The sequence below is a fragment of the Pseudoalteromonas sp. PAB 2.2 genome (assembly GCF_001938575.1).
Classification (GTDB): Bacteria; Pseudomonadota; Gammaproteobacteria; order Enterobacterales; family Alteromonadaceae; genus Pseudoalteromonas; species Pseudoalteromonas lipolytica.
Map to the genome: position 1 here is coordinate 1 of NZ_LYPI01000007.1, position 115343 is coordinate 115343.

Below are 115343 nucleotides of genomic sequence, written 5' to 3' on the forward strand. Positions count from 1 at the left end.
GCGTGTTTTTTGACATCAGGCTGTGATTTTTTATTTGATAAAGCACATGGTTATCGTGGGCCCATTGTTGTGACGATTGAAACAGAGGATGGCTCAGTGCCAGAATTTCCTTTTTTAATAGAGTCGGGCTATTCGGAATCGTGTGGTCACAGTAGTTGTGGTATTGAATTTGGTTATAAATATTTTAAAACTGCCTATGCTAATGAGCCAATTACCTTCCCTCGTGAGCGTTTGGATTTATTACAGCCCAACGCCTATGCATCGATTGAGTTTACGGTTACCCATCCTAATTATCACCAAGGCGGATTTCCGCGAGGTTTTGGGCCTACCGATGCTGATGATCCTATTCATATTACGTTTACCGTTAAGCCGTTTGCTGAACAAATGAATAAAGTAGCTGGGTGGGCGACTGGCCCTAAGCAAGACATGCAAAACTTTACACCTGATAGCAGGGAATATAAAAAAGCAGACATTCGGTATCGCCAAGCGCGCTTTAATTTGGGGGCGACGATTACAAGGCACATTACGGTGATCAAAACTATGTACTTACCTCATTTTTCAAAACGTATGCAACAACGCGTAATTGAAAAGTATCAACCGATTTTTAGAGCGTGGTATTACGGTGTACCCGAAACGGATTGTTGGAACAAAATGACTTGCCAAGAACATATTTTAAAGCCAAGGGAAGCTGAATATGAAGGATTATAAGCGTAAAACTGCACTGCAATTTTACTGTGTGCTACTGGCGTGTTTTTTGACAACAAGTTGCACTACGGTATTCGATAAGGCTCATGGCTATCGTGGGCCTATTGTTGTGACGATTGAAACAGAGGATGGCTCAGTGCCAGAATTCCCTTTTTTGATAGAGTCCGTGTACACAGAGTCATGCGGTCACAGTAGTTGTGGCATAGACTCCGGTTATAGATACTTTAAAACCACGCATGCTAATGAGCCAATTACCTTCCCACGGGAGCGTTTGGATTTATTACAGCCCAACGCCTATGCAACAATTCTTTTTAAGGTTACTCATCCTAATTATCACTACAATGTATTTACGCGAGGCTTTGGGCCCACTGATGCTGATGACCCCACTCATATCACGTTTACCGTTAAGCCGTTTACTGAACAAATGAAAAAAGTAGCTGGCTGGGCGACTGGCCCTAAGCAAGACATGCAAAACTTTACACCTGATAGCAGGGAATATAAAAAAGCAGACATTCTGTATCGCCAAGCGCGCTTTAATTTAGGAGATATGATCACAAGGCACATTACGGTGATCAAAACTATGTACTTACCTCATTTTTCAAAACGTATGCAACAACGTGTAATTGAAAAGTATCAACCGATTTTTAGAGCGTGGTATTACGGTGTACCCGAAACGGATTGTTGGAGTATGGTTAAATGTAGAAAGCAAATTTTAAAGCCAAGGGAAGCTGAATATGAAGGATTATAAGCGTAAAGCTGCACTGCTTTTTGGGGCGGTAATGGTATTTAATTGTGCAGCGCACGATACCAATACCAGCCCAATACCAGCCACCCACGTATTACAGAAGCAGTTTATTTTTCAATGCTAGGCCTAGATAAAGAAAGCTTTTCTTACTACCAGCTTTATCAAACCCAACCAGGTTATGTCACTAAGCTTGTGGGGGATGCGCACCTAATAAAATTTTTTTTAATTTCAAAAAATACTGAAAATGGCTACTTAATCCAGGTCATCGATAAAAAATATAATTACTCAGTCAATAACGACGGATAATACTGTAACAATAGACACGATAAATTACTTAAGTATTTTAGCTGATGGAGGAGTTCTCCAGATCATTCATCCAATAGAAAAAAAGGAAATATATACACCTAAATTTTTAGATTTTATTACTCATAAGATTGATATACAGCTGAGTTGTTGGTGCGCTGATGAAACATACCCAGAGGAACAAGATTTATCTTTAGTTTATCTCCACTTTGTTGATTTAAAAGAACACTATATTAAGAATGTAGATGTTGTTAGTCGGAGAAAGGCTATTGAAGGAAGGAGTCGAGCACTTGATTCTCTCGTTGCCGTCGCAAGCTCTAGTGTCAATGAATCAAGGAAGCTACATAAGAGCCAAGTAAGTCAAATGAAAAAAGAGATGGGGAAGATAATAGGTGATTTATATGTTGATCAAAGCTTAAGTTACTAGTAAAAACCTTGTAGGCAAATGCGTACAAGGTTTTTTCATGACCGAATAAAGTTTATGACTTATTGCGGTTTTCTTTCGCAAATGCACGTATTTTACGTTTTTGCGATAAGGTCACTTTATTGGTGCGGCCTGCGTATGGGTTATCACCTTCTCTAAATTCAATTTTGATAGGTGTGCCCATGATATTCAATGCTTTACGATAGTAGTTCATTAGGTAGCGTTTATAGCTATCAGGTAAGTCATGAACTTGGTTACCGTGAATAACGATACGTGGTGGGTTATAACCACCGGCATGCGCATATTTAAGCTTAACACGACGGCCACGAACGAGAGGTGGCTGATGATCCGCTTGAGCCATGTCCATGATACGACGTAGCATTGCAGTACTAATACGCTTAGTCGCAGACTCATATGCTTCATCAACTGATTCAAATAAGTGACCCACACCGGTGCCGTGTAACGCAGAGATAAAGTGTAAACGTGCAAAGTCAATAAAGCCTAAACGACGGTCAAGCTCAGATTTGATTCGCTCTTTAACGTAATCGTCTAAGCCGTCCCATTTGTTTACGGCTACAACGAGCGAACGACCTGCATTTAAGGCAAACCCTAATAAGCTTAAGTCTTGATCTGAAATGCCTTCGCGAGCATCAACAACCAGTAATACAACGTTTGCATCTTCAATAGCTTGCAGCGTTTTGATAACAGAAAATTTCTCAACAACGTCGCTTACTTTTTTACGCTTACGAACACCAGCGGTATCAATAAGGATGTACTCTTTGTCATTACGCGTCATCGGAATGTAGATAGAGTCGCGCGTAGTACCTGGCATATCGTAAACGATAACGCGTTCTTCACCTAAAATACGGTTAGTCAGCGTAGACTTACCCACATTTGGGCGACCAATGATTGCGAGTTTTACAGGTTTATCTGCAAATGCTTGTTGGTTCTCTTCGCTGTCGTCGTCTTCACTGTAAAGATCAATTAATTCGTCATCACTTTCTTCAACATCATCGTTTTGTGCAGCCATTTCAGCGATAACTGGTTGAAGTGTTGTTTCAAGTAACTGCGTAATACCACGACCGTGAGCCGCGGCAATGTGGTGAATATCACCCAAGCTTAATTGAAAAAACTCTGCACAGTATGAGTCAGCATCAATACCATCTACTTTGTTTGCGACAACAAAGCATTTCTTTTGCTGTTTACGTAGGTGATTAGCAATTGCTTGGTCTGCGGCTGTCATGCCTGCGCGCGCATCAACTAAAAATAATACGATATCGGCTTCTTCAATCGCGAGTAACGATTGCTCGGCCATTTCAGTTTCGATACCTTGCTCAGAGCCGTCAATACCGCCCGTGTCTACCACGATAAATTCATAGCCATCATAGTCAGCTTGGCCATATTTTCTATCTCGTGTTAAGCCTGGAAAATCGGCAACGAGGGCGTCACGAGTACGTGTTAAACGGTTAAATAATGTGGATTTGCCCACATTGGGTCGCCCAACAAGAGCGATCACGGGAAGCATAAACTACCTCTTTAAAAAACAACAAAAGGCTTCGCCAAGCGAAGCCTTAGAAAAATAACGTTTACTATTAGTAAGTTAGTCTGGAATTTTAACCGCGCTAACTTCACCATCTCGGGTGTATAAAATTAACTTGTCACCGGCAACAACAGGCTCAATAAAGAAACCTGAGCTGTCAAAGTCTTCACGCGATACAAGCTCGCCCGACTCTTTATCTAACCAGTGTAGGTTACCTTCTTGGTCACCCAATGCTAAATATTTTCCAGCAACTGTTGGGCCTGTTAAGTACCAGCCACGTAGAGCAGGTTGGCTCCAACGTTCAATACCAGACACTTTATCTAAGCCGTATACCACACCGTTGCTGTCAACAATATAGATATATTGGCTGTCCATCGATAAATCACGGTAGCTGCTGTACTCACGTTTCCATACAACATTACCAGAGCGAATATCCACGGCTGCTAAGTTACCATTATAGGCGATAGCATAAGCATATGGGCCGCTAATTAAAGCTTGTGTATCGACATCAACTAAACGCTCAAACTCAGAAGCCCCTTTTGGTGACGCAATTTCAGCGCTCCAAGCAGAATAACCGTTTTCTGAAATTAATACGTTGAGCTTGCCTGTTTCAAGGCCTATTAATACCCCACCATTCGCAACCGTTGGTGAGCTTTGGCCACGCAGTGTTAGTGGCGGTACTTCTTGCTCATAACGCCAGCGTTCTTCACCTGTGTCTGGGTGAATGGCCAGTAATTTACCAGAACCCAAATTAACGAATATTAGGCCATCGCCCGCAGCTGGTTTTGAAAGTACTTCGCCCGGCACTGTTTTGCGCCAAATAATTTCACCCGTTTCGCGGTCAAGAGCAGTTAAATAGCCGTGCTCAGAGCCAACGAATATTTTACCATAAGCTTGTAAAATACCGCCTGATAATTTAGCACTCTCAGATGTTTCCCAAGGCCAAAAAGCGGGGTTTTCACGTACATCGGTATGCCAAAGAGTATCGCCATTTTCAAGCGATAAGGCTTCTACTTCACCTTCACGGTTGGCAACATACACAACGTCGTTATATACCGCTGGAGTGAGGCGAGAAAAATAGTGCTGAACACCATCACCAATCGACTCTTGCCAAACAACCTTTGTTTCAAACTGATTAACAATTTCTGGTAATACTAATTCATCTTCGTCATCACTTGATGAACACCCCGTTAGGGTCGCAATACACAGAGCAAGTGTTGCCGCTGTTAACTTCTTCATCTTAACCCCTTATGCCGCTGGGCTAGTTTGTGCTAAGTCATCAAGTTTAATTTGTAATAACGGGTTATTTTCAAGGCCACCTTTATCAGCCGCAGCTTGATATTGGCTGCGCGCTTGGTCTTTGTCACCTTGTGCAGCAAACACATCGCCTTTTAATTCCGCAACCGTTGCAGCAAATGATTCTGGTAATGTTGAGTTTAATGTTGCTAATGCTTGCTCATACTGCTTTTGTGCAAGATGAACACGAGCAAGACGCGTTGCAGCTGTGGCTTTTAACTCGGTGTTTTTCTCGTGCGTGATAATCCAATTAAGTTTTTCACTTGCCGCATCAAGATCATTTTTTTCTACGGCTTCTTTAGCTGCAACGAAAGCAACTAAGGTACTGTAGCTTGATTCATTATTATCTTTGATAAACGTTTCTGCTTTGTCTAGCACGGCACCGCTATCAACAAGTTGAGTGAATGAGTCTGATGCATTTTCAGCACTGGTGATTTGGTGTTGATTATATGCTTTCCAGCCATACAAACCACCTAGGCCTGCGATAATACCCACTGCCAGTGCGACACCGTTTTCACGAAAAAAGCGTTTAATCGCTTCTGCTTGTTGTTCTTCTGTTGAATAAATTTCCATGCTTACCTCTGTTGCTAACTGAACTTAAATAAGTTCAGCTAGTAGCGTTTTCGCTTCTTCTAGTTTTAAGGTGACTTGTTCTTTACGCTCACGTAAATATTTTACAGTCACAACGCCTTGTTCTAATTCATCTTCGCCGATAATGAGCGCAACTAATGCATCGCTTTTATCAGCGCGTTTTAATTGCTTTTTAAAATTGCCGCCGCCAGCGTGAACCATCACTCGAAGACCCGCCACATCTTTGCGAAGTTGAGCTGCGATGATAGGCGCTTGAATACTGGCTTTGTCGCCCATGGCTGCCAAATATACATCAGCACTGCGACGAATGTCACCTACACATTCTAATGCTTGTAGTAGCAGAACTAAACGTTCAAGACCCATTGCAAAACCAACGGCTGGGGTTGCTTTACCACCTAGTTGCTCAACTAGGCCGTCGTAGCGACCACCGGCACATACGGTTCCTTGTGCGCCCAGACTATCTGTCACCCACTCAAAAACTGTGCGGTTGTAATAGTCAAGGCCACGTACAAGCTTTTCGTTTACCGTGTATTCGACGCCAGCTGCGTCTAAACGTTCACATAAATTTTCAAAATGTTCTTTTGATTCAGCATCTAAATGCTCAGACAGCTTTGGCGCATCAGTTAAGATTGCTTGTACATCTGGATTTTTACTGTCTAAAACACGTAATGGGTTAGAATACATGCGACGTTTTGAGTCTTCATCTAGCACATCAACATGTTGCTCTAAGTAGGCAACAAGGGCATCGCGATAGTCAGCACGTGCTTCATTAGAGCCTAATGAGTTAAGCTCTAGACGAACGTGTTCGCTAATACCAAATTCTTTCCATAATTGGGCTGTAAGCAAAATAACTTCTGCATCAATATCGGCAGTGGCAATGCCGAATGTTTCTAAACCAAATTGGTGGAATTGGCGATAACGGCCTTTTTGTGGACGTTCATGGCGGAACATCGGTCCCATGTACCATAAACGTTGCTCTTGATTGTACAGTAAGCCATTTTGGTTACCTGCACGTACACACACCGCGGTTCCTTCAGGGCGAAGTGTTAGGTTATCGCCATTACGGTCAGCAAATGTGTACATTTCTTTTTCAACGATATCAGTAACTTCACCAATAGAGCGTTTAAATAGATCGGTTGACTCAACAATTGGAAAACGAATTTCTTGATAACCAAACGATGAAACGGTATCACGTAAGATATTTTCTACTTTCTGCCAAATCTGCGTGTCGCCTGGCAGACAATCGTTCATACCACGAACTGCCTGAATTTGTTTTGCCACTGATAAATCCTAAATACTGTACTTGCGTAAATAATCATTACGCATCAAGAAAACTAAAAATTGACCCGCTATTATAACGTCTGAGCGGTAAAGGTAAACGGCAAACCGCTGGGTTTGCCGACTATATTCGTATTATTCAACTATTTTGATGTCGATTGGCGTTTCTTTCTCTTTTTTAGCGATAAAGTCGCGCACATAGCCTTCGAGCTGGTCAACAATGTTGTCGTTATCGATACGTGCTTTTTGACGCTCGCCATTAATGTAAAGGCCTGAACGACGGTTTGCACCCGCAAGGCCAATATCACTCACGAGGGCTTCACCGGGACCATTAACCACACACCCAATGACAGACACTGACATGGGTTCAACAACGTCTTCAAGACGTTCTTCGAGTTGGTTCATCGTGCTAACAACATCAAACTCTTGACGCGAACAGCTTGGACACGCAATAAAGTTGATACCACGCGAGCGAATACGCAACGATTTTAATATATCGAAGCCAACTTTGATCTCTTGCACTGGATCAGCCGCAAGTGACACACGTAATGTGTCGCCAATACCTTCGGCAAGCAGCATACCTAAACCCACAGCTGACTTGACTGAGCCAGAACGCATACCGCCAGCTTCCGTAATACCTAAATGCAGAGGCTGATCAATTTCTTTGGCAAGGAGTCGGTACGCACCGACTGCTAAGAATACGTCTGATGCTTTAACCGAGACTTTAAATTGATCAAAGTCTAAACGTTGCAAAATCTCAACATGGCGCATTGCTGATTCCAGTAATGCTTCGGGCGTTGGCTCGCCGTATTTCTCTTGTAAATCGCGCTCTAATGAGCCGCCATTTACACCAATACGAATAGGAATCTTGTGTTCGCGTGCAGAGTCTACCACTGCACGAATACGTTCTTCACTGCCAATATTACCTGGGTTGATACGTAAACAATCTGCGCCATACTGCGCTACTTTTAGTGCAATGCGGTAGTCAAAGTGAATATCAGTCACCAGTGGAATAGTGACCTGTTCTTTTATGCTTTTAAATGCTTCAGCCGCTTCCATGGTAGGCACTGAAACACGAACGATATCGGCTCCAGCGTCTTGAATGGCTTGAATTTGTGCAACCGTCGCATCGACATCTAATGTGTTGGTGTTAGTCATCGACTGAACAGCAATCGGTGCACCATCACCAATGGGGACATTGCCTACGTTAATGCGTGTCGATTTTCTGCGTTTAATAGGAGATTCTGAAAACATTGCGGTTACTCTGATAACGGTAAAGTAAATTTAGCTAATCGGTTTTTGGCAAAATGTGAGGTGTCGACAGGTTGACCTTCAAACGTAATATCAACCATTTGGTGTTTGCCTAGCACGACATTAAATGGCTGTGGACCTGTGACAGTCATGACGTAGCCGGCTTTTTTTACGCCAAATGCTACGCGGTCACCGTTGCCATCGTGAATTTCAACCCAGCTGTCTTCATTAAAGTGCATGACAATGGTGCTTTGTTCAGGATCGCTTGAGCTTGCTTGCTCTGGTGTCACAGGTGGTGTTGTCGCAGAGGCTGGTTCAGACTCTGCAACAGCTAAATCAGTACTGATTGGTGCTGCACTTTCAGTGTGTTCTTGGCCAACGGGAGGCTCTTGAACAGGGGACGAAAGTTCACTTGTTTCAAGTTGATTTGGCTGAATTGTCTTAATGGGCTCTTCAATCGCTGGTGCGCTATTTTGCCACCACCAAAAAACAGACGAGCCAATGATTACAGCTAAAATAAAGTAGCTGAACAACATTAAGCGGCTGTCATGTGCTTCTTTTTCAGTACGACGAGAGAAACTTTGCATTTTTGACTTTTTCGCAGGTTCTATCTGCTCAGGCAGTAATGCAAGCATGGCTTGACTGTCAATTTTAAGCTCTCGGCAATAACTTTTAATATAGCCTTTAACAAACGTGGCAGGGCCAAGTAACTCGTGTTCGTCGTTTTCTAGTCTCTGTAATTGTAAAACAGATAATTTTAATGCTCCAGCAAGTTGCTCAAGGCTCACTCCCGCATTTTCGCGGTGCTTTTTTAGCGCTTGGCCGAGCGTTTCTTGCGGTTGTTCTAACGTGTTTTCTTCATTCATAATGCGTATGAGTCTGGGTCTACCAATAAGAGTCTATGCCCAGGTTTTAGGGCTACATCTGGGCTCAATTTGTTCCAGCGCATTAATTGATCGATCAATACGCTATGCTGGGTGGCTATGCCATAAAGAGTATCGCCAGCGTTAATGTCATGGTAAATGTGCGGATCATTTAAATAGATTTTTGTGCCGTTTTGCACACGATCCGATTCTTTTAAGCCATTCCATTGCAAAATCTTCTGTAGTTTAACATTGTATCGCACCGAAATGCTAAATAGGTTTTCACCATTTTGAATAACATGGTAAGGAATATTTAATGCGGCGACACTGGGGTTCAGCATGGGCAGTTGTAATTGCTCTGTGCTGACGCTGTAGCGCGTGTTACTTGTTTGCGCAGAACGAGAAGAACGGGTGTTAAATACATCGGCATCTTTTTCTGCTTCGTAAAAAACTACGGTGCCAGTGTCTTTTTTTACCGCGTTTGTAGATGGCTCAATTTGCTGTTTTATTTCAGGTGTTTGTGGAGCACCAAATGAAACAATTTTTACGTCATCACTGTTTGTTTGTGTGGGCTCAGCTGCTGGCATTGTGGTTTGTGATGAACCAAGTGCATTCACAACTGCTGAGGTATCGTTAGCCACCGCGGTTTTTACTACTGGGCGTGATGACACGGTGGTAAAACCGCCTATTTTAGGCTGCGTTTTTTGTACGGTTGCCACTGGCTGTTGTTTAGGTGCCGTGACAGCGGCCTCTTCTTCGACTGCGGCCTTTTCTTCCACTGCGGCAACGTGCTCAATATCAGCTTGCGCAACTTCAACAGATTTTACTTCTGGTAATGAGTCTGCGGGCGTTGGCATGGTTGCCACAGGTTGTGTGTCTGTTGGTTCTGCAGCGACAGACACCGCTGCTGATTCTTCAGTTGCGACAGGTTTAATTGTCGCGACAGGCTCTATTGTTGTGTTTGCAGCTACTGTTGTGCTCGCCGAACTTGCTTGTTGTGGCTTAGGCGGTGCTTTTTTCTTTACGATACGGATTTTTGGCTGATCTTTACTTACCGACGAGTAATCGCTTGAAATGAGCAGTTCTTCTAACTGAGAAAGGCGGTATTTTTCTCGTAAAATCTCAAATTCAGTGCTCTTTAACTGCTGAGAGGAGATGGCTTTAGCTTCACTTGAGCCGGGGTAAGTTTGTAAAATAATGGCCGCCGTGGTTTCTGCTTTTTCAATGTGGCCCATGCGTTGTTGAATAAGGTAACTTAGCATTAAAGCGCGAGGAGTGACACGGCCTGTAGATTCAAATTGTTCCACGACTTCCTGTGCTTTATGTAAGTCGCTTTTAGCATAATATAAACCTGCAAGGTTTATTAATGATGATGGGCGTTGTGAGCTGTGGCTTAATGCTGATTTAAAATATTTTTCAGCATTTTCAAAATCATTAAACTCAACGGCGCATAACGCTAAGTTTTCGTAACTTTCGGCTACACGAATATAGCTTGGAATCGCAATGGCTTTAAGGAGTTCTTCTGCGGCGCGGTCATATTCACCGATACCACATAAAAAGACCCCATAGTTATTTAAGGTATTAGGATCGTCGGGATCAAGTTTTAATGCTTGTTGATAGGCCCTGTCGGCCAACTCATTTTCATCAACTTGCTGATAATAATATGCCAGAGAATAGTGTACTTCAGGTAGTTGTGGTGCGAAGTCAGCTGCACGCTCCAAATTATACTTTGCTTGCGAGTTATTGCCTGTTTTTAAGTACTGTAAAGCAAGGGCTATACGAGTACGCGCGGCACCAGTATTATTGATTTTATTTTCAACAACAGGTTTGTTACTTCCGTTGTAGCTGTTTTCTGTGACACACCCAGCTAATGCTAAAGCACTAACAGTTATGGCAAGTAAAGATCGCATTACCTAATCTCTTGTTTGATTCCGTATGCCTATCTTACCGAAAAGCCTTTGTCTTGCATCTATTATTTTAAAAATAAGCTGCTTAACACAAAGGCTTGTCTTGGATTTAACGATTATGCTTGATGAATATTAACAGCAATTGCGTTGTCATCGCGCATTTTCTTTTTCGCTAAACGCTTTGTTCTGTCAACCACATCGCCCACTAATTGACCGCAGGCTGCATCAATATCGTCACCACGAGTACGTCGAACAATACAGGTAATGCCTGCCGCTTGTAGTACTTTAGAAAAACGGTCAATACGGCTATTACTTGAGCGACCATATTCGTTGCCAGGGAATGGGTTAAACGGAATAAGGTTTACTTTAGACGGTGTCCCTTTTAATGTTTTAACCAGTTCATGGGCTTGGTCGGTGCTGTCGTTAATGCCTTGCAACATGACGTACTCAATAGTGACATCTTTATTTGCTTTTGAGCCATCGATGTAACGACGACACGCCGCTAAAAACTCTTCAATTGGGTACTTTTTATTGATAGGCACTAGCACGTCACGCAGCTCGTTGTTTGGCGCGTGAAGAGAGATGGCCAACGCAACGTCGATTTTTTCTTTTAGTAAATCAAGAGCAGGAACAACACCAGATGTGCTCAGTGTAACGCGACGCTTTGATAGACCAAAACCCCAGTCATCCATCATCAGTTCCATTGCTGGCACAACATTCTTAAGGTTTAAAAGTGGCTCACCCATACCCATCATTACAACATTAGTAACAGGGCGTTTGGTGCTATCGCCATCAAGGCCAATATCTTTAGCAACACGCCATACTTGGCCAATAATTTCAGATACCGTTAGGTTACGGTTAAAGCCTTGCTGCGCTGTTGAGCAGAAAGTACATTCTAGCGCACAGCCTACTTGTGACGATACACATAAGGTTGCACGGTCTTTTTCAGGGATCCACACAGCTTCAACTTCTTGGCCACCTTGTAGCAATAAGGCATATTTAATTGTGCCATCACTTGCTACTTGTTTTACTGAGATCTCGGGTGCAACAATTTCACATTCAGCTTTAAGCTTTTCTTTTAACTTTTTATTGACGTTGCTCATGTCGTCAAAATTATCTACACCAAAATGATAAATCCATTTCATCACCTGATCGCCACGGAACGGCTTTTCGCCGAAGGATACAAAAAGCTCACGCATTGCATCTCGGTTTAAATCTAATAAATTAATCTTTTTTTCTGTGGTCATGAAACAACCTCAATCAGTGACGGTGGTATAAGTATTTAGGGTGCGCGATTGTATATTATTTAATCGACTTAGTCATTAGCTAAACAGACGAATAATAAGCTTAGCTAATGACTAAAAAAGGGCTCGAAAGCCCTTTTTCTTCTGCATCACAGACTTAGCTGTGAACTCGATATTAACGAGTACGTGGGCAGATTTCTTCGTCAGCGAAGAAGTATGCGATTTCACGTGCAGCTGATTCAACAGCGTCTGAACCGTGAACAGCATTTTCGTCGATGCTGTCAGCGTAGTCAGCACGTAATGTACCTGCTAGCGCTTCAGCTGGGTTAGTAGCACCCATGATTTCACGGTTTTTAAGTACAGCGTTCTCACCTTCAAGAACAGTAACCATTACTGGACCAGATGTCATGAACTCAACTAAAGCACCGAAGAAAGGACGCTCGCTGTGCTCAGCGTAGAAGCCTTCAGCTTTTTCTTTTGAAAGGTGAACCATTTTAGCTGCAACGATCTTAAGACCTGCAGTTTCGAAACGGTTGTAGATAGCGCCGATGTGGTTTTTAGCAACTGCATCAGGTTTTACGATTGAAAAAGTACGCTCTAAAGCCATCTTTGTGCTCCAATAATTTTATATATAAAAGGTTAAATATTAACGGGCGCGAATTATACGCGCTTTACGCTAAAATTCCTAATTTTATTAAATAGAGCATAGATGGCATTTTTATGATCCTTTTGGCGATTGCCCTAAAAGGCTGCCTTTAATTCAATTATGACTGCAAAGTTGTTACTGCAGAGGGATTTTGAGCTATCATTTTCAGCAAGGAAAATAGAGTACTAAAATAAGGAAAAACAATGAAAAAACTTCTTTTAATAGGTTTACTTGCTAGTGTTTTAGCTGGCTGTAATTCAGATTCAAATGATGAATTAACATGTCCGCCTTCACCTGTAGCCATCGATATTGCTAACTACGCTGTGGTAGCTGAACAGAATAGCGCAAATACACTTACACCCATTGCCTTTGACACCTATAAAATCAAGCTAAGCGGAATGGGTGACGGTGTTTATCAAGACGGTAACGAACCAGATCCTAATAAAGAATACGCTGATTGCCCAGTGGCGGCTGTGGTGCTTGGTAGTATTAATAGCATCACTGCAATTAATGTTTATTCAAGCGCCGATTATAGCAGCGAACTAACGGCTGGTATGAGCTTGAATAGTATCTTCAATGTCACAGAGATGTATGTGAATGACTTTGACTACTTTAATGAGGGAGGCTATGCCAGTGTCGCTGATTTTGCTGACATATTACCTACTACAGCACCTGTGTTTATTGAACTAAAACCAAATCAAGCGCCTGAACTGCAAAGCAGTCATATTTTTTATATAGATATTTATTTTGCAAATGGTAAAACGTTCACACTCGAAACAGAAGAAGTTGCGCTTTTTTAGGCAATCATAAAAGGCACTAGAACTAGATAAGTGAAGTTACTTTGCATATCGCTACTTTACTTATCTAGGTGGAACATTCCTTTTTACAACCTTATTTTTGTTAACCTTTCATTCACTTTTGCACTGTTAACGTATACCAATGTGTTATGCTGCTATAACTTTAACTTTCTGAATATATAGGTTTTAAATTCACTTTTCTTCTTTTTACCCTACCTTAAAATAAAAAATAAGCACCTTTTAAATTGTAACCGAAATGTTAAATTTAAGTGTACAAAAGGCTACATGTTTTTGCGTGAACTCTTGTCTTTATTCAACCATAAATAATTAGTGATTAGGTTTTTTGTAGTTATAAATCCTTATTTAAAACAATAAATACACGAATTAAAGAATGATAGGAGATAAGAATGAAACTACGCAGGTCATTAACCAAGCTGTCATGTGCATCTATTTTTGCACTAGGCACTGCGATGGCATTGTCGCCAGCTGCCAATGCAATGAAATTAAAGCAACAAAACTTACAAGAACTAACGCAAGCATCTCAAAGTATTATTACTGGCGAGGTTATTAAAGTAACCGATGGGTTTGACAACAAGCGTCCTTACACTGAAGTCACTATTCAAGTTGGGTCTGATGCAAAAGGCAAATTAAAAGAAAACTCGACCTACACTTTTCGTCAATTTGGTTTAATTAAGCCTCGCTCAATGGGCAATGGCAAAGTGTATTTAGGGGTTACTCCAGATGGTTTCGCAAAGTGGCATGAAGGTGAAAACGTCATTGCTTTTATGTACAAACCAGCTTCTATTACCGGTTTTCAAACAACTGCGGGCATGGCACAAGGTAAGTTTGTTGTACGCGATGGCAAAGTCGTAAACGAATTTGCAAATGCCGGTCTATTTGAAGACATGGATACATCTAATTTTTCAAATGAAGAACGCAATATGCTCACCAGTCCGGGAGCAGTTAAGGCCGATGTATTTATAAATTTGGTGGGTAAACTGACTGGAGTACAACAATAATGAAATTTTCAAAAATTACAGCAGCCCTTGCCTTAGCCACTCTTTCAGCCAGTTCACTCGCTGGCGGCCCTTTATATATTCATGATAAAACCATGGCACCGTATAAATGGGACACCTCCAAAGGCACTATTCCTGTATGGACGGATGGTGGTCAAGTTATTAAAGACAAAGACGGTAACGACGTTCAGGCTTTTACCATATTAGAGCAAGGCACGACATTCAATGTCGATATAACTTTACCAGATGGCACTGTGTTACCAAAATACGTTCCTTTAGACCGAGATTACACTTTTCTAACGATTGAGCAGGCGAATGCAGTCACAGCAGATGCTGTCGCACAGTGGTCAAATGTTGAAACCTCAACCTTAGACATGGCACTTGCAGGCACAATTGAAAGTCAAACCGGTATTAGCGATGTTAACGCTTCTAATGTTGACCAAATATATGGCGCCGAAAACGGCTACGGTTTTTGGGTTAACTATGATACTGACGGTGCGATCCTCGAAAATTACTTTGGAGTTCCTCGTTCATCTGTGCTCGGTATTGCTTTTCCTGAATGGGCAGATGAAGAAACGGGTGAAATTCTAGAAGCAACTGCGCTGATGAATGGATGGTATGTCGATATCAACGACACCGAGGGTAAGATGATACAAGGCGTATTTACTCATGAGTTTGGCCACGCGATGAATATGTCACACTCACAGGCAAATGGTCACTTTACCTATATAGCTAACCCGAACTACCTTATGTATGATGGTGTTGCTGGTTGTGCGGGTACGAATTCGTACACTGGGCGGAATAGTGCGCCTGTCGACAGTATCGAAACAATGTTTCCATTTATTAATGTACGTGGTATCGAGGGCGAAGCACAGGGTACGGTCAATGTACGCGATGATATCGTCAATATCTCTGATTTATATCCAACTGCGGATTACAAAACCAAATACGGAACCATTAAAGGAAAACTTTACACCAAAGAAGGTGTTGAGTATGCAGGCATGAATATGGTTGCCCGTAACCTCGATAATCCATTGCAAGACGTAATCACCCAACAAAGTGGGAATATGACCCAAGGGCGTATAGGCCCTGATGGCTCATTCACAATCAACGGCTTAACGCCTGGTGGCCGCTATGCGCTGTATATGGATCCAATTCGTGCTGGCGGCTACCCCACGACACCAACCGATATCATTTCTGAAAATGAATATTGGAATGAAGATGAAGGCACTTCACCAGCGCTTGACAATGCGTGTAACATGACCGAAATCATTGTCGCTGGAGGTGAAACTAAAGAAGTTGAAATGTACTTCAATGGCTATCAAGATGGTATTCAATACACCCCGCTTGTGGCAGCCTGGGTAAGCGATCATGCAAAAAATGGCAAGAAAGCATTAGGTACTACTCAGGGTGGTACACCATTTATTTATAACAGCACACAGAATACTTTTGAAACACTGGAGACGCCGCAAGGTTTTGCGCCTTTAAAAGCCACTTCTGCTGCGATGAGTAAAACAGCCACAAAGGCGGCAGTTATTGCTGATCTTGACGGTAACGGCATTGGTCAAGGTGCAGTATGGGATATCAGTTCAGGCCACCTCTCTGTGCTTGAAGACCCAAGCAATAACACCTGTGCGCTGGCAAGTCAGTCAGGTGTGAGTTCGCACTCTATTTGGGATATGGATGATGCTGGTAAAACCGTTGTTGGTAATTCTCGCCGCCCCAATACTGGTGGCGTAGAGTGTGCACCAGACAAGGCGTCAAGTTCATATGGCGTTCCAACAGTCTGGGATGTTAAAACAGGCAAAGCAACACCATTAACTGATGGCTTAGAGTTTATTCCTCGCTCTTGGGGAGATGGCTATGAAGTACGTATTAATGGTGAGCGAACCGAAGCATGGGTGCGTGCAGATAAAATCTCTGGTAACGGTAAAACAGTGACCGGCTCAGGCAACAACAATAACTCTCAGCTTGCGTGGGTGGATGGTAAGTTACGAGACCTCTACAAGGACTTCGGAGCACTCAACTCTTCTGTAATTTCTTATGATGGTGAGCGTATCGCCTTTGGTGCACAACGTGGATTTGGCCGTCGAGCGTTCGGTGAGGGGGTGAAAGTCTGGAATGCTAAAACAGATGAAGTGACTAATCTCGGTGGTCTACGTTGGTGCGAAGATGTTCCATACTATCAGTTCATCTACAACCTATGTGCGGCACCTTATAATATGAGCCATGAAGAAATTGCTGAAATTGCTGGTTTACCATTGAACATGGTACTTGATGCCAATGATGATTTATCTGTTATCACAGGCCGCCTGCTTATCAATGGCATGCCTGCTGGGTCGACCATCTATATGGAAGGTATTGGTTGGATGACAGGTCAGGAGTTCTTTGGTAAGCAAGGTGTCGTAGAAGCGAAAAACTTCATGACCAATGGCATTTTCGGTGTCAGTGCCAACGGCTCCGAAATGATGGCTGGTATTGTCGGACTTCCCACACCAGTGACCATTGAAGTCGATGCCAACAAAGCCTTTGTATGTAAAGATGGCATAAACCAAGAACTAAGTTTCCCGAAGCAGGTTGTTGAAGCGGTGAAAGGCGGAGCAGAGTTTGGTCGCTGTGAACACATAGATGACTAGTATTTTGCTAGGTTAGTGGATGGCCCACTCAAAATGTGGGCCATTTTATTGTTACAACAAAGAATTGTTTATGTTTAAAAATATAATAAAAATAATGTGCTTATTATCTGTGATTGGCACAGCTGAAAACTTACATGCACAAATCAATCAAGAATCGAACCCTGTAGAGGCTGAGTTTCCAACTGAACTTGAGACAACATGGGAACTTGATGAGGCTGCATCAATTGAGTACGCAAAGCGCTCTGTGTACTGGAATGATAATATCGCAAAGTTACTGCCTAAACTCATAGCGACGAATAAGCAAATAAAATATCGTTTTAATGAAAATGAGCTGGTGAGTGTACTCGAAGACACTAAACAGAAAATAGCGATTACCTTAAATAAACAAACCCTTACAACGTTTTTATTTAACTTTCAGCATGATGACAAGCAAGGTCATTTGAAAGTTGAAAAAGCGGCGGGCGGGCGAATTAACATTCAAGCTGAAGGCTTGCTTGGCTATCAATTTCTGTTGTGGAAAAAGCGCCGCGAACGCTTAACAGGCGTGTAAAAATTTTTATGAGAATGGCTTTGCTGTTAACATAACTAAATCAAAACCAATTATCCTGGATAGTTAATTGCGTTTGATCTAAAAAAGGTGGCCATAGGATTGGTCACCTTTTTTTCTTTTCTCTGTTAGTTTTTCGTGTTTCAAAGCCACTCATCTCATTAAGCGAATGGGTATCACAATGCACTATAACCACAGTGCAACAGTGTTTAATTAAGATCTTTTAATGTGCTATTTGGTGCTTGATTACACTTTGGTACAAACTGGTACATATGAACGCTGTGTTAATTTAATTTTAACAAGTTGTAAATAAAGGCGTTTTTTCTGCTTACATTTGTGCTGTTCATTTTTGCTTATTTCTGCGTATTGAATTCTCTTATTGGTTGCTCTAATACTGTGCTGTCGCTCTTAACTAGATGTATATACTAGAAATATTAGTTTGCGTCACAGTGGATAAAACGATAATGAAAACAAACTACAAGGAAAAAAATATGAAACTAACACAGTTAGGGTTGTTAATTGCAACAGCCGCTATATTGAGTGGCTGTGCAAAAATAGATGCACGAGTGTCAGCTGGTGGAACGCTTAATTCAAAAGGCGGAGCGGGCAAAGCTGTCTTTACTGCGCATGCTGCGCGATGCGATGGTGATGTATCTGGACAGGTTAATTATAAGGATTTAACAGCAATTGATTGGCAGCAAATGGGCGGTGTAGCGTTTAATGCAAACGTGTATGGTGCTGGATTATGCAGCGAAGAGCCCGTTGATCCTGAGGGCGCAGAGTCGGGTGATGAGCGTTTGTACTGTAAGCAAGATATTTGCACTGAGGGAATGTATCAGGTGGAGTTTAATTATAGCTCAACCAACCCAACAGCGCCGGGAGAGGGCGTTGGCTTTGCCTGTATGATGGATATTTCAGAAGGCGTTAAAACAGGGATTGGTGCAAACGGGCTCTTAAATGTGATGTTGCTTGAGTCTGGGCCATATCAAGGTTACAGCAATGCAGGAACAATCAGTGGTAACGTTCAGTTGCATGATTGCCCAGCGAGCAAAAACGATAATACTGCACAATAACAAGGAGCCCAACGATGATTAATAAAAAAACAGTACTTGCTGCAAGTGTGGCTCTCGCATGTAGTTTCCCCAGTTTTGCAGAACAGACGTTTCGCATAGTGGTTGAAGCGAACAATAATAAAGCGTCAATTGTGAAATCGGCACTTCAGGCTAAAAATGTCAAAATAGAAAAAGAAATTAAGTCACTCGAGAGTTTTGCAGTCACTATTAATAAAGCGCAATTGGCAGAGATAGCAGGTTTATCCAATATTAAAGCGTTTTACCCCGATGTACCTCGTAAACTGATGTCAGAAGAGCCGATGCAGTTCTTACCTTATGGCTATACGATGGTTCAGGCAGATAAAGTGCAGTATCAAGGCGGTCAAAAGGTGTGTGTCATTGATAGTGGTTATGGATTAAGTCACCCTGATTTACCGAGTGCGGGCGTGACCGGTTCAGCGGATGGTGGCGCGGGTGTTTGGTATGAAGACCCATTTGGTCATGGCACGCATGTTGCGGGCACGATTGCTGCAATTGATGACAACAAAGGCAGTGCCGGTATTGTGGGTGACCACTCTCTGGATATGCACATTGTGCGTGTATTTGCAGGCAACGGTAGTTGGGCTTATGCCTCTGATTTAGCTGGGGCCATTGATGAGTGTCAGCAAGCGGGTTCAACAGTGATCTCCATGAGCTTAGGGGGCAAATATTCAAGTCCGATTGAAGAAAGAGCAATTAATAAAGTGGCGCGTAATAATATTTTAATGATTGCAGCAGCAGGTAACTCAGGCGATGCATCACACAGTTATCCTGCGTCTTACGATAGTGTGGTTTCAGTTGCCGCCGTGGATAGTGTTAAGCAACATGCAAGCTTTTCACAGCGCAGTTCACAGGTTGAGTTATCAGCGCCAGGGGTTGGGGTGTTCTCAACAATTCCTGTTGGTAAAGGACGTTTTTCAAAATTTAGTGTAATGCAGGATGATGTGAACTTTCAGCACTATGCATTGGATGGATCACGTTTTGGCTCGGTCACAGGTGAGCTTGTCGATTGTGGACGCGGCACCGAAAGCTGTGGTGATGTAACAGGCAAAATTTGTTTAGTTGAGCGTGGTGATAGCCCGTTTTATAGCAAGGTTGAGCAATGCGAAGCCGATGGCGGGGTGGGGGTTATTATTCGTAATAACATCGAAGGCCAGCTTGTGGGTAATATTAATCCAACGACACTGGTTGTGGGCGCGGTAATGATGAATGAGGGGCTTCATTTAATGGAGCAACTAGGGCAAGAAACCACAATAAGTGTTGCCGAGTTTACAGATCATGACTTCAAGTCAGGCACTTCAATGGCCACACCTCATGTATCTGGCGTGGCTGCTGTGGTGTGGAGTAATTTCCCTGAATGCACTGCAAATGGTATTCGCTTAGCGCTTCGTGCGTCAGCGGATGATCAGGGCGAGGCTGGGTATGATCATGCTTATGGCTGGGGGGTTGTTCAAGCAAAAGCCGCCGTTGATTATATTTCTGAGCATGGCTGTAGTGCGCCAAAAGGCGTGTTACGCGGGGGCGATGGCTCGGCTCATTAATTCACGAGTTATAAGATACATTGTTATTGATACCAAAGCGCCAAAAGGCGCTTTTTTTCGTTGTGTTTCGCAAGCAGCAATGTTTGGCGTTAATTAGCGGCTTAGTTACCTGCAATTATGATCTAGATCAATAAAATATAGTCACAGATTATTATACTCCCGCGCTCGTTAATCATATTAATTCATGCAACCGACTTGTACTCGGTTCGATGTGTGGAGCATTCATGTCGTCACCTATTTTGACCCCTCGCCCTTTTACGCCTGAGTTGTTATCACCCGCAGGTAGTTTAAAAAATATGCGTTATGCTTTTGCTTATGGCGCAGATGCCGTTTATGCAGGTCAGCCTCGTTATAGCCTTCGTGTTCGTAACAACGAGTTTGATTTAGATAACTTGCAAATCGGTATTAATGAGGCACATGCACAAAATAAAAAGTTGTACGTTGTGTCGAACATTGCTCCCCACAATGCCAAAGTAAAGTCGTATTTACGCGATATTGAACCTGTGATCGCAATGCAGCCAGATGCGCTGATTATGTCAGATCCGGGCTTAATTATGCTGGTCCGTGAAAAATGGCCAGACATGCCAATTCACTTATCTGTACAAGCTAACGCAGTTAACTATGCCACGGTAAATTTCTGGGCAAAACAAGGCATTGAACGTGTTATTTTGTCGCGTGAATTATCACTTGAAGAAATTGCAGAAATACGCGAATTATGCCCAAGCACAGAGCTTGAAGTCTTTGTTCATGGGGCATTATGTATGGCGTACTCTGGACGCTGTTTGTTGTCGGGTTATATTAATAAGCGCGATCCTAACCAAGGCACGTGTACGAATGCATGCCGTTGGAATTACGATGTAAAACCGGGCACCGAAAACGAAACGGGCGAAATGGTTCATAAAATTGATCCTAAATCAGTGATCCCCACACTCGGTGAAGGCGCGCCAAGTAATGAAGTCTATATGCTGGAAGAGCAAGGTCGCCCTGGTGAATACATGCCTGCATTTGAAGACGAGCATGGCACTTACATCATGAATTCAAAAGACTTACGCGCCGTACAATATGTTGATCAGCTTACAAAAATGGGCGTACATAGCCTAAAAATTGAAGGGCGCACAAAGTCTTTCTATTATGTGGCGCGTACCGCACAAGTTTACCGTAAAGCAATTGATGATGCCGTTGCTGGGCGTCCTTTTGATGCAAACTTATTTAAAACGCTTGAGAACTTAGCACACCGAGGTTACACCGAAGGCTTTTTAAAGCGCCATGCACACCAAGACTATCAAAACTATGAGTACGGTCATTCGGTATCAGATAAACAACAGTTTGTTGGTGAAGTGCTGGGGCGTACTAGCAATGGGTTGGTTGAAATTGATGTTAAAAATAAATTTTGTACGGGTCACTCGCTTGAGTTAATGACACCTAAAGGCAATATCAACTTTAACCTTGAGTTTATGGAAAACAAAAAGGGCGAGTCAATCAGCGATGCAAAAGGCTCAGGCCATATTGTAAAAATCCCTCTACCGGAAGATATTGATTTAGACCACGCAATTTTGATGCGTAACCTCGATGCTAATCAAGATACACGGAATCCTTTTAATAAAGGTTAGTTTTCATTCTGTTGCGCTAAGCAATAGTTAGCGCAACACCGACAGATTTTTTCATTATTTATCTACACTTAACTGTTATTTTTACTATCCTTTTTAGTAATACTTATAAAAATAGTTAAAAGCTTAGTGAAACAGTTTGTACATACTTCTCATCATAAAGAACTTGTAAATACCTTACCTTACATTGGTGTCGGTGTGTTGCTATTAGCCATCGTATTACTGCTAGAAAAGGTCGGTTTAATTGCTACTGAACCTTTTTATGTAGGCATGCACACCAGTGTTGAGCTTTTCTCAGTTGTTATTTCATTCTTAATTTTTGCTATTGGATGGAATACATGGCACTTCACCCGGAATAGCAAGTTATTGTTGCTATCTTGTCTTATGCTGTGTGTTGCTATTTTTGATGCGTTGCACTTTTTGAGTTTTTCAAGTGTCAGTGATCACGAGAAAAACATGGAGCAAGTGTTTGCTTTTTGGCTGTTTGCCCGGTTTTTTAATGCCGCTGCATTTTTAGTGATTGCAACCGCTATTTGGGTGAATTATAAGCTGTTTAATGCGCGTGTTGTGTTGAGTACTTTACTTAGTGTGACCGCGTGTATTGTGGCTGTTGTATTTTATTTACCCGATTGGTTGCCCACGTTGTACATTGAAGGAGGTGGCAGCAGTCAACAAAAGTGGCTGATAGAAATAACACTGATTACGCTCTACAGCCTTGCTGCGTGTATGTTTGCATCGCAATTAAGAAAACCAAGAAACACTCTAAATATCGCCGGGAAAACGCTTGTTTGTTTGTTGGCGATATTAAGTGAGGCGTGTTTTACGCTCTATAATGATGCCTCGCATGTAACCGATACACTTAACTTCTTTGGTCATATTTATAAAGGTTTGACCTACTTTTTATTATATAAAATCGTGTTTGTTGAAACCGTCACCAAACCCTACGCTGATCTTGAAAATTCAACAGAGCAGTTATCTGCAACGCTCACCGCTTTACCTGATTCTGTTTTTGAGCTTGAGCGAGATGGCACGTTTAAAGCTATTTACAGTGACAATTCGCCGAATCGTGTCTTTTCGAACAATGTGTTAGGTCACAATATTTGCCAGCTTTTTGCTCCTCAACATGCACTGCAGTTTATACACTCACTGCAACAAAATCATTTATTTGGATTATTTACTATCGATGCATTACCTCTCTTAATTAATGGACGTACGCATCATTTTGAATTCTCTGTGACGTTGTTTACTTATGAAAATGAGCATGAAACTTATTTAGTTGTCGCGCGTGACGTAACAGAAAAAATAGGGCAAATGGCAGCACTGCTTCAACAAAGTAAGTTTAATAAGGGATTGCTTACATTGACCGAAATTTCGTTTCAGGAAGATCAAGAAACCTTGCTTAATTATGCCGTTGAGCAAGCCCGTGAAATTGCAAATTGTGATGGTGCATCGCTCTATATTTGTAATGAACATAAGCAGCTCGCTTACCGTGCGGTGCATGGCTCAAAACTGGATGTATGTACCAGTAAGTTGCAAGAAAAAGTCGCTGTTGGAGAAGCAATCATTGTTAATCGCAAGCAAGCAAAAGAGTTTGGCTTGCCAAGTAATGCCAGCTCTTTGCTGGTGGTGCCGGTTGTGCGTCATGGCAAATGTCAGTTAGCGATTATTTTGCAACACACAGAAAAAACATTTTCAGTTCATGATAAAAACATGCTCACCGTGTGGGCCGAATCAGTGTGGCAGTGGTTTAATAAAATCACGTTGAATAAACGCATGCATATTTTATCTCAAGCTGTAGAGCAAAATCCGCACCCTATTATGTTTACGAATACGGATGCCAAAATTGAATATATGAATCGGGCGTACTTAGACATGTGTCAGTATGGTTACGATGAACTTATAGGCCAAAGTCCGAACATGATCAGCGCAGGTCAAACGGATTTAGGTGTTTATCAGGGGATGTGGCAACAGCTAAATAATAAACAAGCGTGGGTTGGTTCATTGGTTAATAAAACTAAACACGGAGATGCTATTGTAGAGCAAACAACCATATACCCCATTTTTGATAAGCAAGGAGCAATCAGTAATTACATTTCTTTTCAACATGATATGACTAAGCAAGTCGAAAGTGAAAGCTTAATACATCAGCTTTCTTACTTTGATCAGCAAACAGGGCTTGCCAATCAAGTGAAGTTACAAATGGAATTTGAGCAGGTCATAAAAGCGCATGTCGGTATTAAATCAGCCTTTATCTTAATTGGCTTAGACAACTTTAAAATTCTTAATAAGGCTCTGGGAATAGGGAATTGCAACTTAATACTGCAGAACTTGAGTGCAAGAATGAGTAATTTTATGGGTGAACAAGTCATGGTTGCGCGTTTACAAGGTGACCGCTTTGCATTTATTACCCCCTATACATCGACAGAAGAGATTGATAAGTGTGCTCATATCTTACTCAAAGTGATCAGAGAACCCTTATCAATTAACGACGAGTTAATTGTTGTAACGGCCTCGATAGGGGTTGCCCTGTGCCCGCTGGATGCCAGTGACTTTGAATCTTTATTGCAGATGGCTGAGTCGGCTATGTTTGAGGTGAAGAAACTAGGCCGTAATAATGTCTTGTTTTATGCTGAAGAAATGAATAAAGCAGGTGTGAGGCACGCTCAGATCATTAATGCTATCAATTACGCACTAAAAAATAACGAATTTTCACTCGTATTTCATCCTCAAATAGAACTAGCAACAAACAAAATGGTAGCCGCTGAGGTTTTATTGCGCTGGCATTCAGCTTCGTTAGGCTGTGTTTCACCCGCTGAGTTTATTCCGATTGCAGAACGTTGTGGCCGAATTAGTGACATTGATGATTGGGTTTTTGAAAATACCGTAAAAACGATTCGTCAATGGCGCGATAATGGGATGCCAGCGCTCACTTTTGCCATCAATTTATCGGCTACCAAATTTGTTAAAAAGAACTTGCTACGTAGTTTGACCACGGTACTGCAAAAATATTCCATTGAGCCGTGCTGTATTGAACTTGAGCTGACTGAGACGATTGCGATTGGTAATCCACAGTTTGCATTAAACACGATAACTAAACTGCGTGAAGCTGGATTTAAAATGTCGATTGATGATTTTGGGACGGGTTACTCATCAATGGGTTACCTTAAGGAATTTGCACTAGATAAGTTAAAAATTGATAAGTCATTTATTGATAATTTAGAACATCCGACTAAAGCAGATATTGCTATTGTAAAAGCCATGATTGATCTGGCGAAAGCACTTGATATGGAGTCGATAGCAGAAGGCGTTGAGTCAGAAAAACAATTACAAACCCTAAAAGAGTTAGGCTGCATTCAGATCCAAGGTTATTACCACAGTAAACCAATGCCAATTGATGCGTTTTATACATACGCTACTCATGAACGCGATAAGAATTGACGATTATTTATTAAGAAACTAATTACCTTTATTAGGTATTATTTTGGGTTGTTTAATTTAATATTTAATTACCTTTATTAGGTATTTCATCAAATTATTTGCTGTATAGTATTGTATTATAAAAAGTGTTTTTTTAAATTAAATTGCAATTATCTTTTTTGATTCATAGTCTTAGCTTGTTTCTGATTTATATTGATGTAATTTAACTTTTTAAGTAAAATAGAACGACTAAAGGATGAATTGTCAATGGGAAGACGATGAGTAACTAATGTTTTTTTATTACAAGGTTACTTAGATTGAAAAAAATACAATCCAATCAATTAAAGAAAGGTATGTTAGTTAGGGTCAATGAACACTGGCTAAAAACTCCTTTTTTTACAAATAAAGTTAAAATTAAGTCTGAAGGCGATAAGCACAAACTCAAGCAATTTGAGGGATCGTTATATGTCTCTGAAGACAAATCGGTTGGTGCGCTGAATAAAGGGTTATCAATCCTTAAAGTGGCACTTGAAGACTGTGGCCAATCAGATGTATTAAACAACAAGGCGATAACTCAAGCCGTTACAAATATTGTTTTATTTGTGCTTAATGATGCCAGTCGTCTGGATTTAATATACGAAAAAATTAGCGAAGACTCCCAATCATTTCGAGAGTCTGTGCGGTTATTGGTGTTAATTACTTTATTCTCAAAAGAAATAAAATTAAGAAAAGACAAACTCATCCCTTTTGCAAAGTCAGCATTCTTAAAAGACATTGGCATGTCTTTGATCCCGCCTGATTACAAGCAAAGTAAGCAGTTAAGCGCGAAAGCAATTGACAGTGTTCATGAGCACGTTGTGTTGGGCTGCCGCGAGTTGCAAAGCCGCGGCATTGAAGACAATGTGATCAAGATTATCAAGTGCCACCATGAAAATTGTGATGGCTCTGGTTACCCTCATGGCCTAATAAAACCTGAAATCCCCCTTGAAGCACGCATAATTCGTATTATTGATACATACGTTGCTTTAACTTCACAGCGTCATTATCGCGAAAAATTCTCACGTGTAGAAGCGATTGAGAAAGTTTATCACGCCGCTCAAATTGGTAAGTTTGATCATATATTAACGACTAAATTTATTAACTTTATTCGTCTTTATCCAAAAGGTGCAAAGGTTGAATTAAATGATAGGTCGCAGGCTATTGTTAATAAAGATCTCGCGAATGGCACCGTTGAGTTAGCTGATAGCCACACAGTTGAAAAATCAATTGTTGACAAAGTTAATATAGCTAAATGTCTGTGGTTTATATAACACGCCTCTATTTTTATTTTTAATCTAGCTAAATAAAACCCTTTATATTGAACTGGCATTTTTAAATGAGCCAGTAAATGTTGTGCATTTAATTTTTAAATCCATTAAAAGACTGTAAATGGAACAGATATCATGCGAAGTGATTTACCAATAAATAATTTAGAAAAAATACTCTCGACTTTAAATAGTTCACTGTTTCTTTCACAAAAAGTAGGTGTTCATGAAGAACAGTTAATTGGTAAAGATTTTAATTTTTTATGCTGCTTTGAGTTTTCAAAAGCTGTGTTTTATACAATGAAAAAACAATTAAAAACCTTGAATTTAAAGGTTTTAAAAAGTCATGCTGTTGCTCAAAGTAAGCATGATGAAGACGCTTTAGCTACGCCTATGTTTGCTGTAATTTGGCAAGGAGAATAGACAATGTACATCTCTAAAGCGGGTTTTAAGTGTCAGGGTGTAAATAACCATTATTTTGTTTTGTTTTCGAGCTTAATTATTGGGGCTTTAATATGCTTTTTTGTGCTTGAAAGTATCGATATATTTTCACAAAAAAATACTGAAATACTGCATTTAACAACGGAGCTATTGTCAGTTTTTGTTTTCTCATCAGTGGTACTGCTTGAATTTCAGCGCCTTGACGGCCGCTACGCAGAACAAACGAATATCATCATATTCGGATTTAGTATTGTCCTAATGATGGACTACATGAACGCGATTTCGTTTGCTGGTATGCCAGCGTTTATTACGCCCAGCTCAAGTCAAAAGTCGATTTTCTTTTCTTTAGCTGCGCGAATGTTTGAATTACTGACGTTTGCAGCCATTGCGGCCTCACTGACTTTTCATGGCAGGAAAATGGTATGGCTAAGCTGTGGGTTAATTGTTTCAGTTATTTTAATCGCGTTCGGCACCTTGTTTGCTTATAACCTACCGTCTCTCTTTATTTATGGCGAAGGCGTGTCCATTGTAAAAATAACCTTAGAAAATGTTCTATTAATTGGTTATGTCGTCGTGGCTTATTTGTTTTACAAGAAACATAACGTAGATGGTGAAAAAAGGTACCTTCATTTTGCATTATCATCAGTTTGTATGGCGTTGTTTTCATTGTTGGTTACCCAGTATCAAACCCTGTCTGATACCTACCTTGTCATTGCGCATTTGGTGAAGTTATGTGGTGCGTTATTTATCTATAAAAGCGTATTTATTGAGGGGGTTTTATATCCTTATTCAATGGTGAACAAGGCTGAGCTGTATGCATCTAAAAAGAAAAATGAGCTGAAAACAATCTTAGATAATATGAACATAGGTGTGCTCAGATTAAGCGCTGATTTTAAGTTGAGTTATTACAATCAGAATGCGCTAAAAACCTACTTTTATTTACGTACACCGACTCAGGGTAAGTATATTCATGATGTTTTCCCTCCCGATGTTATCGATAAAGTATTGCCTTTTTTAAGGACGGCATTAAAGGGAGAACAAGTTAAGTTTTCGATAAACCTCAAAGGGCTCGATGAGGAAACGTTGTTTCTTGATGTTAATGTGATCCCAGAAAATGATAAGTCAGAAAAAGTAATTAGCCTGTTATGTTTGATTGAAAACATGACCGAAATGAAGCTCGCCGAAAAAGAAAATGAAGAGCTCAATAGAAGTCGAGCAGAACTAAAAAAGGCCCTTGATCAGCATGCGATTGTCGCGACCACCAATAGCAAGGGAGTAATCACGAGTGTGAATGAAAAGTTTTGCAACATATCGCAATTTTCTGCTGCAGAGCTTATCGGAAAAACCCATGCGTTAGTCAATTCTGGAACGCATCCCCCGCGCTTTTTTAAAACTATGTGGCAAACAATTCGCAGTGGTCAAGTGTGGTCAGGAGAAGTCTGTAACCGTGCCAAAGATGGCAGCTTATATTGGGTTAACTCAACCGTCGTTCCTTTTATTGATGAAAATAACAAGCCGTATAAGTACATTGCTATTAGAGCTGATATTACCGACCGTAAACTTGCAGAACAAAATGTTCATCGCTTAGCAATGTATGACGAGTTAACTAATTTACCTAACCGACGTCATCTTATCGACAAAGCAAAGTCATTGGCTAAATCAAAGCATCATACCCAAGGCCACAGTTACGCCTTACTGCTGATTGATTTAGATAACTTTAAAATGATCAATGACACTTTAGGGCACAGTATTGGTGACTTACTGTTAAAAGAAGTCTCGCGCCGTTTAGAAAGTATTGTTTTATCGCCTAATTTAATTGCCAGATTAGGGGGCGATGAATTCGTTATTTTACTGGATGATCCTACGTGCATAAAAGATGGTGACTTTCATTCTGTGGATAGCTTTGCGCAAAACATACGTGAAACGATTTCGCGCGTTTTTTACCTTGATGGGTATGAAGTTCATACAACACCTAGCATTGGCCTCACAATCATTAATGCATGCGACTTTGAATTGTCAGAGGCACTGAAGCAGGCTGATATTGCGATGTATCACTCTAAGGAGCGAGGGCGAAATATGATTAGTTTTTATGACCCGAAATTACAAGCATCTATTTTAGAGCGAAATGAAATAAACCAAGGGTTGATCAATGCCATTGCCAAAAAAGAGCTAAACGTTGTGTATCAACCTATTCATAACACCAGCAAAGAACTCATTGGTTATGAGGCATTACTGCGATGGGATAGCCCTAAATTAGGGAGCGTCTCACCAGATGTTTTTATACCTATAGCAGAAGAAACAAAACAAATTAATCAAATAGGGCAGTGGGTTCTTGAGCAAGTGTGTGAAGAAATGAGCAAAAATGATGCATATTCAAACCCTAATTTAAGTGTGGCTGTTAACGTCAGCGCGCTCCAATTTCAAGACCCTAACTTTGTTCCGCAAGTGCTGGAGACAATTAATCGATTTTCAATACAACCTTCACGGTTAAAACTAGAGTTAACCGAAGGGGTTATTTTAATGGGCACCGAGATGCTCATAAAGCGAATGAAGGATCTAAAAAACTTGGGTATCAACCTCTCTTTAGATGATTTTGGAACCGGTTATTCTTCGCTTAGCTACTTAACGCGGTTTCCGATTGATACGTTAAAAATCGATAAGTCATTCATCGATAAAATGCTGATTAGCTCCGAAGACGAGTCGGTTGTGAAAGCGATTCTCACCTTAGCGACAAGCTTAGGAAAAAATGTGATAGCCGAGGGGGTTGAATCAGAAGAGCAATTTCAATACTTAAAACGTTTAGGGTGTCAGTTTTTCCAAGGTTATCTATTAGGTAAGCCACAAAGTTTTAACCACCGTGAATAATGATTGATGGGTGCACGTAAGGCATTTTATTTATTCTCGCTGAGAGAGTGGCAAATAACATGCCTTACGTTAAACACGATTAAAAAAACATACCTTCAATACGCTCAATAAGCCAAAAACAGGCAAGGCTACCAATACCGTATGCCGCAAACGTAGCCGCGGGTTTTGGCACTTTAATAAGGTGCTTAGTAATGGCAACGGTGCCTAAAATAGCGGTAATGAAAAACAATTGGCCAAGCTCAACCCCTAAGTTAAAAAACAAGAGAGCTGCAGGCACATCGACTTGTGGTAAGCCAATGTCTTTTAGTGCTCCCGCAAAACCAAAGCCATGCAATAAACCAAATATAAATGCGACTAACCAAGGCCATTTTGTTGTTAGGCTGTGTTGATTGTGTCTAATACGTATTGATTCAGCTGCAATCAGTAAAATACTCAATGCGATGAGTGCCTCAACGGGAGGAGGTGGCAGTGATACATAACCAAATGTTGCTAAACCGAGCGTGATTGAATGTGCTAATGTAAACGCGGTGATTGTTTTAAATAACGTGACCCAGCCTCTAACAATTAACATCAATGCTGCAACAAATGCCAGGTGATCCCAGCCCTCTAAAATATGCTCAATTCCGAGTTTTGTATAAGAGGTGATGATTTGCCAAATACTGCCTTCGCTTGGAATCGAAAGCGTATTTTCATTCGGCTTCATTAATAAACTATATTGACTCCCGTTCAACAATTTTATGTTGATTAAAGTATCGATAGTGGTGCGGTTTAGGTTTTCAATTGTCAGTGTTGTTCCTGCAAGTTCTGTATCGGCATTTAACCGATATTGAAACAATACAAATCCATTTATTACCATGTGATTCGGTAATGGAGAAAGTGAAAACTGAGGCTCGAAAACAGGGCGTATATTCTGCACTAAGTTATTGTTAGTGGGTACTTTCCAAAGTAAATTATACTCGTGTTCAGTCACTTGATTAATTTGTAAATACGCGGGGCGAATTTCATGTGCAAACCCTGAACTTCCCCATATTAATAGCAAGGCAAAACAAAATACTTTCATTCTCATAATGCGGCAAACTCTTGCTCTATTTCCGTCGGAATGGTGTCAGCTTCCAATCGAACGCGATACTTTTTAAGCAACGTTTCGAACATTTTTTGCTGTGAGTCGATGACTGCATAGTATTTATACTGCTCTAAAACATAGTCTTTAATATCACTGAAAGGGGCTAAATGTTCGGGGGTATTATTGGCAATTTTAACGAGGTGCAAACCAAAACCAGACTCAATGGGCCCAACCCATTGCTCTGTTGGCTGCTTAGCGAGTTGCTCAACAAAGGTGCCTCCAAATGCATTCTTGAGGGTGTTTTCAGGCATGAGAGGCCAGCTGTTAGGCACTGAACGGCGATTCTCAAAACTGTTTAGTGTATTTGGATTTGCTATTAGTTGGGCGCGAATTTCACTCAGTTTTGGCTCTTGAGCCTCTTGTGGCGTTAATATAACTTGCTCAAACGCGAATGATTGCGCAATGGTAAACAGTTCTGGGCGAGCTTGATGAAACTCTTTAAGTTGTTGCTCAGAAGGGAGCTGCATTAAATTGCTGAGATCGCTGGCAACTGCTTCCATTTTCTGTGCAAGTCGCGTACGAATTATTTCATCACTTTGATCAAGACCCATGGTTAACGCTTCACGGTAAAATACCTCTTTGCGAATATGTCGCTCAAGAATGGCAGCAATATCCTCATTCGAAGGTTCATGTTTCCACTGCGCTTTCCAAAGGGTTTTTAGGTGATCAAACTTAGCTTGATCGACCACTATTACATACTCATTGTTTTCTGATTCTTGCGAAGGTGCAAGGTAATTCCATGCTGCAAATAAGAGTGAGCCTAATACCAGAAAATGAGTAATAGGCTCTTTTAAAATACGTTTAATCATTAATTATACTTACTCTACTTCGTACCAAATAGGTGAGGCCCATGCGCGTTCTACAATTTGACGTTTTACATCATCAGGGTATTTTACACCGGCATTTATTTCGTCATATAACGTCCAACGTGCTGTTGGCAGTTGCAAAACACGCACATAATAAAATGCTTCTTGATTTGGGTCCCAGTCAGGGTCTGTCCATACTGACATAAGTTCAACAGCCCCTTTTACTTGATTGAATTCACCCGTTTTAAGATTTATAGGGGCATCAATAGGGGTAACACTTCCATCTGCTTTTAGGCGATCTCCCGAGGCTACAACGTCATAAACGTGGTCTTTCATTTCACCGTTTTCGTACCACCCTTTAATAATTTGGATACGATCTAAGTTTGGGCCAATAGGATCTTTGATTGCCCATACTAAAAACTCAGGGGCTTTTTTACCTTTGTAGTCGCCGCCCATCGGCACGCCCTTTTCATAACCATCTTTTACAAGGTCGGTGTAATTTTTGTAACTTTTATTGAACCCTTGGCCTGCAAAAAAACGGACTTTCATACGTGGGCCGCTGGTGGCAAAGGTTTCTTTTGCTTGCATTGAATCCCAAATTGCACTGCGCGTATTTGAATTAGCCCACACAGCAGTCAACGCGCCAGGACTGGAGTCTGCAATCAGCATTTCGCCTTCAAGCATTGCCTTAGAACGTACATCGGCTGTTTGGTCGGCATAGCCGTGACTACCGACAGCGTAATTGTCTTCTTCAACGTTACTTGGTGTGCCATTATGGCTGTCTGTTCCGCCAACAAACCCATATTTAAAAGGGTTAACTCCAAGCTCTGCATGATATTTAATGCCGCGTCCTAGTCCATAACGCACATAGTTTTCTTTTATGAACGCACGACCATTAAACTTTTGAATTGACACTGCATTTTCAAAGTCTGCAAATTCGTCATTGGGCCAAAAGTTGGGTATAACTTCTGAATTACCCTTAACTTGCATCATTTCAATGAGTGGCTCCATACTGGCCCGTTTTTCAGCATATTCTTTGTTTACGGGTACGCCTGAAAGACTTGCTTCAGCAAATAATAAGCCTTTCGATTCATTTGAGTTATGTGGTATTGCGAACACTTTTTTGCCACTGTCGCGTTGTGTTTGCATCCATGCCCATAACTGCTCAGGATCGGCCCCTTCGTTTGATGAAAAAGGCATATCAGGGACATTGTTATCTCTAAAGAAAACATTGCGATGTTGGTTTGCCCCCCCAGGAGCAGATGTCCACTCGTAGGCATGTATAGTGGTGAATTTACCTGGTTGATAATGCTTTTCAGTGGCTTCTATATTTTTTTGCCATGTAGATTTAATGGCTTCTTGGCCTTGAAAAAATGCAGGGTGAGGTTCTCCACCGCCTGCTAATGGGGCTAATACGTACTTATTATAAAGTTTTAATGCCGTTTCTAAATCTGGAGCTTCACGAAAAGCAACGGCTATTTCGTGGTCGTAACCAGGTGCCCCTTCATTCATTAGGCTAAAGGCTTCTCCCATAAACTCTGAGTGATCTGTAACAGCAACAAAATCAAGTGGTCGTTTTATTTTGTGGAGACTGCCATTCACCATCATTTCTTCGCCTTTAGCAAAGCGATAGGCATCATCAGGCGTTAGTCTATTACCCGCAATAAACGCATCCATCGACACACCTGTATGGACATGTTGCTCACCGAAGAACGCTTCTTTTAATGGGTAGACCTTGGCATTGTTAGGTTTTTGTTCGGCTTTTGCAGAAAAAGCTAACGGCAAAGAGCAGGCTAAAGCGATTGAAATAGTTGTAGATATAAGTGAAATCCGTGCACACATTTTGAGCACTCCTCGCAGTAAATGTGGTGATGTATATTTTTTAGATACTAACTGATTAAAAAATAGCAGGCTTTGCGAAAAAGAACCATCGAAAGCGTAATGCAGATCAGTTAAGGAAAAACCAATAAAATAAAGGGTTACAGCGATGATTTATAAAAATCTTACTGTAGCCCTTTTGCTATATGGTCTTTAGCTAATTTTATCCCCACCTGCTTTAAGCAGCTTTAACTGAATAATATTCACATATTTATTCAAAAAACTGCTTAACTGACTGGCATTAATCGAAAGCGGCTTTTTTTTTTGCACGAATAAGGAGTGCTGAACTTTTGTTTGATGAAGGAAGTTATTTCTAAGTCGGTTGAATTAACAGTCATTACTGCAAATGATGAAGATAACGTTAGAAAGGAGAAAACGTAAATCAAACGTTGCAATTAATGTTAAACCACTTAAGTATAGTTAACAGTTTAGTTGGCCAAGCAGGTTTATCTGCGTTTTATAGCATGTGATAAAAATTGAAAGGCGTATTACTTGAAAGAATTAGATGTACAGGAAGTTGGAATGCAAAATAAGCTATTAAAAATGAGCTTACTCTTTTTGATTGCGGTGCTTGGGCTCGTCAGTATTGATGTGTTGGCACATGGTGTAGATGACAACACCCGTGCATTTTTAGAGCAAAATCAGGGAATACAATTTGTCCCGTTTTTGTATATTGGTGCAAAACATATGATCACAGGCTATGACCATTTATTATTTTTAGTCGGTGTGATTTTCTTTTTATATCGCAGCAAAGATGTGTTGCTCTATGTGACGATGTTCACTCTTGGTCACAGTACTACGCTTTTGCTCGGTGTACTGGGTGATATTAACGTTAATGCTAACTTAATTGATGCGATTATCGGTTTTTCTGTTATTTACAAAGGGTTTGATAACCTAGGTGGGTTTAAACGCTGCTTTAACTGGCAACCCAATACAAAAGCAGCGGTGCTGATTTTTGGCTTGTTTCATGGTTTTGGTTTAGCGACGAAGTTACAAGAGTTTCAATTACCAGAGGATGGTTTATTAGTTAATTTAATTGCGTTTAATATTGGTGTTGAATTGGGGCAATTTGCAGCGCTTATCTTTATTTTAATTGCCATAAATGCTTGGCGACATTTTCCATCATTCCAACGTTTTTCGACCTTAACAAATACAGCACTCATGAGTGCTGGTGTGATGTTAGTTGGTTTTCAATTAACGGGTTATTTCGTTAGTTAACACATAAAAAAAGAGATGAGTATGCAACACACAGTGAGTTTAAAGACCTTAATTATAGCGAGCGTATCGTCAACGGTTGTTGCGGCCATTGCTCTGGTGACTTTAATTCTTCCGGCCGAATATAACATTGACCCAACGGGTATTGGCCATAAGCTTGGCCTAACCAGCATTGCGATAGCTGCAGAGACAGACGCACAACCAAGTCAATCACCGACAGGGAATAAAGGCACCGATGAATTTCAGATCATTGAAGTAATCGTTCCTGCAGGTAGAGGAGTTGAATATAAGTTTGCAATGCCCCAACATGCCAAAATGACCTATGAATGGTTAACAGAGGGTGAGTCATTGTATTTCGATTTGCATGGTGAACCAGAAGGTGACACAACGGGGTATTTTGAAAGCTATACGATTGCCACGAGTAATGAAATGAAAGGAAGCTTCACAGCTCCCTTTGCCGGTTCACACGGTTGGTACTGGAAAAATAAAACAGATAACCCAATTGCCTTACAGCTGCTTGTTAAGGGTGAATATGAAGTGATTGGCTTAAAAAAATAAACGGCATAATTAAGCACATGGTAAAAGTAAAAACCAGGAGAGAAAAGTAATGAATCGATTAATTACAACAGCGTTAATCTGCATTGCATTAGTGAGTGTTGGGGCGTTGGCGCACAGTGGCCATGACCCTATTAATGACCAAAAAGCAATGAATATTGCTGCCAAGTCAATCAAGAAAATGACTTTTAAGGATTATGGGTTTGAAGTTGGTAAACTCGATGCTTCATGGAAAGAGGTAGCAAACGATAAGCTCTCAATAGTCCATGTTGAAGAGGGCTATTATGTTGTCAAAGCAGAAAATAACCAAAATGAGAAAAATATCTTCTTTAAGATAGCTAAGACTGGCGAATTGTTAGATGTGAAGTCCAATCATGATTTTGAATAGCTGAAAGCCATCAGCGTGCAATATAAATGAGCCACGCTGATAACTTGCTGTGCAATTCATCTATCAATAAACATGACCTTAATTTAGATAAGTGCAACGGGGCTACTTTCAGGTATACAGTGGAGAGGTGGGGAGCAATACATTTCAATATTTTTATTGAAAATGATGTTTTTTGCCTTGTTTTCATTTCATGCATAGATAATAAATAAGCCAAAAAGTGACAGAAAACGTATCATCAATTTGGTTCTTATTTAGAGTGAGATTGAGATTGAACTGCTACTGTAATATCAAATGAGGATTAAGTTTGATGTTACTTGCTATCATGATGGCAGAACTCTAAGGCGGAGTTGGCATTCTTCAAATATAGGAAGATGAAGGCAGTGAGGTATATTGCCAGTATGCGACTTATTAAAAAGTAAGTGACTGAACTTTAGAGTACAAAAGTCTCAAGTGAGCGTTCAAGAGACAATAACTCACTTTTGGACAATTCCGTGTTGGCTCTAGTAGCATGAGCTGAAAGGTCTCGATTGTGCTGAAGACATTGTCCTTAAGTTTTTTGCCATATATTTTCTAATGAATTGCTTTTGTTTTATTACTAAGAAGTCTCCATAATAAATTTATTAAAGCATACTAGCGGTTAACAGGACGTTATCTATGAAGGGTAAGTCAACAAAACACTCAAGATTAAAATTAGCAAAATATTTGAATGAGCACCTTTGCTCATTTGGCAATGGGTTTGAAAATAAAGTCATATGTCCAACATGCGTAAAGGAGTTTGATTTGAATTCAGGTCAACGCAGCTTTACGGCAGGTCATATCTTACCAGAAGCTTCTGGAGGGAATGAATGGACTTTTCTTTGTAAGGATTGTAATAGTCAATTTGGTGAAAAACAGGATAAGTGGTTAGGCGAATATCTTAATATACTGAATAACCCTATGGGGACGCTTTTAGATGCCAAAACAAAGAGTAGGTACATAAGTATTAATGACAAAACTGTTAATGGATCAATAAGTGTCTCGGACGTTGACGGAGGTATTGATATTGCTTTACCTATCAATAGAAACCCACCCGGTAAATTAGAATCAATGAAGTTTGGTGAAAACCTCGAAATTAACTTTGAAATACCATTAACGCTTCACGAAAACGAAATTGCAGTTGGATATATAACTGCCGCTTATTTAATGTGGTTCAATGAAATAGGTTATAACTGGGTTTTCCAAAGTTCACTAGATAATGTGCGAAAGCAGATATTGAACTGTAATCGAGATATTGATGGTGCGAAGGTAATCGATTTACCTACGGACAAGATGGAAATGCAAGGGGTTGGAGTCATTATCAATTCAGGTACTTTATATCCATGCTGTGTAGTTGTCGATAAATTGGTTGTATTTCCTACGCCACCTACTGTAGCTTCACCCACACCTAAAAATGTAAAGTTTGAGTCGCCTTGTAATATAGAGTTTTTAAATCTGGCTGTTTTGAATTTTCCTTATCTAACTCTATTTGACGGGTATCATGTTGTTGTGCCTAATCGTTTAAGAAAATGTCCCCCCATTCCAGATAAACTATTCAACATTTATTCTGAGCAGGGGAAAGAAGCCGGATTATTTTCATTAGTAAATGAGGATATGACAAATTTAACCAATTGAAGATACAAAAACTAATCCAAATCACCTTTTTTAGTGCAATTGACTAATGCCTCCAAAGTGGCATTAGTGATCGTTTTTTGCCTGATTAAGGGTGGTGACTCAACTCGTTTTGGGGCATAAACGAGTTATGACTGAAGGTTCGCTTTTTGCACATTTGCGACGGTCAGATGTGACTAAACCCCATTTTCGAATTTGACAGACCAGATCAAGGCTTACTTAATTAGTAACGGTTACTCATTTAACAACATGTAAAAGTATTCACAGGTTTCCTGTCATGGGGAAACCTTACTCTTTATGTTTATTGTGCCTATTTGGTGGGGTTGCATGGCAACTCCAGGGTTTGTGAGTGACGTTATCTTTTATATTTTGATCGACAAATTGGTAGTAACTTTCTTTGGTGTGTGTCCACCAGTCATTGTGAAGATCGGCACTGTGTTTGCGAATAACGGTTTCGATCCCTTCTAAGTTTAGGTGGGTTGCGTCATAGGCCAAGTGTATTACGTTTTCACGAATATTGTAGCTCACTTCATCGATGCCAAAGAGTCTATCAATCTCTTCAATGAGTGCATCACAATTTTCATCTGTCACTTTACACAGCCGCAGATTGCGAACGACTAAGTTTGCTTCTTTTACGCCGACTCTATGTTCTAAATCACTCATAATAATCTCTCCAAGCTGTTTTATTTTCACTTCACAATCTCATTCGACTGCAGTGATAACACCTTTGTACATTTGCATTTGGCAGTGAAAAACATGTTCTCCCGGTGGGATATTTTGCAGGTGTATTTTTGTCACTTTGTTTAGGGTCAGTTGCTCACTTATATCTAAGGAGGGAATGAGCAGTGTTTCGGAGCAAGGTGACGGATCTTTTCGCAAAAAAGATAAGGTTATTGGGTGGTTAGCTGTAACTTGTAGAGAAGCAGGCGAATAAACCCCTTCTTTTACCTCAATGAGTACGTCGGTACTAGTTGCAACAACGTTGTTTGGTTTATACAGCCAAAACCACCAAATGATCAGCACGATGAGTGAAATACCGATAAAGTTAATAATCATCATAATGTGGCTCCTTAGTGATCTTGTGCTTTAAATAAACGAAGCCTGTTTGCATTCGTCACCACGGTAAGCGAAGAAAAAGCCATCGCAGCACCCGCGATAACAGGGCTCAGCAGTAGACCAAAAAATGGATACAGAATACCTGCCGCCACTGGAATACCTGCCACGTTATAGATAAATGCACCAAATAGGTTTTGTTTTATATTGCGTAACGTGGCTTTGCTCACTGCAATGGCATCAGCTAAGCCATGAAGAGAGCCTCGCATGAGTGTGATGTCGGCACTTTCAATGGCAACATCAGTGCCTGTTCCAATCGCAAAACCAACATCGGCGAGGGCAAGTGCGGGGGCATCATTGATCCCATCGCCTGTCATACCGACAATTTCGCCTTGTTGTTGGAGTTCGCGCACTTTATTGGCTTTGTCTTCAGGTAGAACGTCAGCAAAGAATTCAGTAATTTGTGCTTTTTTTGCTATCGCCGAGGCGGTTTCTTTATTATCGCCAGTAAGCATAATAACGCGGATACCATTGGCTTGAAGACGCTTGATTGCACAAAGTGAATCAGACTTCATCGGGTCCGCTACCGCGATAATTGCGGCTAGCTGCCCATCTACAGCAAAATACATTGGCGTTTTTGCTTCTTTCGCTAAGGCCTGTGCTTTCGTTGTGAAGTCAGAGAGTTCAATTTCTTTCATTTTCATTAATTTACTATTGCCAAATAGCAGCGACTTACCATTACACGTGGCTTCGACACCATAGCCTGTAATTGCGTTAAAGGCGTCTATTTTCAGCAGCTCGATTTCTTGCTCCATGGCACTTTCGACAATTGCTTGCGCAAGAGGGTGCTCTGAGCCACTTTCTAAACTGGCTGCTAGCTGTAATATGGTTTTTTCATCACTCTCATTTGCTAAAATAACGTCAGTGACTTTGGGGGAGCCTTCGGTAATGGTGCCCGTTTTATCTAAAATCATGGCTGTAATTTTGGAAGCTGTTTGCAGTGCTTCACCATTTCGAATAAGAACACCGGCCTCAGCTGCTTTGCCCACACCGACCATAACCGACATTGGCGTAGCAAGTCCTAACGCACACGGACACGCGATGATAAGCACCGTTGTCGCAGACACAATTGCAAAGGCAAGAGTGGGCTCTGGGCCAAAGTTTAACCATGCTAGTGCACTGACGATAGATATAATCATGACAACCGGCACAAAATACGCAGATATAACATCGGCTAGTCGCCCTATTGGGGGTTTTGAGTTTTGGGCACGTTTTACCATCGCAATAATTTGTGCAAGCGCGGTGTCTTTTCCTACCCGTGTTGCTTTAAATAGGATCATGCCAGATTTATTGAGCGTACCCGCGGTGACGTCGTCTTTTTCTGATTTTTCAACAGGCATGGGTTCACCTGTTAGCATTGATTCATCAATGCTGGTGTGGCCTTCGATTACTTCACCATCAACGGGGATTTTCTCACCCGGTCTGACTTTGATAATGTCATTGAGCAACACTTGGTCGATATTTATTTGAACGTCTTTGTTATCCCTAACAACAGTGGCGGTTTTGGCTTGTAAGCCGATTAAGCGTTTGATTGCTTCTGAGGTTTTTCCTCGTGCTTTTAGCTCTAACGCTAAACCAAGGTTGATTAAGCCAATAATCATGGCGGTGGCTTCAAAATATACATGCCTTGCCATTAGCGGAATAGCATCGGGAATAAAGACAACCAGCATTGAGTAGACCCATGCTGTACCGGTGCCCAGTGCAATGAGGGTATCCATGTTGGCAGAATGATTTTTAAAGCTTTTCCATGCGCCAATATAAAAATGTTTACCAGAGAAAAACATAACCGCAAGCGTTAAAAGACCAACAATTAACCACGCGAGCCGCTCAGTATTGGTTGCTACGGTCATCTCGCCAATAGCGATACCATAGATCATAAGAGGCACACCCAGTGAGAGTGCGATAATGGTGTCGCGCATCAGCTTTTTATAATATGCCCAATCGGCTGCTTCTTTTTCATCAAGGGAGTCTGTGTGCGAACTGTCATTGAACGGTTTGGCATTGTATCCAGCAGATTCAATGGCTTTAACTAGGTCTTGGGAATTGGCTGTCCCACTGACGAGTACGGTTCGGTCTGCAAAATTCATCTCTGCGCTGTTCACGCCAGGTGTGTTTTGCAGTGCTGCTTCAATTTTCCCTACGCAACTGGCGCAGCCTGCGCCCTCAATGATTAGCTGCTGCTCTGTTTGGGCTTTACTCATGCGGTGTTCCTTTTTGCTTAAAGCCCTTAGCTTAGTGAGATGGTTGCTTTTGGGCTTTATTTTCATTAATTTTTACAGTGTCGTAAAAATGATGAAGTGAGGTACTATTTTTGTAATCACCTAGTTATAGCGTATGCCTAATTCATTAAAATTGCTCGGCATATTGTTCAATATATTGATAACTTACAGCGGGTGAATCTATTGTTAGTAAATTAATGTTGTATTTATGGAATACGTTCCCCATTTCCATCCCTGGCGTACCCACGGGCATGGCAGGAACACTTAAGCCTATCGTACCTTCAGGGTGTTGCTCTGATAAGAATTGCTTAACAAATTTAGCGGGAACATGCCCCTCAAAAATAAAGCCATCGGCTGACACCGCCGTGTGGCATGAGCGCTGATTTGGTTTTATCTGATAGTTATTTTTTATGGTGCCCATATCAACAACATCAATGGCTGTTGTGTTAAAGCCATTTTTGTTCATATGTGTGACCCACTCTTTGCAACAGCCACAATTTTTACTTTTATACACAGTGAGTTCACTATTTGAATCATGTGTGTGTTGATTGCTGTTATGGGTTAAGGGTTGATTACTAGTTGTTGCCATCACTGGCAAATTGCTCATAAAAAGTAGTAATGAAGCAAGGTAAGCTGTTCGCATGTTGTACTCCTTAATTGGACCAGTGGATATGAGTGATTTTCCATCCATTGTCGGTATTTTTGAGTGTTATTGTTTCCATTCCAATACTCTTTATTTCTTTCCCTTTGTAGCTGCCTTCGGTTGAGCTTCTGGCAATTGAGAAAGCTATATCGCCCTGCGTGAATACCTGATGCTCTAATAATGTGCTTTCAACGGCTTTTAAAAATGCCATATCTGCATGCATATGGTGATTTGCGTATTCATCTGCTGAGCGTTCAATACCGCCTCCTTCAAAAATAATAACATTGTCAGCGAGTAGTTTACGAGCTGTGACTTGATCACCCTGTTTTAGTGCTTTTTTAAACGCGGTTACAGTGTGTGCGGGTTCACTGTCGATACCAACAAATAAGGTGCTTTTGTTTGGATGAGCTTCATCACCGTGTGCGTTAACAGCAAACGAGCTGAGTGCACCTAAAAGTAGCAGTGATATCATTTTTAATTGTGATGTGTTTTTTAGCATGCGTTTTTTCTCTACTTCATAGTTAAATAGGAGGGCCAACAAGTGTGGTAAAAACACTTGTTGTGATAAGTACAAAAAGCGCTATGACCATTTCAACAGCGATAGAGCCTTTTAAGGTTTCAAAATACCGTTGCCGGTTAATATTAGGGACTAAAAATAGTTTATGCCATGCGCCAAGCAAAAGCATGGCGCTGACAAGCAGTAACTTCAGTAAAATTAATTGGCCATAAGTTGAAGTAAATAATGCAGAAAATGAGTGCAGATACTGTTGTAAAAGCGCCAAGCCAGACACAAGCAATACAACGACAATAATGATGGCCATTTGTCCAAAGTGATGCATTATTTTTTCAACGTCGGTTTTGATAAGCAAGGTGCAGCTTTTAAGCAATGGCCATAATGCGCCAATCCAACAGGCTAAAGCCGCAAGATGAAAGGTCAAAATACTTTTTACTAAGGCATTTTCATTGGCACTGTGACCAGTAATAGAAAAACTATACGCAATAAGAGCCGCTATGATTAGCATAAGAGCAAAGTTGAATTTTTCTGCGTTGTTATTTTCTGCCTTCACATTCCACAAGGAGGCAACCATAAGTGCGACTAAGAAACTAACAATCCTTAAACGCGCTTGCTCGCCAATTACCGAGTACCAAACAATCTCGAGCATTGGGCGATCTAACATTCCCATAAAACCTGATTCGGCAATGGCACCTGCCTCTATTGGTGTTTGCAAAACAGCTGCTATTAAACCAACCATTAAACATTTGATTTGCCAGTGCTTCAAGAAATATAAAAACGCAGTATGCTGGTTTCCATTAAGGTGAAAATGGCTAATAAAACGTATCAGTAATGTACCTGCAAGTGCTGCTATAGCCGTATAGTTTGCTAGTTTCATTAACAGTAAAAGCAGCGACCACTCACTAAATTGCATTGTCATGACCTAAGGCTAGTGATTATGATTACCATGGCCATTTTCTGGCATTTTTGTTTTATTACTATGCTTTGTAGCATGGATCATGAAAGTGAATTCCCCTGTCATTTTATGGCCATCACCACCGAGTGCGATCCATTTTACCGTGTAATTGCCTTGCTTTAAGTGCGGCAGTGGCCAACTAAAATCACTACTTGGAGCTGCTGTAGGCTTAAAATCGAAGTCGATTGGTTGTTTATGTGCATCTTGAACGACTATTTTTGCTAATCTTACTTTTCCGCTAAACGCGAGCGATAGCTGCTCAGGGCTACTCATTAACATTGCTTTATCTTGTGGCAGAGTGTGTGTTACTGAGACATGAGCCGATGCCATAAATGGCATTGTTAGTACGAACATGAATGCGACATACTTAAAAAATTTCATAATTACCTTCTTACTTGTTATTAAAAATTAAACAGATTGCAACAAAGTGTGACGTAAAAAACGATTACTGACTCTGTTAATAAATAGAAAAACATGCCATAAGTTTAGAAAGTTGACCTGTCTTCAGCATGACGTGAACATGACAAAGTTGTAATCTTGGTGTCATGTTGCTGTTGTGATTAAAACACCATAATAATAACGGCTATGATTTTGATGAAGGATTGAAATGCGCTTACTAATAGTTGAAGACGAATTAAAAACAGGAAATTACCTAAAACAAGGTTTAACTGAAGCCGGTTTTCAAGTGTCACTAGCGCGAAATGGACTCGATGGTCATCATTTAGCCATGACAGAATTATTTGACGTAATAATTCTCGATGTGATGTTACCTGATGTATCTGGGTGGCGAATTTTACAATCACTTCGCGAAGCAAAAAAACAGACCCCTGTTCTTTTTTTATCAGCGCGAGACAGTGTCGATGACAGAGTTAAAGGACTTGAACTAGGGGCTGATGATTATTTAATTAAACCATTCGCATTTTCTGAAGTGTTAGCAAGAGTGCGCACTTTACTTAGGCGAGGCGGCACACAAAAAGTAGAAGATGTCTTAAAAATAGCCGACCTAGAAATGAATATTCCAAAAAGAAAAGTTCAACGTGCAGGCCAACGCATTACCTTAAGTAATAAAGAGTTTAGTTTACTCGAGCTATTACTGCGCCGTGAAGGGGAAGTACTGCCTCGTTCATTAATCGCTTCACAAGTGTGGGACATGAATTTTGATAGTGATACCAACGTGATTGATGTTGCAATAAGAAGGCTTCGCAGCAAAGTGGATGATGATTTTACAGTAAAGCTAATACACACAGTAAGAGGGATGGGATACAAGTTAGAGGCAATGCCTAATGCGAGTTAGCACGCGACCCTTGTCATTAACGATGCGAGTTTTGTTATTTGTAGCAATAACAATTATTGGCTGTTTCACCTTTGTGGCCTCACTCATAAATAGCTCAATAGAGCATCATTTTTTGCAACAAGACAGTGGCGAGTTACAGGTTATCACGCAATCAGTTGAGTCTGTATTATCACAGCCTTTTCAATCACAAAAACAGCTTGAAAACGCATTGTCGATTGCTGTTGTTGGGCATCATGGGGTGTACTACCAAGTAAATACGTTAGAGGGAGAGCTTGTATATCAAAGCTCCCATAATGATTTTACTGAATTAGCAATGCGCGCGAAAGCTTCTCAGGGGTTTAAAAAGGAGAACATAATTACATGGCATACAGGCAGTAAGGCGTATCGTGCATTAGTCAGTGAGCTAGAGACATCTAAACAGCATTATAAAATAGCCGTTGCGATTGATATGAGCTTCCATCTGCGCTTTTTAACCCAGTTTAAACAGAGTTTATGGGTCATTATGTTAGGCTCGGCTGTGTTAGTGTTGCTTGTCGCATGGATTGCTATACATCAAGGTCTTAACCCTTTACGTGGGTTAACTCAAAAAATGCTTGATATACAAACCAATAAAATGGATGTCAGGTTAGATCATAATAATGTTCCTGTTGAGCTTGAAAACATGGTGCAGTCTTTTAATGTGATGTTAGATAGGCTGCAAAGTGAGTTTATTCGCTTATCTAACTTTTCCAGCGATATAGCTCATGAGTTAAGAACCCCCTTAACAAATATCATTACCCAAACGCAGGTGGGCTTATCAAAATCAAGAGCGGTTGTTGACTATCAAGAGCTGTTATTCTCAAATCTTGAAGAGTTAGAAAGATTAACAAAAATGGTCAATGACATGCTGTGGCTTGCAAAAACTCAGAACGGTTTAATAAAGCCAAAACAACAAATTTTGCAAAGTCATGACGAGATAGCGTCGCTATTTGACTACTTTGATGCGTTGGCGGAAGAAGTAGGTATTTGTTTTAAAACAGAGGGTGAAAACCTGCGTTTTTACTGTGATCAGTTACATTTTAGACAGCTGTTATCAAACTTACTCTCTAACGCTATTCGGTATACCCCAAAAGGGGCTTCAATTTCAGTTAAAAGCGAAAAAGTAAGCGCAGATACAGTGTGTATTTCGGTTGTGAATCCCGGTGAGAAAATACCCGCTGAACATTTACCGTATTTGTTCGACCGTTTTTATCGGCCGGATAAATCAAGACAAAAACACAGTGATGGTGTGGGGCTCGGTTTAGCCATTGTTAAAGCGCTCGCAGAGGCCAATGATGGCGCGATAAAAGTTTACTCCGACGAGCACGAAACGTGTTTTAGTGTGTATTTAAAGTCAGCTAAATTAACGTGAGCGCACCTATCTGAGGATATTAAAACGCAGCGCTCACTGTAAAAACGCTATTGTAAAAATAAAAGCAAGAGTAAAATACTTTAATCAGTCGTGATCAAAACCCTCCAGTTCTTCGTATAACACTTTTATTAATCGTTAAAGTTAATTAATCTCTCAATGTATGAAACAGCGTTAATCACATGGGGTCGTGTTTTACACGTATAACCTCATTTCACCCGACCTTTTATGTAGTCATGCCTTACCTTTATTAAATACAGTTATTGGCAAAAAACGTAATCTTCCTAGACACTTGATTCTGAGTGCTCTACTTTTAGCGTATGTAACCTAAAGGAAACCAGTTTATGTGGTTCACTAATCGCAAGTTGCTGTCTGAAATTGCTGAATTAAAAAAGCAAACAGTTGAGTTTGAAAATATAAAGCAAGAATTGAAAGAGGAAATGCTGTACTTTTTGCTAAGCAAAGATGGCCGTATTCTCGAAGTTAATCAACTATTTGCAACCGCGATAGAATACAAAGAAAGTGAGCTTGTTGGTTTAAATTTCAATGACCTGATTGTTAAAAAGTCGCTCAAAAAACCTCACACACAAAAAATGCTTTCAGCCATAAAAAAAGTGAGCCATTGGCATGGCGCTTTGCAGCTCGTAACGCAGTCTGGGCGTGAGTTATGGCTTAGAAGTATTGTACAACCAATTAATAATGAGTTAGCTGTTTACTCGGCAGAGCTTACGCGCACTATTTCTCAATCAAGAGAAAAAGAAGATATGCTTGCGGCTTTGAGTCGTTCATCTGCGGTTATCGAATTCAGCTTAGACGGTATTATTTTAAACGCCAATGATAACTTTCTGACCTCTATGGGTTACTCCAAAAGCCAAATATTGGGTAAACACCACAGTATGTTTTGCGACCCTGAAGAAGCTAAATCGAACGCTTATAAACAGTTTTGGTCTGAATTAAAACACGGACGGTTTATTTCTGATCGTTTTAAAAGATTAGATAGTTACGGTAACGAAGTATGGTTAGAAGCCTCGTACAATCCAATTCATAACAATGATGGAGAACTCTATAAAGTCGTAAAGTTTGCAACAGTAATAACCGATCAGATGCAAAGAGAATTTGCAATATCTGAAACGGCTGGTATTGCTTATGACATTTCTAAACGAACAGATGCCGACGCTGAAATAGGGTTAGGTGTCGTAAAGCAAACAATTGTTACAGTGAATAACTTATCAAAGAAACTCGAAGTAGCCAGCGAAAGTGTTAATAACCTCGACGTACAGTCGTCTAAGATTGCTCAATTAGTCGAAAGTATTAAAGGTATTGCCGATCAAACTAATTTGCTGGCATTAAACGCTGCTATCGAAGCCGCGAGGGCGGGTGACCAAGGACGAGGTTTCTCCGTTGTTGCAGATGAAGTTAGGCAACTGGCATCAAGAACGAGTTTGGCCACAGAGCAAATAATCAACGTCGTGTCTGAGAATAAAGCGCTTACTCAAGATGCTGTAACCGAAATTGAGTCGAGTTTAGCTGAGGCCAAAGATGCCTTGGAGTTATCGAATAAATCAGGCTCTGTTATTAATGATATTCAAAAAGGGGCTAAGGAAGTTGTTGAGGCCGTCGGGCAGTTTAGAACCAGTCTTTAGGCACCAATGTGCCTAAAAACCTGTGTAGGCCAGAAAATGATAAATTTTCACTCCTGCTGCTGTAGTAGCTAAGCACTGAATATGCATGAACGAAGCCGTTGTTTTAAAAATAGATAGATTAGCGCTTTAAAGCTATAAATATACCAACTTCCTCGTTCATGTAGGGGAGCCTACAGTTATCTCTCTCGACATTACTCTTGTAAGCTCTATTTTGGAATAGAGTAAAATAAATATGCTTTCTTATGTCCTTGGCAATCAAACTATAATCTTTTTGGAATTTATACTACGTGATAGTATTATTTTAAATATCAACTAACTGATATAAAAGAAATAAATATTAATTAATCCCTTTGTAAGTTCGCCTTCTTAAAGCTCACTTTAGGAGGGTATGTGTTTTCGCTATATGTAATCTTCATAGAAAACAGCCTATGTAATAAATTCTTCATCATAAAAATTGTCTGCTTTTTGAAAAAAAAAGCTCTTTAAGAGTGTTCTGCCATTTAACTATTTAACCAGTAACACGGAATTTTTATGGACACTCTATTAAAGAAAAGCATTATTTCAAGCGCTATTTTATCGGCGTTAAGTATTACTCCCCAAGTAGCTGCACAAGCTGATGAGCAAATAAAAGATATGGAAGTGATTGAAGTTTCCTCTTTCAGACGCTCTCTTATCAAAGCAAAAGATATGAAAAGAGAGGCAATGATTGCCCGAGATTCTATTTTGGCTGAGGATATCGCAGATTTTCCAGATTTGAATTTAGCAGATGCGCTGCAACGTGTACCAGGTGTGACTATTACACGTGAAGCCGGTGAGGGAAGACAAATTTCTTTGCGTGGTCTCGGCCCTGATTTCACTCGCGTACAAGTCAATGGCATGGAGGCAATGGGAACATCATCATCTCCTATGGATGCTAAAGGCGGAGTAAGTCGAACACGTGGTTTTGACTTTAATGTATTCGCAGCAGAACTGTTCAACCGTATCGACGTGAATAAAACATTTTCTGCTGATCAAGAAGAAGGGGGGATCGGCGGAACTGTTGGTTTGTATTCAGCCAAACCATTTGATTATGACGGTGCCAAGGGGGCAATTTCAGTTAAAGGCGGTTATAACGATAATAGCGAAGAAACTGACCCGCGTTTTGCAGGCTTGCTTTCTAATACTTGGGGGAATTTCGGTGCATTAGCTTCTGTTGCTTACAGCGAGCGCTCAACAACTGAGTTCGGTACAAATACAACTCGTTGGCGTAAAGAAGGTGGAAAAATAACGGCAGATGAAAGTAACACTGAACTTCAAGCTGAATTGGATTCTACAGAGCTTTGGTTTCCAAGAGGTCATAGATACTCTTTATGGAACAATAATCAAAAAAGATTGGGTGTTACGGCCGCACTTCAATTTAAGCCAAGTGATGACGTAAGTTTAACGCTTGATGTATTACATGCGAAATTAGAAAACGAGCAAAATGAGCATCACTCTGCGGTAAAAGATAATAAAACAGTTAAAGATTTAGAGTGGATTGATAATGATGGGCAAAAGGAAGTCATCTATGCGAGTTACGCAGATGCAACGTGGCGTAATGAAAATTCAGCACGATATAACGAGTCTGTATTTGATCAATATACGCTAACTTTGGATTGGTCCTTAAATGATGACCTAAGCATGATGGCACTCGTTGGAACGAGTTCTTCAGATTTTGATCAACCACGAGTTCAAAAGTCTAATATTCATGCAAAAGGTAAAGTTGACATTATTACTGATTTTACCCAGGACAGATTTTATGGCCTTAGCTACTCGCCGGATTTTAATACGACAAGCCGTGATCAGTTCGAGATAAAAGATATTTACCTTCAAGAAGACTACATAACAAATGATTTTGATACAGCTAAAGTTGATTTCACTTATTTAGTAGGTGACTCCGGCACAGTGAAGTTCGGGTTAAATTATAAAAAGTTTGAAAACAGTGCCTACCAACTTACGCAAAGTAACGCGCAAAATATTGCGAATCAAAATACAGGTATTCTTACTTTAGACGATAACCTTGTAAACGTATTTACTCAGCATCCTGATCATCAATGGGTACAAGGCGATTTAAGTGCATTACTAGATTTTTATGGTTTATCTAACTATCGAATCGACGCCTCAATGCTAACTGAAAATGACAAATCTCCAGTAAGTGAAACAACCCAGGCTGCTTATGCTGAGTATCAATTTGAAAGTTCTATAGCAGGTAAGCCTTTACATGTTAGTGCTGGCCTGCGTTACTTTGATACAGAAATTAAAGCGTCGGGTATCTCAAATGGTATCGATATTGAGTCAACGCGAAACTACTCAGATATATTACCTACCTTAAACATGGTTTATGAGCTAGATGAAGATATTTTATGGCGCTTTTCTGCCAGTAAGAACATCACTCGTCCTTCACTGGGCTCGTTAAGTTATAACGCGACAGTGTCTCAAACTTCCGGTGAGGCGATTACTAGCGTGAATATGGGTAATCCTGAACTAGAGCCGTTCGAGTCAGTGAGCTTTGATACCTCGTTTGAATGGTACTTCGAAGATGTTGGCTACGCATCAGCTGCTTTTTACTACAAAGACATTGATAACTTTATTGTAAGTACAACAACGGAAGTTGTGTATTCATCTTTAGGTTTACCCGCAGAACTGCTACCTGCGGATAAGTCGATGGACAGTATATTTTACTTACAACGGCCTGAAAATATGGATTCATCAAAAATCAAAGGCGCTGAAATTGCATTCTCTAGAGACTTTGATTTTTTAAGTGCACCATTTAACAACTTGGGTATCGTCGCAAATTATACCTATGCCGATGGTGAAGCTATGTATCGTGACATTTACGGGGTTGAAGGTAATAACCAAACTAAGCCATTCACAGGCCTCTCAAAAAATAGTTATAACTTTACTCTTTATTACGAAGTTGACTCATGGGGAGCGCGCGTTTCAGCTGCTTATCGTAGTCCTTATATTGCAGGAGCGTCATCAAGTGGTGATCAAGATGAAAGTGGCTTCCATAGTACAACATATATTGATTTTTCAGCATTTTATCAGTTAACAGACAGTGTAAAGTTAAGCCTTGAAGGTATTAATTTAACTGATGAGCGCGAAGAGTTTTATAGCGACTCACATGACAGAGCGTATAACACGACGACAAGTGGACGTACTTATATGCTCGGCTTGACAGCTGAATTTTAACTTTATTTAAAAGCCACAAAACACCTGTTTTGTGGCTTTGCTGAGATTTTTATAATGATTAATCGATATACGCTTTTTTTTGTAACTTTTATTTCTGGCTGTTCAACTCATTCTCCTCAAAGCCAGAATGAAGAATTTATCATCCCTGAAGGAGAAAGGACTTGGCTAGCCGGTGATCATCACATCCACGGTAAGTACAGTGCAAAGTGGAACTTAGAAACAAGCCCTCCGACTCCAATTCTCTTTGGCGACGCACATTATTTTACTGCGCTCAATGCGACGATGGCGAAAATGCATGGTTTAGATTGGATGGTGACGACAGACCATGGTGGCCCCGGGCACAGTAAACTGAATTTAGAGCAGGCTTACCCAGAATTGCTAGATTCAAGAAAGGCTGTTCCGCAGGTATTACAGTTTTATGGTATGGAGTTTGACATGCCATCTGCTCGTCATGGCAGTTTAATTATTCCAAAGAGTGAAAAAGAGGCTGCACAACTTTTCGAAATTGAAAGTAAATTTAATCGTCGAGAAGTATCACCTCATGAGTATTTAAGAGGTACGCAAGCGTTTATGCTCAAAGCGCTTGAGTATATGCAAACAATGTCACCCAAGCCCATATTGGCAGTTAACCACCCCTCACGACAAGCACCAAAACTAAATGTGTTTACTAAAGTAACGCCTGAAAAGATGCGTCAATGGCAAGATGCTGCACCGGATGTTATTACTGGTATGACTGCAATTCCAGGTCATCAGGCTGCAAGTATTAACCCTGATGGTTCAAATGACCCCACAGCCGAACGTGCTGAATATTATGGCTACCCAACCCATGGTGGAACAGATCAAATGTCGGCGATTGTAGGGGGTGTTTGGGATAGTTTATTGGGTGAGGGGCGCAAATGGAGTGTCACAGCTGTTTCTGATAGCCATGCACATTACACTGAAGGGCGCACAGACTTTTGGCCAGGAGAATATGCGAAAACATATGTGTATGCTAAAAAAGATTACGCTAGCGTATTAGAGGCATTTAGAGCAGGAAATGTGTTTATAACTACAGGTGATCTCATCGATAGCTTATTTGTCTCTGTTTCACAAGGTGAACAAAAGGCACAAATTGGAGAGTCACTAACGAATAATAACTCAGCTCCTCTTGTCGTAAACATTGCATTTAAAACCCCAAAACAAAAAAACTTTAATGGTGACTCCCCCTCTGTAGCAAGAGTAGATCTAATTTATGGTGAGGTATTAAAGGATAAAAAGTTTATTAAGCAAAACATTAATCCAACAACAAAAGTAGTGAAGCGCTTTTATCCTAAAGACTGGAAAGAGCAAGGCGATTATCAGGTGATGTCTTTTACTTTACCCTTGGGAACGAAAAAAGGTTATATCAGGGTTAGAGGAACTAATCTTCTCAACGAATTAGAACCAGAAGTTGATCTAAAAGGTGAAAATCCTTGGGATGACTTATGGTTTTATAGCAACCCTGTGTACATAAAGTAACTTATGAAAATGCAGAACTATAATCGACAATACAATTGTAATATTGCTGTTGTATTGTCGCAAACAAATCCCAAAAGTGTAATCAAAATGCCTGAAGTTGAAGAGCCACGTGAGCAGCAGTCTCTTTCAGAAAGTAGTCAATTACGAAGGTACTTATCTCGAAGAGCACAATGCTCAGATGAAGCGGCGGATATTTATCAAGAATCAGTTGTTCGTGTGCTAGAGCAGGCTAAAAAAAGCCCTATCTCTAATCCTATTGCTTATGCTATCAGCATTGCTAAAAATCTTTTGTCTCAACGAACACCACATAATGATGATGGAATTGAAGAACTTTCAACAACTCAAACAAATCCAGAGCTAAATTTACAAAGAACACAAAAGCTAGAGTTAATTTATCAAGCATTAGAGAGAATGCCAGAGCAGCGCCGGCGTGTTTTTGAATTAAGAAGGTTACACGGAGAAAGTCGAGAGTCTATCGCGAATCAACTGAATATCTCATCAGAAACCGTGACACGTCATATATCAAGAGCAATGGTCGATATTCAGCGCTACCTAGATGAAAAGATAAAGTAAATGCCAATAAAAGACACTCAAAAAATGAATGAGCATGTGTACCAAGAAGCCGCATTGTGGATTGATACGCTCGCAGATGGAAAACTCGATGATTTACAAAAACGCCGGTTTATGAAGTGGCTTGATTTAACACCACAGAATAGGCAGATTTTTGAATCTATGTTAGCAACATGGCAAGACCCTGATATTGAAATTGCTTTTAAACAGTTGAAGGCAATAAAAGCAAAACCTAAATATCAATTTGGTATGCTAGTCGCCTCATTTTGTAGTGCTATTGTATTGTGCTTTGCCGTATTTTTTTACCCCAGTCAGCAAACGCCAGAAGCTTATTTATTAACGGCTAAAAATCAGTCTGTAACATATAAACTTTCAGATGGAAGCCAATTAGAATTGCAAACATCGGGCGCAATTAAAGTTGCGTACTCGTCATCAACTAGAGAGCTTCTACTCCAAGACGGGCAAGCCTATTTTTCTGTTGCAAAAGATAAAAACCGGCCCTTTATTGTGTCGACTGATTTTGGTGAGATAAAAGCTGTAGGAACCCAATTTAATGTCGATACACACCCGTCTTTTGCTGAATTAACGGTGTACGAAGGCATCGTTGAAGTGAAGAACAGAGTAAATGGTCGTCACACGCTCGTAAAAGCAGGTGAGAGGGTTCGTATTGAAGCTGAATTAACGAGTGAGATAAGTAAAGTTGATCTAGCAAACATCGTTGATTGGCGTTCAGGGTGGATTGAAATATCAGATCAAAACTTGGCATATTTGATTGAGCATTTAAATAGATATAGTAAAAAGAAAATAATTCTAAAAACAACGCAGCTAATGAACCAGAAAGTAGCAGGTCGCTTTCGTCTAGATGATACAGACCAAGTTGTAGATATGTTGAGTCAAATGTACTCACTAAATATCTCAGAAAACAATGACTACCTCATATTAACGCCATGAGATTATGCTAATAAAATATTGGGTATTGGGATTATTATTGCTGTCGAGTGGGGCATGTGCGTCACAGCTGAGTCAATACCAGGTTAGGTTTGAACAGCAGTCTTTAGAGGAAGCTGTAAACTTGTTTTCTCGAACTGTTGAACAGACAATTTTATATGATCCTAACCTTATTCAAGGTTATAAATCAGGCCCAGTTAGTGGAACTTTTACAGCGCGACAGCTAATTTCTAAATTACTTAAAGAGACGCCACTGTGCGCGAGTGAAATTAATTCTGGTTGGGTATTGTCAATTTGTCCTAAACAAAAAAAATCACAACCTTCTTCCGTGCCTGTGTTAAAAAACACTTTCGTCTCTCAAAGCTCGCCTATTCCCGAAGAAATCGTTGTTATGGGATTTCGCGATTCATTAAAAAAGGCGAGTGAGCTCAAGCGACTGGCATTAATCTCTCAGGATTCAATTTTAGCAGAAGATATTGCTGATTTTCCGGATTTAAACTTGGCTGATTCTTTACAGCGAGTGTCAGGTGTTTCTATCACGCGGGAGGCAGGAGAAGGAAGGCAAATATCATTAAGAGGACTTGGACCTGATTTTACAAAAGTAACAATCAATGGCATTGAAGCTCTGGGCATGACCTCATCGCCAATGGATGCTAGAGGAGCTGTATCACGTACTAGGGCATTTGACTTTAACTTATTTTCAGCTGAATTGTTTAGCCAAGTTGATGTACAAAAATCGTACGTCGCTTCCATGCTTGAAGGCGGAATAGGCGGTAATGTAACGTTAAGCACCCCCTTACCTTTCGATTTAAAAAAGCCCGTTAGTATTTTTTCATATCGACATGGTATCAATTCAAATAATCCGCAATCAGATCCCCGAGTATCTATGATGTATTCTGGTTTATGGAATAACTGGGGTGGATTAATTTTAACGACATACTCTGAAAGGAACGCTACAGAATATGGAACAAATACAACTCGTTGGAGGCAAGAAAATAAACAGTATGTTGGTAAACTAGCCCACCAGCAAGAGTACCTCGATAGATTAGGTTTATGGTATCCGAGGGGACATCGATACTCCTTATGGAATAACAATCAAAAAAGGTTGGGAGTTACAGCTGCATTTCAATTTAAGCCTAACAGTAAATTCGAGACTGCAATACACCTACTGTATAACTCGCTAAAAAATGACTTAGATGAACATCATCTTGCGGTTAAAAATAACAACCGCGTAGCAAATGTAATCTGGGAAGAAAACAATACTGAAAATGAAGTAATTTATGCAGAGTATCCAGATGCATCATGGAGAATTGAAAACCGTAAAGATTTTAATGAGTCAGTTTTCAAGCAAATTTCAATTGATACACATTACACTGTAAAGAATGATTTGAGTTTGAACCTTGTTATCGGGGCAAATGACTCAGACTATCAACAGCCTAAATTAAATAAAGTTAATATTATTGCGGATGATCTACATATCATAACTGATTTTAGGCAAGATCCTTTTTATGGTACTAGTTACTCACCTAATTTTGATACAACTAATCCTTCAAAATTTAAAGTAAAAGATCTCTATTTTCAGGAAAATTATGTCGACACAAATGTATTTAACTCAAAAATAGAGCTTATTTACGATGTGAATCATGAGGTAGAGCTGCAATTAGGCCTAACTCATAGTACTTTAAAAAATTCAGGGCATGACCGAGTATTTTCTTATTATCCGGCTGCTGAATCAGCAGAACATGGTGAGAGTGGGTTATTGTCATTGAAAAACACACAGGTGTTTAGCCAACATCCAGATTTGGAATGGGTGGAAGCCGATATCGATGAAATTCAATCTTATTATGGCCTAAACGATCTTTCATTGAGTTCTGAGTATGTTATACCCTCAACAAATTTTAATGTGGAAGAGAAAACAAACGCTTTCTATGCAGTATTAAAATCAGAAAATAACACTGATACTTACCCTATAAACTACCAAATAGGCCTGCGTTGGTTTCAAACAGATTTAAGCTCTATTGGGCTTTCAAAAGGTAATCTAACTCAACGTGATAGAAGTTACGCAAAATGGCTGCCTAGCTTCAACGTGGTTTGGGACTTTGCAGATGAGATGTTGCTGAGATTTGGAACGAGTAAAAATATTACACGCCCTTCGTTATCTGATTTGTCTTATTCTGCGAATGTTTCTCAAGCATCGAGAGCGGAAGGTGAAATTGGGAATATTTCAATTGGAAACCCTGAACTAAGCCCGTTCGAGTCTGTGAATATTGACTCGTCCTACGAATGGTATTTTAATGATCAAGGCCTTTTATCATTTTCATTATTTTATAAAAACATAAATAACTTTGTCATTGAACAAGTCGATTTGATCAAATACAGTGAATTGGGGTTACCACCCTCATTATTACAAAGTGGGGACTCAATTGATGACTTATTTATGGTTTCAAAACCAGTTAACTCAGACTCATCCACCATAAAAGGCTTCGAAGTTTCATTAATAAAAGACTTCGATTTCTTACCTTCCCCATTTAGTAATTTTGGTATCAATGCAAACTTTACTTGGGCAGATGGAAAAACCCTTTATCGCAACGTACAAGGCTCCGGTAAGAACCAGTTCAAAACATTCGCGGGCTTGTCAAAACAAAGTTATAACCTAACTTTTTATTATGAATCCGATGATTGGGAAGCGAGAGTTTCATCGGCCTATAGGAGCAACTACATACTTTCAGTAGAGTCTGGTAATACAGACCAAGATGAGTCTGGTTATCATGCTACAAACTATATTGACTTTTCGGCGAAGTATAAGCTTTCTGATCAACTTGAGCTCACATTTGAAGGTTTGAATCTGACGGATGAAAGGCAAGAGCTGTATAGTGATTCTAATGATCGTGCTTATAATACAACTAAAAGCGGTCGTAGCTTCTTTTTAGGATTTACGTTGAAGTTAGACTAACTTTGCAAGATATAAGTGCTTAATAAAAGACCCAATTAATTTATTAACTCCCTTTTGTGTATTTAGTTCTCTTAAACATCTACAAAGCCTACTTTTAATACTTCTGTGTATTTAAAAACCTAATTTTTAACCTTCAAGTGCTTTACTAGTCTCACTGTCTAATTAGGTTGGTATTTCCTGACTACAGTTAATCATTCAATCTTGAATGATTAGAGAGTGATGCGGGTGTGTTGTTTGATCTAGATCTGAGTTCACTCTGATAATACGAGTGAGGGAATTGTATGCAAATATACTTTTCTATTTTGGTAATGCAAAGCGTATTGCCAACGATAATGTAAGGCGTGGCTTGAGGGCAATGAAGGAGTAGCGTGCTACTCTTTTTTTAAATTTAGGTATTAGAGAAAGTTCGCAAAACATTTATCGTCAATAAGTCATAAAAATAGCATTCGTCTCATACTTTTTGATTTTATTTAATATTCAGATATCATTCAGTTTCGTCAAAAGGAAATTGAATGAAACACATATTACTCATCATCACAGGGGCTAGCCCTCAAGTACTTACAGAAACCTTGTTTGCTATCCATAAGCAAGGCAAAAGTCTGCCAAACGAAATCTATGTCATCACAACGCAAAGTGCCAAACCTTTGCTGGTAGATGGGCTATTCAACCAAGGTCATTTTCAACAGTTATTAACAGACTACAAATTGCCAGAGATTGAGTTTTCTGAGAAAAATATTTGGCTTATTGAAGATCAAAACGGTCAACCTGTTTTTGATGCCAGTACTGAGGTTGAACAGGTCTATATGGCAGATTTTATAACCCGTAAGGTAGATGAGTTAACCAAACTTGAGAATACAGCAATACATGCATCAATTGCAGGTGGACGTAAAACAATGGCGTTTTACTTAGGATATGCCATGTCTCTCTTTGGGCGTGAGCAAGACACTCTAAGTCATGTATTTGTAGATGAGAGCTTTGAATTTCTAAAAGACTTTTGGTATCCGACTCCCCATTCAAAGTTTGTAAAAAATAAAGCAGGGAAATCGGTCGATTGCAAAAATGCCAATATTACTTTAACGAGCATACCTTATGTTCGCATGCGTAACCTAATTGATAACTCTGTGCTTACCAGTATCAAAAATGTATCTTTCAGTAAAACAGTAGCAAGTCTTAATACTGTCAACTCAAAAGTAATTTCATTAGTTATAAACCCTTCTGCTAAGCAGTTAACATTCGCGGGGATTGACATAAGCTTAACGGCAAAAGAAATGGCATTTTACTTATGGTTACTTGATCAGTATGAACTCAATGTAGATCGTTATTTTGAAGATACAACAAGTTATTCAGAGGCTTATTTAACTCAGTTTTCTAGGCTAGGTACTGACTTACGAGTATTTCGTGATACATTTGGAATCGAGCCGGAAGATTTTAAAATTAATAACTTAAGTGGCTTAAAGCCAATGGAAAAAACGTTTGTTCAGCAAACTCGTAGCCTAATTAATAAAAAACTTAATAATGCCTTGCCTATTGAGTTAGCAGAAAAGCTGTTAATTGGTTCAACCACCGTTGACGGTGGGACTATCTATCAAGTTAATGCACTAAATGGCAAAGTAAAAATAGAATTGATATAGCATTTTACAAGCTTGTAAAAGTATAAAAATAGTACAATCAAGTAGGATGAAAAAGGAATTAGCAACAATGAAACACTCAATGAACTTTGAACATATCAAACAACGATGGCCTGAATTACACCAACTTGCAGCATTTGCTGAAGAGTATGCTATCAGCGATCCTCAAAGCTCATTGGTAAAATTGCGTTGCTTTGCAGAGAAAGTTGTTGGCTTTTTATATGAAGAGTTATGCCTGCCTGTTTTACCAAATTCTAATATATTCGATAAACTCACTGCCGATGACTTTACAAGCGTAGTGCCAAGACAAATTACGGATAAACTCCATGCAATTCGTAAAAGTGGTAATCAAGCTGCCCATCAAGGTAGAGTAGATCAACAGCAAGCTATATGGATATTAAAAGAAAGCTATTTTATTGCCTCTTATTTGTTTATGGCTTATGCAAAAGGGTCTCAACAAGAGTGTCCAGAGTTTAAAGTACCTGCACAAGTTCAGCCAAGTAATCAAAGTGATGCTGAGTTTGCTAAAAAGAACAAACAGCTTACAAAGCAATTAGCCGAGAACCAAGCTCGTTTAAAGCGTGCTCTCGATGAGCTTGAAGCTGCAGAGCTTGCACAAAAATTAGCACAACAGCAAGCTGCAAAGCTAAAGCAAGCGATCAATCAAGAAAAACTAAAACAAGTACAAAGTCTTAATAAGCAAATAGTTAGTTCCAGCTTTGATTTTAACGAGGACGAAACTCGTAAACGAATTATTGATTTAGATCTTCGTAATGCAGGCTGGCATGTTGCACTTGATGATGAATCAACAGAAGAAGTTGGCAAAGAAGTCAAAGTGAGTGAGCAACCAACACCAACAGGCATTGGTTATGTCGATTACGTTTTATGGGATAACGATGGTCAACCTCTTGCTGTTATTGAAGCAAAACGATCTCGTGAAAATATTGAAAAGGGTCGACAACAAGCGACGCTCTACGCTGATGCTTTAGAAAAGCAATATGGCCAGCGCCCCGTTATTTTTTACTCGAATGGTTGGGACATTAAAATCCTCGATGATGCACAAGGTTATAATAGTCGAGGCTTATATGGTTATTATTCAAAAGATTCTCTGCAATACTTACTTAAGCAACGCACACTAAAAAAAGACCTAAATCAAACGCCAATAGATACAAACGTTGCGGGTCGTTTGTATCAAATGGAAACAATCACCCGCGTGTGTGAGCGTTTTAGCGATAAACACCGTAAAGCCCTTATAGTTCAAGCGACGGGAACAGGTAAAACCCGCGTATCTATTGCACTTGCTAAACGTTTGCTCGATGCTGGCTGGGCAAAACGGGTATTATTTTTATGTGACCGTAAAGAGTTACGCAAACAAGCAGGCAACGCATTTACTGAATTTACTAATGAACCAGTCCATATTGTTGGTAAAAGTGCTAAAAACAGCGCTGGTAGTGCACGTGTATTTATCGCTACCTATCCGGGTATGCTTCGCATAATGAACAAGTATGATGTGGGGTTTTTTGACCTTATTGTCGCTGATGAATCGCACCGCTCAATTTACAATATTTATGGTGATATTTTTAAATACTTTGATGCGCTTGAAGTCGGCTTAACCGCTACACCTGTTGAAATGGTATCGCGCTCAACCTGTGATCTATTTGGTTGTGATTATAAACTACCAACCGCTAACTATCCCCTTGAGGATGCTATAGAGCAAGGTAACTTAGTACCTTACAAAATTGTAAGTTACACCACACAATTTTTACGAGAAGGTATTAAAAAAGACAACCTTACTGATGAGCAAATAGCACAATTAGAAGATCAAGGTATAGACCCTAACGAGCTTGACTTCGATGCAAAGCAAATAGACGAAGCCGTTAAAAATAAAGATACCAATAGATTAATACTGCGTAATTTAATGGAAAAAGGGCTACGTGACAAAGACGGGCAGCTACCAGGTAAAACAATTATATTTGCCCGTAACATAGCTCATGCAGAACTTTTAGCACAATTGTTTAGCGAACTTTATCCACAACATGGTGCTAACTTTTGCCGCGTTATTCATTCAAAATACGAACGTGCCGAAGAGCTAATAGATGACTTCAAATCGAGTGACGAAAATAGTGTTCGTATCGCTGTGTCAGTTGATATGCTTGATACTGGCATTGATGTACCCGAGTGTGTCAATCTTGTGTTCGCTAAGCCAATTAAATCAAAGGTGAAATTTTGGCAAATGATTGGTCGAGGTACACGCTTATGTGAGCACTTATATGGCCCAGGTAAGCATAAAACACACTTCTTAATATTTGATCATTGGGCAAACTTTGAATACTTTGACGAAAACCCAGAAGAAGAAGACGTTAAACAAGCTAAATCACTGTTGCAAAAACTGTTTGAAACGCGCATAAACCTCGCACAAACAGCGCTTAAAAAAGCCAATATGGATGTGTTTGATCAAACTATATCGTTACTTCACCAAGATATTAATTCTTTACCAATGGAATCAATATCAGTGCGCGATAATTGGCAAGTAGTAGAAACCTATAAAGGCCTAAAACGCCTAAATCAATTTACACCAAATACAGTCAGTGATTTACTTGAAAAAGTTGCACCACTAATGCAATGGCGCAATATTATGGGGCAAAGTGAAGCCTATAAACTTGATTGCGAAATAACTGTTATTCAAACATTATTATTAACAGATACAAGTCAAATTGATCTAGCAAAGCAAAATGTCATGGCTAAAGTTGAGTCGCTACAAATGCACTTAAACGAAGTGCGTGCAAAAGCACCAGCAATAGCAGTGATCCAAACAGATCAATATTGGCAATATTTAACACATACAGCACTTGAACAAAGCCGTGTTGATTTACGCAGTATTATACATTTACGTAATAAAAACGTGACGCCGCCAACAAGCGAGTTTGTACTTGATATAAAAGAAGATTCAAATCAAATACACGAAACCGACAGGCTAACAAAAATAGTCTCGATTGATTATCAGATATACCGCCAAGAAGTAGAAAAAACCCTTGCGCCACTATTTGAAACAGATGCTGTATTGAAAAAAATTCGTGCCGGAGAGCCCGTAACAGAGGCCGATCTTGCTCAGTTAAGTTCACTAGTTCACACCCAAAACCCCAGTGTCGACCTGAATACACTGAAAGAATTTTTCCCTGACTCAACAGCGAGCCTAGATAAAATACTGCGTACTATAGTGGGTATGGATAAACAGGCAATTGAGCAAAGCTTTACAGAATTTGTGCAACAAACTCATACGCATATGAATGCCAAACAACAGCGCTTTATTGGCATGTTAAAAAATCACCTTGTTCGCAATGGTAGTATTAATATTGAGCAACTTTACGATGCGCCATTTACTCAAGTTCATGATATGGGGCTCGATGGCGTATTTAGTGAACAACAAGCCGACATAATTGAGCAATTTATTGCGCAATTTAATGTACCATTGGGCACCAAAATTAATGCAGTAGAAAAGCAATTACAGCCATAAGCCTATTTTTCAAACTGCGCAGCAACATATAAAAGCATTAGGAATTGAATATTAATGATCACAGGTCAACTTAAAAGCAAAATCGATAAACTCTGGGAAGAATTTTGGACCGGTGGTATTACTAACCCGTTAACGGTAGTCGAGCAAATCACCTTTCTAATGTACGCCCGTATGCTTGATATGAGCGAGCAAGCTGACGAAAAACGCAGTGCACGTACCAATAAACCATTTACCCGCCGTTTTAATGATGACGAGCAACATTTGCGTTGGCAAAACTTTCGTCACTTAGGGGCCGAAGAGCTTTATAAATTAGTGAAAGATGAGCTATTCCCATACTTTTCAAAAGCAGGGGATGACGAGTCAACCGAAGGCGCAATTTTTAACGAGTTTATGAAAGATGCGCAACTGATGATCCAAAAGCAGTCGCTATTGGTTAAAGCGGTTGAAATGGTCAACGACCTGCCACTTGAAAACTCTGACACCAAAGGCGACTTATACGAATACTTGCTAAGCAAACTAACAACAGCAGGCATTAACGGCCAGTTTAGAACCCCGCGTCATATTATCCGTGCAATGGTCGAAATGATGGATCCAAGTATTACTAGCCGCATTTGTGACCCATCAACAGGCACCGGTGGCTTTTTAACTAACGCTTACGAATTTCTGCTAGAAAAATACACCTCAGCGGAAGGGGTTGAACGCGAGCCTTTATACGATACAGACGGCAATCCATTACTTGATAGCAACGGCAAACCGTTAGAAAACCTGTTGTACTCAGGCGATTTAATCGACCCAGAGCAGCGTACACACATAGATACCGACATGTTCCACGGCTTTGACTTTGACGCCACCATGTTACGTGTAGCCGCCATGAACCTCGTGATGCATGGCATTAAACAGCCCGACATACATTACCAAGATACCCTAAGCCAAAGTTTTGCTGAGCGCTTTCCAAACGAGGCAAAAGAAGGCATGGACATTATCCTTGCCAACCCGCCATTTAAAGGCAGCTTAGACGAAGAAGACGTATGCCCTGAGGTACTTCGTAAAGTAAAAACCAAAAAAACCGAGTTGCTGTTTGTCGCCTTAATAGAGCGCATGTTACGTGTGGGTGGTCGCTCAGCCACTATCGTCCCTGACGGTGTATTATTCGGCTCATCAAAAGCGCACCAACAATTGCGACAATTGCTAGTCGATAACAACCAGCTTGAAGCGGTTATATCCTTGCCAAGTGGTGTATTTAAACCTTATGCGGGCGTTTCAACCGCGATTTTAATATTCACCAAAGGTGGCACTACCGACCATGTTTGGTTTTATGATGTACAAGCCGATGGCTTCTCGCTCGATGATAAACGCACACCGATTAAAGATAGCGATTTGCCTGATTTAGTTGCTCAGTTTAAAGCCCGTGATAAAGCTATCGCAACCAGCGAAGAAAACGACAAAACCCAAAAAGCGTTTTGGGTAAGTAAAGAAGACATCACTTCAAATAAATATGATCTTTCCATTAACCGCTACAAAGAAGTGGTTTATGAAGAAGAGCAATATGATCCGCCAAAAGAAATCTTAGGCAAGTTAGTTTCATTGGAAAATGAGATATTGGCTGATTTAAAAGAGCTGGAGGCAATGCTGTGAGTTGGCCTTTAGCTTCTTTAGGAGAGGTAGCTCCTTCAAGACCGCTTAAAAACCCTGAGATTGTTGACGAAAACTCGGTTTGGCAACTCAATCTAGATAAGGTTGAATCTCATTCAGGAGTAGTTACTGAAAAAGTTTATGCTTCGGTTCAATCAGCAGGCTCTTCAACACATTGGTTTGATGAACGGCACGTACTTTACTCTAAGCTACGCCCTTATTTAAACAAAGTAGTGTTGCCAGAAGAGCAAGGGTTAGCTACCACTGAACTTGTCCCGTTGTTTCCAGATAAGGATAGATTAGATAGAAAGTATTTAACCTATTATTTGCGATCTAACAGCTTTGTAAATTGGATAAGCGATCAAGTTGCTGGTGCAAAGATGCCTCGTGTATCTATGAAAGTGTTCTGGGAGCATCAAATCCCACTCCCTCCACTTGAAGAACAAAAACGTATCGCTGCAATTTTAGATAAAGCCGACAGCGTGCGCCGTAAACGCCAACAAGCCATCGACCTCGCCGACGACTTCCTCCGCAGCGTATTCCTAGATATGTTCGGCGAACACTTTACTACTGAAGGGTATGCTATTTCTCATAAGAAGAAGATAAAGGAACTAGTTGATTACATCGACTACAGAGGGAAAACTCCTAAAAAGTCTGATTCTGGTATACCTTTGGTTACAGCTAAAAATGTGAAAAAAGGCTTTGTCTCTGAGGAACCAAGAGAATTTATACCTGCGGAAAATTACTTAGACTGGATGACAAGAGGTTTACCTAAGGAGGGCGACGTTTTATTTACTACCGAAGCACCATTAGGAAATGCGGCATTACTAGGTTGTTACGACAAAGTTGTTGTAGGACAAAGATTAATCGCTCTAACAGCTAAAGGAGAATTAACGCAAGAATATTTACTTTATTGTTTGTTAAATCAGTTTATTCAAGATGAAATTTATAAACGTTCATCAGGTAGCACAGTGAAAGGAATCCGTACAAAAGAATTGTATGAAATAGAATTGCCGGTTCCTGATATTAAGCTTCAAGAAAAATTTAGCAAAGCCTACAAAAAGTCTGTTCAAAGTAAGCATAAACTTCAAGAAGCCATTATTGAATCAGATAACATGTTCAACTCGCTAAGCCAAAAAGCTTTCGCGGGTGAGTTATGAGCCGAAAAGCCTTTATTCGTAATAGCCTTGACGCTCACTTTTCTGGCCAGCCAAGGATTGTTCAACTAAGTCCGTTTAGCAACGAAATCAGTATTTTGGCAAGTTATAACAAAAATTAGTAATACCCAATAAACTAAGGGAGTAGTAAATATGTTGGATTCTATGCCATCGCATTGGTTGATACCGCAATCTATATTGGGTGTATCGTTTTGGTTTGCATTAATAGCAGTGTTTGTTGTTGCTTTTATCTCGATTATTGTACTTACCGTTAAGAGCAATAGTCGAGTAAAGCAGGTCAGGCACATTATCAATGGTGAATCTATTAGCACGCTTTATGATAATAGCTTGGCTATTAGCGAGCGTGCTAAAGCGTCAAAATCTAAAATAGTGCATAGCCTGTGGCATGAATTTGGTGAAAGCTTAGTAAAAGACGACCGCTCGCAACGTATTTACAATACTTTGGATGCAGAGCACTTTTTTAACCATAAAACCCTTTCAGCGGGGCTTTCATCTAATAGGTTATTAGCGGCTACCCCTTCATTTTTAACCGCAATTGGTGTGTTAGGTACGTTTATGGGCCTTACTATGGGCCTGCGTGATATTCATATTGAAAGTAACGATATTGAAATACTAAAAACCGGTATTGCTAGTATGATGAGCGGTGCAGCTTTTGCCTTTGTTACCTCTGTATGGGGAGTTGGTTTAAGCTTACTGCTGAACTTTATTGAAAAAATAGCAGAGCGTTTAATTATACAAAACATTACTGCCGTACAGCACCGTATTGATTTTTTATATCCGCGTTTACCCGCTGAAAAATCACTGGTTGATATTTCTAAAAACACCAGTGATAGCAGTGAGGCTTTAAAGGAACTGCATGAGCGAATTGGAGATAAATTACAGGAGACTATTTCCGGTGTGAGTGACAGCATGCAAGATGCTTTTACTAACGCACTTAATAATGTAATGGCACCTGCGATGCAGTCGTTAGTCAGTAATACCAGCCAACAAACCAGCGGCGTGCTGGAGCATTTAATTAGTAACTTTACTGAAAGCATGCAAGCCGCAGGCAGAGGCCAAGGCGAGCTTATACAAAAGTCAACTGAGCAAATGCATGATGCAGTAAGTAGCTTGAGCGGGCAAATGAGCGCAGTGCTAGAACAAAGCAGTAAACAAGCTGAGTTACTGGTTGAGCAACAAGCGAGTGCGTCATCGCTATTTAACCAGCAACTCGAAGCGATGCTGAGTAAAAGCGAAGAACGACAACAGCTTATGGAGCAAAAGTTATTTACAGCGATTGAGTCGCAGCAGCAATCGCAAGCTACGCGAGAGGCAAACCATGTAGATAATTTACAGTCGGTATTAGGTGGTTGGTTAACTGAGCAGTCGCAAACGCTTAGTAAACTTTCTGACTCTATGGCCGAAGTACAAACTGCAATGAGCGAATCGAACCGTGGATTTGTTAATGAGCTTTCGAACCAAAACGAAAAAACAACGGCGCAGCAACAGGCATTTACCAGTGGCCTTGAAACCAGCTTACAAAGCTTTATGCAAAACACTGAACAGCGTCAAAAGGCACTTGAAGACACGTTTGGCTCATTAATTAATAGCCAACAGCTTGAAACGGCTAAGCGTGACTCAGAATATCGTGAGCAATTACAATCGCAGTTAAGTAAGTGGCTAGCACAACAAGACCAAATGCTTACCTCAATGACTGATGCGGTAAAACGAACACAAACGCATATGGACTCGGTTATTGCACAGCATAAAGATGTAATTGGCGAGCTTAAAACGGTTGCAGAGTCATCAGCTACGAGTAGCCAAAACTTGAGTAACAGTTCAAACCAGATAGGGGTGTTATCGGGTAATTTATTAAAGGCAACAGAGCTGTTTGATACGCGCTTAGGAGACATGACCGACACTATTAAAGGTATTTCAGCTCAAAATGATGGATTAGCAAATCACGTGATTGAACAAGCTAAAGTGCTAAGAGGGCTCGAAACCTCACTTGTAGCTACAACAGAACAATTTGGTAATACTGCTAAATTAGCTCAAAGCGGTTTTAGCGAAATGAAAACACACCAGAGTGAGTTTATACGTGGTGTTGAGGCATCGTTTGAGGGACTAAGTAATACGTTAGCTAAGCAAGTGTCGGATATTGAAAAGCAAACGAATGAGTGGCTACGTAGTTATTCATCAGAAGTAAATACCCAAGTTAAAGAGCGTATGGAAACCTGGAATACCACAACCCTTGAGTTTAGTGACCAAATGCGCAGAACCGTTAGCTCTATTTCTGATTTAGTGGATGAATTGGAGCGTAGCTAATGCGAGTATTTAGAAGCAACCAAGTCAGTGTTGATGAAGAAAACCCGTATTGGATGTCATTTTCGGATATCTTGTCGGGGTTACTGATTTTATTTGTTTTAGCATCTGTAGTACTGATGGTTGAACTTATAGAAGCTAAACAAGAGCTTGAAAATAAGCAGCAAGTATTTACTCAAGAGCTTGAAATGCTTCATAAAGCTGAAGGTGTTCGCAGAACTATTTTACATGAAGCGGCTGATTTGCTTCGTAAGCGAGGAATACAAGTTACAGTTAGCGAAAATGAAACAGTATTGAGTATTCCAAATGATATTTTAGGGTTTGATAGCGCTGCATTCAATATAAGTCCAGAGTTTGAAGGCACCGCGCTTGAAATTGGTGAAGTGCTTGCCGAGGTTATAAATAAAGATAACCGAGAGCAATTTCTCGATACTATTTTTATTGAAGGACATACCGACAGTAAAAACTTTTACGGCATGATGGGTAAAGGTAATTGGGGATTGTCGACGTTTAGAGCTATTTCGTTATGGGAACTTTGGGTTAAATTACTGCCGAGCCAACATGACCTCGCAGGGATTATGAATAAAGAAGGTAACCCACTTTTTTCGGTTAGTGGCTATGCGGCAACACGTAGAATGATAGTTGAAGAACTAACAGAAATTGATTTTAGAGCCAATAGGCGAATAGATATCCGTTTTACTATTCGTAGGCCTACTAGTGCGGAATATGAAACTGTAAGAAGCCGTTTGGAGATGCAGTAAGTATGTTGCTTTTACCTCCTATCCCAGAGCTTGCTCAGTTTAACTGGGAACGTATTTCTCAGCAGTGGAGTAGCTTAATAGTTCAAACGAAAAAAATTGCTGATGGTGCAGGACAAGGCGAAGAATTTAAAGCCCTTGAGCAACAGGTTAATCGCTACGTTATGTACGATCAAAAAGAAAAGCTAAAACCAATTCTAATTAAGCGAAAAGGTGTTCGTGTTTTAACTCAGTTATGGATTGATAAAGAAGAAGTAAGAAAAAACTCCTTAAACGAAGAAACAATAGATTACATTCAAGCTAAACACCCCAAACTTGGTATGTCGTCGTTAATGAATTTAATTTCGTTAGTTTATCGTTATTTTGATGCACTGGTTGATGGCAATATTTTTAATCGATTAACGCAGTGGCTTAACCATCAAATAGAGCTGCGTTTAAAAGATCGCAAAAATTCAAGTGACACAATATTGTCGGTACTTAATCAGGCTAAATGGCTGCTTGATTTAACAGCCCCTAAGGCACTAGTTAACCTTGCCAAACAAAACCACTTAGACTTAAACGAACAATTAAAAAAACTACGCTTAAATGAGCTGCCACAAGGGCGCTTTTTAGATATTTGCCACGCGCAATATTACTTAGATACGCTAAGAGAAATTCCCGTTGGTGAGCAACATGATGTACTGCATGAGCTATTAAAGCATGACGTTGCCACTATGCCTTTTGAAGAAGGTAAACGAATAGGGCACATAGCGCTTGAAATTATTATTGATCGCTCTGCTGGCGCACCCAGTGAAGTATGGCAAAATTTTGTACTGAATTTAGCTGGTGATCCGCGTATTGCTAATACAGCAAATAACTACCGCCAGTGGTGGAAGCCTATTGGTGAAAATAGAATAAAAGCAGTGACAAGCTGGCTTGCTAAAGAAGACTTACGATTATTTTTAGGAGCCATTGAAGAGTATGCGAATTACATCGGTGATGAAGCGTTAAATAGAATGTTCCCTGCGCGTAAGCGTTTTTTAGAAGGGCTTTATGAGCATGGTTTTGTGCGCAATGCGCGGCTAATGCTTGGAAACCAAGCGGAGCTTACAGTTAAGCGAGTGCTAGGAAAGAGTTTAACTACCAGTTATATAAAGCTTAGAGGAATGGCTCAAACTTCCATTATTTATTTAGATTGTGGTGATTTTCATATCATTGAAGGCTCTCATAACTTTAAGTTATGGATTTATATGGGGTTACCTAGTGAGAAGCTTAACGATTACTCTTTGAGTGAGCTAAACCATTTTGCTTTAACAAATAGCTTTCCACAAGAGTATAAAAGAAACTATCCCAAAGGCGAGCTAATGCCAATTCAACACTCGCCGACTTCTTGGCAAAAAAATGCTATTGATTTTTTAACTCAGAACGGTGTTGAGCTCGATTTAGAAAAACTCTTTGATAAAGACGAATACAGAAGATATATAAATCGTTATGGACTACCTGTGGTAAAAAAAGATTTTGAAGAAAAGAATCTTTTTGAAATAAATTTATTAAACGCACTAGAGATGTACCAACCAATTACCGCCAAAGAGCTCGTAAAGGTTTTAAACAGTGAGTTTAATATGATGGCTGATCGCTCAACTGTTAATTCTAAACTTTATTCAATGTTATCTGAAAGTAGAGTAACCAGAGACGACATGCTTTACTGGCAACTTGCTTGAAAATTGTGCTCTAGGAATGTTTGAAAGGGAATCGATAAAATATGTCACTTGTTAGTTTGATAAAAGGGCTTTTGCCAAACAATACAAATAGTTCTTTAGTAGATGAACAGTATTCTTTAGTGTATGACTCGTATGGTGTTAATTTTGCCACTGATGAGGCGTCATTCCATTGCCTGAACAAAGGTGAGGGGGGAGGGCAGCAGCTTATTCAACATGTTGTCCTTAAAATGCTTGAAGAAAGAGATATAGCTGAAACACTACCTAATGGCTTTAGATTAGACAGTGAGCAAGCATGTTTATTAGACCCAGAAGATGCAGGCGTTTTAGGGCTACCGCCTTTTTTTAATAACGACTTTGACATTGATATTCAAGGTAGAACAACTAAATGTAGTTTTAACCTGCAGTTATTTGCAAAATTTGAGCAGCAAAAATATCCAGTAAAAAGAAAAGGCCCTACACTTTTTTTTAGTGAGCAAACTCAGTATTTAATGACGCCAGAGCAGCTTAATGCTGTGTTAGCCGTAGAAGAGCATTCTTCGCTTAAACCTGATGAACGCAATGAATTAAATAATGTGTTGGTTGTCGCTAAGTTACAGCAAGCTGTTAAAGATGGATTAAAGCTAGATTTAAAACATTTTGATAAGTTTGATTTGGTACAACCAGAAAACATCACAGTAACTGCAAACCAAAGGGCCGATGGTAGTTTAGAGCTTAGCCCAAGCTTTGGTGATGGTTCATCACCTGAAGACGTGCAGAATCGTTTAGCTCAGCTCCAGGGCGATGGGCAAGTAATGCGAATAAAAGACCGCATTGTTTTACTTACTGACGATAAAAAGCAAGCTGTTAAAGAAGTACTGCAAAATAGAACTATTCCTGCACATAAAGTTGCTGAATTTATTAAAACACCTTCAGCTTTTTTAGATGCATCTGTTTTAAACCTCGATCTTGGATTTTCTCTCAGAGTAGCTGGTATTGGTAAAATGGTACACATTCCCTTTGGTCAAGACAGCGATGGCAGTAATGGCTGGTTTTCGACAAATGCAGAAAGTGAACCACCAGAGCGCTTGGTTAAGCTACTAGAGTGTGAGGAAGATGTTGTATCGTTTGAACAAAGCTATCAGCAAGCTAAAGGTCAAAATGCCGATAGTGTTCTTGTTGATGATGAGTCAATTGATATACGCGATGAGCAGCGAGTAACTGAAACACTCGCAGAGGTAAGAGAAAATTTAGCAAACCTACCCGATGAAAATAACATATCTGATACTGATGATTTGCCGGTTAAAACAGAACAAGTTTCTTTATTACTTAAAGACACCGAAGAACATAATAAAGATATAGTTAATAAAGTTGCGCAGCTTGATAAAGGTATTAGCTTTGACAGGAGTAATTTAGCGAGAACTCCTTTTCCACACCAAGAATCAGGCATTAGTTGGATGTTGTCGTTACTTAAATCAGCGCAGTTGGATAACTATGATGATATGTATCGAGTACAGGGGGCTTTGTTAGCGGATGATATGGGGCTAGGTAAAACATATATGACGCTAGTAATGATGGCTGAGTACATGGAAATGCAAAGGCAAAATAACAAACTAGAAAAGCCTATATTAATAGTTGCTCCACTTAGCTTATTGGAAAACTGGGAACAAGAGGTTGGTGCTACCTTTAATAAGTCGCCATTTAGAGATATCAAAGTATTACAGTCAGCAAGAGATCTAAAAGAGTTTAGGGTTAAAGGTGCTGAAAGAGAGTCGATGCAGCTGACCTCAGTTATAAATGACTCTCATGCAGATCATGAATCTATTCGTTACGCTTTACACGTTGGGGCTGATGCAGCTATAAAACGCTTGGACATGGATAGACGTGTTGTTATTACTACATACCAAACACTTCGAGATTATCAGTTTTCACTATGTGTAATTGATTGGGGGGTTGTGGTATTTGATGAAGCTCAAAATATTAAAAACCCTAATACGCAAGCTACCCGTGCAGCTAAAGGTTTAAAAGCTGATTTCAAGTTATTAGCAACAGGTACACCCGTTGAAAATAGTTTAAGTGAGTTTTGGTGTTTAATGGATACAGCACAACCTGGGCTATTAGGCGATTGGGGCTATTTTAGAGAGCGGTGGATTAAGCCAATAAGCAGTGCTAATGAGGAAGAAAAAGCAGAAGTGCGTTTAGAAATTGGTAACGATTTACGTAATGCTACAGGCCAGTTTATGTTACGTCGAACCAAGGAAGACGAGCTAACGGGAATGCCTACTAAAACAATTAAAACAGGCATTCATAAAGACTTGGCTGAAAATATGGCATTTACACCAGAGCTTGCTCGTAATATGACCGGTGGCCAACTACTTGGCTATAACCAAGTTGTAGAAGATTACAGAGCAGAAAAAGCAAAAGAGCAGGGTGGTGGACATGCCTTAACGGTATTACAGCAATTAAGGGCTGTTAGTTTACACCCTAGGCTTGACGAGGTTTTTAAAAAGCCACCTAATAATGCAAAAGATGCTCAGCGTAATTTACAAGAGTCTGAAAAGTTACGCATGCTGTTAGATATATTATCCGATATAAAAAGCAGACAAGAGAAAGTAATAATTTTTGCAACAACTAAAAAACTTCAAGCTGTTCTTAAGATATGCCTAGATAAAATTTATGAGCTTAATATTCATGTTATTAATGGCGATAGTAAAGCGATGAAAACTAATAAAGATCAGTTATCCCGTAAGGGGATGATTACTGACTTTGAAGCAAAAGACGGCTTTAACATTATCATTATGTCACCTGTTGCTGCAGGGGTAGGTTTAACTGTTATTGGCGCAAACCATGTAGTGCATTTAGAGCGCCACTGGAACCCAGCAAAGGAAGCACAAGCGACAGATCGTGTGTATCGTATAGGGCAAAAAAAGCCTGTTTTTATTCACTTACCTTGTCTTCTACACCCAGAGTATGACTCATTTGATGTAAATTTAGATAAGCTACTTGCAAAGAAAACGATGCTCAGAGATGCCGTGGTTACGCCTGAAGCAGTCAACGAGCATGAATTAATGGCATCAATGGGGTTGTAAAAGGAGTTTGATTCACAAGCTTGCGAAATTTTTAACAAAGAGAAAAATATTATTATTTATACACATCAACTAATAGGGTTGAAGTATTTAATTAGACCTTAGGCTAAAAAAGGATAGAGCATGGAAAATTATAATGAGAAAAGCATCGATGAAAAAGTAGATGAGATGTATCTTGAGTGGAAAGTTAAGCTTGAATCTCCGCTAAATGTATTGGTATTAGGTAAGGTGAGTGCCGGGAAAAGCTCCTTTTTAAATGCATTTTTTGATAGAGAAATGGACGACGTTTTATTCGAGGTAAATGCGAAGTCTGGCGAGACCACCAAGGTAAAGTTTGAAAAGTTAGGTGAGAATATCTCTATAGCAGATACTCCTGGTTTAGATGATATTAAAAGTGAAAATTCAGCTGAAACTTTAAAAATGCTAGATGAAGGGGTAGATGTTGGTATTTTAGTCCTTTCAGGTTCAGCAGATAAATCTCAGAAGGGGCATTACGATGATTTACTTAAGAACTCATCGGAAGTTTTTATTGTTTTAAATAAAGCAGACAACTTTTCTAAAGAAAACTTACCTCATGTGATTGAACAATGGAAAGAGCAACTAGGTCTTTCAAGTGAACAAAAAATATACCCTGTAGTATCTCGTGGTTATGATCCTAAAGATAAAGAAACATTTAGGGGACAAGAGTACGATATAGAGGTCGATAATTATGGTCGCCCTAAAACTTTACAAGGAATTGATGCAGTAAGGGATGATGTTTTAGATTTTTTAGCAAAGAAAGGCAAAGACCTATTACTTGCGAAGGAATTGAAAGATAAAAGCAAAAAGGCTCTAGCAATCATTTCAACGGCTACGGCTTCAGGAGCAGGTGCTGCATTTATTCCAGGTAGTGCTGCGTACCTTATTGGGATTCAAGTGGTAGCTATTGGCTCTTTGGGCTATTTATATACTGGCGAGATAATAAGCAAATCAAATGCAATTTCACTTATTGGAACGTTTGCTGCTGAGCAGGTTGGAATGAATTTGTTCCTTTTAACTAAATCATTCCTTCCGCCAACTGGAGTTATCGATCTTGCCGCCGCAGTGATAGCAGCTAGTGTCACTGCAGCAATGTTATCTGCGGTCGCTTATTTATTAAGTCATGAAATTGATTTTGATGATAAAGAGCAATTACTGTCAGTATTCAATGAAATCAGAGCTACATTACAGAAAGAAACAAAATCAGCTAATAAAGAAGATTTGCTAAAAGGTGAATTTTGGATAAGTCTAATTAAAAAAATAATTTAATTTTAGTTGTTAAGCATTTAGCAGTATGAGAATGGTGCTGCTAAATGCTGAGAAATACCACACTGATAATAATTATATTGCCTTTTTATCTCACAAAAGTAATTTATATGCCAAAAAAGCCACAGCCATTTAAGCAAGTTTGCAAAGATTGTAATTGGAATGAGATAGTTGCTCCGAAGTCGGATGCTTTACTCGAAAATACAATTAAAAAGGTTTGTCCAAAGTGTCAATCTGTGCGCATTGAACTCCTAGACTTAAGTGTACTTGAGAGTATAAAACTAGTATTCAAATAATAGTAGGTGATATGACTAGTTTGTTACTGGAGGATAAACATTAATGGCTGCAGTGGTTATTTTTATAGCAGTTCTAATCGCTTTTGGTTTGATGCCAAAAAAATCTAGGGTTTTAAATTTTGCCCTCATCATTAGTTTTATTCTTTTTTTGTTGTATTTGGAGTTTGGTACTAATGGCAAAATTTCATTTAATGAGTTTAAAGGGTTTGTAACATTTATAACGCTTATTGTGGGCCTATTTTTATTATCAAGTTTGCTAGCAGTTGTAAGGCTATGCTCCGAAACAGAGTTATTATATAAAAAGCGAAAAGCAAAGCTTCTAAGCTTTTTGGTTAAGTGGGGTGTGATTTACGTTATTTTCAACTTCTCTTTAAGAGCTTTTTTATATTATGTTTTAGGTGTTGACTGGAATTCAACTTGGGTCATTACAAAGGTTTACGGTTCCATGACCTTTATCCTTTGCTTAGCAATTTATTTTATTTGGTTTAGAGGCAATAAAAAACCAACTACGGATTGATTCGTGTACTTAAGCTTTACTTATGTAGTGCGTATGAGTATGTAAATTTTTTGTTTGTAGCTAGACGAGAGCTAATCGATGTTATTTAGTTTGCACGTGCTCGTTTTAAAATGCTTAAAGAGTTATTGCAAGCTTGTAAAAGTAAAAGCTAGAGGTAATGTAGTAATAATTATTTAAACCTTAAAGATATGAGAGTCATTGAGGTGAGCGCTTTTGAACGCTCGAATATTTAAGAAAAAATTTATTAATTCTTAATCGGTATCTGTACTTAAATTAAAAGGACTTAAATGACAAAGCTAGGTTTGGTTTTTTCAGGTGGTGGCGGTAAAGGCGCCTATCAAATAGGTGTATGGAAGGCACTGAATGAGTTTGGTATAGCCAAAAACGTGGAAGCAGTTGCAGGTACTTCTGTTGGTGGTTTAAATGCTGCTTTATTTACTGCTGGTGATTACAGCTCTGCTGAGCAACTATGGCTTGATATTGCACCAAGTAAGGTATTAACACTTAAAACAGAAGATATTGCCTTGGCTGTTTCTAAGTTCGCGATTGGAGCTTATTTACCGGGTGTTGCACCAAAAGCATTAATGACGCTTAGCTCTTTAATCGGTGGTGCAGGTGCGTTTTCACAAGATGGACTTGCTGAACTTATCTACCAAAGTAATGTTTGCAACGCTATTGATAATGATAATTTGCCACTGCATTTATGTGCATTAACCGCTAAAAATGGCGAGCTAGTTTATCCTCAATTAAATACATTAAGCGCTGAAGACAAACAGAAGTGGCTACTGGCAACATCTGCAATCCCGGCTGTTTTTAAAGCAGTTGAAATAGATAGTACAAATTATGTTGATGGTGGCGTACTTCCTTCATATAGCAACAATACACCTTATAAACCACTAGTTGAACAGCATAACTGTACTCATATTATAAATATTTATTTAGATCGCCAAGCTGATACTATTACTGCAAGTAAACAATATTCAGCGGTTAATTTTTGGAACATAGTCCCGTCACAAGCTTTCGCAGGCTTAATCGAACCACTTAATTTTACCAAAGAAAATGCAGCTAACCTTATTGAGTTGGGTTATAGCGATACTGCCAAAATCCTTAAGCAGTTTAAACCCTTTATGGATGATGAAGCTCGCTTTATGCAGGCTGCTTTTGAGTTTGCGGCCTCAAACAAACAATTCAATGATCAGATATTAGTAAACCAACAGTTGCGTGATGAAAGAGCTTTAGATTCAAAGCAGCTTACACCTCCAGATTCATTAGACGATGTATTAAACGAATTTGCCCATACGTTAAATCAGCAAGAAAGAGATATAGCAAATCAAAATGTTGATAGCTTGATAGACGAATTTGCTGATAACTCTAATGAATTACTTGAACAGGCCTTTAATACCATTACTACACTTGCTTCTACCGAAGGGCGTATAAACGCGCAGTTAGAGCAAAGCCATGTAAGTCGGTTGCTCGGCTCTGTCACTGGTAGCAATGCCAAGTTACAAGCAGGTATCAACTATGATTTTAATCGCGCTATTTATTCAAGCCAATTACTAATTCAAAAGCTTAATCATAAACAAGCGCTAACAATGGAAGCAATGGTGTCGCTTGCGAATAAAACAAACTACCTGATGAACCATGTTAATGTGTTATATGGTAGCGTTAAAAAGCTTGAACAAAATGTTTTTCAATCGGTTGCTTTAATGAAGCAAGGAATAGAAGCATTAGCACATCAATGTGACGTTAGATTTAACCAACTTGAAAATAGAATTGAGAACCTAGAACGTAGTCAATTAGTAAACAATTGGTACAACAATACTAAATCAAAGTGCATCAGTTTAAATACACTGCCGCCAAGTGAATTATTAATTAGTGTAACCCTTGGATTTTATAATGATTTAGGGCGCGATTGGTCTAACAGTGAACTTAGTTGCTACACAAATTTATTGCATGATATTGGCTTACATAGAACATTATTAACGCCGTGCAGCTTATTTAACCCAAGCTCAGCTAAGTTATTTTTAAAAAACATAGAAGCAAGTGCTATTTTACCTGTGGACCCTAAACACCAGCAGTTTCACCCTTTATTAAAAGGGCTGCAAATAACAAGTGATGCACAAAACGACGCAACCGCTGAAGAAGTGAATCAAACTGTTGAGCAACAACTCGGTTTAGCACTCAATAATGAATTGAGTGGTTACGAGCTAGGATTAGAGCTATTACATAGTCTAAAATGTAATGATAAAAGACAGCCTGCTTACTCAAATACGCAAAATATAAATTTACTCACTGCGAATGAGCTTTCAACCATGCAAGCTCAATTGTTAGGTCAAATTACGACATACAATACCGTTAATAATGATATTTTAAACAATAAAAATATCAAAGATGATTTAGCCTTTTTACGAAAGCAAATTGAACAATTTAAAGTTATCGTGCCCGTAATTGGCCAGTTCTCAGCAGGCAAAAGTTCACTGCTTAATAATTACTTAGGGCAAGACTATCTTAAATGCGATATAACCCCTGAAACCTCGATTGCTACTGAGCTAAGCTATAGCGAAGAGGAATATATAATAATTAATTATATTGATAATAGACAGGGGGAGCGTAAAGCATTAAGCGAGTTGCAAAACTTAAAAGTTGACGCGAATATATACTACATTCAGGTTTTTATTAATAACCAAAAGCTTAAAAATCGCCCTAACTTAATACTGGTTGATATGCCGGGTTTTGCATCAAATAATGCCGGCCACTCCAAGGCGATCGCTTGCTACTTGGAGCGTGGTGATTATTTTATAAACTTAATACCCTCAGAAAAACCCTTTGATGCAACGGCTATTGACCAGCTGAAAGAAATTAACTTTAATTATAAAAAAGATATTGCTCACATTGTGTCTAAATCAGAGCGGTTAACAAGTAGTAAGCTATTAGAGGTTAAGAGTCAGTTACAAACCTATCTGGCCGAAGCTTTAGTGAGTGACATTACTATTGGTAATATCGAAAATATTGGGAAGAACAAAAGCATAATTGATTTTGAAAATGCAGTCGACACTGCATTAAATCAGTTTGATACACTGCTTTGTATGCGTTATTCACAGCAAATAGCTAAGCTAGCAAAGCAAATAAGCAGCTCTATAAATAGCTTAAAAAAATCTAGCCAGTCAAATGAAACCCAATTACAAGAAAAAATAAATAAGTCCCAAAGTGCATTTAGCTCGGTAGAAAAAAAGCTACAAGCGTCACTTAAAGATCTTGAATATAACCTATGTAGCTTGGGAAAAGAGGAGTTAATTCAACGCTCTCAACATGTTTTAGGCTCATCGGTATCAGTTTTAGTCAGTGTGGCAAAATCAAATCAAGTATCACAAAAAATAAATGACTTATTAAGGCCCGTATTACAACAAGGTGTTGATAACTTAGTAAAGCAAGAATTACAAAAGTTAGATAAAAAACTCGATATCATAAGCGAGCAACAACATAGCGATATACAAATTACACTTAATATACCCGCAGAACAAAAAGAAGCTTTTTCAGCAACGTATGCAGCGGTAGCAGCAGGAGTCGCTACCGTTATATTAGGCCCTTTAGGTGGTATTGTCTCTGGTATTATAGGTGGCTTACTGGGCCGAAAAGATAACGCAGAAGAACGCGAGCAACAAATAGAGTCACAAGTGCGTGAGCAAGTTATTCCTCAGGCCGTAAATATGGTTGTAGAACATTGCACACAACAGCTCAATACGGCGGTATCAAAAATCAAAAAAGCTGTTTTAAGCTCATTTGAGCAAGAGCAAATCGACTTCAACCAGAGTATTGAGCACCTCAAACAACGATTGCGGCAAAGCGAAGAAGCGTTTAATGAGCAGCAGTTAAAGTTCGATAATGCTTTAATTCAAATTCAGCAAACTCATCAACCCGCACAAATAAAAACCAATGCTATAAAGGAAGGTAGCTAGTGAGTACTGATTTAGATTTTGACAGTTTAATGAACGGCCACATTGATACAAATAATAATGAAAATAGTAGTGTAAGTAGAAATGCAAATGAGCAATCAGGTCAAACTCATGCGTCCTCTCAAAACACAAGAGCAGAAGGGGTTAATCAGTACCTATACGAAAGCGAAAAAGGGTTAAGCTTATGCGCTCAATTAATTGCTAATGGCGATAGTAATACACCAGTTGCCCGTTTATTAGCCGAAATTAAACACACGATTGAGCATGACTTCTTACTGCTTGCTAAACAAGACGACAATACTACGGGGGCTTATACGTATGCTCAATTGTTACTGCTTGAAAAAAAGTTAAATGAAATTGCTGCTTTTCCACATCTCGAAAAATATTATACCGTTGCAGTTGGAGGATCATTTAGTGCAGGTAAATCGCGCTTTTTAAACTCTGTGTTAGGATGCCCCTCGTTGTTGCCAACAGACACAACGCCCACTACATCTATTCCTACTTATTTGTCGTTGGGTGAGCACAATGCAATAAGTGCGCTTAATTTCTATCGTAAAAAAACAGTAATAGATGAAGAAGCTTTAAAAGCTATATGTCATGCATTTAATGAGCGTTTTGGTGTAACTTTTAGCCATTTACTACAGCTAATATCAGTTGAACGAGAAGACTTCAAATACCCTAATCTTGTGTTTTTAGATACCCCTGGTTATAGCAAAGCCGATGATATAGTTAACACACAAAACAATACCGACGAAAACATTGCTCGGGAGCATTTGCGCAGTGCAGACTATTTAATTTGGTTGGTCGATCAACAAAATGGCACTGTGCCGCAGCAGGATATTGAGTTTTTAAAAAGCCTAGAGCTAACTCAGCCTGTACTAGTGGTGATTAGTAAAGCGGATAAAAAACCAGAATCGCAAATACAACAAATTATTAATACAGCAAAACAAGATTTACAACGAGCCGAAATTAATTTTTTAGACGTAATAGGGTACTCAGCCCAGTTAAATAAAGAGTTTTCAAGCTCCAAAACCGTACTAACTGATTTATTACAAACAGTGAGTAAAGGTAAAAATGGCTCAGTTGTTTCATGGCAAGCAGCAAAAATATTCAATAGCTATATAAATTTTTATGAGTCTAGTCGTCAAATTCTTAGCTTAACAAATGGCACGATTAAAGAGCTTATTTTTGCTGAAACTATATCCGATAAGAACAAACAACACTTAGACGATATAAATAATAAAACAAAAGCACAGTTGAATGCATTAGCCACACAAAAGCAAGTTGCCCTTAAAATTCAGCAACAATTACAAAAGCAAATAACGCAGTTATGTGAGTTGCTCAATGTAAAAACAACCATGCAGCCGAGCTCTGTCGCATTGAGTTCAAGTAATACGACTTGCTCTCTTGGTAACGATAATGTACCCCAACAGTCATTAGTATTTGAAGCGCTCGTGCAAGGCAGTATTAAACAATTGTCGGCTATTGCTGATATAACCGCGTTGCAAGGGCGAGTAATTAAGTTAAGTGCAGTGGGCGTGCACATTAAAATAGATGAGAAAGTACAAACTGATTTCGACATCATAATTACTAGACAAAAAATAAAAGCTCAGCTGGGTGCTGCCATGATTGGTGATTATTTTAGCGAAGGCCTGCGTGTGATAGTTCACATAGTAAACGAGAAAAAAGCGAGCATTACAGTCGATATAGCTTCGGCATAGCTTTTAATAATAAAATATAAATTTATATACATATTAAAGACTTAACAACAAATACGTGTTAATGAAATTAAATTAGTAACACAGTTATTTAATAAAAAAGGAAGTAAGATGGATTTTGATATTTTAGACGTTATAAATGAGGCAACAAAAGAAGCTGATGCATTTGAAGGTCATCCAGCGGCTGATTTTACCATTGAAGAGAAATTATTATATTTAAATGGTTTAGCACTTGTTATGAATGCAGACGGCCATATTGATGACACTGAAAAAGAATATATTCGCATACTTATAAAATCAATGAACCTGGATGAGTCAACACTTGATGACATGGTAACGTTTGCTAAGGCCCCAGACAAAGACACCATCCAAGCTTTTTTCCGCACTTTTCGCCGTCGCCCGGTTGCGCAGTTGTTTTTATTCGACGCACTCATGATGACCCGCCGCGATGGCAAAGTAGAAGACAAAGAAAAGGCCGTTGTAGACAAAATAGCCGACCAGCTTGAAATACTAAAAGGCACTCAACAAGATATATTCGATTTATTTTGCCATATTAAAAACCGCAACTGGCAAGAAAGCGCATTGTATTTCAGTTCCCATTTATTGAATCCCGATCACTTTAAACATCTGCTAGCCTATCATGAAGTTGAGTTTGATGCGTTAATGACAGAAACCGCTGAGATAAGAAGTAATAGATTATTGGATATAATGAAATCTAAGCTCGTTGATTCTTTAGAGTGGGGGACTTTTGCATGTGAGGGGACACCTCAAAAGGCTTCATTAATTACGAAAGAGCCTATTACTTTATTAAAAGCTATTGCTAGCTCTATATCATGTTCTATTGTAATGCCATGGCTTCAAAGAATGTTAGATCGAGGGGAGTTGAGGGTTACAAAAGAAACGGTCTATCTTGTTCAAGAGCCTGAAGAAAAAGTACTATTTGAGTTTTCTAATTCATTTTTTAAATACGAACAAGAAGCTAATGCTTTTTATCTAGGCTCCCTTGACTATGCTCAGAAAAGCATCGGTTCTGGAGAGATATTACATGCTTTTCTAAGGTATACGAATCTTAACTACTTAATTGAGCAAAATGATTTAAATAATTTATTAATTTTAACTGACTCAATAGATGTTGCCGTTTCTAATGCAGGTCACTTACCAACATGTGATGGAGTTCAAGTATCGGCTATTACTTCAGGACATTATTTTGCTAATCAGGGCCACCCTAATGCTATAAATGAAATAAAGGGCGACCAAGTAGAAATTAGATACTGTAATCATTGTTCTGGAGGGCATGGAACACAATCAGGTATCTGCGACGATAAAGATAGGAGGTTTACTAAAATTACTTTGTCAGAGATGTTAACAGAACATGGCTTTTATTTAGTTAAATAACATATTTGGACATTGATAATGACTGACTTAGACATGCTTGCAACTTTTATGGAAGCGACAAAAGTGCCAACTGCTTTTGAAAACCACCCAATTGCGCAACAAGGGATTGAAGGGCAGTTTAGTGATGAATGTAGATAATAACATTCATGAAACTGAGGTTGAGTATTTGCAAATTCTAATAAACTCTTTTTCACTCGATAATTCTGTTTTAGATGATGTGGTTGATTTTGCTAAAGCGCCAGACAAAGCAACTATTCAAGCATTTGTTACTTATTATCAGCGTAAACCATTAGCACAATTGTTTTTATTTGATGCGCTAATGATGACCCGACGTGATAATCAAGTGCACGAAAAAGAAATGCCTTTAGTAAACGCAATGGCAACCCAGCTTGAAATACTAAAAGGCACTCAACAAGATATTTTTGATTTATTCTGCCATATTAAAAACCGTAACTGGCAAGAAAGTGCATTATATTTCAGCTCACATTTATTAACCCCCGATTACTTTAAACACTTACTCGCCTATCATGAAGTTGAATATAAAGCGTTAATGGCAGAAACCGCTGAGATAAGAAGAAATAGATTAATTGAAGTAATAAAGAAAAAAGTTAACCTAGATGATTTAGAGTGGGAAGAGCTTAATTATACAAAGGGAAATTATAAAATAAAGTATGAAATTACAACTAATTTTATTCCAAATTTATTAACCCATGAATTACTCCTGCCATTTTTACAAATAAAGCTTGAACGTCACGAACTACGTATATCGAACAATGATATTTATATAGTAAAAAACGCAGAAGAATTACTTTATGCCAACTTGTCAGATCTATTGTTAGTCTATGATAGTGAACGTAATACGTTGAGCGTAAAAGCAGAGTACATATCAGGTGATAATATTGTTGTCTCGAGCGAGCTTTCTAAAGATTTCTTTGATTTAATTCTTCACCCTCTACACTCAAACAATTCTAACGAAAGTAAGTCTTATGATGAACTTAATGTCATTCTCGGGAGTATTTTTTCTGCTGAAATAGCTCAAGCAGAGGATTACGCTCTGAAACAATCATATTTATCGGGTATCAATGGTGCAAGATTATGGGCAGCTTCCTTAAAAAATATACAAACGGAAGAGAAAATATTCTTCCCTTACAGCAGTAACTATTTTTTACAGAATGAAATAGTACTAGGTTTGGATGATCAGCTTTATATAAATACAGGTTGTGTGGGGGAGGTATTAATGAGTGATATTAATTATTTATGTGATTTATCTCCTTGGGAAGTTTTAGTCTCAGGCCAATTTAGATTAATGAGGCCAATAAAAGGAAGTAAAAAATGATTGAAGAGCAATCATTAAGTTTATTAAAAATAAGTAAAGGTTACGAGCTGTATCGTAGCTCAGTAGATGAGAAATTACTGGCTGAATTACAGGTACTGGCTAGTAATTTTAAAAACGACGCACTACAGACACAGAATGAAAATAGGTTGTTGCGTATTGGTATAATTGGCCAAATAAAACGAGGTAAATCTTCGTTTTTAAATAGTTTGTTATTTAATGGCCAAGACGTACTCCCAAAAGCAGCAACACCGATGACGGCTGCGCTAACTAAAATTTGTTATGCTCAACAGCCAAAAGCACTGGTTGAGTTTTATAGCAAAAATGAGTGGAATAAAGTTAAAAACTTAGCGGATAAAGCATTCACTAAACAAGCAAGTTACGAAAACGCATTGCTAGAATACCAAGCCAATAAGGCAATATCGCAAAAGCAGGGCGTTTTTATTTCTTCACCCGCTAAGCCTGTTATATCTGATGAAGAAAAAGCCAGTATTGAGCTTTTAAATATGGTTAAAAGTTCAGGACTAAACGTTGCGCAGTATTTAGATACAACCATATCGCTTGATGAAGTAAATAATAATGATGAATTAGTCGATAAACTAAATAACTATGTGGGAGCCAGCGGCGAGTTTACACCAATAGTAAAAAGCACTGAGCTGCATTTGAATATTGAGTCTTTACGCGATATTGAGGTGGTTGATACACCGGGAATGAACGACCCTATAATCTCCCGTGGTAGGCGTACACAAGAGTTTATAGGTCAATGTGACGTTGTATTTGTACTCAGCAATAGCGGCCAATTTTTAGACCAATCAGATATGAGCTTGCTGGCGCAAAATATTCCCAATAAAGGTATTGAAGATATTGTACTAATTGGTTCACTGTTTGATGGGGCCTTATTGGATGAGTACCATAAGTACCCGTCTATTCAAGAGGCGTTACCGGCTATTACTACAAAACTTAATAATCAGGCCAAGAGTAATGTAGATAAGGTATGTAATGAATTTTCAGCCCATCATAGTACTGAAGATGATAATAATCAAAGCCACTTAATGAGCACTTTACAAAATGCTTTGCCGCCTATATTTATTTCATCTCGCTGTTACGATTTAGCCATAAAGCCAGAGCAATCTTTAAATGAAGAAGAGTTGCATACGTTGAATCTTCTTAACGGTATGTTTGATGATTTTACATTTAATGCCAATACGTTTTCAGCAGTTGCTAACTTCACAAGAGTAACAACTAAGTTAGATACTGTTAAGGTGAAAAAAGAACAGATATTGGCAGATCGTTTTAATAACCTGCTAATAGGCTCAAAACGAGAGGTTAAACAAAAACTAACTCAAATTGCCGATGACGTAACTTATAAGCGTAAAAACTTACTTGAAGGCGACGTTGAAAGCTTAGCGAAAAAACAACAAGCAGTTGTTAAACGCATAGAGGCTGGCACAGTTAAAGTTAATATTGTTTTTGAAAAATACAGTATTCAAGCTGAAAAAACATTAACGCGATTATTAACTGACATAAATCAAGATGCGATACAGGTAAAACAAGTTCATTCGCAATCAGGCTCGCGAGAAGAAAGCTATACAACATCCCGAGAAGTGAGTGACTCATCATGGTACAACCCATTCTCATGGGGTTCAACTCGTACAGTTACGTCAACTCATTACCGCACAGTTAATTACACCTATGCAAGTGTTCATGATGCTGTGAGTAAGCTTGAGTCATTTGTTATAGAAACAAGCAAAGCACTTTATGACGTAAGTGAAAATGCAATTCAATTAAGCTTATTTAAACAGGATATAAAAGCATCAATTAGAGAGATGTTTGATTTTGGGGATGATGACTTTGACCCCGAAATGGTTTTAATGCCATTAAACAATGCAGTTGAACGAATTACGATTCCTGCAGTTAGTTTAGATCTTGATGCGCATATTAATACAATACGACAACAATTTACTGTTGAGCAAGTTGAAGGTGATGAAATAGAGCAATTGCGCAAAGAGCAAGCCAGAGTTGTTGCTCTATTACTAAATGATATTAGTGACGAACTAAAACGGTGTATTCGCTTAATATTAGAGAAGTTAGTGATTGAGAAAAATAACTTTGTTCCTAGCTTAACAAAGGATTTAGTTACAAAAGTTGAACAACTCAAACAAGATCTAATCCATAAAGAAAATGTCCTAAAAGGCTACAACGATGTGTTGCAGAATGTTAGTACTGACTTGACTGAGTTATGAACGTAACACTCAGGATACTAAAACTTATACATTTATTCTTAAGGTAATTGGTTGAAGAGGTACCTCAACTCAAGTTACATTAAAAATAAATAACAGCCAGTTCCGCGTTGTTGTTTACAAAGTTTTCAGTCTAAGCCAAGTAATATTTCGCAAGCTTGCGAATTAAAGAATGATAATCTTCTGTATATTATAAAAAAGGAATGACTAACAAGCACTCAGTTGTTAGTGATGTTTAAGGAAAAATATGACTCTTTCATTACAAAATTTTAATAGAGCTCTATCTGAAGCTGAACAGCTATTAACATGCTTTGAAACTTTAAATAACCACCCTGAATTGTGTTCGTATGATGTATTGAAAAAAGCTAGTCTGATAATGATCTTAACTGCATGGGAAACCTATGTGGAAGATGTTGTAACAGAAAGGTTTGATGACAAATTTGCTTTAATTAAAGGGTCTCAATTCGGTCGTTTTGCTGAAAAGCAATTACATGAAAGGTTGAAGTTTTTTCATAACCCAAATTCAAATAAAACTAAGAAACTATTTGAAGAATTTTTTGGGCTAGATGTTACAGAGCAGTGGAAGTGGCCGAATGTATTACCAAAAGATGCGAGGGAACAGCTCAACAAATGGATTAATAAAAGGGGAGATGCAGTGCATCGAGTACAATTTGACACTACAAAGCCTCAAATAATCAAAAAAGATGAACTAGAAAAGTGTTTGCGTTTTTTTAAAGCACTTGCACAAGCAACAGACAAAGCATTAGAACAAATTTAAAGGAATAAATAATGAGTTTACAAACAAGAATAAAAAAATTAATTGATCAAATTTCTGTTGGCATGCATGAGCGTGAGGAGATAATCCCAGTTGCATTACTTGGTGCACTAACTGGGCAAAATACATTTTTATATGGCCCACCAGGCACAGCTAAGAGTTTAATATCGCGACGTATCGCTAAAGCATTTGATAACCCGCCTTATTTTGAATATTTAATGAACCGTTTTAGTACTCCAGAAGAGGTGTTTGGGCCGGTATCGATAAAAGCGTTAAAAGAAGATCAATATACACGTAAAACTGAAAATTATTTACCGAAGGCAGAGTTTGCGTTTTTAGATGAAATTTGGAAATCGAGTCCTGCAATATTAAATAGCCTATTAACGCTTATAAATGAGGGGATTTTTAAAAATGGACAAGAGCTTGAAAAGACCCCTTTAAAGGCCTTAATTGCAGCGTCAAACGAAACACCAGAAGAAAACCAAGGTTTAGATGCTTTATACGATCGCTTTATTATCAGGTTAATGGTTGGTCCAATTGAGATAAAAGAAAACTTTGAAAGCCTAATTAGTAGCAAACCAACCCTCGCTGAAATTAAAGTAGCTGATGAGGTAGTCATTAAGAATAATGAATGGACTAGCTGGCTTAAAAAGATCGATACCGTTGAACTTTCACAAGATACGTTAACAATTATTCATTTAATAAGAAAAGAGCTGTCGGAACAATTTGAAGAGCTTGGTGTTTATGTGTCTGACAGACGTTGGCAAAAAGCCGCCCAATTGCTTAAAGCCTCGGCATTTTTTAATAACCGTATGGTTACCAATCATAGCGATACTTTATTGTTACGTTATTGTCTTTGGACAACAGAAGCAAACAGAGAAGAAGTTGAAAGAATAGTAAATACTGCTATTGAAGAGTCTGGTTTCTCTCCTGAAGTTAGCTTAGCGGAGCTTGATCGGAAGAAAGATGAGCTTGATAAAGAAATTAATGTTGAAGTTTTTTATCAAAATGATGTTTATGAAACACACAACATCAAAGGCAAAGATTATTATAAGGCGAAAATAACGTTTCGCTATAAGACCGGATATTATAATGATAATAAAGAGACTACACGTACCTTTTACATTCCAGTTTCTAAAATGAAAAGTAGAGAAGCCTTCAAACCTTTAGACTCGAATGGCAATGAGCTTACAGGTTACACGTGTACATTTGATGGTCAAGGTAGTTGCGATGTTAAAATTACAGGGCTAGAGGGGCGATATGATTCTGAGGCTCACTTCACACCTAAAATCTTATGCTCAAAAGGACAAAAAAAACAGAACGTAAATAGTCGTTTAATTGACGCTTTAAAAAATGAAGTTAAGGAACTAAAACAAACTTTGAGAATAACTTTAGAGTTATGTGAGGCTAAACAATCAGAATATATGGCTAACTTGTACTCGCCATTTGTGTCTGAGCAATCGTGTAACATTGCGCTAAATGGTATAAATCAGCAAATAAGTGATTTGAAATTAAGAATTAAAGATTGTGACCGTTTAAAAGGGCTATGCAGTGCGTAAAGTTGATGACTATATGAACAGTATGCGCGCTAATATACATGACGACTTCCAAAGCGTATTTAAGCATGCTCCAAATTTAGCATTACAAGTTGAAGAGCGATTAACAACTTGGGCCAATAAGTCCCACCGTCATTGTATTTTAGAGTTTCCTCATTATGAAGCTCAAAATGAACTGAATGTGTTTAAAACACTAGATTTTGATAGCCTAACTATAGAACAGTATGAACTAGCTCTAAATCAATACAAAGTTTTGTGTTCTAAAAGTAACGTTAATTATAACAATAATTTTTGGGATAATGACTTAGCGAGCATTAAGCATGATGCTGTCACTTTGAGTCCTAATGGTGTTATGGGTACAAGTAATTTAGTTACTTCCGTTAATTTATTGGCGAATGAGTGGGAAAAGTTACTCAGCTTACAGTATGAACAGTGGGAACTAGAGCAAATATCCCTACTAAGAAAAAAGTTCTTAAATGGCCTGATTGAAAAACTAAAACTCATTGATGAAATGCTTGGGTTACTTCGTTCTTTAGGTATCGAACCAGGCTTTTTGCTTGATCTATCTAGTGGAACTTTAAAGCTAAATAACTTATCAAGAGTTAAAAGCTTGTTGCAGCAGATATCTAATGATGAGGGAGTTAAAAGGCTCTTAGACTTGCTTGGGCGTTTAAACCAAACAGAAAAAAGCGAAAAAATTGAATCCGTTACGCATTCATTCATACAAAAATCAGCTGTAACAGATGTGAACTCTAAAGAAGAAATTATAGGTGTTAAATTAAGTAAAGATATTGAGCACGCTCTCCCTTCAGAATTAGCACTCTTGAGTGATATTGAAACATCAATCTTATTTGATCTTAAGTATGTTGAATCATCCTTGATGTGTTTTGAAATGTCTGGTCAGCAACTTGTTGATGAAGAGTTTGAAATTGAAGAAGCTCTAGCTGTAGACGAAGATGAACAAAAAGGTCCTGTTATTATATGTATCGATACTAGTGGATCAATGCAAGGTGCGCCTGAAACTGTTGCAAAAGCGGTCGCCTTTGTTATGTCACTAAAAGCACAATCAAAGAATAGAGACTGCTATATAATTAATTTTTCAACTTCAATCAATACTTTAGATCTTTCCAAAGGGTTTAGCTTGGATAAACTCACAGATTTTTTATCTATGTCGTTCCATGGTGGTACAGATGTCGGTCCTGCAATTTCTCATGCTTTGCATTTAATGACTGAAAATACTTACAACAAAGCTGATTTGCTAATTGTTTCTGATTTTGTCATGAGAAACTTACCAAAAAATCAATTAGACTCAATTTTTGAATTAAAACAATGTGGGAATAAGTTTTTCTCTTTGGTTGTTGGTGATTGTTACTTAAGTGAACGAATACGAGAAGTATTTGATCAAGAATGGATTTATAACCCTCAACACGCAAGTATCTCTGAATTAGTTGCTATTAATAGTTGGATTGATTGAGTATTTTAAGATTGCAGAAATGTGTTTTATAAGTAGTTGTTTTTTTATAAATGGATTTGCGTGACTAAGATAGACTTCTTAGTCAAGCTAATAAGGAGTTTTATGTCAGTTGAAGTCGCATCTTGTACTTTAGCGCAGTTATTCAGTGGCAAAAGTATTATTAGTTCTAGTAAAGCGGAAATTGCTGGTGAGTTAGCTATACCTGAGTATCAACGACCTTATCGTTGGGGCGAAGTACAAATAAAAAAGTTGTTGAGTGACTACCAGCTTTTTTTAAGCGATTTAGCACAAAGCGATAGTGCCTATGGGTATTACTTAGGCAGTGTAATCTTGCATCAGTCAGCAGAAAGTAGGCAGCTAAATATTATTGACGGTCAGCAACGTTTAACAACCTTAGCGTTGATTTCCTATGTGCAATATCTATCTTATACGGTTAATAACGCTAACGAAGCGAATGAATCACATAGCTTTGCTCTTAACCTAAGCTACGATTCGCCAGAATCACAACAACAAATCGTTAAAAACCTTGCTTGGTTACAGGCATACTCGACAACCAGTAATGCTAGCCAAATAGCCACTTTTGATGCCAATAAAATCAATTTAACTCTGGTTGTTACTCGTAGCGAAGACGATGCCTATCGCTTCTTTGAAACTCAGAATACTGGTGGTGTTAGGTTAAGTGGACCTGACATTATTAAAGCACATCACCTCAGAGCCATTGCGCGACAAAACCAAAATGAATTTGCTGCAAAATGGGAAGCATTAGGCGATTTAAACCCCGTTGTTGGATCATTGCTTAAAGGGCGCTATTGGCAAAAACTTTATAACCGTAATGTACCTTCTCACCGCCAGCCTAATCTAGTAAGAAGCGCTGTTGTCAATGAACTTGGCGAAAGTACGGGTAAAGGCGACGATATTGCTTTTGGGCGCTTTAAACGTACATATTTGCCAGACGGTGGACAAATAGATAAACAAGCACAGCAAGGTTATGAACTGAGACAGCCATTAAATAGCGGCATTAATACTATTCATTTTTTAAGCTACTTTGAACAATTAAGGTGTAAGTATTTAACGGGCGGAATTAATAATAAGGCTAACCATATAAAGGTTACTTCACATTCTCCAACGAATACAGAAAACACTCTAATTAGCTTTTTTCATTTTTATCAAAACCTGATCTGCCAGCTTGAGGGTTGTAGTTATGTAAAAGGGTTATACGATACAGCACTGCTTATATACATTAGCCAATTTGGCGAACAACAGTTAGACATTGCAGCGAAGAAGCTGTTCCGAGTTATCTACTCACCTCGCGTAAGCAATCAAAAAGCGGTGAGAGAAAGTTCTATATCAGCCTTTGTCCGCGATAACCCTGTACTTGACTGGATTACAGCTAGCCACACACCAGCCCTGTGTTTTGATTATTTGGACCGTTTTAGCTTTAAAGCAGACCCAGCTAATTTAGCTGTGAATAAAAATAGCGTTAAAAAACGCTTTATACATAAAGTATTAAATAACTTTGGACTAGACGTTGTTAATGGCCTTTCAGCAGAAGAGCTCGCAAACACTTACACTACAAAGTTAGATACTTACATTCTTCCTCTAGGCACAGAAAAAATGGCTATGCATCAGATTAGCAAGCGCACAAATCAAGGAGGCCAAAATGGCTAATGTATTTTTAGGTGAAGCTAATAATAAAGGAAATCAGATAACACAGCATCACGTTGAAACGCAGGTTCTTACGTTAAATTACATTCAAACGAATCAATATCAATTTAGTATACCGAGTTATCAACGTCCCTACGTTTGGCCAGATGAAGCAGTATTAAAGCTATTCAACGATATTAACGATGCTCGTTTGGCGGAAGAGCCTAATTATTTTATTGGGACAGTTCTTACCTCAGTAGAACTAGATGAAGATGGTAATGGTATTTATGAGCTAATCGATGGACAACAACGCACTACCACGCTAATGCTAATTGCGCTTGCTTTTAAAATAGCAAAAGTTGATTCAGCCATTGCAGATATAGCCGCCTTTAAAAAGCAGCCGAGACTTCAATTTACTATTCGAGATCAAGTACAGCACTTATTAGGTAGCTTAGCTGGCCTTGATGATTATGTATTTCCAGGGCTAGAAGCGATTGGTGAAAATCCATATTTAAAGCGTATATATGCAGCGTTACAAGTGTTAGAGCAACAAGTAGAAGCGCTCAAAAATGAAGATCGTATTTTATTAGGTGATTATATTTTTGAGAATGTGCAATGGGTGAATAATATAGTGCCTTCTCAAATGGACTTGAATCGTTTGTTCGCTACCATGAACACTGCTGGCATACAGCTTGAGCAGGCTGATATATTAAAATCAAAACTGCTCAAACAAGTTTCTAAAGATAAAGCTTTATTCGATGCTATGTGGTTAGCGTGTGAACACATGGAAAATTACTTTGAGCGTAATGTGCGTAAAGTCTTTCCTAACGCTCCGTGGGATAAAATTGAGTCAGAGCATTTGGCTTGCTTTAAGGAGGAGCTTTTTGTAAAAGATGAGAGTGCTAGTAAAAGATCTAGGCAGAGCTTAACCATTATGCAACTAGCAGAACAATTAAAAGCAATCACAGTAAGTGGTAGCGAAGGAAATCAAGATAATAAATCTAATATTGAGCTAGGTGATGTCGCCTACGATTTAGACACCGAAACTGTATATTGTCGTCCCATTATTGGTTTCCCATTATTACTTATCCATACTTATCGTATTTATTTGGCTAACCGAGCTGTTGAGCTAGGTGATGGCACTAATGATGTTGCTCCTCGCGTGCATGCTGACAAATTACTAGAAACCTTTGAGCCACTCATTACAGCCAGTGAAAACGAAGTTAAAGAATTTATCAAAACCTTGTGGCAAGTGCGTTATCAGTTTGATCGTTGGGTGGTTAAGTGGGTTGAGCGTGACGATAGCGATGATGAACAATTACGTTTAACTAATATTAGTCAAAGTGATTCAAATGGGAAGCGGTACATTAATCGTACTCAGAAAGAAATAAATGAATTAGTAATGCTGCAATGTGTGCGTAACTTTACCGGTGAGCGAAGTGCGCAGTATTGGATAACCCCATTTATTGCAGGTTTGATAAAAGACAATATTACTCAAGATGCACAAGCCATAGCCTTACTTGAAAATATTGATAATGACTTATCGTTGGCGACTAAGCCTGAAACTCAAAAAACAGCTAGTTTCAAGCTAGCTAAGCAACATCAGCCGGAAGTTTACTCTTGGCAGGCATACGAAAATTATTTTGCCAAACCAAGAGGAACAAGTTTTGAGCATTATTGGTTTCAAAAGCTGGAATATATTTTGTGGAAACAAGAATCTGATAGGCAGCGGCAACAATTCAAAAACTATCGTATCACGGCTAAGAATTCTGTTGAGCATGTTTACCCGCAGCATGAAGAATACCAAAATATGTTGGAGCGAGACTTTTTAGATGCATTTGGAAATTTAGTTTTATTAAGCCCTGGTGAAAACTCTTCATATAGTAATCAAGCAGTCAAGAAGAAGCTTGTCGATTTTGAAGCAAAACTTCAATACGACTCTTTAAAGTTAAAAGCCATGTTTAAAATATTAAAAGAACAAAACGATTGGCAAGAAGCTCAAATAAAAGAACACCAAAAAGACATGTTAAGTGCATTAGCAAAACATTACGATGCGGTCTCTAATATGCTCTAGCAAAGAACAAAAATGACAGTGACCGATTCGTGAGGTGGTAACTGTCAGTTCAAGTCTGAGCTAGTACAGTCCAAGTACAAATAATTCACAATGTTCTTAATGCGTTCAAATAGTTTTGACCAAGGTTTATATGTTGTGTGTATTCCTCGAAATAATATGTACCTGGTTCGTATTGTTCCTTCAGCTTTTCTACTAACCCAATATGTGACCGATAAATACTCTCAGTTGCTTCAATGACATGTTCAGGCCTTTTCTCTAATTTATTCATAATACGCTTAGCAACTTTTAGGTATGGATTATCTTTTGGTTGCTTAGTCTCGAGCATAGGGTAATAGCCATCAAGTGCTTTTAAAAGAGATATTTCTAACGCTACGTTTTCGTTCATTGAAACATCGACGGTATTATAGTCTAGTAATAGGTCTGCAACATTTAGATTTTCATTTTCTATCGCTAAAGCTAGAGGTGTATATCCACTAATACTAGTCAAATTTGGATTATGACCTCGTTTTATGAGCTGCTTTATGAGTTCAAGTTCTCCTAAAACTGCTGCGGTATGGAGTAAGGAGTAGCCCCCTCTTTTTGTGGAATCTTTTTTCATTCTATGTAAAGGATAACTTATTAGTGATCGGTTTAAATTAGACATATTGTTACCCAGCAGTTCTTGAGGGTGAAGTGTTTCGTACCCAGCGGGATTTCTGTTTGGGTTGAGTGACTCGTGTGCATAGAAATCTGCAACAGGTGACTTCAAATGTTCACTTTCAGTGAAAACGTCAAATACGGTAATTAATTTCTCTGTTGGAATATCTAATATTACTAAACTGTGTATTAGGTTAGCGTATTTAGGCATGCGTAAGAGAGCATTATTTCTTTCATTATCAGATGTAAATAAATAAGGATAGACAGTTTCCTGTCGATTAAGTTTCAGTTTGGCATTTTTGAAATAATTAAGAACCTCAACCAACTCTGAGCCTGATGTTTCTTGAATTGCTCTATAAAAATCCCAACTGTTAGCAACACTATATCCCAGTTCAGCAAGAGTTTGTGTTGCTGTAGCTTTGGTATTTTGAAGGATTACCTTGACATCGTTTTGCGTTTCTTCAACACCCAATTGAGTCGTTTTAATTCTTATGTTGTTGTCTTTAACAGTTAAATTTGTGTCTTTTACAATTTCATTCGTTTCTTTGACTAAAGAGAATATTTTATTTTGGATTTCTATAAAAATTGGCATTTTCTCAACTAAAATACCTTTACCACCTTGTTTTACATTTTTGCTAGAAAAACTGGTGCATATAAATACACTAACGCTAATTATCAGTAGGCTTACTATGAGCGGCATTTTCCAATGCTCACTCATTTTCTTTATTCGCTCGCCAATTTTAGACTCCTCAGGAACGAAGTATAATGCGATAGCTAAGCACAGAAAGACCAAGCCTGCCCATACACCAAACTTACCAATAGGAGCTAGTATGTCTTGAACAGCACCTAGGAATCCGCCGATTATTGTTATTGGCACGATTAGTTCTAAAATTTTTTTCCCTTTACTCATATGCTTACCTGATAATCCATTTTAGTAACATCATAATAAATAATTTCATTGTTGGGTAGATATGTTCAAACTAGATTATTACAGGATAAGAACTGAAGGTCGAAAACGAACTTTTGAAAAATAAATTATCTTAGTTAAATGCTTTGCTTTTACTACTCTTCAATTAGGGCTATATTTTACTAAATACTACCAAAGCAATGGTAATGAGGATCTGTAAAGAATTTGACCTTTCTATCCAACAAATAAAAATTAGCTTTTATCTTTTTAACTATATACTTTTTAAACAATTTTTTGTCTAAATAGACATACGATGTATTGAGCTTTGTATTAAAAATAACTCGGCCTCTGGGAAAGTTGTAGTAGTCACTGTTGAATAGTGTTAACCCAAACAATTGGTAAATATTATTCTCCTCCCATTCGACTTGGTGTTGCAGTGGGCTATCGATAAAACCAAGTTGATCTGCCTTTAAGTCGATAGCATTTTGAGCTTTATAGACTAATGTGTTTTCAACGAACCAAAAAATACCAACTTTGCTATTCATATAGGACTCCTAAATTTATATCTCCCGACATTACTCGGTTAAGCCCAATTTAGAACCCTTCCTCATAGCCACATTTCTGCGAAAAATTTGTTTTTTATGTGGATTTTGCTAACAACGCTGGTAGGGATAAGCCAATTCTAAATGTTATAAAACAGCTCACTAATCTCTTTACGCAATTTATGTTCGGTTGATGGCTCCTGACTAAAGTTAATCATTCAATCTTGAATGATTAGAGCGTGATGCGGGTGTAGAGCTTGATCTAGATCAAAGAATGTTTGCTCATTGCAAACTATATTACGCGGCTGCAATTTTTGTTATGTTTTGAAATTTTCGGTGAAGGTTTTAAAAGCGTAACTTCTTTATCTTCCTGTAAGGTTTGTCATGGCATTACTCATCAATAACAAATGTATTAACTGTGATATGTGTGATCCAGAATGTCCGAACGAAGCTATTTACATGGGCGCAAAGATTTATCAAATTGATCCCAATAAATGCACTGAGTGTGTCGGGCATTATGATAACCCGACCTGTGTTAGTGTGTGTCCTATTGATTGTATTAAGCCTGATCCAAATCACCGCGAGTCACTCGATGAGCTTGCTGAAAAATATGTACGGCTAACAACAGAGGCATCATAGCTAAGTCTGTTTGGCGTTTTTTAACAACGAATCGCCTTCGTACTAAACCGATATGTCTACAGGTTTACCTGTGCTTATACTGGGTCTTACAGTAACCCCTTGAGATATCGGGGTGGCGAAGTTTTAAATGTTTGGTTTGCCTGCCTGTTGCGCGTTTTCGCCAGAGTCTAAAGCTTGAGTTTGTTAGCTGCTGGCGCATTAAAGCGATCACGCTTTTTTCATTTAAGCCAAATTGTTGCTTTATTGCTTCGAACGGGGTTCTGTCTTCCCACGCCATTTCAATGATGCGTGATATTTCGTGGTCTAAGTGCTGCATTACGACTCCTTTTTGCTAGTTGTACGTGCCTGCAGCGCATTTAGATTACAAAATATCGTGATGCCACTGCTCTGCTAAAAAGTCGATAAAGGCTCGCACTACATTTTGTTGAAAATTTCGCGATAAATACACTGCCCATATATGTGAACCGACGGTTGTATACTCTGGCAGCACTTTTATAAGCTCACCGGATAACAAATGATCATTCGCTAAATCGCAGGGTAAGTGAGCAATCCCCATTCCTTGTTTAGCTGCTTTGAGTAATACGCCCATATCATTGGCGACTATGTTGCCCTTAACGGTGACCTTTTGTGTATTACCGTTACGTTGAAACTGCCACACGTTGTGTTTTTTATGGACAAGGCAATTATGCGTGGCTAAGTCATTGGGGTCGTTTATTGTATTGTGCTGTGCTAAATACGCCTTCGATGTGCATACCGCTGTTGCTATATACATAAGCTTGCGAGCAATTAACCCTTCATCAGGCTGGTGGATATAGCGCAGGGCAATATCTACGCGGTCATCAACAAGCTGCGATAGACTATCGGACAGTAATAACTCAAACCGAGTTTGTGGATGGCGCTTGGTAAATGCTTCAATGGCCTCAAACAGTTTATGTTGCCCAAGACCAATGGGAGATGCGAGTCGAATTGTACCGACTAATTCATTGTTATGACTGTGAGCACGGCTTTGTAAGTCAGACACTTGATTTAATATTTGCTGACAATAGCTTAGCGCTTCTTCGCCTTGAATAGTTAAACTGACTTTGCGCGTTGTTCGATGAAACAATCTTAAATTAAGCCACTTTTCAATATCTTGAATATGTCTTGATACTTGTAGTCGGCTTAAACCTAAGTGTTCAGCGGCCTGTGTAAAACTCCCTGTTCGCGCCACTTCGACAAAGCTTGTAATTGAATTGAGTTTATCCATTGGTATCTTAATATGAAACAATGTGTATCTATGTAGTGTATTTATCAGTAAATGGTGAACAAGTAAACTGCTGTTAATGAAACAAACAACGGAGTATTCCTCATGAAATTAGCAGTATTAGGCGCATCAGGTTGGATTGGTAGCCACATTACTTCAGAAGCATTAACACGCGGTCACCAAGTTAATGTGTTAGTAAGAGACGCAGGTAAAGTAACCCAAGATAATGTCACGGTAACTGAATTTGATTTAACAAAAGACGATATAGCAAACGCCGCAGCAGGCAGCGATGCAGTAATTGTGGCTATTGGTGGTCGTGCTCTTGGTAATCATGAGATTGTGGCTAACAGTGCTCAACAATTACTGAGAGCATTGGCTGGCACTGGCATACGTATTTTATGGGTAGGGGGCGCCGGTAGTTTAGAGGTTGCACCGGGTGTCACGTTGATTTCTAGCCCTGATTTTCCTGCTGAATATAAAGATGAAGCACGTGCACAAGGTGAAGCGCTTGAGGTGTTTAGAGCATCAGCCGCAGATACAGCTTGGACCTTTGTATCCCCTGCTGCGGTAATTTATCCTGGTGATTCAGAGGGCCCTTATCGTGTAGGAGGCGACAGCTTCTTTACTGACTCAAACGGCGAAAGCAAAATATCAGTAACCGATTATGCTAAAGCCATGCTTGATGAAGCGCAATCTGCAGCACATTTAAATCAACGTATTAGTATTGCTTACTAGGCCTTTCCTCGGGCTCATAAAATGGTATTCTTAACGTCTGTTTTTAGTCGTTTATTCATCTTATGAGCCTGCTATTTTCTATTGCACTTGCAACAATTCCAGCCTTACCAGAACCGGTAGCCAATAATGCGGTTGCTAAAGTAGTTATTCATGAACAAGCTTACTTTTTAAGTTTTATGGGACTAGGTAAGGGTAAAGCACATCATGATATTCACAATAAAGTATGGGTACTCAAAGTTGGTGATGATTCTTGGCACGCAGCTAAAGAGGTACCGAGCACTCAACCTTTAACGGGTCGTTTAGCAAGTACCGCGGTAGGAGTTGGTGAACACGCTTATGTGTTTGGTGGCTATACAGTAAGCCATGATCATCAAGAGGTATCGACCCCAGATGTGTATCGTTATGATGTGATTACTAATTCATACACCCCACTTACCAGCATGCCAGTGCCGGTAGATGACAGTGTCGCTTTGGCATATAAACAACGTTATATTTATTTAGTCAGTGGTTGGCATAACGATGGTAACGTAAACTTAGTGCAAGTTTACGATATTAAAACGGATACATGGCAACAGGCTTCACCATTTTTAGGGAAACCGGTGTTTGGTCAAGCGGCTGCCATTAGCGGCAATACTATGTTGGTTTGTGATGGCGTAGAAACCAAAGCGAATGCTGATAAACGTCGCTCGTTTGCTGCGGTTCCACAGTGCCTAAAAGGAACCATTGATGCTAATAACCCCTTAAAAATTGATTGGCGAACGATTCCTCATCCCACTGGCGTGGCACATTATCGCATGGCAGCAACCAGCTTTAATGGCGATATATATATGATGGGTGGTTCAGCGAATCCCTATAATTACAATGGCATGGGTTACGATGGTAAACCAGCCCCTGCAAGCGATCATGTGTGGCGTTTTGATGTCGACAGCAATGATTGGCACGCGATGCCAAAGGCAAATACCGCCAGTATGGATCACCGCGGATTATTAGAACATCAAGGCAGTTTGTATCGCATTGGGGGCATGAACAATAACCAGCAAGTAACACCCGATGCGCTTGGCTACAAGGTACAGTTATCATTATGAATACACTCTATATCACAGGCGCAGGGGTGAGTGCCGCAAGCGGGATCCCAACTTTTCGTGGCGAAGATGGATTTTGGACCATTGGCAGCAAAAACTACACGCCGATGGAAATGGCAACACGTGCGATGTATCAAAACAACCCACGCGAATTTTTAGCGTGGTATTACCATCGCTTTGCAACGTACCGACATCATGGTCCGAACGAAGTTCATCATTGGTTGAGCGATAAAAACCTTATAACACAAAACATTGATGGCCTTGATGGAAAGGCGGGTAACACCGATTACATTGCGATTCACGGTCGTTTAGATCAAATGACGGTCTTTCACAATCAAGGTGATGAAGTGATGGCCTTCAACGCTCCATGGGATAAAGTAAACGAAGATAACTTACACCATTCATTACTTGAGGTGTTCAACATTAGTAATGAAAGTCCTATTGTTAATCAATCGTTTAAGCCGTATGTGTTGTTATTCGATGAGTATTACACCGAACTTTATCGTATTTCTGAGGCGCAGCAACGTATGCTCGATGCTAATAAAATTGTATTTATAGGCACCTCGTTTAGTGTCAATATTACGCAAATGGCACTTAATATTGCACGAAGTCAGGGAACGCCTATCGAAGTGGTAGACCCAGAACCCACGCATGTGTTTCATCCTAATGTGACCTACAAAAAAATGACGGCACTTGAGTACGTACAGCAGCAAGGTTAAAAGCTAACGAGGCGCTTATATTACGCGCCTCGTCTATTGATTATTGTTGTTCTGCTTTTGCTTCGGTGATGTTTAACCGAGCTTGTAATGGGTCAGGTAAAAACTCTGCGGTACCTGTTTTATTCATTTGCAGTAAAAATGGCTCATCATGTTTAAACGCAGACCACTTCGGGAGTCCCGGGCCATTTGGCGTGCCTAATTTAATAAAGTTAGTAACATAACGGTGCATAATTTTAGCCGCTTGCTTGTCTTGTTCGGTGGTAACATGACCGTATTTTGCTTGCACCGTATTAAAGAAATACGGAATCTCGCTGGCATGCTCAGCGCCTGGTTTATCTAAAGTTTGCGCCACATAGCCAAAGCGGTACAAATAAGCCTGCTTGCCCATATCTGAAATGCGTTTAGCAACAAATCGAGCAGGTTCTTGCATTTGTGCATCTTGACCAATCTGATAATTAAGCATGGGCAGTGGAGTGTCGCCATTGGCGTCGTATGTCATTCTTGCTTGTGTGCTGTGCCCAGCAAAGCTGTCGAATAAAGCGTCTTTTGAAGCAAATCCTGCAAACCCTAAATCCCTGTCTGTAGTGCCAACCATGGCTGGTATGTGGCTAAATGTCCCTTTTCTTAAACGCGTTTCGGTTGATGCACTAATAATGGTGCCATCAATAATGGGGCCTCCAACATAGTTTGGTACGTCGGTATTTTGTTGGTGTAGCGTGCTTAAGTTGAGGTCATCGATAATATCTTCGGCAGGTAACTCACGAAGTGCAGCCAGCGCGTTTTCATCGCTGCCTAAAATTGTATGCTGCTTAGCAAAGTTTTCACCGATTTGTTCTGCGCTTAACACCGTGTCGTCATTACTGTGTAAAGGCCGTTGTTTAAATAGGTCTCGGCCACCAGCAGACATAATAACTGCTTGCTGAAATAAATTATTAGCAGCCGGCGTTTGCATCATCGCATGCACTGATGCACCACCTGCAGATTCACCCATTAATGTCACCTTTGATGCATCGCCACCAAATTGAGCGATATTTTTTTTCACCCATTCAAGCGCTGCAATTTGGTCCATTAATGCGTAGTTACCCAGTGCATCATTTTCAAATCGTGTGAGGGCAGGGTGCGCAAAAAAGCCGAATCGACCTAAACGATAATTAAAGCTGACAAAAATAACACCTTGTTTTGCAAAGCTTTCGCCAGAGTATACTGCTGGTGAAGCCCCACCGTTTACAAAGCCGCCACCATGGATCCAAACTACAACAGGGTAAAGGCTATCACTGTGTTTGGCGGGTTTAAACACATTCAAATACAAACAGTCTTCTGATGGCGTGGTTGCTAATGGTGCAGCATCGCCAGCAAATGGTTTTTGCATGCAATCGGGGGCATAATTTTCCAATACCTTGACACCTTGCCATTTAGTAACCGGTTGAGGGGCTCGCCAGCGTAAGTTTCCCACAGGGGGCGCTGCATAGGGAATGCCTTTATAGGCAATAACTCGCCCTTGCTGTTGTCCTTGAATAAGGCCGCCACTTACTGCTACATGGTCGGATTGTGGTTGGTCTTGGCAGCCTTGTAGAAACAGGGCTGAGCCTAACATAAGAGAGGAATAGAAAATCGATTTTAAAATACGCGATGTCATAACATAGCCCAGACTGTTTTGGTTAGGCTTATAATATTAACATATTCAAATAGCCACAACGAGAAAACCAGCACAGCAACAAGGGAAAGACTATGCTGGTTTAGTCTTTGGCTGTTTCATATGATAAAGAATAGAAAAGCCCGCGCAAAGCGGGCTTTTAAGTGGGGTATTAACCTTTATTACTCAGGTAATGTGAATGACACTGTTAGGTCTTCACCCGATGTAACGGTAACAGGTTTAATTTGATGAAGCGTAAATGCTTGGTCTTCTGCCTCTGCATCATCAATGTGTGCAGCGCATGTGTAAGCAAGTTGGTAATCACCAGGTTGAATGAATGCAAGTTCGAACTCGTATTGATTATCTTCACTATCAAAAACCACATTAGCCGTTGCGAGTGGTGCATCAGCCGGTGTTTCGTTCTCATTTACTTCGTAGTTGTCCATTGGCGTTTCTACGTCACTGCTGTATAGGTAAACCGCGTGGCCAAACGAGCCATCTTCAGCAGCAATAGCAATATTATCGGTTTCGCAGTTAGCAATTAATACGTCGCTTACTGTGCCTTCAATATCTTGCGATTCAGCCAAGTTCTCTAAACGAACACCACGAGGCTTAAGCACAATTTCAGAACTATTTTGCGGGTCAACTAATGATTTTTTAAGGTCAAATTCAATAACAAATTCGTTACCAGCTTGATTAAGTGTGAAGCCATCAAGTTGAATTTCACCCACACCGTCGTTGCCTTTACGTTTAACGATTAATGGTTCAATGCTGTCATCTTCATACACAACATGTGATGTCATTGTTAAGTCGTTTGTATCACCATTGATAACATCAGCACGGATCCACTGATACTCGCCTGCAGGCACTTCTTCATCTTCTAAAAGAGCGAAAACATCGTCGCCTGTGTAGTCAAGTAAGTTGACCATTTCAGGTTTTGTTTCATCATCGTCTTCACGCGTTTCAAAAGTGAATTCTTCACCGCCTTGCGTTCTCAGTGTGATTGAATCAAATACGACATTGACAGCTTTTAAGCCTGTTACTGGCGCATCAGATACACCAAGAGTGAATTTAGCCATTTGCGGCTGGGCTATGTTGTCATTTTTGTCGTTGTCTGAGCCACAACCAACGAGAGCAAGTAAGATAGCGCTGCTAAGCATTGTTGACTTAAAGTTCATGATTCATTCCTTTAGTGTGTTATGTGTATGCTAGGAAGTATAAGTAACAAAAACTTAATAGAACTTGAATTGTTATTAACTCGTTGCGTTTATCAAAAAAGCAGGATGAAATATGCAGCTATCTTACATATACAGTATATTAATTTAACAACTTATAATGGCTTTTCTGCTTTCGCTAAACTCATAGTGTGCGTATTTTTTACTATTATTGAAAAAAAGTGAATGTTCTCACCCAGGATAACAATGAAAAATTATGTCATTAGCGATTGAATTCGGCCCCATCAACGAGAGCCGATTTGCTTATAGAAATACACTGTTGCATCAAACGTACCCGCGGAACTTTTTGCAAAACCTGGGATTGAGCCCGCTTCAATGTAGTTAAGCTTACGATATAGAGTGGATGCGATATCCCCCATACGGGTATCAAGTACTAATAAACTAATCCCCATTGCGTTAGCATCGGTTTCTAGGGTGTTCATTAATTGTTTTGCAATGCCTTGGCCTTGATAGTCGGTGTGCACCATCAGTTTTTCTACTTCACCTCGGTGCATTCCGTTTGCTTTTGAACACAAAGATAATTGAACAGAGCCAATCACTTGCTCATCCTCCATAGCTAAATAAAGGCGTCGATATGGCGTGGCTAAGTCAGTATTAACGCCCTGCCAATAGTCATGAGCTGCGTGTAATGATAACGGTGCAATAAACCCGATGGATGCACCACTTTCTACACTATTAATGAGCAGGGTATTTAACGAACTGGCGACCCCTTTTATTGAATGTACTGCTTTAATTTTCATGACGTTATTGTTGTTGAAATGGATAAACAGAGCCTAAATTAAGTAATGAGGTAAGCTCATCAAGTGCCTGATAGCTCTCAGTTAAAAGCTGAGGATCAGCAAAGTCATTGCTCGTTAATGAATCGCGATAATGTGTGTTAGCCCAATTGACTAGTTGGTCATATTTGTCGTGACTAAAGCGCACGGCAGGGTTTACCGCGTTAAGCTCGTTGGCGTTTAATGCAACACGCAAGCGTAAGCACGCAGGGCCTCCGCCATTTTGCATGCTCTGCCGTAAATCAAAAAAACGGACATGTTGTATCGGGTTATCCGACAAAATTAATTCTTGAATATATTGATGCACAGCTAAGTTACGTTGGCATTCTTGTGGAGCGACTAACAGCATGCTGCCATCGGCAAGTGTAATAAGTTGGCTATTAAATAAGTAGCTGCTTACAGCATCGGTAATACTTACTTTTTGGGTCGGTACTTCAATAATATGCAGGGTTTTTTCACCGGTATAGGCTTTTTTTATTTCATCTAAGGCATGCGCTTGGTTTAAAAAAGCTTGCTCATGGCACAGTAAAACATTGCCATTTGCGACTGCAATAACATCGTTATGAAACACACCTTGGTCAATCACAACAGGGTTTTGTTGAATAAATAGCTGGCTGTGGGGTTTTAATTGGTGTAAACGAGCAACAGCCTGTGATGCCTCGAGTGTTTGCCGTGCAGGAAATTTACTTGGTTTGGGGAGTGCATTATTAAAGCTACTCGCACCAAATACAAATACCTCTAACCCCGTATCTGCATGGCTATCGCATAAACGATTATGATTGGCAGCACCTTCATCACCGAAAAAACCTTGGTCAGGCAAGTGACAGTGATGGCTAAAATAGTGGTCGTTGTTAAACATGGCTTTCAACAACGCTGTTGTCGTTGTCGGTTCTAATGAGCGGTGAAATTTGTTGTTTAAGTTTGCAGCTGTAAAATGCACTTTGCCATCAAGCGTATCAGCAGAGGGAGACACGGTTGCTGCGTTTGCAGTCCACATAGCAGACGCACTGTAACAGGCTCGCAATAAAATGGGATCGGCTTTAAATGCTTTTTCAATAATTTGCCTGTCGCTGCCAGTAAATCCCAAACGTTTTAATACGTTGATATCAGGACGAGCATGGGGTGCAAAAATACCTTGTTCTAAGCCGAGCTCATGCATTGCCTTCATTTTTTCTAACCCTTGCAATACGGCTTCTCTAGGGTTTGAATGTGATGAGGCATGACTTAATGAGGCAACATTGCCATACGATAATCCCGCGTAATTGTGTGTTGGCCCCACTAAGCCATCAAAGTTTACTTCTACTGCGTGCATACTCATTCCAATTTGTTAAATGCGTGTTTTTAAACCATACAGACTTTTTTTTAAACGAAGCGAGCCAACTCCATTTCAACATTACGAAGGTGTTGTTTAAGCCGTTTTTGTGTCGCAATTAAATAAGCTTTTTGCTTATTTAATTTTGCGTGCTGTTGCCTTACAGCGTTATAAAGCGTTCTTTTGGGAATGTCATACTGTTCAGCGGCTTCGGTAATTGTAAGATGATGAACAGATACCTTTTGCAGTGCTTCTATAAATTCAGGATCGTTATTTAACATAGCGACGCTCCCTATCTGCAGTGGTATGAGGATCGTTCGGTTCATGCACATGCCATGTGCTAATATCTAAACGCCAAAGTAAGTAAAGAGTGTGATAAAAGTTAGTCACGTTCGTCTCCTTTTAGGTGCAAGTTCCTTTTTCACTATTGGAAGAACTGTGCCACTCTTTATTTTTATTTTAAATTATTTAAAATCAGTGACTTATCTTTTGTGGGAATATTTGTAGCAATCTCTAAGCACTAAAATAGTGAAGCAAGTCTTAAAAACTGCACTTTTATGATGCGGTGGGTTTTATTATGGCAGTGCGTTATGAATATCGACAAAATAAAAAATGAGAAGAACATAATTAGCGCTAACTCGTTAGCGCTAATTAATGGCTATGTTAACGAAAGCTGGTAACGCTAAAATCCTTCAAGCACTAACTTACCGCGTGCTTGATGCGATTCTAAAATAGCATGGGCTTTGAGTATGTTCTCGACATTTATTTTTCCTAAATGCTCACCCAAGGTGGTTTTAATGATGCCTTTATCAACAAGCTCTGAAAGTGTTGTTAGTAGTTGGTGTTGAGCAATCATATCGTCGGTTTGAAACATTGAGCGGGTATACATAAACTCCCAATGAAGCGAAATACTTTTGCGCTTAAGCTTTAAAATATCGAAGCTTGCGGGGTCATCAATCAGTGCTAATTTACCCTGTGGTTTAATTACCTCGACAATACTATCAAGGTGCTTATCGGTATGCGTTAAACTGATTACATAATCAAATTCATCAAGTTCTGCATCAATACGTTGTTGATTGAGATCTTGGCTGTGATCTAGCACATAATCTACGCCTAAGTCGGTTAGCCATTGTACACTTTGCTGACGTGCCGCTGTGCCAACAACCGTTAAGTTTGTTAGCTGTTTAGCCAGTTGCACTAAAATTGAGCCAACCCCACCCGCTGCGCCAATTACCAATACTGAGGCGGGTTTGCTGTCTTTTGATTGCGTAATTTGCAGACGGTCAAATAACAATTCCCATGCTGTAATACTGGTTAGAGGGAGGGCGGCGGCTTCTGCATTGGTTAAGCTTGCGGGTGCTTTACCAACAATGCGTTCGTCAACTAGTTGCAACTGCGCATTACTGCCTTGGCGAGTTAAATCGCCAGCATAATAGACTCGGTCGCCAACGTTAAATAATGACACGTTTTCACCAACGGCTTTTACTGTGCCTACTGCATCCCAGCCAATGACTTTATAGCCGCTTTGGGGAGAAACGTTTGCGCGGATTTTAGTGTCAACAGGGTTGACTGAAATAGCCTCAACAGCAACTAAAATATCGCTGCCCGTTGCAACCGGATCTGGTAATTCAATTGCTTGTAAGGAATGTTCACCAAGCGTTGGGGTGGCTTTGCTATAACCAAATGCTTTCATAATCGTGTCCGTTTTAGTGGGTTTTACCCACTATAACGCATTTAAATCTATTAAAAAGCGGTGTAATCGAAATTCACTTTCAAATAATTTTTGTTAATCAAGATCGCTATTTACCAAATCGAGAAGCTGAATAAGTTGCAAAGCCTGTTGCTCATTGATGCTAGGAAAGCGACAACGAATTTGTTCAGGAATACTGGCAGCGTCATCTTGTAAGGCCTTACCCTTGGCTTCGAGTTGGACTAGGCGTTTACGTTTATCTTGGCTGTCTTGGTAAATACTCAATAACGACTTTTCGCTCATCTTTTTTAAAATTTGCGTCATAGCACCGCCATCAATGGCTGTTTTTTCGAGTAATTCAGCTATGCTGATCTTGTCTTTTTCCCATAATGCCATCATCACGACGTACTGTGGGTAGGTCAAATTTAACTGGTTGAGTGAATCACGGTACGCGCGAGCAATGCTATTCGATGCCATATATAAGCGATGGCAAAGTTGGTTATCGAGTTTTAATTGCGGGTACTTCATAGTGGATTCCTTATGATCAGTGAGTGTATTTTAATTTGCATACAAAATATTTGCAATATTCAAAAAGCTGTTCTAATATATTTTGCATGCAAAATATATTCACTCACAAAGGAGAGTAATCATGAAAGAACTACAAAGCGTTGCCTATACTGCAAAAGCCACAGCAACAGGTGGCCGTGAAGGTACTGCAAAATCAGATGACGGTCGTTTAGATGTCGCATTATCAACACCTAAAGGGTTAGGTGGTGATGACGGTCAAGGCACAAACCCAGAGCAATTATTCGCAGCGGGCTATGCTGCATGCTTTATTGGTGCACTAAAATTAGTGGCAGGCCAAGCTAAAGTTAAACTACCGAGTGATACACATATCAACTCTGAAGTATCAATTGGTCCAATCGAGGGCGGGTTTGGTATTGCTGTTAAATTGGCGGTGTCAGTGGGCGATTTAGACAAAGAAACTGCGCAAACATTAGTCAATAAAGCACACGAAGTGTGCCCTTACTCAAATGCAACGCGCGGCAATATTGCTGTTGAATTATCAGTGATTTAGTATGCTGATAGGTGGGCTTAAATAGCCCACCTCCTTCGTTAAGGCTTTACTATTTCAAACCAATAGTCAAAGTTGTCAATTAAGCTAATTAATAAGGCAAATTTTTGGATATCACCTTTGAAACTGGCTTTATTGCTTTCAAGTAAGCGCTTAAAGTCGACCTGTTTCATTAAAAGTAAATCTAAATCTGCACGATTAAGCGTTAGCGTTAAATCAGCATGCTCACTTTGTGTGTTTGCTAAGTTGTTTAAGTGGGCGTTGTTTAACTCAATAACGAACTGTTCTTGGGTATCGGGCAGCTGAATATTGATAATAAACTGATGTTGAGCCGCTTTTTCGGCATTTAATCTCACACCTAAATAGTCAAAGACGAGTTCAGTACTCATTGCTTTGATGATGTCTGGCCCAATTTCTGTTTTATTTACACTGCTTGGCATGCCATTTCTAAGCTCATAAGCTGCAGATAAGTATGCATTTCTCCAACCTGCATTTTCAGCTTGGTAGCCTAATTGCTCTAATGTGTCAGCTTGTAATGCAATGGCTGCTTGATTCTCAGGTTCCGCATAAACTAAGTGATTTAGCAGTTCTGCTACCCATCTATATTCACCATTATTAAATGCCGTTTGTGCCTCGTTTAGCATTGCCTTGCTACCGCCTGCGAGTTTTACGTATCGTTTTGCAGAATCGGCAGGGCTGAGTTTATTAAGTGTGGCAGGGTTCATATCAAAAAAGCCAAGATACTTATTAATAATGCCTCTTACGTTGTGGCTAACAGAGCCATGATAGCCGCGGTTAAACCATTCGTTCGATAAACTTTCCGGTACTGTAAATTGGGTATGGATTTCGTTTATCGTAACCCCTTGATTGGCTAAATTGAGAGCCTGATCATGCATGTATCCGTACATATCACGTTGTTTTTCAAGGTAATGAACAATATTCTTATTACCCCATCGAGGCCAATGGTGTGAAGCAATTAGTATGTCGGCTTGCTGAGCAAACTGTTGTAAAGTTTGGTTTATTTTTTTGCTCCATTGTGATTCATCCCTCGTTTCTGCCCCACGAATTGTATAAATGTTGTGCATACCTGCGACCGTGTTTTCGGCCATCCATAAAGTTTTAAATTGAGGAAACCAAGTATTCATTTCTGAAGGCGATTCGGTGTGCGGTGTGTTTTTCATTACCATTTCAATGCCGTCGACAACAATGGTTTCTTGAGGCTGTTCAATAATACGGGTAGGCGCGATTAAGCTAACATAGCCAAACGCAATCCCTTTACCTAGCGCACTATCAACTGTAGATAGTTCATTTTTACCAATAATACTTCCATATTGATACCCAGCGCGACGCTGCATTGCGTTGCCAGCCAAAACAGACTCTTTTACAACGTGTTCCATAAAGTGCGCGGGGGCAATTACCTGAACGTCGTTATTATCGACTTGTTGTTGACTAATAATGCCTTTTACCCCGCCAAAGTGATCGGCATGTGCATGGCTGTAAACAATGGCTTTAATGGGTCTATCACCTAGGTGCTTTGTTATTAAATCGTGTGCTGCTTTGGCTGTTTCAGGAACGGTAAGGGGATCAAATATAATCTATCCGGTATCGCCTTTGACATAAGTGACATTCGCTAAATCAAAGCCTCTTACCTGATATATATGCTCAGAAACTTTAAAAAGCCCGTAATTTAGATTAAGTAAAGCCTGGCGATGAAGGCTTGGGTTTATGGAGGGGATAAAGTCGTGTTCTTTTAAAAAATCAAATTGATTGAAGTCCCAAATAACTTCACCATTTGCATTTAATATGTGCTTATTTTGGGGTTTAGCAATGAGTCCTTTACTGGCAAGTGCAAAGTCAGTTTTATCATTAAAAGGGAGTGTTTGTAACAACTGTTGGTTTTTTTGAACGGTGAATTTACTTGCAGGTTTACTCGTTAGGTCACTTTCTGCTTGTGTGTAATGAGTACACATTACACACGCTAATAGGCTGAGATTTATTTATTTTGTTATCATTTTTGTGTCCTTGGTGTTGTTCTTTTTATACATTTTTTATTTGTGCCAATAAATCCCCCGAGCCTGTGAGTGATGATGTTTGACCGGCTAAAGGTTCGCTAAACGAAATGGGCTTGATTGTTTTTGCGCGTTGCTCATCAAAAACAGGTATTTGGCTCATCGCAAACTCAGAGAGGGCAGTAATGGTTAAAGAAGGGTTAACGCCTAAGTTACCCGGAATAATTGAACCGTCGATAACGCGTAGGTTTTTGTAACCGAAAACTTCACCAGAGGTGTCGACCACGCCTGTTTGCGCATCGGCACCCATAGCTACGCCGCTCATGATATGTGCCGTCATGGGGGCTCCAAATAACACTTCGGTTAATGCTGAGCCGGGTACGCCGCCCAATTTCTCCGCATAGCGTTTGGTGGCTTCTTCTGCTTTTGGAAATGAGACTGTCAGTGGGGTATCTTCGGCTTTTTGTACTGCGGTGATACCCTTTTTAAATAATCGATACCATTTTCGACGCCACTCAAGGTGGATAAAAGCTTCTGATTTTTGCATCACTAAGAACAAAATAGAGCTGCGAGCTTTTCCCTTCGGTCTGAGTACTTTGGCGGTTTTAATTGGATGGCGTACTGTGTTTAGTAAAAATTTTGCAATACGTTTAACTCCTGTGCCTGTCACCATTGGCACGTAAGGCAAATAGAGCCAGGTACCATCTGAGCCTTCTCGAAAACGACAAATCTCAATATTGGTGTCTTTATCTACAGAAATAAATGAACTGATTGCAACGCCGTCATCCACTTTTTTAGTTGTATTGTTTGCGGTTGTGAGCGTTTCTGAGTTAGTGCGAATTTGTTGCCCAAGCCATCGCGAAATATGGGGAAGTGTTTTATCTTGGTCGCGCATTTTCAATAGCAACGGTACTGTGCCCATTACGCCTGCACTTAGCACTACTCCGCGGGTTTTTAGGGTGTAGATATGGCTGTTTTTATGGCTCGTATCTTTTATTTTAATTTTATAGCCTGCACTGCCATCGTCATTAAGAGGCGTGATTTTAATGACTTCGGAGCTAGGTCTAATTTCAACCCCGTTTCGCTGTGCAAAAAAGAGGTAGTTTTTCATTAGCGTATTTTTGGCATTGTTACGACAGCCAATCATACAACTGCCACAGTAGTTGCAGGTGTGACGACGTGGGCCATCGCCATTAAAGTAAGGATCGGGTACTTCTTTATTGTACGCTTCACCGGGCTTGGCAAATAGCACTCCCGTATTGACGGTTTTAAATGAGCTGCCTTGGCCCATTTCTTCTGCCACATGTTTGAGTGTGTCATCGGCGACATTGGTGTAGGTGTTTTTGGCACTGCCGAGCATACGCTGAGCAAGCCCATAATAGGGCATTAAGCTTTCTTTCCAGTCTGGCTTTATGCGTGTCCATGCGGGAGATTGAAATACTTCGTCATCCGGTATTAAATGCACATTAGCATAAATTTGCGAACCTCCCCCGACACCCACACCGTGTAACACAGTGACTTTATTGGTAAACGAAAATTGAATACAGCCTTTTAAACCAATTTCGGGTTGCCACATGTAGTTTTTAATATCTAAATTGGTTTTTGGGAATGCTTTATCATCTCGGCGTAGGCCTTTTTCGAGTACTAAAACCCGATTGCCTTTTTCACTTAAACGCAAGGCACTCACGGAGCCACCAAAGCCTGAACCAATAACTATTTGGTCAAAATCAAAATTATCTTGCTGCATTGTTGTCACCTGTTGGGGTTTATTGTTATGAGTTTATTCGGGTTAAAAAGGCTAATAGCCGGTCAGCAAATTTACTGTACGGAGGTGCTAAAAACTTAATGCTAGTAAATCTGGCTTGATAAAACACCGGGCGTAATTTTGAGAACGTTAAAAACCCTTCGTAGCCATGATAATGCCCCATACCACTGGCACCGACTCCGCCAAAAGGTAAGTCATGTTGCCCAACATGAAATAACGCGTCGTTGACGCTAACACCACCAGACATAATGCTATCAATATAGTAGTTGATTAATGACTTGTCGTAGCTAAACGGGTAAAAGGCCAACGGTCTATCTCGTTCGCTGACGTAATCAACCACCTGTTGGGGAGAGTGGTAAGTTTTGAGCATTAAAATAGGGCCGAAAGTTTCGCGAGTATCAATGTGCATATTGTCATTACTATGCATAATGATCGTGAGCGGGAACTTTCGTGTTTTTGCATCGGCAGCTTGTTTACCCAGTGTGATTACTTTGGCACCGAGTTGCTGAGCGTCAGCAACGCAATCAACTAAACGCTTAAATGCGCGGTCATCAATAATGGCTGTGTAGTCTTCACTGTGAATATCGGGTAGGTGTTTTTTTGCCCAATGGGTCGCTGTTTCTATAAAGTGCTCACATTGCGATTGGTGCACGAATACATAATCAACATTAGTGCAAATTTGCCCTGCATTAAGCTGTTTAACATACATTATTCGTTCTACAGCCTTTTGCATTGGGTAATCCTTTGCAATGACAGCAGGCGACTTACCACCTAACTCTAAGGTAACTGGGGTCAAGTTCTTTGCCGCCGCTGCCATTACTTTTTTACCCGTTTCGCCGGAACCGGTAAACATTAAGTGATCAAATGGCAACTTTGAAAAGGCAATCCCTACTTCACCTGTTTCACAAAAAAAGGCTAATTTTTCAGGTTTGAAATAATGACCAACAAGCTCAGCGAGTAGGGCACTTAAATGACGGGAATTCTCTGACATTTTAACCATGGCTTTATTACCCGCGGCAAAGGCTGCTGCCAACTGACTAAATGCCAAATTTATTGGGAAGTTCCAGGGAATGATTAACCCAACCACCCCTAGTGGCTGTGGTATCACTCGGTTTTTAGCTCCAAAGTACATGCGATGATCTACATGACGTTTTTGTACTTTCATCCACTTTTTTAGTTGCTTGAGTGTACTGTTAATATCGGCACAGGCATTGATGATCTCTGCAAGCAGCGTTTCGTGGCGTGAACGATTACCATAGTCGAGATTAATAGCCTTAATAATACGTTCTTGGTTATTGGTAATTAAGGCTTTTAAAGCAAGTAAGTGCTCACGACGTTGTTCATAGCTTTCTATCCCTTGGGCTTTTGCAAAAGCGCGTTGCTTTGCAAGTGTGGTGTGCAGAATGTCGTCGATAATGACTGGATGTTTTGCAATGTTCATGTCGGTGCTCTAATAGCAAAGGTAACTGATAGCTTAAATAAAATACTTGCAGTTAATTTGACTTTTTAGGACACTAAAATGACTCTTTGGGACATATGGTATTTTTTGTGGAAAGTTTAATACGCTCATCAAGCTTGGCGGGCTTTGAAGGTTTAGTCAGGCGTTACGGGGTAAACCCGAATACGCTATTGGAACACGCGGGCATTTTACCTGCACAATTACGTGACCCCGACAGCTTTGTTGTTTATAGCCACTATTTACAGCTTTTAGAACTCGCTGCAGCAGCCTGCGACGAACCATGCTTTGGCTTAAAATTAGGGAGTCAACAAAGTATGAGCACCGTGGGCCTTATTGGGGCGTATATGTCGCGCCAGCCAACGATTCTTGATGCGTTAAACGTAGCCCAAAAATATATTTATCTACATGCAGAGGGCATTGTGCTTAACCTTGCTTTATATGGGCAAAATAGCTGCGAAGTACGATTTGTCCGTTTGTCTGATGAAAAGCAGGAATTTGTTCAAAAAGCGCAACTGGCCGTGTGTTTAGTCAACAAAGTAATGAAAGAGCTGGTGGGTCCCAAGTGGCGTGCCGATAAAGTATGCCTTCGGCAGTCGCCAGTGAGTGAACACACGGCCTTGTTTGCCAAGGTGCTTGGCTGTGAGGTTGAATTTAATGCTGATACTGATGCTATTTATTTTTCGAGTGCGTTTTTAACGTATAAACCAAAACTCAATGATGCCATTCTCGATACCCTCATTGCAGATCAGCTTGAGATGCAGCGTATAAATAAGCTCCCAGATGAAATGCTGCATATTGAAAGCGCCATGAAAATGCTATTGGCAACAGGGGACTGTAGTAAAGAAAACACAGCATTAAGTATGGGTGTTCACCCTAAAAAGTTACAGCGTATTTTAACTATGCATGAAACGACTTATCGACAACTGCTTGATGATGTTAGAAAGTCAGAAGCCGTTCGACTACTTCAACACGGTAATGTAAGTATGACCGATTTAGCCTTGCGGTTAGGTTATGCAGAATTGTCTATTTTTAGTCGTCGTTTTAAGGCCTGGTTTGGGGTATCACCAACACAATGGCAAACACAGCACGGGGTGTCATAAAACTTTAATATATGTTTTTTCATATATGAGTTTTTTATATTCGTTTTTCCATATATAGTAGCGTTATCTAACGAAGGTGATGCTATGAATAACTTAGAACCTACGGCTTTTTTTAAATGCTTAGCAGATGAAACACGCTTAAAAACGTTATTGCTGATCATGCATCAGCAAGAATTGTGTGTGTGTGAATTAGTGGCGGCTTTGGCATTGAGCCAACCGAAGATTTCTCGCCATTTGGCACTACTTCGAAAGTCAGGGCTATTATCAGATAGAAAACAGAGCCAGTGGGTTTACTACCAACTAAACTCAGATTTACCTAACTGGACGCAGCAAATTCTAAAAGCGACGTTAGACTCAAATTTTCAGCTAATCGACACTGACTTAACCCGACTTGAAACGATGGGGAATCGCCCCGAACGTCAAGCGCACTGTTGTTAAAGAGGACAGCACAATGACAATTAAAATAGGTATTAATGGTTTTGGCCGCATGGGACGCTTAACACTTAGAGCAGCACTGAATTGGCCTGAACTTGAATGCGTTCAAATTAACGACCCTGCCGGTGATGCAATTACCCATGCTCATTTATTTGAGTTTGATTCGGTGCACGGCCGATTACAGACGCCTGTCACGGTGGAGCACGATACCATTCGTGTTGCTCATCATACAATTGCTGTGTCTAACAACAAAACCATCGCAGAAACTGACTGGTCAAACTGCGATATCGTGATTGAAGCCAGCGGTAAAATGAAAACCAAAGCCTTACTCGATGAATACTTAGCGCAAGGTGTAAAGCGGGTTGTTGTCACTGCGCCAGTTAAAGAAGACGGCGTGTTAAATATTGTGATGGGGGTGAACGATCATCTTTATAATCCACAACAGCATCAACTTGTTACAGCGGCGTCGTGTACTACTAACTGTTTAGCGCCTGTTGTAAAAGTACTACAGGAAAAGGTTGGTATTAAGCACGGCTCAATGACCACCATTCATGACATAACCAACACGCAAACCATTATTGATGCGCCTCATAAGGACTTGCGTCGTGCGCGTTCTTGCGGCACAAGTTTGATCCCCACCACAACAGGCAGCGCTACTGCAATCACCCATATTTTCCCTGAATTAAAAGGAAAATTAAATGGTCATGCAGTGCGAGTGCCACTGACCAATGCATCAATCACCGACTGTGTGTTTGAATTAAAAGAAAGCGTGACTGAAAAACAAGTCAATGCGTGGTTTAAAGAAGCCGCCGATGGTGAGTTAAAAGGCATTTTAGGTTACGAAGAAAAGCCATTAGTGTCTATTGATTATAAAACCGATCCTCGCAGTGGCATTATCGATGCGCTCTCAACAATGGTTGTTAACGATACCCAATTAAAGCTTTACGTTTGGTACGACAACGAGTGGGGTTATGCAAATCGCACTGCTGAGCTGGTTCGTAAAGTGGCATTGTCTTAAGGTATTTTGATGCGTGAACAATTGGCAGCTTTGCCAAACGAATTAAAACAATACCTAATAATAACCGGTAACTACTGGGCGTTTACCCTCACCGATGGGGCGCTCAGAATGCTGGTGGTGCTGTATTTTCATCAGCTAGGGTATGAAGCATTAGCAATTGCCATGCTGTTTTTGTTTTATGAAGTATTTGGTGTAATTACCAACTTAGTCGGTGGCTGGCTCGGGGCACGTTTGGGGCTCAATAAAACCATGAATTTGGGATTATTGTTGCAACTTGTTGCGCTCGCCATGTTGTGTGCGCCCAGTCACTGGTTAACGGTCGGGTTTGTCATGACTGCACAAGCGCTGAGTGGTATTGCTAAAGACTTGAATAAAATGAGTGCTAAAAGTGCGATTAAGTATTTGGTACCTAAAGGCCATGAGGGAGAGTCAACCCTGTATAAATGGGTTGCTATTCTAACTGGCTCTAAAAATGCGTTGAAAGGACTCGGCTTCTTTTTAGGCGGCGTGTTACTCACATTATTTGGTTTCACAGGCGCTATTTTTGCCATGTTAGTGATGCTAGGAGTGGTTTGGATTTTAAGCCTGCTTACGCTTAATGCTGATATCGGAAAAGCTAAGAATAAGCCAAAATTCAAAACATTATTCTCAAAATCGCGGGCAATTAATTTACTTAGCTTTGCCCGAA

89 protein-coding genes (1 of these 89 running past the window's edge) are annotated in these 115343 nt (G+C 39.6%); 55 read left to right on the top strand and 34 right to left on the bottom strand.

The features are described from left to right. From BWD47_RS20065 to BWD47_RS00540, 3 genes are all read left to right on the top strand, one after another. Window positions 1-708, top strand: a 708-nt coding sequence (locus BWD47_RS20065) for a hypothetical protein (RefSeq protein ID WP_075593183.1), incomplete at its 5' end; no start/stop codon positions are given. Beyond that, window positions 695-1453: a hypothetical protein gene (locus BWD47_RS00535; RefSeq protein ID WP_074988523.1), complete on the top strand. Its 759-nt coding sequence runs from the start codon at window positions 695-697 to the stop codon at window positions 1451-1453. The genes BWD47_RS20065 and BWD47_RS00535, both read left to right, overlap by 14 nt. 42 nt (window positions 1454-1495) lie before the next feature. Further along, window positions 1496-1756 (top strand): hypothetical protein, encoded by a 261-nt coding sequence (locus BWD47_RS00540; RefSeq protein ID WP_143104559.1) that lies wholly within the window; start codon window positions 1496-1498, stop codon window positions 1754-1756. Between the two features lie 476 nt (window positions 1757-2232). Here the strand turns inward: BWD47_RS00540 and der are convergent, their stop codons facing one another. From der to ndk, 9 genes are all read right to left on the bottom strand, one after another. Then, complete coding sequence (der, locus tag BWD47_RS00545) at window positions 2233-3702, bottom strand: ribosome biogenesis GTPase Der (protein ID WP_036972413.1); 1470 nt, start codon at window positions 3700-3702, stop codon at window positions 2233-2235. Between the two features lie 75 nt (window positions 3703-3777). Next, on the bottom strand, window positions 3778-4956 hold the full coding sequence (gene bamB, locus BWD47_RS00550) for an outer membrane protein assembly factor BamB (protein ID WP_036972412.1): 1179 nt from the start codon (window positions 4954-4956) through the stop codon (window positions 3778-3780). Window positions 4957-4965: 9 nt separating this feature from the next. Beyond that, a complete protein-coding gene (locus BWD47_RS00555) occupies window positions 4966-5586 on the bottom strand; it encodes a tetratricopeptide repeat protein (RefSeq protein ID WP_036972411.1) in 621 nt (206 codons plus the stop codon). A 24-nt stretch (window positions 5587-5610) separates the two neighbouring features. Next, window positions 5611-6885 (bottom strand): histidine--tRNA ligase, encoded by a 1275-nt coding sequence (gene hisS / locus BWD47_RS00560; RefSeq protein WP_036972410.1) that lies wholly within the window; start codon window positions 6883-6885, stop codon window positions 5611-5613. Between the two features lie 132 nt (window positions 6886-7017). Beyond that, complete coding sequence (ispG, locus tag BWD47_RS00565; protein WP_075593184.1) at window positions 7018-8136, bottom strand: flavodoxin-dependent (E)-4-hydroxy-3-methylbut-2-enyl-diphosphate synthase; 1119 nt, start codon at window positions 8134-8136, stop codon at window positions 7018-7020. Window positions 8137-8141: 5 nt separating this feature from the next. Beyond that, on the bottom strand, window positions 8142-8999 hold the full coding sequence (locus BWD47_RS00570) for a RodZ domain-containing protein (RefSeq protein WP_075593185.1): 858 nt from the start codon (window positions 8997-8999) through the stop codon (window positions 8142-8144). Continuing rightward, entirely contained in the window at window positions 8996-10906 is a 1911-nt protein-coding gene (pilW, locus tag BWD47_RS00575; protein WP_075593186.1) for a type IV pilus biogenesis/stability protein PilW, read from the bottom strand. Before pilW ends, BWD47_RS00570 begins: the two co-directional genes overlap by 4 nt. 113 nt (window positions 10907-11019) lie before the next feature. Next, entirely contained in the window at window positions 11020-12150 is a 1131-nt protein-coding gene (locus BWD47_RS00580) for a bifunctional tRNA (adenosine(37)-C2)-methyltransferase TrmG/ribosomal RNA large subunit methyltransferase RlmN (protein ID WP_036972406.1), read from the bottom strand. A gap of 172 nt (window positions 12151-12322) precedes the next feature. Beyond that, window positions 12323-12754 carry a nucleoside-diphosphate kinase gene (ndk, locus tag BWD47_RS00585; protein ID WP_036972405.1) on the bottom strand — a complete coding sequence of 144 codons (432 nt, stop codon included), beginning with the start codon at window positions 12752-12754 and terminating at the stop codon, window positions 12323-12325. A gap of 242 nt (window positions 12755-12996) precedes the next feature. Between ndk and BWD47_RS00590 the strand changes: the two genes are divergently transcribed. The 11 genes from BWD47_RS00590 (at window position 12997) to BWD47_RS00640 (ending at window position 30055) form a co-directional block, all read left to right on the top strand. Next, complete coding sequence (locus BWD47_RS00590) at window positions 12997-13593, top strand: hypothetical protein (protein ID WP_075593187.1); 597 nt, start codon at window positions 12997-12999, stop codon at window positions 13591-13593. A 404-nt stretch (window positions 13594-13997) separates the two neighbouring features. Next, window positions 13998-14609 (top strand): hypothetical protein, encoded by a 612-nt coding sequence (locus tag BWD47_RS00595; RefSeq protein WP_036972403.1) that lies wholly within the window; start codon window positions 13998-14000, stop codon window positions 14607-14609. Further along, window positions 14609-17242 carry a hypothetical protein gene (locus tag BWD47_RS00600; protein WP_075593188.1) on the top strand — a complete coding sequence of 878 codons (2634 nt, stop codon included), beginning with the start codon at window positions 14609-14611 and terminating at the stop codon, window positions 17240-17242. Before BWD47_RS00595 ends, BWD47_RS00600 begins: the two co-directional genes overlap by 1 nt. A 70-nt stretch (window positions 17243-17312) precedes the next feature. Next, window positions 17313-17792 (top strand): hypothetical protein, encoded by a 480-nt coding sequence (locus BWD47_RS00605; protein WP_065979597.1) that lies wholly within the window; start codon window positions 17313-17315, stop codon window positions 17790-17792. 488 nt (window positions 17793-18280) lie between these two features. Further along, a complete protein-coding gene (locus tag BWD47_RS00610; RefSeq protein ID WP_036972400.1) occupies window positions 18281-18862 on the top strand; it encodes a hypothetical protein in 582 nt (193 codons plus the stop codon). A gap of 14 nt (window positions 18863-18876) precedes the next feature. Then, the gene (locus BWD47_RS00615) at window positions 18877-20421 is read left to right on the top strand and encodes a S8 family serine peptidase (RefSeq protein ID WP_075593189.1); all 1545 of its coding nucleotides are present in this window, start codon (window positions 18877-18879) and stop codon (window positions 20419-20421) included. Window positions 20422-20645: 224 nt separating this feature from the next. Next, window positions 20646-22031, top strand: a complete 1386-nt coding sequence (yegQ, locus tag BWD47_RS00620) for a tRNA 5-hydroxyuridine modification protein YegQ (protein ID WP_065979595.1) — start codon at window positions 20646-20648, stop codon at window positions 22029-22031. Between the two features lie 126 nt (window positions 22032-22157). After that, window positions 22158-25466: an EAL domain-containing protein gene (locus BWD47_RS00625; protein WP_065979594.1), complete on the top strand. Its 3309-nt coding sequence runs from the start codon at window positions 22158-22160 to the stop codon at window positions 25464-25466. A gap of 296 nt (window positions 25467-25762) precedes the next feature. Then, window positions 25763-26755 carry an HD-GYP domain-containing protein gene (locus BWD47_RS00630; protein WP_075593190.1) on the top strand — a complete coding sequence of 331 codons (993 nt, stop codon included), beginning with the start codon at window positions 25763-25765 and terminating at the stop codon, window positions 26753-26755. 132 nt (window positions 26756-26887) lie between these two features. Beyond that, entirely contained in the window at window positions 26888-27172 is a 285-nt protein-coding gene (locus tag BWD47_RS00635; protein ID WP_065979592.1) for a hypothetical protein, read from the top strand. A 3-nt stretch (window positions 27173-27175) separates the two neighbouring features. Continuing rightward, window positions 27176-30055: an EAL domain-containing protein gene (locus BWD47_RS00640; RefSeq protein WP_083422858.1), complete on the top strand. Its 2880-nt coding sequence runs from the start codon at window positions 27176-27178 to the stop codon at window positions 30053-30055. 79 nt (window positions 30056-30134) lie between these two features. On the opposite strand, the gene BWD47_RS00645 is transcribed toward BWD47_RS00640, so the two are convergent. The 3 genes from BWD47_RS00645 to BWD47_RS00655 are packed head-to-tail and all read right to left on the bottom strand — an operon-like array spanning window position 30135 to window position 33826. Further along, window positions 30135-31121, bottom strand: a complete 987-nt coding sequence (locus BWD47_RS00645; protein ID WP_244887025.1) for a HupE/UreJ family protein — start codon at window positions 31119-31121, stop codon at window positions 30135-30137. Continuing rightward, complete coding sequence (locus BWD47_RS00650) at window positions 31118-31987, bottom strand: peptidyl-prolyl cis-trans isomerase (protein ID WP_074988532.1); 870 nt, start codon at window positions 31985-31987, stop codon at window positions 31118-31120. The genes BWD47_RS00645 and BWD47_RS00650 overlap by 4 nt, the downstream gene beginning before the upstream one ends. Before the next feature lie 9 nt (window positions 31988-31996). Beyond that, window positions 31997-33826: a DUF3604 domain-containing protein gene (locus BWD47_RS00655; RefSeq protein WP_036972394.1), complete on the bottom strand. Its 1830-nt coding sequence runs from the start codon at window positions 33824-33826 to the stop codon at window positions 31997-31999. 558 nt (window positions 33827-34384) lie between these two features. Between BWD47_RS00655 and BWD47_RS00660 the strand changes: the two genes are divergently transcribed. The 4 genes from BWD47_RS00660 (at window position 34385) to BWD47_RS00675 (ending at window position 37670) form a co-directional block, all read left to right on the top strand. Continuing rightward, window positions 34385-35080: a HupE/UreJ family protein gene (locus tag BWD47_RS00660; RefSeq protein ID WP_074988580.1), complete on the top strand. Its 696-nt coding sequence runs from the start codon at window positions 34385-34387 to the stop codon at window positions 35078-35080. A 21-nt stretch (window positions 35081-35101) separates the two neighbouring features. Further along, a complete protein-coding gene (locus BWD47_RS00665; protein WP_074988533.1) occupies window positions 35102-35635 on the top strand; it encodes a hypothetical protein in 534 nt (177 codons plus the stop codon). A gap of 49 nt (window positions 35636-35684) precedes the next feature. Beyond that, a complete protein-coding gene (locus BWD47_RS00670; protein WP_036972391.1) occupies window positions 35685-36020 on the top strand; it encodes a DUF6488 family protein in 336 nt (111 codons plus the stop codon). Window positions 36021-36674: 654 nt separating this feature from the next. Next, a complete protein-coding gene (locus BWD47_RS00675; protein ID WP_074988534.1) occupies window positions 36675-37670 on the top strand; it encodes an HNH endonuclease in 996 nt (331 codons plus the stop codon). Between the two features lie 285 nt (window positions 37671-37955). On the opposite strand, the gene BWD47_RS00680 is transcribed toward BWD47_RS00675, so the two are convergent. From BWD47_RS00680 to BWD47_RS00710, 7 genes are all read right to left on the bottom strand, one after another. After that, window positions 37956-38330 (bottom strand): hypothetical protein, encoded by a 375-nt coding sequence (locus tag BWD47_RS00680; protein ID WP_074988535.1) that lies wholly within the window; start codon window positions 38328-38330, stop codon window positions 37956-37958. A 39-nt stretch (window positions 38331-38369) separates the two neighbouring features. Beyond that, entirely contained in the window at window positions 38370-38726 is a 357-nt protein-coding gene (locus BWD47_RS00685; RefSeq protein WP_074988536.1) for a cupredoxin domain-containing protein, read from the bottom strand. Window positions 38727-38737: 11 nt separating this feature from the next. Next, on the bottom strand, window positions 38738-40981 hold the full coding sequence (locus BWD47_RS00690) for a heavy metal translocating P-type ATPase (RefSeq protein WP_074988537.1): 2244 nt from the start codon (window positions 40979-40981) through the stop codon (window positions 38738-38740). 145 nt (window positions 40982-41126) lie between these two features. Next, window positions 41127-41642 carry a DUF411 domain-containing protein gene (locus BWD47_RS00695; RefSeq protein ID WP_227006877.1) on the bottom strand — a complete coding sequence of 172 codons (516 nt, stop codon included), beginning with the start codon at window positions 41640-41642 and terminating at the stop codon, window positions 41127-41129. Between the two features lie 10 nt (window positions 41643-41652). Beyond that, window positions 41653-42141, bottom strand: coding sequence for a DUF4440 domain-containing protein (locus tag BWD47_RS00700; protein WP_074988538.1), 489 nt, complete (start codon window positions 42139-42141; stop codon window positions 41653-41655). 22 nt (window positions 42142-42163) lie between these two features. Then, a complete protein-coding gene (locus tag BWD47_RS00705) occupies window positions 42164-43069 on the bottom strand; it encodes a copper resistance D family protein (protein WP_074988539.1) in 906 nt (301 codons plus the stop codon). Window positions 43070-43084: 15 nt separating this feature from the next. Continuing rightward, a complete protein-coding gene (locus BWD47_RS00710; RefSeq protein ID WP_074988540.1) occupies window positions 43085-43492 on the bottom strand; it encodes a copper resistance CopC family protein in 408 nt (135 codons plus the stop codon). A gap of 226 nt (window positions 43493-43718) precedes the next feature. Between BWD47_RS00710 and BWD47_RS00715 the strand changes: the two genes are divergently transcribed. From BWD47_RS00715 to BWD47_RS00855, 28 genes are all read left to right on the top strand, one after another. Continuing rightward, window positions 43719-44405: a heavy metal response regulator transcription factor gene (locus tag BWD47_RS00715; RefSeq protein WP_036972381.1), complete on the top strand. Its 687-nt coding sequence runs from the start codon at window positions 43719-43721 to the stop codon at window positions 44403-44405. Then, window positions 44395-45795, top strand: a complete 1401-nt coding sequence (locus BWD47_RS00720; protein WP_036972380.1) for a heavy metal sensor histidine kinase — start codon at window positions 44395-44397, stop codon at window positions 45793-45795. The genes BWD47_RS00715 and BWD47_RS00720 overlap by 11 nt, the downstream gene beginning before the upstream one ends. A 341-nt stretch (window positions 45796-46136) precedes the next feature. Further along, window positions 46137-47435, top strand: coding sequence for a PAS domain-containing methyl-accepting chemotaxis protein (locus tag BWD47_RS00725; RefSeq protein WP_036972379.1), 1299 nt, complete (start codon window positions 46137-46139; stop codon window positions 47433-47435). A gap of 531 nt (window positions 47436-47966) precedes the next feature. Further along, window positions 47967-50645 (top strand): TonB-dependent receptor, encoded by a 2679-nt coding sequence (locus tag BWD47_RS00730; RefSeq protein ID WP_074988541.1) that lies wholly within the window; start codon window positions 47967-47969, stop codon window positions 50643-50645. A gap of 54 nt (window positions 50646-50699) precedes the next feature. Beyond that, window positions 50700-52142, top strand: coding sequence for a phosphoesterase (locus BWD47_RS00735; RefSeq protein ID WP_074988542.1), 1443 nt, complete (start codon window positions 50700-50702; stop codon window positions 52140-52142). 3 nt (window positions 52143-52145) lie between these two features. Beyond that, the gene (locus BWD47_RS00740) at window positions 52146-52715 is read left to right on the top strand and encodes an RNA polymerase sigma factor (protein ID WP_083202742.1); all 570 of its coding nucleotides are present in this window, start codon (window positions 52146-52148) and stop codon (window positions 52713-52715) included. Then, on the top strand, window positions 52716-53663 hold the full coding sequence (locus tag BWD47_RS00745) for a FecR domain-containing protein (protein WP_074988543.1): 948 nt from the start codon (window positions 52716-52718) through the stop codon (window positions 53661-53663). 4 nt (window positions 53664-53667) lie between these two features. After that, window positions 53668-56613 (top strand): TonB-dependent receptor, encoded by a 2946-nt coding sequence (locus tag BWD47_RS00750; RefSeq protein ID WP_074988544.1) that lies wholly within the window; start codon window positions 53668-53670, stop codon window positions 56611-56613. 512 nt (window positions 56614-57125) lie between these two features. Further along, window positions 57126-58244 (top strand): CRISPR-associated ring nuclease Csm6, encoded by a 1119-nt coding sequence (gene csm6 / locus BWD47_RS00755; protein WP_074988545.1) that lies wholly within the window; start codon window positions 57126-57128, stop codon window positions 58242-58244. 67 nt (window positions 58245-58311) lie between these two features. Continuing rightward, window positions 58312-61755, top strand: a complete 3444-nt coding sequence (locus tag BWD47_RS00760) for a DEAD/DEAH box helicase family protein (RefSeq protein WP_075593191.1) — start codon at window positions 58312-58314, stop codon at window positions 61753-61755. Window positions 61756-61809: 54 nt separating this feature from the next. Continuing rightward, window positions 61810-63390 carry a class I SAM-dependent DNA methyltransferase gene (locus BWD47_RS00765; protein WP_075593192.1) on the top strand — a complete coding sequence of 527 codons (1581 nt, stop codon included), beginning with the start codon at window positions 61810-61812 and terminating at the stop codon, window positions 63388-63390. Continuing rightward, window positions 63387-64547, top strand: coding sequence for a restriction endonuclease subunit S (locus BWD47_RS20070; RefSeq protein WP_075593193.1), 1161 nt, complete (start codon window positions 63387-63389; stop codon window positions 64545-64547). The genes BWD47_RS00765 and BWD47_RS20070 overlap by 4 nt, the downstream gene beginning before the upstream one ends. Before the next feature lie 150 nt (window positions 64548-64697). Further along, a complete protein-coding gene (gene zorA, locus BWD47_RS00775) occupies window positions 64698-66869 on the top strand; it encodes an anti-phage ZorAB system protein ZorA (RefSeq protein WP_075593194.1) in 2172 nt (723 codons plus the stop codon). Then, window positions 66869-67627 carry an OmpA family protein gene (locus tag BWD47_RS00780; protein ID WP_074988548.1) on the top strand — a complete coding sequence of 253 codons (759 nt, stop codon included), beginning with the start codon at window positions 66869-66871 and terminating at the stop codon, window positions 67625-67627. The genes zorA and BWD47_RS00780 overlap by 1 nt, the downstream gene beginning before the upstream one ends. Before the next feature lie 2 nt (window positions 67628-67629). Then, window positions 67630-69324 carry an EH signature domain-containing protein gene (locus BWD47_RS00785; RefSeq protein WP_075593195.1) on the top strand — a complete coding sequence of 565 codons (1695 nt, stop codon included), beginning with the start codon at window positions 67630-67632 and terminating at the stop codon, window positions 69322-69324. Between the two features lie 41 nt (window positions 69325-69365). Then, window positions 69366-72389, top strand: a complete 3024-nt coding sequence (locus BWD47_RS00790) for a DEAD/DEAH box helicase (protein ID WP_075593196.1) — start codon at window positions 69366-69368, stop codon at window positions 72387-72389. A 120-nt stretch (window positions 72390-72509) separates the two neighbouring features. Beyond that, entirely contained in the window at window positions 72510-73673 is a 1164-nt protein-coding gene (locus tag BWD47_RS00795) for a GTPase (protein WP_074988551.1), read from the top strand. 336 nt (window positions 73674-74009) lie between these two features. Then, window positions 74010-74483: a hypothetical protein gene (locus tag BWD47_RS00805; protein WP_074988552.1), complete on the top strand. Its 474-nt coding sequence runs from the start codon at window positions 74010-74012 to the stop codon at window positions 74481-74483. A gap of 287 nt (window positions 74484-74770) precedes the next feature. Further along, window positions 74771-78439 (top strand): patatin-like phospholipase family protein, encoded by a 3669-nt coding sequence (locus tag BWD47_RS00810; RefSeq protein ID WP_074988553.1) that lies wholly within the window; start codon window positions 74771-74773, stop codon window positions 78437-78439. After that, window positions 78439-80157: a dynamin family protein gene (locus BWD47_RS00815; protein WP_075593197.1), complete on the top strand. Its 1719-nt coding sequence runs from the start codon at window positions 78439-78441 to the stop codon at window positions 80155-80157. Before BWD47_RS00810 ends, BWD47_RS00815 begins: the two co-directional genes overlap by 1 nt. Window positions 80158-80265: 108 nt before the next feature. Further along, window positions 80266-81549 carry a TerB family tellurite resistance protein gene (locus BWD47_RS00820; RefSeq protein WP_074988555.1) on the top strand — a complete coding sequence of 428 codons (1284 nt, stop codon included), beginning with the start codon at window positions 80266-80268 and terminating at the stop codon, window positions 81547-81549. A 121-nt stretch (window positions 81550-81670) separates the two neighbouring features. Further along, on the top strand, window positions 81671-82885 hold the full coding sequence (locus BWD47_RS00825; protein WP_143104560.1) for a hypothetical protein: 1215 nt from the start codon (window positions 81671-81673) through the stop codon (window positions 82883-82885). Beyond that, on the top strand, window positions 82882-85125 hold the full coding sequence (locus BWD47_RS00830; protein ID WP_074988557.1) for a dynamin family protein: 2244 nt from the start codon (window positions 82882-82884) through the stop codon (window positions 85123-85125). The genes BWD47_RS00825 and BWD47_RS00830 overlap by 4 nt, the downstream gene beginning before the upstream one ends. 244 nt (window positions 85126-85369) lie before the next feature. After that, window positions 85370-85900, top strand: a complete 531-nt coding sequence (locus BWD47_RS00835) for a HEPN domain-containing protein (RefSeq protein WP_074988558.1) — start codon at window positions 85370-85372, stop codon at window positions 85898-85900. A gap of 11 nt (window positions 85901-85911) precedes the next feature. Continuing rightward, window positions 85912-87456 (top strand): AAA family ATPase, encoded by a 1545-nt coding sequence (locus BWD47_RS00840; protein ID WP_074988559.1) that lies wholly within the window; start codon window positions 85912-85914, stop codon window positions 87454-87456. After that, a complete protein-coding gene (locus BWD47_RS00845; RefSeq protein ID WP_083633604.1) occupies window positions 87449-88927 on the top strand; it encodes a VWA domain-containing protein in 1479 nt (492 codons plus the stop codon). The genes BWD47_RS00840 and BWD47_RS00845 overlap by 8 nt, the downstream gene beginning before the upstream one ends. Before the next feature lie 102 nt (window positions 88928-89029). Then, window positions 89030-90595 carry a DUF262 domain-containing protein gene (locus BWD47_RS00850; RefSeq protein WP_074988560.1) on the top strand — a complete coding sequence of 522 codons (1566 nt, stop codon included), beginning with the start codon at window positions 89030-89032 and terminating at the stop codon, window positions 90593-90595. Continuing rightward, window positions 90588-92645 (top strand): DUF262 domain-containing protein, encoded by a 2058-nt coding sequence (locus tag BWD47_RS00855; protein ID WP_074988561.1) that lies wholly within the window; start codon window positions 90588-90590, stop codon window positions 92643-92645. The genes BWD47_RS00850 and BWD47_RS00855 overlap by 8 nt, the downstream gene beginning before the upstream one ends. Window positions 92646-92730: 85 nt before the next feature. Here the strand turns inward: BWD47_RS00855 and BWD47_RS00860 are convergent, their stop codons facing one another. Next, the gene (locus BWD47_RS00860; protein WP_074988562.1) at window positions 92731-94191 is read right to left on the bottom strand and encodes an ankyrin repeat domain-containing protein; all 1461 of its coding nucleotides are present in this window, start codon (window positions 94189-94191) and stop codon (window positions 92731-92733) included. Between the two features lie 179 nt (window positions 94192-94370). Then, on the bottom strand, window positions 94371-94733 hold the full coding sequence (locus BWD47_RS00865) for a hypothetical protein (RefSeq protein ID WP_074988563.1): 363 nt from the start codon (window positions 94731-94733) through the stop codon (window positions 94371-94373). A 381-nt stretch (window positions 94734-95114) separates the two neighbouring features. On the opposite strand from BWD47_RS00865, the gene BWD47_RS00870 reads away from it, so the two are divergent. Next, window positions 95115-95369, top strand: a complete 255-nt coding sequence (locus BWD47_RS00870; protein WP_074988564.1) for a YfhL family 4Fe-4S dicluster ferredoxin — start codon at window positions 95115-95117, stop codon at window positions 95367-95369. 64 nt (window positions 95370-95433) lie between these two features. Here the strand turns inward: BWD47_RS00870 and BWD47_RS00875 are convergent, their stop codons facing one another. Together BWD47_RS00875 and BWD47_RS00880 are read right to left on the bottom strand one after the other, a co-directional pair. After that, window positions 95434-95685, bottom strand: coding sequence for a TIGR03643 family protein (locus BWD47_RS00875; RefSeq protein ID WP_036972356.1), 252 nt, complete (start codon window positions 95683-95685; stop codon window positions 95434-95436). A 45-nt stretch (window positions 95686-95730) separates the two neighbouring features. Continuing rightward, window positions 95731-96615, bottom strand: coding sequence for a LysR family transcriptional regulator (locus tag BWD47_RS00880; protein ID WP_074988565.1), 885 nt, complete (start codon window positions 96613-96615; stop codon window positions 95731-95733). A 102-nt stretch (window positions 96616-96717) separates the two neighbouring features. Here BWD47_RS00880 and BWD47_RS00885 point away from each other — a divergent pair, with 102 nt between their 5' ends. The 3 genes from BWD47_RS00885 (at window position 96718) to BWD47_RS00895 (ending at window position 99148) form a co-directional block, all read left to right on the top strand. Beyond that, window positions 96718-97347, top strand: coding sequence for an NAD(P)-dependent oxidoreductase (locus tag BWD47_RS00885; protein ID WP_074988566.1), 630 nt, complete (start codon window positions 96718-96720; stop codon window positions 97345-97347). Window positions 97348-97409: 62 nt separating this feature from the next. Next, complete coding sequence (locus tag BWD47_RS00890) at window positions 97410-98432, top strand: kelch repeat-containing protein (protein WP_074988567.1); 1023 nt, start codon at window positions 97410-97412, stop codon at window positions 98430-98432. After that, on the top strand, window positions 98429-99148 hold the full coding sequence (locus tag BWD47_RS00895; protein WP_074988568.1) for a Sir2 family NAD-dependent protein deacetylase: 720 nt from the start codon (window positions 98429-98431) through the stop codon (window positions 99146-99148). The genes BWD47_RS00890 and BWD47_RS00895 overlap by 4 nt, the downstream gene beginning before the upstream one ends. A gap of 40 nt (window positions 99149-99188) precedes the next feature. Here the strand turns inward: BWD47_RS00895 and BWD47_RS00900 are convergent, their stop codons facing one another. The 7 genes from BWD47_RS00900 to BWD47_RS00930 all read right to left on the bottom strand — a co-directional run bounded on the left by BWD47_RS00900 (window position 99189) and on the right by BWD47_RS00930 (window position 106322). Continuing rightward, window positions 99189-100784, bottom strand: coding sequence for a carboxylesterase/lipase family protein (locus tag BWD47_RS00900; RefSeq protein ID WP_083422861.1), 1596 nt, complete (start codon window positions 100782-100784; stop codon window positions 99189-99191). A 179-nt stretch (window positions 100785-100963) separates the two neighbouring features. Then, the gene (locus BWD47_RS00905) at window positions 100964-101959 is read right to left on the bottom strand and encodes a DUF4382 domain-containing protein (protein WP_074988705.1); all 996 of its coding nucleotides are present in this window, start codon (window positions 101957-101959) and stop codon (window positions 100964-100966) included. A gap of 281 nt (window positions 101960-102240) precedes the next feature. Next, on the bottom strand, window positions 102241-102756 hold the full coding sequence (locus BWD47_RS00910; RefSeq protein WP_036972348.1) for a GNAT family N-acetyltransferase: 516 nt from the start codon (window positions 102754-102756) through the stop codon (window positions 102241-102243). Window positions 102757-102760: 4 nt separating this feature from the next. Next, a complete protein-coding gene (astB, locus tag BWD47_RS00915; RefSeq protein WP_036972347.1) occupies window positions 102761-104104 on the bottom strand; it encodes an N-succinylarginine dihydrolase in 1344 nt (447 codons plus the stop codon). 50 nt (window positions 104105-104154) lie between these two features. After that, a complete protein-coding gene (locus BWD47_RS00920) occupies window positions 104155-104385 on the bottom strand; it encodes a helix-turn-helix domain-containing protein (protein WP_036972346.1) in 231 nt (76 codons plus the stop codon). Between the two features lie 401 nt (window positions 104386-104786). Beyond that, entirely contained in the window at window positions 104787-105797 is a 1011-nt protein-coding gene (locus BWD47_RS00925) for a zinc-binding alcohol dehydrogenase family protein (RefSeq protein ID WP_036972344.1), read from the bottom strand. Window positions 105798-105890: 93 nt separating this feature from the next. After that, window positions 105891-106322: a MarR family winged helix-turn-helix transcriptional regulator gene (locus BWD47_RS00930; RefSeq protein ID WP_036972343.1), complete on the bottom strand. Its 432-nt coding sequence runs from the start codon at window positions 106320-106322 to the stop codon at window positions 105891-105893. Window positions 106323-106443: 121 nt separating this feature from the next. On the opposite strand from BWD47_RS00930, the gene BWD47_RS00935 reads away from it, so the two are divergent. After that, window positions 106444-106872, top strand: coding sequence for an organic hydroperoxide resistance protein (locus BWD47_RS00935; protein ID WP_036972342.1), 429 nt, complete (start codon window positions 106444-106446; stop codon window positions 106870-106872). A 38-nt stretch (window positions 106873-106910) separates the two neighbouring features. Here the strand turns inward: BWD47_RS00935 and BWD47_RS00940 are convergent, their stop codons facing one another. The 4 genes from BWD47_RS00940 to BWD47_RS00950 all read right to left on the bottom strand — a co-directional run bounded on the left by BWD47_RS00940 (window position 106911) and on the right by BWD47_RS00950 (window position 112084). Next, window positions 106911-108464 carry an alkyl/aryl-sulfatase gene (locus tag BWD47_RS00940; protein ID WP_305954737.1) on the bottom strand — a complete coding sequence of 518 codons (1554 nt, stop codon included), beginning with the start codon at window positions 108462-108464 and terminating at the stop codon, window positions 106911-106913. Further along, window positions 108465-108839 (bottom strand): hypothetical protein, encoded by a 375-nt coding sequence (locus BWD47_RS20180; protein WP_218158189.1) that lies wholly within the window; start codon window positions 108837-108839, stop codon window positions 108465-108467. 67 nt (window positions 108840-108906) lie between these two features. Next, on the bottom strand, window positions 108907-110625 hold the full coding sequence (locus BWD47_RS00945; RefSeq protein WP_065978936.1) for a GMC family oxidoreductase: 1719 nt from the start codon (window positions 110623-110625) through the stop codon (window positions 108907-108909). Window positions 110626-110650: 25 nt separating this feature from the next. Then, window positions 110651-112084 carry a coniferyl aldehyde dehydrogenase gene (locus tag BWD47_RS00950; protein ID WP_083422871.1) on the bottom strand — a complete coding sequence of 478 codons (1434 nt, stop codon included), beginning with the start codon at window positions 112082-112084 and terminating at the stop codon, window positions 110651-110653. Window positions 112085-112191: 107 nt separating this feature from the next. Between BWD47_RS00950 and BWD47_RS00955 the strand changes: the two genes are divergently transcribed. The 4 genes from BWD47_RS00955 to arsJ all read left to right on the top strand — a co-directional run. Then, on the top strand, window positions 112192-113202 hold the full coding sequence (locus BWD47_RS00955; protein WP_036972338.1) for an AraC family transcriptional regulator: 1011 nt from the start codon (window positions 112192-112194) through the stop codon (window positions 113200-113202). Between the two features lie 84 nt (window positions 113203-113286). Beyond that, entirely contained in the window at window positions 113287-113640 is a 354-nt protein-coding gene (locus BWD47_RS00960) for a metalloregulator ArsR/SmtB family transcription factor (RefSeq protein WP_036972337.1), read from the top strand. A gap of 13 nt (window positions 113641-113653) precedes the next feature. Then, the gene (locus BWD47_RS00965; RefSeq protein WP_065978938.1) at window positions 113654-114655 is read left to right on the top strand and encodes an ArsJ-associated glyceraldehyde-3-phosphate dehydrogenase; all 1002 of its coding nucleotides are present in this window, start codon (window positions 113654-113656) and stop codon (window positions 114653-114655) included. A gap of 9 nt (window positions 114656-114664) precedes the next feature. Next, on the top strand, window positions 114665-115343 hold the 5' portion of the coding sequence (arsJ, locus tag BWD47_RS00970) for an organoarsenical effux MFS transporter ArsJ (RefSeq protein ID WP_074988706.1). The gene runs 539 nt beyond the window's last position; 679 of the gene's 1218 nt are visible here — the first part of the coding sequence; the start codon lies at window positions 114665-114667; the stop codon falls past the right edge of the window.

Bases quoted from the DNA above. Each gene is read 5' to 3' on its own strand.
- BWD47_RS00965 (WP_065978938.1), top strand. From the start codon at position 113,654: ATGACAATTAAAATAGGTATTAATGGTTTTGGCCGCATGGGACGCTTA.
- BWD47_RS00900 (WP_083422861.1), bottom strand. From the start codon at position 100,784: ATGACATCGCGTATTTTAAAATCGATTTTCTATTCCTCTCTTATGTTA.
- BWD47_RS00690 (WP_074988537.1), bottom strand. From the start codon at position 40,981: ATGAGTAAAGCCCAAACAGAGCAGCAGCTAATCATTGAGGGCGCAGGC.
- BWD47_RS00805 (WP_074988552.1), top strand. From the start codon at position 74,010: ATGGCTGCAGTGGTTATTTTTATAGCAGTTCTAATCGCTTTTGGTTTG.
- BWD47_RS00840 (WP_074988559.1), top strand. From the start codon at position 85,912: ATGAGTTTACAAACAAGAATAAAAAAATTAATTGATCAAATTTCTGTT.
- BWD47_RS00605 (WP_065979597.1), top strand. From the start codon at position 17,313: ATGTTTAAAAATATAATAAAAATAATGTGCTTATTATCTGTGATTGGC.
- BWD47_RS00685 (WP_074988536.1), bottom strand. From the start codon at position 38,726: ATGATGATTATTAACTTTATCGGTATTTCACTCATCGTGCTGATCATT.
- BWD47_RS00765 (WP_075593192.1), top strand. From the start codon at position 61,810: ATGATCACAGGTCAACTTAAAAGCAAAATCGATAAACTCTGGGAAGAA.
- BWD47_RS00935 (WP_036972342.1), top strand. From the start codon at position 106,444: ATGAAAGAACTACAAAGCGTTGCCTATACTGCAAAAGCCACAGCAACA.
- BWD47_RS00890 (WP_074988567.1), top strand. From the start codon at position 97,410: ATGAGCCTGCTATTTTCTATTGCACTTGCAACAATTCCAGCCTTACCA.
- BWD47_RS00930 (WP_036972343.1), bottom strand. From the start codon at position 106,322: ATGAAGTACCCGCAATTAAAACTCGATAACCAACTTTGCCATCGCTTA.
- BWD47_RS00855 (WP_074988561.1), top strand. From the start codon at position 90,588: ATGGCTAATGTATTTTTAGGTGAAGCTAATAATAAAGGAAATCAGATA.
- BWD47_RS00740 (WP_083202742.1), top strand. From the start codon at position 52,146: ATGAAAATGCAGAACTATAATCGACAATACAATTGTAATATTGCTGTT.
- BWD47_RS00850 (WP_074988560.1), top strand. From the start codon at position 89,030: ATGTCAGTTGAAGTCGCATCTTGTACTTTAGCGCAGTTATTCAGTGGC.
- BWD47_RS00580 (WP_036972406.1), bottom strand. From the start codon at position 12,150: ATGACCACAGAAAAAAAGATTAATTTATTAGATTTAAACCGAGATGCA.
- BWD47_RS00650 (WP_074988532.1), bottom strand. From the start codon at position 31,987: ATGATTAAACGTATTTTAAAAGAGCCTATTACTCATTTTCTGGTATTA.
- BWD47_RS00675 (WP_074988534.1), top strand. From the start codon at position 36,675: ATGAAGGGTAAGTCAACAAAACACTCAAGATTAAAATTAGCAAAATAT.
- BWD47_RS00610 (WP_036972400.1), top strand. From the start codon at position 18,281: ATGAAACTAACACAGTTAGGGTTGTTAATTGCAACAGCCGCTATATTG.
- BWD47_RS00910 (WP_036972348.1), bottom strand. From the start codon at position 102,756: ATGAAAATTAAAGCAGTACATTCAATAAAAGGGGTCGCCAGTTCGTTA.
- BWD47_RS00725 (WP_036972379.1), top strand. From the start codon at position 46,137: ATGTGGTTCACTAATCGCAAGTTGCTGTCTGAAATTGCTGAATTAAAA.
- BWD47_RS00830 (WP_074988557.1), top strand. From the start codon at position 82,882: ATGATTGAAGAGCAATCATTAAGTTTATTAAAAATAAGTAAAGGTTAC.
- BWD47_RS00885 (WP_074988566.1), top strand. From the start codon at position 96,718: ATGAAATTAGCAGTATTAGGCGCATCAGGTTGGATTGGTAGCCACATT.
- BWD47_RS00670 (WP_036972391.1), top strand. From the start codon at position 35,685: ATGAATCGATTAATTACAACAGCGTTAATCTGCATTGCATTAGTGAGT.
- BWD47_RS00680 (WP_074988535.1), bottom strand. From the start codon at position 38,330: ATGAGTGATTTAGAACATAGAGTCGGCGTAAAAGAAGCAAACTTAGTC.
- zorA (WP_075593194.1), top strand. From the start codon at position 64,698: ATGTTGGATTCTATGCCATCGCATTGGTTGATACCGCAATCTATATTG.
- BWD47_RS00735 (WP_074988542.1), top strand. From the start codon at position 50,700: ATGATTAATCGATATACGCTTTTTTTTGTAACTTTTATTTCTGGCTGT.
- BWD47_RS00660 (WP_074988580.1), top strand. From the start codon at position 34,385: ATGCAAAATAAGCTATTAAAAATGAGCTTACTCTTTTTGATTGCGGTG.
- bamB (WP_036972412.1), bottom strand. From the start codon at position 4,956: ATGAAGAAGTTAACAGCGGCAACACTTGCTCTGTGTATTGCGACCCTA.
- BWD47_RS00790 (WP_075593196.1), top strand. From the start codon at position 69,366: ATGTCACTTGTTAGTTTGATAAAAGGGCTTTTGCCAAACAATACAAAT.
- BWD47_RS00895 (WP_074988568.1), top strand. From the start codon at position 98,429: ATGAATACACTCTATATCACAGGCGCAGGGGTGAGTGCCGCAAGCGGG.
- BWD47_RS00535 (WP_074988523.1), top strand. From the start codon at position 695: ATGAAGGATTATAAGCGTAAAACTGCACTGCAATTTTACTGTGTGCTA.
- BWD47_RS00705 (WP_074988539.1), bottom strand. From the start codon at position 43,069: ATGCAATTTAGTGAGTGGTCGCTGCTTTTACTGTTAATGAAACTAGCA.
- BWD47_RS00785 (WP_075593195.1), top strand. From the start codon at position 67,630: ATGTTGCTTTTACCTCCTATCCCAGAGCTTGCTCAGTTTAACTGGGAA.
- BWD47_RS00745 (WP_074988543.1), top strand. From the start codon at position 52,716: ATGCCAATAAAAGACACTCAAAAAATGAATGAGCATGTGTACCAAGAA.
- BWD47_RS00635 (WP_065979592.1), top strand. From the start codon at position 26,888: ATGCGAAGTGATTTACCAATAAATAATTTAGAAAAAATACTCTCGACT.
- BWD47_RS00715 (WP_036972381.1), top strand. From the start codon at position 43,719: ATGCGCTTACTAATAGTTGAAGACGAATTAAAAACAGGAAATTACCTA.
- pilW (WP_075593186.1), bottom strand. From the start codon at position 10,906: ATGCGATCTTTACTTGCCATAACTGTTAGTGCTTTAGCATTAGCTGGG.
- BWD47_RS00920 (WP_036972346.1), bottom strand. From the start codon at position 104,385: ATGTTAAATAACGATCCTGAATTTATAGAAGCACTGCAAAAGGTATCT.
- astB (WP_036972347.1), bottom strand. From the start codon at position 104,104: ATGCACGCAGTAGAAGTAAACTTTGATGGCTTAGTGGGGCCAACACAC.
- yegQ (WP_065979595.1), top strand. From the start codon at position 20,646: ATGTCGTCACCTATTTTGACCCCTCGCCCTTTTACGCCTGAGTTGTTA.
- BWD47_RS00590 (WP_075593187.1), top strand. From the start codon at position 12,997: ATGAAAAAACTTCTTTTAATAGGTTTACTTGCTAGTGTTTTAGCTGGC.
- BWD47_RS00700 (WP_074988538.1), bottom strand. From the start codon at position 42,141: ATGCTAAAAAACACATCACAATTAAAAATGATATCACTGCTACTTTTA.
- BWD47_RS00880 (WP_074988565.1), bottom strand. From the start codon at position 96,615: ATGGATAAACTCAATTCAATTACAAGCTTTGTCGAAGTGGCGCGAACA.
- BWD47_RS00640 (WP_083422858.1), top strand. From the start codon at position 27,176: ATGTACATCTCTAAAGCGGGTTTTAAGTGTCAGGGTGTAAATAACCAT.
- BWD47_RS00615 (WP_075593189.1), top strand. From the start codon at position 18,877: ATGATTAATAAAAAAACAGTACTTGCTGCAAGTGTGGCTCTCGCATGT.
- BWD47_RS00820 (WP_074988555.1), top strand. From the start codon at position 80,266: ATGGATTTTGATATTTTAGACGTTATAAATGAGGCAACAAAAGAAGCT.
- BWD47_RS00865 (WP_074988563.1), bottom strand. From the start codon at position 94,733: ATGAATAGCAAAGTTGGTATTTTTTGGTTCGTTGAAAACACATTAGTC.
- BWD47_RS00750 (WP_074988544.1), top strand. From the start codon at position 53,668: ATGCTAATAAAATATTGGGTATTGGGATTATTATTGCTGTCGAGTGGG.
- BWD47_RS00780 (WP_074988548.1), top strand. From the start codon at position 66,869: ATGCGAGTATTTAGAAGCAACCAAGTCAGTGTTGATGAAGAAAACCCG.
- BWD47_RS00905 (WP_074988705.1), bottom strand. From the start codon at position 101,959: ATGAACTTTAAGTCAACAATGCTTAGCAGCGCTATCTTACTTGCTCTC.
- BWD47_RS00835 (WP_074988558.1), top strand. From the start codon at position 85,370: ATGACTCTTTCATTACAAAATTTTAATAGAGCTCTATCTGAAGCTGAA.
- BWD47_RS00655 (WP_036972394.1), bottom strand. From the start codon at position 33,826: ATGTGTGCACGGATTTCACTTATATCTACAACTATTTCAATCGCTTTA.
- BWD47_RS00945 (WP_065978936.1), bottom strand. From the start codon at position 110,625: ATGCAGCAAGATAATTTTGATTTTGACCAAATAGTTATTGGTTCAGGC.
- BWD47_RS00795 (WP_074988551.1), top strand. From the start codon at position 72,510: ATGGAAAATTATAATGAGAAAAGCATCGATGAAAAAGTAGATGAGATG.
- BWD47_RS00875 (WP_036972356.1), bottom strand. From the start codon at position 95,685: ATGCAGCACTTAGACCACGAAATATCACGCATCATTGAAATGGCGTGG.
- BWD47_RS00720 (WP_036972380.1), top strand. From the start codon at position 44,395: ATGCGAGTTAGCACGCGACCCTTGTCATTAACGATGCGAGTTTTGTTA.
- csm6 (WP_074988545.1), top strand. From the start codon at position 57,126: ATGAAACACATATTACTCATCATCACAGGGGCTAGCCCTCAAGTACTT.
- BWD47_RS00595 (WP_036972403.1), top strand. From the start codon at position 13,998: ATGAAACTACGCAGGTCATTAACCAAGCTGTCATGTGCATCTATTTTT.
- BWD47_RS00760 (WP_075593191.1), top strand. From the start codon at position 58,312: ATGAAACACTCAATGAACTTTGAACATATCAAACAACGATGGCCTGAA.
- BWD47_RS00645 (WP_244887025.1), bottom strand. From the start codon at position 31,121: ATGAGAATGAAAGTATTTTGTTTTGCCTTGCTATTAATATGGGGAAGT.
- BWD47_RS00960 (WP_036972337.1), top strand. From the start codon at position 113,287: ATGAATAACTTAGAACCTACGGCTTTTTTTAAATGCTTAGCAGATGAA.
- BWD47_RS20180 (WP_218158189.1), bottom strand. From the start codon at position 108,839: ATGTGTACTCATTACACACAAGCAGAAAGTGACCTAACGAGTAAACCT.
- BWD47_RS00570 (WP_075593185.1), bottom strand. From the start codon at position 8,999: ATGAATGAAGAAAACACGTTAGAACAACCGCAAGAAACGCTCGGCCAA.
- BWD47_RS00730 (WP_074988541.1), top strand. From the start codon at position 47,967: ATGGACACTCTATTAAAGAAAAGCATTATTTCAAGCGCTATTTTATCG.
- BWD47_RS00600 (WP_075593188.1), top strand. From the start codon at position 14,609: ATGAAATTTTCAAAAATTACAGCAGCCCTTGCCTTAGCCACTCTTTCA.
- BWD47_RS00810 (WP_074988553.1), top strand. From the start codon at position 74,771: ATGACAAAGCTAGGTTTGGTTTTTTCAGGTGGTGGCGGTAAAGGCGCC.
- BWD47_RS00870 (WP_074988564.1), top strand. From the start codon at position 95,115: ATGGCATTACTCATCAATAACAAATGTATTAACTGTGATATGTGTGAT.
- BWD47_RS00860 (WP_074988562.1), bottom strand. From the start codon at position 94,191: ATGAGTAAAGGGAAAAAAATTTTAGAACTAATCGTGCCAATAACAATA.
- BWD47_RS00695 (WP_227006877.1), bottom strand. From the start codon at position 41,642: ATGCGAACAGCTTACCTTGCTTCATTACTACTTTTTATGAGCAATTTG.
- ispG (WP_075593184.1), bottom strand. From the start codon at position 8,136: ATGTTTTCAGAATCTCCTATTAAACGCAGAAAATCGACACGCATTAAC.
- ndk (WP_036972405.1), bottom strand. From the start codon at position 12,754: ATGGCTTTAGAGCGTACTTTTTCAATCGTAAAACCTGATGCAGTTGCT.
- der (WP_036972413.1), bottom strand. From the start codon at position 3,702: ATGCTTCCCGTGATCGCTCTTGTTGGGCGACCCAATGTGGGCAAATCC.
- BWD47_RS00665 (WP_074988533.1), top strand. From the start codon at position 35,102: ATGCAACACACAGTGAGTTTAAAGACCTTAATTATAGCGAGCGTATCG.
- BWD47_RS00555 (WP_036972411.1), bottom strand. From the start codon at position 5,586: ATGGAAATTTATTCAACAGAAGAACAACAAGCAGAAGCGATTAAACGC.
- BWD47_RS00925 (WP_036972344.1), bottom strand. From the start codon at position 105,797: ATGAAAGCATTTGGTTATAGCAAAGCCACCCCAACGCTTGGTGAACAT.
- BWD47_RS00710 (WP_074988540.1), bottom strand. From the start codon at position 43,492: ATGAAATTTTTTAAGTATGTCGCATTCATGTTCGTACTAACAATGCCA.
- BWD47_RS00950 (WP_083422871.1), bottom strand. From the start codon at position 112,084: ATGAACATTGCAAAACATCCAGTCATTATCGACGACATTCTGCACACC.